The following is a 115343-nucleotide window of genomic DNA, read 5'->3' on the forward strand; positions in this document are numbered from 1 at the left end:
GAACGTCTTTTCCACGTTTTTTGGCTTCTGTAATGACTCCGGCAGCCATGATATCATCACTGGCAAAAATTCCGTCAACTGCAGGCTGTTCATCGAATAGTTTTGAAATGATGTTCTGGTAGTCTTCATGAAATGACACTTCATATGTAATAGGCTGTCTTCCATGTTCACGCATCACATCTTCATATGCTTTTCTCCTGAGATTTGCAGGCGCTACAGAAGGGGTTTAATTGTCCCAGCCATCCCATATATCTTAATGAATGAGCCAATCAAGGCGAAGGGCTGGCTATTTGTGCCTGTGTACTGTGGAAATGCGGTTTGGACAGAAATTGTGCTGCCTGAGGTTAATAGTTCCGTTGAGCAAATAAAGCGGGAATTCGAATCAGAGCGCCCTTCCTATTGGAAAGGCGCCTGCCGCTTTATTATTAAATGTTTTCATCAGTGAGTTTTTATAACATCATTTATTAATTGATCAGTTGTTACTATTGTGGCAAATTCATCATGCAATGTAGCTAGAGATATATTATGAATAGTCGCCGCATCATAATATGTACCATTTTGGTCTCTCATTCCGAAGGCTGCTGTTGCGTCTGAAATCAGGTATGTATCAAACCCCAAATTACCACTCATTCTTGTGGTTGTTGATACACAGTGAGGCGTGGTTAAACCAGTTATTACCACAGTTGTTATTTCATTTAATTTTAAGTATTCTTCTAAATTCGTACCAATAAAGCTGCTATTTACTTTCTTGGTTATAATGACTTCTTCATCCATAGGCTTAACTATTTCCTTTATAACAAACCCTTCATTCTCTGGATGGAATAAAGAATGAGGTTTATCAGAAGTGTGTTGTATGTATATGACTGTCCATCCTTTTTCTCTCCATAATTCCAGCATTTTACTAATGTTTTCTTCCGCCTTTACGTTATTTCGTTCCCCCCATTTTTTATCATCGAAGGCTTTTTGTACATCCACAATGATTAAAGCTTTTTTCTTTTCTTCCACAAGATACCCTCCTACGCAGAATTTCTATTTATTACTACATTTTAAATACAAATTTTACTTTTGTACAATTGTTTAATGATGAATTTCAAATGAGCGCCTTCCTTATTGGAAAATGCGTTCTAAACTGCAACTGTGTCCAAGCCATTAACCGCCAATAATCTATTCTGAGAACCACTGAATCAACAGAGAATAATAAAAAGCACTCTCATAAGGAGTGCTGAAATGAAAGACTATTGATTTAGAAGCCATTTGATACGCTCAGCTGAAATGATGTAGTGCAGTATGATAAGACATAAAAAGATAATGCCAACTGGTTTGAAGTGACTAAAATAAAGCGCTGCAACAGCCATTGCAAAGATCAATAATTCAATAACTAACCTTGTTATCCCGTTTACAGGTATTACAGTTTGTCCACTTCGACTAGGATCATGAGGTACTGCAAATACAGACCAGACAATCATAACTGCAATAGGTAAAACCAAAGTGAAAACATATTTAAAATAACCATCAAAGCTTATCCAAGCAAACACCCCTATGGAGATTAGTGCAGCGATTTCAAGGATGAATCTTAAAAGTAAATTAGCCTGATTCAGTTTTTCCAACTCCTCTATTAAAAACACCCCCATAGGAGATGCTCTTTCTCTCCTTTATTTCAGCGTATAAAAACTTTTCTGTTCTTCCTCTTTAGATTCAATTGTGGTTTTCGGCGAGGTTACCTCCACTTTTGAAGATATGATACCGACTGCTGCAGTTACCAATGCTCCGATTAATAGAACGATGATAAGTATAATGAAATATGACAACTGTTCCCCTCCTATCCAGTTAATTATCCAAATAATCAGGAGGTTGTCTACGATTTGCAGAATTTGTCGAACGAAGTAATGACTATGTTGACCTCGCTTCACGCTGGGAGGCTTTACTCTTTGTATGAATTTAGGTGGTGATGCGGTAATAACCTGCCTTCCAACATCATATCGGGCAGTTAAAAAAAGACATGGATTTTGTTAGAGGAATCTATAGAGATATGTATATCTAGAAGATTTGACAGCATGAAAAATCATACCTGCATCATGTGGAAGGTCATTGTTATTTGAAGTGTTTGGAAAATATCGTTGATAAACGCACAAAAAAAGAACATGTTTTGAAAAGAGAATGATCAAAACATCTTCTTATATGTTGTCATAGCGTAACTTTTTTATCAAAAGTTTGATTACATTTTCGGGGCTTCCAAACCAAATTTTGTCCATTCTTCTTTTGCTGGACCATAAATACCTGGAACAGTTAAACCTGCTTGTCTCATGAGAACAGTCATTTGTCCTCGATGGTGATTTTGATGTTGAATCAAAAACATCAAAAGTGAACCGTTAGGCATTTGTTGTCCAATAAAGTTGATACGTTCTTGAAGTGTATGGTCAGTCCATTGGGTTTTTAATGCCTGTACAAATGCATTACTGGCTTGATGATAGCTGTCAGCTATAAACTGAGCAGAAGTTGGAACAGGATAATCTTCAGCTGGGGCTTGGAACGTTAAGTCTGTGTTTGAGGTAATGATGCGAATGGCAGCAACGGTATGCCAAGCAATACGGCCTAGAGTCCAATTTTGTGAAGTTATTTCTTGTTTAAGTGATTCATCAGTCAGACTATTTAATAGTTTCTGTGTAGCATCTGCTTCGAACTCCCAAGATTTCAAAAAATGCTCTAAGGTTTGAAACACAAAAATCCTCCTTTTCATTCTTTTGTTTTTTCTATATCTATAGGTTAATTATAATGCATCATTTCGTTAAAAAGAACAAAAATTTTACAAGCGTGCTGCCTAGTAAATGAATCACTGAAAACTCCATGCTTACACTAACATGCTGATAAGCTCGTGAATGCATATTATCCATTTAATAATGGAGAGTATAGGATGAGTGAAATAAAAACAGGAACTGATGATAATCATACTGCAATTCTACATATCAGCCAGAATCAAATATCATATGAAAACGATCTATATTCTTATCACTTTACTGAGCAATAAATACCTTCCGTATACTTAGTGATACCTGCATCGTAATCAGGATACTTATATTCAAGACTTTCTGATACAGCTTTTGAATACTTTCTAAATAGTGCATAGCAAGTAAATAAAGACTTCCACATATCTTGATACCCACTCATAGAATAGGTAGACATGAGTTCTTCCCATTCTTTATTTGAAAGGTAACGTTTCATAAACTTATAGTTCTTCCCCATACTAAATGAATACCCTTGCTGGGATGCGATATGCCAAGCCATCATTCTCAATAGATTAGGACGGACGATTTCATTTAAATGATCAATGGCAAAAAGGATTTCATTTCTTGCTAATCCTTTGACTACGTAGGTCGAAACCATCCAAAACTCATTACAGCAATCATCAAATTCCCTTGAAGTCGGTTTTTTCATCCAATATTGGCGGTCATTTGGGGTCACTTCATAGCTGATGAACGTATCCTTATCGAGCAAGACCTTAACCAAACCATCGTTATTAGCAAAATAATCTTCTGCTTCACGAATTGGAATAAGGGTTAGATCTACTTTGTTGCCATCCTCAAAAAGAATAATGTATGAAAACCAATTACCTAATTCGGGAGGGAAAAGCTCCATATCTTCGGGTTTTTGCATCATAATACGCTTCCCAAAGATTTCAAGCCACTGATCATTTTCTTTAAAAGATTCTATATCAGTTACAAAATAAGAAATGTCATAATCTTGGAAGTTGTCGGGGCGAATATGTTTGTTTGTACGTGACCCTTCTAAAGTGACCAATCGGATTCTCTCATCGTTCAAAGCAAAGTCTAAAAACATGTTCATCATTTCCTGTTCACTTCGCATTGCATGTATTCCTCCGTTTCAGACTTTTCTTTATACAGCCTAACATCTAACTCTAAAACCGAATATTGATTTTATTATGAAATAAAGAATTTTCATTATCAATGGTTGTCAGTTCCATCTTCCAATTTTATGTAAGGTGTCATCCATATATTTTTGTGCACGTCATTTACAACCTTATGTATATGACCCACTCACGAAATGATTTAGTCTTCTAAGCTTTAGTTTACATGAAGTTCTCCTATCATATATAATTCGAAATTAAGATGAAAGACATCTTAAAATCAGATATCAGCTATGGAGGATTATATGAATATTCAGTTGTTACAGGTTTTTCTCACTACTGCTCGTGAAGGCAGTATTTCCAAGGCTGCCCAGACTTTAAATTATGCACAATCGAACGTAACGAATAAAATACAACAGCTAGAAAACGATTTACAGACAACATTATTCTATCGCCATAGTCGAGGAATCACACTTACTCCCTCTGGGCAAATTCTTGTTTCTTACTCAGAAAAAATTCTACATACAATTGAAGAAGCTAGAGCAGCCATGGGCGAATCATCTGCGCCTTCTGGACCTTTGCGTATTGGCTCAATGGAAACAACGGCTGCCGTTTGGCTTCCGCAACTCCTTGCACATTATCATAACCTCTATCCAAATGTTGATTTTAACCTGGTAACCGGTCCAACGGAACAGCAAATACAAGCAGTTTTGCATTACGAGTTAGATGGCGCTTTTATTTCCGGGCCTATTAAACACCCTGATTTAGTTCAAGAAAAGATATTGGATGAAGAGCTGGTTCTTGTTACAAGTGCTTCACACCCTGAGATTTCTTCCATTCAGAATGTTCAAACACAAACAATGCTGGTATTGCGTGAAGGGTGTTCTTACAGAGCAAAGCTCAATCATATCCTGCAAGAAGAAGGTTTATTACCCCTAAAATTAATGGAATTTGGCATCCTTGAAGCGATCATTGGCTGTGTGAGCGCCGGCTTGGGTATTTCGCTGCTGCCTCGTTCAATCATTGCTTCGCACGAAAAACAAGGCCGCATCCGCAGCCACACGATCTCTGACAAATATTCCTTAGTATCAACCATGTTTATCAGGCGAAAAGACACTTCCATTACCCCTGCTTTAACTGCTTTTTTAACGAATATGAGAGATCATTTTCAGAAAAACATTGGTTGACAAAAAGAAGGAAAACGATATATTTAAGCGAATACGAGTTTTTGAGGAAAATGAGAAATGACACTTTTTCAAAAGTCATGTCTTAACGGGGGGATTCGGTATGAATGAATTTATGAAGAAGCTTTCCTTAACAAAACCGATTATTCAAGCTCCAATGGCTGGCGGCATTACAAAGCCTCGACTGGCCTCTGCTGTTTCAAATCAAGGGGCTCTTGGTAGTTTAGCATCGGGGTACCTTAAGCCAGAACTGCTAGAACAACAAATAAAAGAAATGTTTGAGCTGACAGACGCTCCTTTTCAAATTAATGTGTTTGTTCCGCTAGGTCTAGAAATGCCGCCAGAAGACCAGGTTAAAAAGTGGAAAGCAAACATACCGTTAGCGAATCAAGCAAATCAATTCACACCTGTGCAAGAAGAGTGGGATGATTTCTATCAAAAAATTGATATGATTTTAAGATACAAGGTAAAGGCTTGCTCATTCACTTTTGATCTGCCGCCGGAAGACGCAGTCAAGGAGCTAAAAACTGCTGGATGCTGTTTAATTGGAACCGCTTCAACAGTGGAAGAAGCATTGTTAATGGAGGAACGGGGAATGGATATCGTCGTCCTTCAAGGAAGCGAAGCCGGTGGACATCGCGGAGCATTTTTACCTTCCAAAGGTGAATCTGCCATAGGTTTAATGGCTCTGATTCCACAAGCAGCAGATGCATTGAGTGTACCTGTCATAGCTGCTGGGGGAATTATAGACCACAGAGGAGTAAAAGCAGCTTTAACCCTTGGAGCCCAAGGCGTTCAAATTGGGTCTGCCTTTTTAATTTGTCACGAGAGCAGCGCACATCCAGTGCATAAACAGAAAATACGAGAGGCAAACGAAGCAGATACAAAGCTTACGAAACTATTTTCAGGTAAAGAGGCCAGAGGAATCGTAAATAAATGGATGGAAGAAAAAGAACATTATGAGACACAAACCCTTCCGTATCCCTATCAAAATACACTAACAAAGGCAATGAGACAGCAGGCTTCACTTCAAAATAACCATGATCAGATGTCTTTATGGGCAGGTCAAGGGATACGATCATTAACTGAGGAAATGTCGGTTAAGCAGCTTTTACATAAGCTTTGCCCAGAGGATATAAAAATATAGGTGCAGCTCATTGTTTGGATAGAGCCAAAAGCAAACTCCGACAGGCAGTTTGCTTTTTTTGTGATTTCGCACCCTGAACCGTAAAATCATCCAGAATCTAGCCCAGAATCCGAAAACTTGACTGGTTGGTGCGATCTTGATGTTTTCGCCACATTTACATCACCAAGTTTTCACTATTGGTCTTCTCTCTCTTCTCAAGAGTTGCTGCCTATTCAAAAAATCGATAGCCCCCATATTTAACTCGAATATTAAAATCAGCCTTTTTCATTTGATTCAAATGATATGAAGTCATATGATAAAAAAAGATTAGATAGAAAGCGTGAAAAGTTATGAAAATAGGTTTCTTTGATTCTGGAATAGGTGGAATGACTGTATTGTATGAGGCCATAAAAGTTCTTCCTTATGAAGATTACATTTTTTATGCGGACACTTTACATGTTCCATACGGTGAAAAATCAAAGATAGAAGTGAAAGAATATATTTTTAATGCAGTTGAATTTCTAGCCAGTCAAAATATCAAAGCTCTTGTTATTGCATGTAATACAGCTACTAGCATAGCTATAGAAGATCTTCGGAGAAACTTCGACTTTCCGATAATCGGAATAGAGCCTGCTGTAAAACCTGCTATAAAAAACTGTGAGGAGGAAAGGAAAAGAGTTCTCGTAGTTGCTACTCATTTGACGCTTAAAGAAGAGAAATTTCATCATCTAGTAAAAGAAGTTGATCACCATGACCTCGTTGATTGCCTAGCTCTTCCAGGGCTGGTTGAATTTGCTGAGAACTTTGATTTTAATGAAGACAAGATCATTAAATATCTAAAGAATGAACTATCTTCTTTTGATTTGAAACAATACGGAACCGTTGTGTTAGGATGCACTCATTTTCCGTTTTTCAAAAATAGTTTTGAAAAACTGTTTGGAAAAAAAGTTGATATTATTTCAGGCAGCGTCGGTACTGCAAAACAGTTGAAGAAAATACTTGCAGAGCGTAACCAGCTTGGTAAAGGATCGGGCTCAATCACCTTTTTCAATTCAGGCCATAAAGTCGATGACCACGAAATCGTATTAAAGTACAAAACATTGTTTGAAATATTAGATGAAAATCAAAGGAGTCATGTTGGACATTGAATGTAAGGGCTCCTGGTTAGTAAACAATGCAAATTATGGGTTTTCAGTAAATGTACAAAATGATAGAGGCAGTCTTCTGAGGGGAAATATGAACTAAGAAGTGGGCTTCAAAAGCCCACTTCATTACCCTTTTATGTTTATATTTTTCCCTCTCTTATCTCTCCCCCTTTTTTATATTGAATTTCTTTTAAGCACAAGCATATTAGAAATTTATAGTTAAATGTACACTTCATAGGGCATTATTTGAGATTACGAATCAACCGTTTGCCAGATCTATAAAGTCATAATGTGTAAATTCTGTGTCTATTTGCATGTTCATTATGGAATTTTTTTCATAATGTTTTATAATACTAGATGATAGCGTTTTCTAATTATAATAATAGGGGGAGACAATGATGATGAAAAAAGGACTGCTTGCGGGTGTGCTTACGGCAACCGTGCTTTTTGGCACATGTGCAGTAGATGTGCCAGGTATTATTAGCCCAAAAACCGCAGAAGCTGCATCACAGCTAACTGATGGAATCGGCGGGAGGGCTTACTTGAACAGCACCGGTGCCATTCTTGTTACGAAAATCCAGCTTCCTAGCTCCGTTCAAGTTTCAAATGGGACAGCCTACATCTACTCTGGCTTTAGCGGAGGCACAGAATCCGATATCGGGCTTCAGTACAGTGAAAAATATAATGTATGGAAACCATATATGAAAGTTGGTTCAAAAGGACAGGATCAGGTTCAGTACCTCGAAGGTGGAAGCCAATTCACGAATACGAAAGGTTTCCGTCCAGGCAGCACCGTACAACTTACCATCTACAAAAATCTTAACGGCAATACCCGCGCTACCTACTGGGGCACGAACAATGCGGGATACAACGGCCGTCTCATTTCAGAAATCAGCAAAACAAATGTCGGCTCCATCTCTAAATGGAAAGCACTCGCTACAGTTGCAACAACAGGGTCACGCCAATCTATCAAATCAAATTTTTCAACATCTTTTACAAACATCACCATCGACAACAAAGCAATAACACCTGTGATTGATACTCAAGATTTCGCTAAAGTAACAGTCTCAGGCAACAGTGTCAGTTTGTCCGTTGTGAAAAATTAAAACATGTTGAGCAACCAGTGCGGCAATGGGCTTTAAAGGGGCTTTAAAAGGCCCCTTTTTCATTTCAATTTAACAGTTAGCTTTGGTAAGCAGCCCGCCCGGTAGCCAAGACAGCTAACTGTTTGAACAGCAAAACTGCTTCAACGTATTAAGATCGAAGGCGGTTCTTTTTAAAAAGAATCACTTGTCTGTGTTCACCTTCTTTTCAGCTACATACTACGTGATAAGCGCGGAAAAAATTAAGGTTCCCCTTTACATTCTCTTCATTTGTTTTTTACATTTGTCTACTATGCATACCGCTCTCTTAAGGGATAAAAGTCATTGGACGGGCATCTCTTCTAATCAATCTTCTTTTGCTTTAATTCTCCTCTGATTTCCGTAGTATTAGTAAGCACAGAGGCTTTTAGTTCCCGATTACAGGAACATTTTGAGGAATAATTATTTTGCCCTTCAAATCTGAAAGGTATATAATAAATATACTTGTATGACAATTGAAAGGAATGATTTTTATTAAATTCAATCCTGTTTCCAATAAAAAATTATACATACAAATTTATAATCAGATCCTTTCGGAAATTCAGTTAGGTTCTTTTAAAGTAGGTGATAAACTGCCTTCAGAAAGGGAATTATGTGAGCAGTTTGGTGTCAGCCGCGCGCCGGTTAGGCAGGCTTTGAGTGCCTTGGAAATGAATGGGGTCATTTATTCGCGCCAGGGAGAAGGCGTGTTTGTTAAAAATACTACAATAACCAATGGGATTTCTGCTTCCATGGAGTCAGCATCTCCGGAAGATATTGTGGAGGCAAGAATGCACATTGAGCCTTTAATTATAAAATTTGCGGCTTTGAGAGCGACTGACGATGATATTCAGGAGCTTAGGAAGACAATAAAAAAAATGGAAGAAGAAACGATGTCTGGTGTGTACGTTCCTGAAACTGACGAACAATTGCATATGGGGATTGCGAAAGCATCACATAATGATTTATTTATTACCTTCATGTCCGCTATCACGAATGCTATGAAGCAGCAGGAAATGTGGCGGTTTATCCGTGACCGAACCGTTACTCGTTCAGAATACCGCGAAGTGAATTTTCAGGAACATAAACTGATTATTAAAGCAATTGAAGACCGTAACGAAAAAGAAGCTGTTGAGCGAATGACTGCCCACATGCAGAACTTATATGAACGATATTGGAAAAGCTAAACTCTGTTAGAACAAGTCCTTTATTAAAAAAATCTGGCGTATAGTGGCTACAATATGACCTCCATTTCTATACGCCTTTACCTACCTATTCTCCTTTTTGGTCTTCTGGTCCTAAACATCTTTGACAAATACCATATAAGACTTTAACACCTTCAGAACTATAAACTGTATCGATCACTTTTTCACACACCTGGCATACAATCGTATCTTGTTGCACTTTTGATTTCTGTACCATGGTTTTATTGCCTCCAATCATTTTTATTTCACAAATGCCCTCATCAAATCAAGGGCTTGATGGCCGCTTCCCCACAACGTCTGTGACCACAGCCCGAAATGACAGTATTCATTCCTGGATCATCCTTTCGCTGATTAACCCTAAATTTTATGGACACTTTGCAAGATTTTGAGTTTTCTATATTCAAAAAATGACTGTCGTTATGAACATCACCCATTGGCTCTTAATCACAAACCTTTTTCAACTAGACTTTTCAATGCTGGATTTATATGTGTCATTTTTTACTTTAAGCGCTTTTCCAGACTGTTTCACCAGAAATACAAGAATTAGAGAAGCTAGGATCATGCTCAAGCCTAAGAAAATCATACTTATATTAAAAGAACCTGTCATATCCTTAATATAACCGACAATGTATGGACCGAAAAATCCGCCAAGATTTCCGATACTGTTGATTAATGCTATCGCACCACCCGCTGCAGCTCCTGTTAAGAAAGAAGGCGGAATTGCCCAAAAAGGAGAATAGGCACCAAAAGCGCCGCATAACGCAATTGTTAAAAATACAAATGCTAATATAACACTTGAATTTGCTACATAGCTGCTAATGACCATTGCAACAGCACTGACAGTTAAACAAGCAGCTACGTGCCAGAGTCTTTCGTTTTTCTTGTCAGAATGATTTCCAACGAAAATCATAACCACCATAGCGCAGAAATACATAACGCCTAACAGCCAGCCCATCCCCTGTGTGCTTAGGGAAATCGTTTCAGATAATCCTTGTGAGATCGTCGGCAAGAACATATTAATGCCGTAATATCCAATCATCCAGCAAAAATAGCCGATCGATAGAATTAACACATCCCGATCTTTTAAGGCTTGAGCAAATGTATAGTGCTTTACCTGTTCTTTTTCCACCCTTTCTTTTGTTGTTACGTTAATAAGCCACCGCTTTTCATCTTTATTCAGCCATTTCACATCTTCGATTTTGTCATCTAGGTAAAAAATTGCAATTACACCAAGTATAAGTGCAGGAATCGCTTCTAAAATAAATAGCCACTGCCATCCAGATATATCAAGCCATTCAATTCCTAAGAGAAATGTAGAAAGCGGAGAACCCAATGCATTCGCCCCGGGGATGGCCAGCATAAATCCAGCAATTGCTTTAGCATGGTGTTTCGTTTGATAAAATCCACTCAAATAAAAGACCATACATGGATAAAAACTAGCTTCCGCAGCACCTAATAAAAACCGCGCAGTATAAAACTGCCATGGTTCTTGTACAAAAGCCATTAATATCGCGATGATGGCCCACGTGATCATAATCCGGCTGATCCATTTTCTCGCCCCGATTTTTGTCATGATAGCACTACCCGGAACTTCTAAAATGAAATAACCAAGAAAGAAGATCCCTGCTCCCAGTCCAAATACAGCATTTGAAAACCCTAGATCCTCATTCATCTGGAGAGCTGCAAAACCGATATTAACTCGGTCTAAAATCGCGATAATAAAACATAAGAATAAAAATGGAATTAACCGGATTGTTACTTTACGAGTGGTTGAACGCTCTAATGCTAATTGATCCAAAAAGACTCCCCCTTAACCCTAGTTTTGTCCTTCTAGGTGCTCCCTGTCCTAAGATAAAAGAATCACATTTTCTTCAAAAACAAAAGTTCTCCTCTCTTTGTTAAACGCTTACATTTTTCTCTTGTTTTGTTTCGTCTTTGATAGAAGAGGGTCAGGCATGTTTAACATACCTGCTCTGCATAGATCCACTAGTCCATGTGTGAACCGCCATTAATATCAATTTCTTCCCCTGTGATGTAGGCTGCTTCCTTAGTAGCCAAAAACGTAATTGCGGCAGCAATTTCTTCTGTTTCACCCGGGCGACCCATGGGGATATTATCAATGACTTTTTTCGCATCTTCTTCAGAAAGTGATTTCCAAATGTCGGTATTGATAAGGCCAGGCGCTACGCAATTCACAGTTATACCGTCCTTCCCTACTTCACGGGCAAGGTTTTTAGAAAAGCCTAATACGGCTGCTTTGGAAGCGGAGTAATGGGCACCGCCAAAAACGCCGCCGCCCCTTTTTGCAGATACAGAAGAAAGGTTGATAATACGGCCATATTGCTGCTTTTTCATTGTTTCTAAAACGGCTTGTGTGCACAAGAACAGCCCAAACATATTGACGTTGAATACTCTTGTCATATCTTCCAATGTCATATCCTGTACCGTTACTTTTTGAGAAATTCCTGCGTTATTCACTAAAATATCAATGCGCCCGAACTCTTCAAGTGTTTTGGCTATCATATGGTCAACTGATTCTTTATTCGTTACATTAACTTCTACACCAACCGCCCTCCCTCCGCTTTCTGTGATAGCTTCTACTGTTTTTAGAATACCTGTCTGATTCATATCTGCTACTACAATTGAAGCTCCCTGTTTGGCAAGAGTTAATGCAATGGTTCTGCCGATTCCTTTTTCAGACCCACTTCCTGTCACGATAGCTACCTGATCATTTAATGTAAACATGGCGTTCTCCCACTTTCATATTTTATCTTCTAAGCATATCCTTAGCCGTTTTTATAATATTTTCAATGGTAATGCCGTTGATTTCCAGCAGCTTCTCATAAGGAGCTGATTCTCCAAACCGGTCCTGCACTCCGATTCGTTTGACTCGGCCCCTCCCTTCTTCCGCTGCTACTTCACATATAGCACTTCCCAGCCCATTCAGGATGTTGTGATCCTCTACAGTCACGATATTGCCGATATCCAGACACTCTACCACGGCTTCTCTATCCAAAGGCTTGATTGTATGCATGTCTAAAAGTGTTGCATAAATCCCTTGCTCTTCTAGCTGTTTGACCGCTTCTAAGGCAAGGTATACTGTATCGCCATTCGCAATGATTGCGATATCTTTTCCGTGCTTTAATCGTTTGGCTTTTCCAATGATAAATTCTTCATTTTCGTCGTAAATAACCGGCACTGCGTCTCGAGTAAAACGCAGATACATTGGGCCGTACGTATTCGCTGCCCGCCTGATCAGTTTTCTAGTTGAGTGGTAGTCAGCACCCATGATCACAGTCATATTTGGGAATGATCTTAAGACGCCCATATCCTCAATCGCCTGGTGGCTCCCGCCATCGTTTCCCGGCGTTAGTCCGCCGTGTGAGCAGGCGATTTTCACATTCAAATTTGGATAGCAAACTTCTTGGCGAATTTGTTCCGCCATGCGCAGCGAACCGAAGACGGCATAAGTGCTTACAAATGGGATTTTACCTGTTGTCGCCAAACCTGCTGCCAGGCCGGCGCCGTTCTGTTCCGCAATCCCGACGTTCACATGCTGATGGGGGAGCTGTTTTATGAATTCTCCTGTTTTGCATGACTTGCCGATATCGATATCGATTACGTAAATATTTTTATTTTCTTTTCCCAATTGAACGATTTCATCACCGAAAGCTTCCCGCGTCGCTTTTTTCGTGATTAATGCTTTTTCGGTTTGGCTCATGATCTTAAACCTCCTGCCAGTTCCTCTAATGCTTGTTCGTATTCTTTCTCCTTTGGCGCTACTCCGTGCCATGAGCAGATATTTTCCATGTAAGACACGCCTTTGCCTTTAATCGTGTCTGCTACAATGCATTTCGGCTTTCCATTTTTCGTTTTTGTTACGATGTCTAATGTCTCTACAATCTCTTCCATCGAGTGTCCATCAATTCGCTTTGTTTCAAAACCAAATACTTCGAACTTTTTCTCGATGTCTTGAAGTGGCATTACTTCATCACAGAATCCATCAATTTGCAGACGGTTATTGTCGACAAAAACAATTAAGTTATCAAGGCTATATTTCACTGCTGTTTGAACCGCTTCCCAAATTTGTCCTTCTTGGCATTCTCCGTCACCAACCATAGCGAACACCCGGTAATCTTTGTCGTCCCGTTTTCCTGCAAGCGCCATACCGACACCGCAGGAAAGCCCTTGGCCTAGTGAGCCAGTTGAAATATCGATCCCTGGACATTTCTTCATATCAGGATGCCCTTGAAAAGGCGAGCCGTACTGCCTTAATTTGTATACGCTTTCATAAGGGACAAAGCCTCGCAGCGCTAAAGCAGCGTATTGAATAGGCGCCACATGGCCTTTCGATAAGACAAAACGGTCCCGGTCTTCCCACTTGGGATTTTTGGGATCTATTTTCATTTCTTTAAAATAAAGGGCTGTGATGATATCAGCAGCAGATAATGAACCTCCTGGATGCCCGGACTGCGCTTCGTAAATCATTGTTACCGCTGTTTTCCTAAGCTCAATGGCTTTCTCTTGGAGTTCCGCAATACTTATTTCTTTCACTCCGATCACCTCAGTCATTATTAAGATAGAAACACGAATACTCAGTTACTTGTTCACTTGTATTACAAGTAACTTATGAGAACACTATACAATTCCTGAAAGCGTTTGTCTACCGTTTTTTGAAAATTTAAAATTAAATGGATTAAAGCTCAAATACTTAACATCTAGCTTGGTTCCATTTCAGATTGTCATAAGTACACTACGCCAATGTCAACTGGTTATTACCCTTAAGATCTTTTTTGAGCAAATCCACTCAATTATTAGAAAGGACGACACCTTCATATCAAAATAAGCTAGATCAATGTACTAAATCGGAAAAAATGAGATGTTACATGTGAAGGGAGTAAAAGTATGAAGAGGCTTGGAATGTCTATAACCAGGCCTCTTTTTTCTTTGTATCTTGGGCTGGGTAACGGCGCTGCTTCTGCTAACCTCTTACCGCGAAAGATTAATCAGTCTCATAAACGCTTCCAGCACATTAAATATGATACAAACACACCAATCCAACAATTTCTATTTCTCTATTTAGCTTTTTTATGTGTAAGGAATAGACTCGGAATGAAGATGGTGGCAAGGATAACTGCAGAAACTAAGAATCCGGCATGGTAACCTTTTAAGTCATTCGCAATCGTTGGTTGTAATCCTTGCATGACAGTTGCGACCACAGTGGCGATAACAGCCGTACCAAAGCTCGAACCAAGATTTTCAATAATATGAATACCGACACCTGCTTCTGGAAGCTGTTTGCTGCCAAGCCCTGTATAAGCATCACTCGTCAATGGAAGCATAATTCCTCCAAAACTGGTCCCACGGATGAATAATATGATGGAAATCCAAATCATACTCGTTTTATCGGTGATAAAGATAAGTGGAATAGACCCGATAAGCGAAAGAACAAGACTGGCCATAACGACGTATTTCGCACCGATCCGATCAATCATTTTTCCAATCATTGGCCGAGTAACAAGCATCCCGACTCCTTGGGGGATTAATGCTAGCGCAGCTTCGATTGCCGTGAAATGACGGAAGTTTTGAAAGAACAATGGAAGTATTAACATGGGTCCCATGACGGCAATATTCGCTAATAATAACCCGACGCTGGATGCTAAGAAGTTTTTGTGTGCAAACAAATTTATGGGGAGTACGGTTTGATTTTTTCTGATTCGGTTATATACGATGTAAATTACAGCTAGAGCGAGGCCGATGCCCGTCCATAGGATTGTTTCGCTATTGTTAAATGATACATGGTCCGCTGCTTTCGTAATTCCGTATATCATTGCTGCACTCATTAAGGATAAATTGATAATTCCAAAAATATCAAGTTTGCTATTTTTGTTGAATGGCTCAAAGTCTGGAAGAGTTTTCATCATCAGTGGTGCAGCAATCAAAACGATGAACACGTTGATGAAGAAAATCCAATGCCATGATGTAGCTTGGACGATGAAGCCCCCGATTACAGGTCCTAAGATTGGGCCCAAAATCATTGGTGTGCTGACAATAGCCATCACTTTACCTATATGTTCTCGGCCTGCTGTTTTAACCAATAGCGTTGACATAAGCGGGGTAATAATTCCAGCGCTAAACCCTTGAAGTAAACGGAATAAGATAAAGCTAGAAATATTCCAACTAACACCAGCGAAAACAGAAGTTACACCAAAGGCGATGACTGCACCGATTAAGATTTTCTTTCCGTTAAATTTGTTCATAAGCCAGCCGGATACAGGAACTGCAATAGCAAGGGCTAAAACATAACCTGTAATGGACCATTGAATGGTATCCAACGTCGCGCTGAAATCTTTATTTAATTTGTCAATGGCGATGTTTACCATAGTTGAATCAAGCATTGGAGCAATTGCTCCAAGTGCAATTGCCCAGGCAGCCGAGAGAATTTCTTTCGATAAGCCTGATTTCTTTATTTGATCTTTTGACATATTATTCTCCTCTCAGAAACCATTTTGTTTCCTTGTCAACAAAATTAAGAATAAAAAAAGACAGCCCATTCACAATAGAGTTGGGCTGACTTTGGTTTCTTTATTCTATTTATCCGATTTAATTAACAGCTATTCCCTGTTTCTTTATTTCAGTATCCAAATGCCTGCTGTACTTTTCCACGAAGCTAAGCATACTGTCAAATTGTTCTTCGGTAACTTGTTCAAAAACGACTTTGTCCCGTTCTCGAAACTCTTTATGGAGTTCCTCATGGATGTTATAAATTACTTTGCCTTGCGCAGTAAGCCTAAAATAAATTTCTTTTTTATTATCCGGCTTCTGGTAGCTTTCAATAAGGTCTTTTTTTATCAGTTTCTTAGTTAATTTACTTATGGCACCTCTCGTCATATAAAGGGACTCCGCAAGTTTTCTCACATTGCTATCAGCATTTTTCCCAATGGATTCAATACAATGTACTTCAGAAGGCTTGTACCCCTTCAAACTGTCTTCCATCTTAGACTTATTAAGCAACACCATCTTGTTAAATAAGTCTCTGAAATTCAATATGAGCTGTTCTTCTTTGTTCATGGCCTGCCCTCCCACCAGTTGGTGCACTAGCCATATTATATTCATTTTTTGTTTCTATTTCAACAAAATGAGAAAATGATAACTAGTAACATCAGGGCAGTCCCTTGACTTTTAATTGGATGCTGTCGGGCTTATAGACCACCTTAATTTAGAACTCACCGTCGGCGGAGAGAAGAAATGCAAAAAACTAAAGAGGACAAAAAGCTGCTGGCGAAGGGTCAGCAGCTAATACAGGGGCGTATAAACATTTCATTCCATACTTTATGATAAAAGAGCACCATACTTCATAGAATAATCATCATTTAATGAGCCATCATCTCATGGGCAATATCGTGCCCATCCATTTTTGACGGGTAGTAGGTAGGCCAGTTTTTGACTTCATCAAGTAAAGCTTCACGATCATCACCCCAATAGAGATGGTAATGACTAGCTTTAGTCGGATAAATACTATGATCGCTAAACTGGATATACTGAGGAAGCCCTTCCGCTTTTTTAGCTAGTTTGAATATGTACCTTACCCCCCTATTGCCCGCATCATATGTTAGAATTTCGTACCCGTCATACGTATACTTACCAGAATATTCTTTTCCATTTTTAAAGAAGGTTACAGTTTCTTTGTGGATTACAATACGGTCAACATCTGTTTGATAACCTTTTTTATAATACTCTTTATAATCTTTAGCTGTCTTGTCGCCTTCGTGTTCTGATTTATATGAAAACACTTCGTCAAGAGTACCATCTTGCAGGTATGGATATACAGATTGCCAATCTCCTTCCCAATCAGAAAGTGGGCGATCCTTTACTTGGCTGTTTTTAAAATAGCCTTCATACATTTTTTCTGTTTCTTTATCATGCGCATGACTATGATCGTGAGAATGTTCATGTGTGTGACTTTCAGATGTGTGCTCTTGCGCTTTGGAAGAGTTTTCTTCAGCTGCTGAGGATGATGTTGTTTGATTAGACTCACCTTTAGATGAATCGGAAGTCTGACATCCTGCCAATACGAGTAATGAACCTATAGCTAATATACCTAACCTCTTTGCAAATAAAATCTTCATTCCAACACTCCTTTTTATTAAATCGAAAACGTTACGATTTATATTATACATCTATCTCTTGCCTACATCAACGGGAACTTCATCTACCTATTTCAGAATCGTATCTGGCAGCGGATGGCCATTTAAATTAGAAAACTGACTTTGTTCATCAGTTATTCCTTTACAATACGAAAGTCTACGATATTTCCATATCGATCCGCTTCAATATGACAGCATCCCTCAAGCAGCTGTTTTCATTTTCCCCTTCCGCGTTGTACCCTTGATTTTGCTCCCGAGTAAGAAATGCCGAGCTTTTCACTCAGCTCTTTTTGTGATAACCCCTGATATTCAGTTAACTCGAGCGCCTCTCGATACTTTTCAGGCAACCGTTTGATGGTCGATCGAATACACACAGTATCTTTAACGGACCTGGAGGAGAAACACCTGAAGCATACGCCTGGTGATACATTCATTACTTGATACTGACATTTTTCTAAAATATTTATGCTGAACGATCATATATAGGAAAGACAAGAGCTTGTTTGTCTCTTGTCTTTTTCACATCATGGGGAGAATGCAGCGGCAAGAAACGATGCCGCTTTATTCAATGCTTATTTGATTACGAAATGACCGTATTCCTTTGAATGAACCTGAATTGGTCCGTTTAGATTGTAGTTGTTCTCCTTGGCGATAGAGCGGAGCACGTCCACACGGGCAACCGACTCTCTCCACTCGTCACGGGTGTCATGATTTGCCGGATTCATCAGATCGTCATAGCGTACGTCCAAGAATTTATTTAACCACTTCTTCTCGTCTATTCCGTCTTTTGGTGACCCGCCCGCTTTTTTGTTCGTACGTTTAATCAAGGCATAAAAGGAGTCAGGATCATCACCATCGCCATGCTGAATAACCGTATCGTACATTACAGCTCTTGCCAATGCTGTTTTTAGTCCGGCATTATCCGATCGTTTCATGGCAGGCTGATAATACAAACGGTCATTTACTTTGTCTTGGGCAGCGCGAAATTCCTTATCATTTGCAAGCGACTTCCAGGCAGAAGCGAAGCCCTTAAGATTGCTTATGTCATCGCTTTCTTCCTTGGCCAGACGGCGCAATTCAGGCAGGTACTTTTTCAGTTTGTTATTCGGAACTGCCTTTGTGTATTCTTCCACCACTTCCAATGCATCCCCTGTAGCCGTTGTAAAACCTGCCCGTCCGCATGTATAGCCTCGCCCGTCACCCAATGGCTCGACATATCCATATTGGATCTCCGTCGTGCCGTTTTCGAAGATACTTGTCAGCTGTTCCGCCCGGCGCTTTTGATCTTTATTCAGTCCCGCCGCAAAAACCGTTTCGCTCATCATCAGGGTAAAAAACATGGTGAAAACAAGTAATGAGATTGCTGCCTTTTTCCAGAAGCCCGCTTTTTTCTTCAAACTGATATTCATTTCATTGCCTCCTTCTAAATATTGTAAATCCAGACTTAGTATACATGAAGAGGCTGTCCTATTGTTGAAAATACATTGTTTTGTCAATATTTTGAATCCAAAGTAATATAACTTGAATGTTACTCTTTTCAAGATGCCATAAAGCTTTACTCTAATTTATAATGGAAATGATCATCGAAAATAGGTAAGGAGGTGATGTAAATGGCAAGCAAGATGAGAATGCCAGATTCCGCAACGTCCCATGCAAAGCCTATTATTGGGAAGGCGATACTTTGCATGGGGTAGACTTTCTAAAAGATCGCCCAAGTAAGCTTTTCTGATATAGTGGCTTTGCACCTTATTTAACATAAAAAATAAGGAGCTGGCAGAAATGGCATATGTAAAAGCAACCGCTATTTTACCTGAAAAGCTGATATCGGAAATTCAAAAGTATGTTCAAGGAGAAACAATATATATCCCTAAACCTGAAACCTCTCATCAAAAATGGGGCGCGTGTTCAGGAACAAGAAAGCTGATCGATGACAGAAACGCTTCTATTAAAAAAGCATTTAAAAACGGCAAAACCATTCATCAATTATCTGAGGAATATCACCTCTCTGATGAAACAATAAAAAAAATTGTCTACTCTAAATAAACCAAACGGAAGCACTGATGAAATATAATCAGTGCTTTTTATATGGCGAGTTTGTTTCTTAGTTATTTCCTGCATATGATTCCATTGGCTCATTGTGTAAAGTTAAGGGAGATGAGAAGAAAGGAAGGTTTTACAAATGACGATATACAATGGAACGTTGCAAGTACCCGGCGCCAACATCCACTATCAGGCGCGGGGCACAGGTCCAATCATTCTTTTGGTCCACGGCGGAGGCGGTGATGCCGACAAGTTCCATCATGTTGCCAATCATCTGGCTAACTGGTACACGGTTGTTACTTACGATCGCCGCGGCCATTCCCGCAGCAATCTCGCCCATCAGGTTGAGAATTACCGTGTGGAAACACACAGCGACGATGCTCACCGTCTTCTAGCTAAAATCACCAATAAGCCGGCCTATGTATTTGGAAGCAGCTCCGGTGCTGTTATAGGGCTTGATCTGTGCATACGCCACCCTGAACAAGTACGTGTCATGATCTCACACGAACCAATCCTATTGCAGCTTCTGCATGGAAATGAGCTGAAACAAGCCGAGCAATTCATGGAGGATCTTAAGAAAAATCATCGAGGTGAAGTCACGAAGTTAATAGCAAGATTAGAGATTGACGAACAATCAAAGAATGTCCTGACAAAACGGCTCCTCGGCAATTCAACGTATTTCACTGATTATGAAATTCAAGGAATTCTCAACTATACATTAGATATCGAAGCATTAAAAACTGTGTTTACATCTGCATCGGTGAAGATAATCCCAGCTGGCGGAAGTGCTTCACGGGAGCTTTTTCCTTATCGCTGCGCGAACGCCCTAGCAGAACACTTGGAAACAGAATTGGTTGAATTCCCCGGAAATCATACGGGGTACACCATGCATCATAAAGAATTTTCTGAGAGGTTACACGACATGTTAGAAAAAAATAAACATACGGGTTAAGGATAGATTAAAATTTTCATAAAAGGACCAAGAGAACTTTTCAATAACGAGAACGGCAATGTGAGATGTTCCCTATCTTAATTTCGTATTTTAGAGCATTAGATACAACCCTAAAGCGGCTGGTTATATTGTCCTCACCAACAACCAGTGTCTAACATCATGAAGCTACTTTGAAAATCACCACAAATGCAGGAATAGAAGACGCAAGCATAGCAAAAACCATACCAACTATTGTGATTGGTATGGTTTCTCTCTGATAGACCCTTAAGAGGGAGATCCGTATATCGCTAGTTGCATTTGTAACCGACTGGGCCATCTGAGCCTGTGTACACATACGTGTCAGACACATATCCAATATTTACGATCCCCCGGGAATCTTTCCATTGGATTTGGTCCCAAATATTACTCGTTCCATACTTCCCAGTCACTGTTGTTCCATAAGCATAACAATAATAAGGAACACGGGAGCCGCTCGGAATGGAAAGCATAATAGGATAATTTGTACCTGGACCGCTGCGCATATTTACAGGCGCACCGCTGCTTGTTGAGACAGTAAAGTACTGAACGGCAAGCGCTTGACTGGAAAAAATGAATAATGATGCAATCATAACGGTTAACATACTGAGCATTTTCAGTTTAGTCAATGTCATCCCTCTTTCTTCAATTTCTTCATTTTGAGAATCGATAGAACAATGCTACCAGCTGCATTTAGGAACAACCGGACCGTCTGAGCCTGTATACATATAAGTATCAGAGACAAAACCAGGAACGATCTCGCCGCTTGCAAGCGTCCGCTCTGTGTAATTCCAAATATTACTCGTCCCATACTTTCCAGTTACAGTTGTACCGGTTTTGTAGCAATAGATCGGGATGCGGGTTCCGCTCGGAATGGTCGTTACAATTCCCCAACTTGTACCTGGGCCGCTGCGCATATTTACAGGCGCACCACTGCTTGTTGAAACCGTATAATACTGAGCCGCAAGTGCATGACTAGAAAAAACGAACAATGATGCGATCATTACCATTAGCATACCTAGTCTCTTTAGCTTATTCATCTTATACCCTCCCCTTATTGATGCCGTACGTTTAATTTACTTCAATCCAGTTAAGGATCTACTTTTAGAACACAGGCCCCCTCCCCTCCCATATATGTATCAATGTACCATAAACTAGATCTTTCAAAAGTGGAATTATTCCTATGTTTTCGACAATTAAAGATACAAAATAAATGGCAGTCAGGCTTGATATTAAGGACTTGGATCATGCGATTCATTTCCACCAATTAACTCTATCCGTGTACTGCTGCCTTGTATCCGCGCTTCTCCTGGATTCGTGGATACTTCTCCTATTTCATCTAATAAAAACGAACACCAAACAAACCAGCGTAAATGCTGTAAGTTCAGTGTTCAAAGGGTGTGATGGCTCTGCTTTCTTTTCTAGAACGTATATAAAAAGGATAAGGTACGTTATCAAAGGCTGATTCTATCATTTTGCAAGTCGAAAAATCATAGCATTTTATATATTTCAATCAGGTTATGATCTGGATCTCTGAAGTGAGCGACTCGGGCACTCCATTCCTTGCGATCATGAGGTTTATTCACACATTTCGCTCCTTTTTTGTGTAAATCGTCATACGTTTTATCAACATCTTCTACCTGAAACTGAAGCAAAAATTTTGATTGAGCATCTCCTTCTAAAGATTGTTTTTCCTCTCCAACGATTTCAGCCATCGTTTCTCGGGATAATAGCTCTATTTTCGTTTCTCCATTATCAAAGAGTGCATATTCCATTTCATTCTCTAACCAACTTATCGGAAGTCCTAATGTATCTTTATAAAACTCGACGCTTTTCTTAAAATCGTTCACCAAAAGTCTAATTTGCAGCAGCTTCATATTGTGTGCCTCCTATAAAAAATACTTTTTACTGGTCATACATTTTAATGATACAAAAAGAAACCTGACAGCATGATGTCAAGTTTCCATAAAAAACTTCACTCGTCTTTTAGGTTCAAAATATACTTACCATTTAAGGTGCAGTTTATTATATGTCATGAGAAATTACGCTAACGAGCAAAAACAGCGCTTCTACATCAACAAAAAATGATACCAAATGTTCTTTCTGTATGCTTCAACTTCATTTCGGGAAATGTAACGTTGATAAAAGGAGGTTGCATCAATATGGATCAGCAAACATTAGCAGCTCACGAGGCTGTAGATCTACATGAAATCGTGAACTTTAAAACACTTTGTATAGCGAAATCAAAGTTAATGCAAGGACTTGTGTTTGACCAAGAACTGAAGGACTTGATGCAAAAAGATGTACAGCAATCCATTCAAGACCTTACTGAATTACAAGCGGTTTATGAGCGTGCCTCATTTCAGGCCCCTGTCCCTCAAAGCCGCCCAACGCCAATCATCAATTGAAAGGAAGGTAGGCCTCTTTGAATAATGATCATTTAGATCCTATTAATTCGCTAAATGTGCCTGAACTTGCAGACACTACATTCGCGATGGATTTTCTCATACGAGTTAAGGAAGGCGTACGGAATACTGCTGTAGCTTTGACAGAAACCGCGTCACCAGATGTAAGAGCCCTGTTGCGGAAACAGCTGATGCAAGGAATTGCGATGCACCAAGAGATTACAGAACTGATGATCAGCAAAAAATGGTTCTATCCATATGAGCTGAGCGAACAGTATAAGCTGGATCAGCTCTCTGCAAAAAACACGATCATGGTCGGCAATATGAACCTCTTTCCTGATGAAACAAATCGAAAAGGGATGTTTGACCGGACACCTGATGAACACTAATACTGGAGGTTTGACAGCATGAAGGCAGTAACGTATCAAGGCATCAAGAATGTTGTGGTCAAAGATGTCCCCGATCCAAAGATTGAAAAATCCGATGACATGATTATAAAGGTCACCAGTACAGCCATTTGCGGATCAGATTTACATTTAATCCATGGATTCATTCCTAATCTGCAAGAAGACTATGTCATCGGCCATGAACCGATGGGAATCGTTGAAGAAGTTGGGCCAGGGGTTACAAAGGTCAAAAAAGGTGACCGCGTCATTATCCCTTTTACAATCGCCTGCGGGGAATGTTTTTTTTGTAAAAACCAGCTAGAAAGCCAATGTGATGAGTCTAATGAAAATGGGGAAATGGGTGCTTATTTCGGATATTCAGGGCAAACTGGCGGTTATCCGGGCGGCCAAGCCGAATATTTAAGAGTGCCCTTTGCGAATTTTACCCATTTTAAAATTCCTGAATCTTGTGAGGAGCCTGATGAGAAATTAAGCGTGATAGCCGATGCCATGACCACTGGCTTTTGGAGTGTTGACAATGCCGGCGTGAAAGAAGGCGATACAGTTATCGTTCTCGGCTGCGGACCAGTCGGCCTGTTTGCTCAAAAGTTTTGTTGGCTAAAAGGCGCTAAACGCGTCATAGCAGTTGACTATGTAAACTATCGCTTACAGCATGCGAAACGTACAAACAAAGTAGAAATCGTTAATTTTGAAGACCATGAGAATACAGGGAATTATTTAAAGGAAATTACGAAAGGCGGGGCGGATGTAGTCATTGACGCTGTTGGGATGGATGGGAAAATGAGCGATCTCGAGTTCCTAGCCAGCGGATTAAAGCTTCATGGCGGAACGATGAGTGCATTGGTCATTGCTTCTCAAGCTGTTCGCAAAGGAGGAACCATCCAAATTACAGGTGTGTACGGGGGCAGATATAACGGTTTTCCGTTAGGAGATATCATGCAGCGAAACATCAATATACGCTCTGGACAGGCTCCTGTAATCCACTATATGCCGTACATGTTTGAACTCGTATCAACGGGCAAAATTGATCCGGGAGATGTTGTCAGCCATGTTCTGCCGCTTAGTGAAGCCAAGCATGGCTATGACATTTTTGATGCAAAAATGGATGATTGTATAAAAGTTGTGTTAAAGCCTTAAAAAACGGAGGTGACAGAAATGGAATACGCCTTACATGAACTGCTTGAGGTCCAGGAAATGACTGCTTTCAAGACCCTCTGTTTGACGAAATCTAAAACAATGAAAGCATTGGTATCTGATCCGAAGCTTAAAGAAATCATGCAGCAAGACGTTGACATCACAACCCGACAGCTGCAGGAATTTGCCTCTATTTTATCTAATGCAAAGCAAGTTGAGGAGATGAGTGAAAAATGAATCCTATCATTGAATATCTAACAGGCATGAACGTTCTGACAGACCAAATCATTGCTATGGACTTATTAATTTCAGCAAAAAACGGAGTCAGAAATTATGCGATGGCAGCCACTGAAGCCGGAACGCCTGAAGTAAAAGAGGTCCTTATCCGCCATTTGGAAGAAGCACTCGATATGCATGAACAACTCTCAAGCTATATGATGGAAAAAGGCTGGTACCATCCTTGGAATACTGACGAACAAGTCAAGCTACATTTGAAAAATATTGATACAGCGATTCAATTGCCAACCCTTTAACATACAATGACTGATTTGCTGAGGAACAGTATTGATAGACCAAAACTGCTCCTCAGCTTCTGTTGTTCAAGTCGCTATGAACAGTGTTTTTCATCTTTCGGGCCTCATGAGTGTAAACAGATTAACGTTGATACGGATTTTCTAAGATGATTTGGAAGCATGTAACCGCGAATCATTATTTTGTTGAAATAACGAGAAGGCACAGATTGTTCAGGTCTGTGCCTTCTTAAAAATTAAGACTTCTTGTTTACATTCTGAAAGACAGCAGTCGCGTCCCACACATTCAAACCAAATTGGCCTTCTGAAAATGTGGAATCATTGGTATCAATCACAAGACGATCATCTAAATAAATTGTAAAACGATTACCGTTGGCCTCTGTTTTTAGATGATACTTTTTATTAACATCTATCGGCGTTTTGTATTCAGCAATGACAGAAGCAACACCGTTCTCAAATTTAAAGAATTTCACCAGGTCATGTTTCGCATCCACGTTGGCAAGATAACCGTTTTTGGCATCTTTGTCAGAGCGAAACATGAGTGCTCCCGCCCCTCTTCCGTTTCCATCCTTTATGGTGATATCAGATTCATAAGTGAAGTCTGACCCGGATGCTGAAGACAAGATAAAGGAATCGCCATCCGACCGCCCTTGTTTTCCCTCAATTGTGTCGGCCCACGTGCCATTTACCGTTGTCCAGCCGGTTACATTGGACATAAAAGGTGACGTGCCCCATACCTTTTTTAAAGGGTGAATCCTTAAAGATTTTATCTTTACATCTCCATTTGCAGCATATAATTCAAGCCCTTTGCTTGATCGATCTGGGAGAATGACATCTGTTATGACCTGCTGTCCGTCATTCCCAAATACTTCAACCGAGGAGCGGTCAACAAAAATGCGCATCTTAACCTTTCCATTTACCGGCTTCAGCGGTGCTGTTTCTTTTCCGGTGTCAAAGGCCGGATTAAAGGTGACGTTGCCCGACTTGCTCCGGTCAACGAACAGTTTGCCGTTCCTTCGGTCATAGCCGACTTTCGTAAATTGCTTTTCTCCTGTTCGGACCTTAAAACCAAATTCAACAGCTGAACCAGGGCTTACTTTAAATTCTGCATTTATTTCATAGGCATCTCCAGATAGCCCCGATAACACATTATGACTTGCAGGCGATATGGTCAGATTCTTCCACTTCTTAGAGGTCCCGCGAATGGCTTCCAGCTCTTTTACTGGTGTTTGGATTACTCTAACCCCTTCAGTAAGCGCTTTCAATTTTAACTCTCTTGGAATAGACGTTGCACTTCTCCATGGAGATGTCGGAACATCATTCGCATATTGCCAATTGCTCATCCAACCTAACCAAAGCCTCCGGCCGTCTCTGGATGGAATATCGGACCAGGATACAGCTGCGTAAAAGTCTCTGCCGTAATCCGTCCAAAGAACTTTGTCTGATGGGTTTTCATTTTTAAAATGAGTCCCATCAAAGTCCCCTACGAAATATTGCATGCCTGATCCTCCCGAAACCGCTCCGTTTCCGACACTGACTTGCAAGACCCATTTTTTTTGATTCGGTTTGCCATCTACCGGTAACTCAAATAAATCCGGACATTCCCATACTCCCCCGTGGCTTCCTTGTCCCTGTCCAAATTCACTTGCATACGCCCACTGCTTCAGATTTTTTGATGTATACATGAGAATTCGGTCACCAGCTGCCAGTACCATCACCCACTTTTTCTCTTTCTCATACCAAAAGACTTTTGGATCGCGAAAATCTTTTTTACCCGGGTTTGGAATGGCAGGGTTGCCTGCGTATTTCGTCCATGTTCTGCCTTTGTCATTGCTATAGGCAATACTTTGCACTTGATGGCCTTCCCGATCCTGTGTATAAATGGCCACAAGCGGCTTCTCTTTGCCTGTTTGAAAACCGCTTGTGTTATTTTTATCGACAACTGCGCTTCCAGAAAAGATCGTGCCTTTTTCATCCGGATACAGCGCAACAGGAAGGTGCTCCCATGTAACCAAATCTTTGCTGACGGCATGCCCCCAATGCATGGGCCCCCACTGAAGGCCGTAAGGATGGTATTGATAGAACAAGTGATATTCCCCCGCATAATATACCATTCCGTTTGGGTCATTCATCCAGTTTGCTTCCGGTGTGAAGTGATATTGAGGACGGTATTCCTCATCATAGTAGCTTGAATCGGCTGCATCCGCCGAAAATGCCATAGTCAACAGCAGGGTGAACATGATCATGACTTGAATAAGTCTCTTTTTCATTTGTTCCTTCGCTCCTCTCTTCATGTTTAAACACTTTCAAGAGAGACTGCTGCGCAAGCTGGTCCGTTTCTGGAAATTCTCTTCTGTTTCGCTGTTATCCGAATCATTTATATCTTAAAAGACTGCTGCAGTTTCTCTCTTCTTCCTTCACACAGCTTATGCTAAGAATCCAGCCCAATACCCGAGAATCCCGATGATAAAGATGCCGCAAATAATGAGAAGAGGGTTCACTCCTTTGCGCAGCATCCAAGCCACCAATAACGTTAATCCGAGCGGCAGCGCACCCGGCATAATGCTGTCTAACACATTTTGTACCGTTTGAACATCTACTTTGCCGCTTTCATCCTTAATCCTGGATACAACGATTGGAATGTTGATGGTGGTCCATTTGGACACGAGGGCCCCCATAACAAATAACCCGAGAATCGAAGCACCCTCTGTAAGCTTTTGAATGCGATTCCCCGCTAAATCCTGAAGAATCTCCATTCCTTTCACATAGCCATACTTTAATCCGTAATATTTTGTGCTTAATCTTATGGCATTCAGCAAGAAAAAGAATAGCAAAGGGCCGGCAATGTTTCCTCCTAAAGCAAGAGAGGCTCCTAAGGCAGCTAAGACCGGGCGAATCGTTCCCCAGAAAATGGGGTCGCCTACGCCCGCTATTGGTCCCATCAAACCGATTTTCATTCCGCTTATCGCTTTTCCATCAATTCCTTTATTGTTCGCCATTTCTTCTTCCATGGCTGCCGTCACGCCAAATATAGGCGCTGTCAGCCACGGATGTGTATTAAACCATTCCAAATGGCGCTGCAAGGCTTCGTTTCTTTTCGCTCCGGGAGCGTACAATTTTTTGATCGCCGGTATCATGACGTAACAATATCCCATTGCCTGCACACGTTCGAAGTTAAAGGAACCGAGCAAAAAATTTGAACGAATAAACATGCTGAAAATTTCTTTTTTCGTTAATCGTTTTTCTTTCTCCATTTTTTTCTTCCCCCCTCATCGTTTAGGCATCAAGATCATCATCGTCATCATAAACAGCAACACTGCCACTGTCTGATGCGGCCGCGACTGCTCCGTGAGCGCTTTGTTTTTGCATCATCTGCTGGTATAAAAGCGCCAGACAAAGACCAAGGGCTCCGAATCCCACTAAGTTAAAATCGGTAAACGCCGCTAATAAGAAACCGATATAGAAAAATGGCTTTAAATAAGGAATATTCATCATATTGATCACCATGGCATACCCGACAACCACAATAATGCCTCCGCCTATTTGCAGTCCTTTTGTAATGACATCAGGAATATTTCCAAGGAACGCCTGAACAGCGCTGACACTAATTAAAGCAACAATCAGTGTAGGAATCATGACGCGCAAAGCTTGAAACACCATCGCGGTAATATGCATAATTTCAATTCCTTTTATATTTCCTTCTTTTGCATATTTGTCAGCGCGGTGAATGAAAAAGACAGTGATCGTCCGAACAAAAATCGTCAGCGCCTGACCCGCAGCTGCCAAAGCAACAGCGACAGCAATCCCTTCGCCAATTCCCTGATCAGCTGTAATAACTAAAATGGTTGAGATGACAGAGGCGATCGCCGTATCAGGCGCCATGGCAAGCCCGACGTTCATCCAGCCGAGCGCCATCAGCTCCAGTGTGCCTCCAAGAATAATTCCCGTTTTTAAGTCCCCCAGCACCAAGCCAACTAGCGTGCAGGCCACAAGCGGCCGGTGTGTCTGCCCTTCATCCAATACACTTGCGATTCCGGTGATTGCTGCAATGACTAACAACAAAATAATTTGTAATGAAGACATATTCTCATCCCCTTGATTATTTTGTTACGTTCCGTAATATCTGTACAAAATCTTCACTGGCATCTGAAGGCAGCTGCCTTAATTCCAGTTTCACGCCCTTGTCACTTAATGTTTCAAATGCCTTTATATCTTGCTCTGTGACACTGACTGATTTTGTGATTTGCCTGCGTTGATTTTCAAAACGCATTCCCCCGACGTTTACGGTTTTGATCGGTACGCCTGCTTCTATGAGGGATACGATATCGGACGGATTTTCAAACAAGAGCATTGCTGTTACTCCTTCATAGCGCGGACTATGAAAGGCTTTTGCCATTTTAGAAACAGAGACGGCACTCGCCTTAACATTTGAAGGCGCAACAGATAGGATCAGCGTTTTTCTCATTTCATCCTGAGCAATATCATCGGAGACAACGATGATTCGGTCGGCCGCATGTACTTTAATCCACCTTGTCAGGATTTGGCCGTGAATAAAGCGGTCATCAATTCTTGTTAACACAATGTTCATCATAGTTCATCCTCTCTTGTATCTTGATTGGCTGTTTTTACTTTTTCTAAATGTTCACTGCACACCTGAAAGCTTTGCTGACTCATCGCTTTTAAGTTGTTCAGCAAAGCTTTGAGAGCCAGATGTTCTCTCAAGCTTAATACCTCCAGCAAAATCGGCAGGTTTACGCCGGCTGCCATATCCATTCTTTGATCCTCAGCAATGATGGAAGCTGCCGCGTTATATGGCGTCCCTCCAAAAATATCGACTAAAAAAAGCACTTCATGTTCTTCCGGAATGTCCTTGAGCGCCTGATGATATTTTTCCTGCAGCGTTTGAATCCCTTCCCCTTTAAAAAACGGCACTGCAATCAGGTTGTTTTCTTCACCGAATATCATCCCTGAAGACTCTTTTAATGCTATGGGAAAATCTCCATGACCACTGATAATAACTGAAATCATATCTATTGCTCCTTTCCTGTTTTGTACACCCATATATAATGCAAGGATCGTGCCAACACATTTGTGTTAAGCGTTTTCATTGATATTTCAGCCAATCGCAGTTTGTTGTTGAAACACTTAAAACGAAAAAAATAAACCTGTATTAAAATGGTGTTTCATTTAATACAGGTTCATATGAAAAAACTGGTTTTAAAACAGATGGCCATGCACTTCTTCAGCAAATATGGCGGCTATAAATAATTTTTCATCATCACTTATGCGAAGTCCGAGCTTTTCTTCATAAGGGGCTAGTGTCCGCTCTGTGACGTTCACCATTTCCTTCAACTGATCATTAATTTCTTCTTCCTCCGAGAAAGCGATCGGATTCTGCTTAATTACCCTTTCAAAGGCGAAAGCTGTATGCATAATGACTTTGATCAAAACGGCATTATTGAAAATGACACCCAGCTCATCTTGAACGGTTTGCAGCCACTCTACTAACATTTCGGTTACATGATGGGGATTTAAGAAGACAAGATACTTTTTCAAGCTATCCTCGCAAAGCTCCCTGACAATAATATTTGCTTCATTTAATCCATTGCTCAAGGGAATGCTTCCTTTCGTAATCGCCTGTTGAATCAGCTTCTCTCCCTCCCCTTCAATTAACACTTCTAAGGATACATGCGGAGCATTCATTTTAGGGTCTTTCGTTCCAACTGTGGCAAGGATTTCATACTCTTTTTCGATTTCTTTTATGCTGTTGGCCAGTTTAATCGATGATACGGTCAATATGTGAATCGGAGTATCAGAGGCCTTGTTTACGATCGTGGTTAAAATGTCTTCCAGCTTTTTGGCCGTTCCGCTGCCTGTCGTGCAGATGGATACCAAAGCCTTCTTTTTGCCGGCTGCCGCTGGCTGGCGCTCCCATAACTCGATAAAATCCTTCGTAACCGATTGATAGATCGCATGCAAATTCAAATTCAAATAGTTGACCTTTCTGACAGCATCCAGCACCATTGAGGTCGTAACATTGCTGATCGTTTTGATGGCAATGCCAGTCTTTTCCTCCAGCCTGCTTTCCAGCATCGCAAGCGAGCCCATATCTACCAGCATTAATACACCTTCGCCTTCATCAACCTGTTTCATTTTTTCTGCTACGCATTCAAGAATGTCCGAAGGTGAAACAGAAAGCGGCATATCGACTGCTGCAATTGGCGTGCTCCCTAATAGTTCTGTCGCAACTTCAACCATTGAACTCGCCGTGCTGTTTCCATGAGCAGCAACGATAATACCGACTCTTTTGTTCTCTTTTAACGATTTGATCGAATGAATTAACATCGTTAAGTAGATGACTTCTATTTCAGGAATAGCCACTTTAAAATATTCCTGCATTTTATCTTTAAAAATCATCGCCACCCGATATTCTTTCACGTGCGTATCACGAATTTCATCCGTCTCCTGTGTATTTAAAACATCAATTTGCTTTCCGCGCTTTAAAAATGCGTCAATATGCATACTCAAAAAATAAATAAATTTACGGTCAAATGTGCAATCCAGTTCATGTTCAGCTATTTCTTTTAACTGTTTTGTCATTTGAATCACGTCATCTTCAACGAATGTCAGCAGGCTGTCCTTTTGAAAGGCTTGATGATGAAAAAAACTTCTGACATGCAAATGGACATCAGTCAAGATGTATTGGTTAATATCCTTTTTGGATAAACCTTCTTTCATAAGCGTTTTTACTTTTTCCTCGATCAAATGATATAAGTTAAAGGAGAGGTCTTCGTCAATTTTTGTTGTTTCATCTTCTACAATCGGAGAGATAATCGTTGTAATATTGACGTATTCGGAAATGGCTTTGCTTCTTTGCATGTTTTTGCTGCTGGACATCCATTCTTGCTTGATTTCATCAGGCAGATCCCGAACCGTCAGTTCAATAACCTCATTTCTGTCAAGGTTATGCAAAAAACCGTGTGCGCAAACTAACTGGACATTTGATTTCAGCTGTCCGACATTCCCAAATTTCGCGGAATGAATAAGCGCATTATAGACATCGATGTGCACACTGAGATTCTTCTTAATCCGCTCTGCTTCTTTCCCTAATAAAAACGTTGTCAGCTCCACTCTTTCTTTAAGCGATCGCTCTTCAAGCGAAGGAATATGAATGGTCATTGGGATTCTTCGCAAAAATGTTTTCAATAGGGCAGAACTCGGATTTTCTGTAGTCGCACAAATAAACAATACGTTCGATGTTCGTTTATGTTCAGATTCTCCAAGCCTGTTATAAGAACCGCTGTCAATAAAATAAAACAGCATCTCCTGTCCCTCAGGAGGGAGACGGTGGATTTCATCCATAAACAGAATGCCCCCATTGGCCTGTTCGACTAAACCTGCCTTATCCTCGGCGGCACCTGTAAATGAACCTTTTTTGTGTCCGAATAATTGAGAAAGCAATAATTGAGGGTTGTTGTAGTAATCTGCACAGTTAAATGTAATAAATGGTGCGCCGGCCTTCAAAATGTCAGAGTATATGGCAAACTGGTAAATTCGGTTCGCAAAAAGGGATTTACCGGAACCAGTCGGCCCTAGGAGGAGCATATGCAGACCGTTAGGCGGATAAAAGACAGCTGCTTTTGCCTGGGAGATCGCTTTTTTCAAACTCCCTTTTGCCCCAATCATAAGCTCTAGAGGATTCGTGGAAATGTGTTGATGATTCTGTTTTAAATCCCCAGAAAACACCTTAAGGTCTTTCACTTCCATCATCCCTGTATCCCATTTCTCGCTGAATACCTTTTCTGCTATCTCGACTGGGATGTAGCGCACAGGAAACGTTTTAATTTTGATGACCTTTTTGGTCCGGACAAGATTGTTCAGCTCAAAGCTGACATTGGACCGCTCCATTTTCAACTGCTCAGCAATTTCCTTTGCTGAATTCCCTTGTATTTTTAAAAGATGATCTAAGGTTGAATCATGAAAATTATGCATGAGCTGATGGTATATTTTATCTATTCTTTTCACATCTATCATCCTTTGTCCTTATTAGATAAGCCTTTAACAAGAATATTCCGAATTTTATTGTCCGCCTTGAGATGATCTGCTTCGTTCAAAAAGGTCTCTATAGCAGATTGACAAAGCTGATTTTTATGCGTATATGTTTACATTTTGAACCATTTGAATCTCATCTTAGTATGATAGATTCGCAGTTCTTGAGGGCAAGTCCCCTTCAAAAGTAATAATCAGTAAACAGTTTATCATTCTTGAGGAATGTAATGATGTCAAAATCATCAATGACAAAAAATGAACCTTATAGCTCAGGACAAATTTCCTAAATACCCCCGGGAGATTTATTCACAATTAAAAAGGGCGGTCACTCTATGTGTTCGCCACAGTAGCACGATATGCAAAAATTCTTCATTTTTACAATACATCTGGAAAGTTAATGATTCGGTAAACTTATCAGCAATGATGATGTCTTACAGCCATTCACCTAGGATAGAAAAATCTCCGATATCCCCTGCAGGCCACCATTATAGCGGGCATACAATGGTTCAAATCGATGCCTATTAAAAAATAGCCTATCAGATCGTCCAAATGACGGTCCTGTTTATTCTGTTATTCAATAGAACTGCAAGTTTTATTCATAAACTCAAAATAGTTTTAAAATTTAAAAATAAAAGCATCTCCTCTTTTAAATGTTATAATATCCGTTAAAACTTTACTCATCTTTTTATTATTGGAGGAAAATAAAATTGATAGGCAATTCTAGCAAAGACAATTTTGGCCAGCAACAGAAATTGTCTAGAGGCCTTAAAAACAGGCATATACAATTAATGGCGATTGGAGGTGCAATCGGTACAGGTTTATTTTTAGGATCAGGTAAATCCATCCACTTTGCAGGGCCATCCATTTTATTTGCTTACTTGATCACCGGCGTATTTTGCTTTTTCATTATGCGTTCGCTCGGAGAACTGCTCTTATCAAATGCGGGATACCACTCTTTTGTGGATTTTGTAAGGGACTATTTAGGAAACATGGCAGCATTTATTACTGGGTGGACCTACTGGTTCTGCTGGATTTCCCTCGCGATGGCTGATTTAACGGCGGTCGGCATTTATACGCAATATTGGCTGCCCGATGTGCCTCAATGGCTGCCCGGCCTTCTTGCGCTTATTATCCTGCTGATCATGAATCTTGCCACCGTTAAACTTTTCGGAGAATTAGAATTTTGGTTTGCATTGATCAAAGTCATTGCCATACTGGCCCTGATCGTAACTGGCATTTTCCTGATTGTGAAAGGTTTTTCCGCAGCTTCCGGCCCTGCCAGCCTTACCAACCTTTGGAGCCATGGCGGCATGTTCCCAAATGGATGGCATGGGTTTATCCTATCGTTCCAAATGGTCGTCTTCGCTTTCGTGGGTATTGAACTTGTTGGACTGACAGCTGGTGAAACAGAAAATCCCCAAAAAGTGATCCCTAAAGCCATCAATCAAATCCCTGTCCGGATTTTACTTTTTTATGTAGGCGCACTTTTCGTGATTATGTGTATCTATCCTTGGAATGTGTTGAATCCAAACGAAAGCCCATTTGTTCAGGTCTTCTCTGCTGTGGGCATCGTTGTGGCCGCCAGTTTGATCAATTTTGTTGTATTAACATCAGCCGCATCAGCTGCCAATAGCGCTTTATTCAGCACAAGCCGAATGGTCTATTCACTTGCAAAGGATCATCACGCACCTGAACTATTAAAGAAATTGACTTCTTCTAACGTTCCAAGCAATGCGCTGTTCTTTTCAACCATCGCCATTCTGATTGGCGTTAGTCTGAATTATTTAATGCCTGAGCAAGTCTTTACACTGATTACAAGTGTTTCTACAATATGCTTCATTTTTATTTGGGGCATCACGGTGATCTGCCATTTGAAATATCGAAAAACAAGACAGCATGAAGCGAAAGCAAACAAATTTAAAATGCCTTTTTATCCATTATCCAACTATTTAACACTTGCATTTCTTGCATTCATTCTTGTCATATTGGCACTGGCGAATGATACACGTGTTGCTTTGTTTGTCACCCCGGTCTGGTTTGTTTTATTGATTATTTTGTATAAGGTGCAGACCCGCAGAGGACATCAGATGAAATAAAAAAAAGACAAGGGATACTCACTCCCTTGTCTTTTTTATGAGGCCAAACACTAAGTTTTAAATTTCATTCACTTCATTTAAGTGTTAACTCAAACCAGTTTTGATGCCGAAACCTACTAATATCATTCCGGTTATTTTTTGAAACACTTTCTGGAACCTCGAGTTTTTCATCCATTTTTTCGCGTAATCAATAATATAAACAAGAAACAGAAACCACAACACCGCTAATAAGGTTAGGATTGAAGCTAAAATGATGAGCTGCTGGTTGATATTTCCGTTTAAATTGATAAATTGGGGCATGATTGTAACATACACCAAAACAGTTTTAGGATTAAGAATGTTACTGAGTGATCCCTGCATAAAGGAAGTTTTATAATAACGTTTCGGAGAACTTGCCATATTTTTTGTTTGGGACTGCATGTCATCTAACGAAAACATACTTTTTGCAAAAAAACTTTTTACGCCTAAATAAATTAAGTACGCCGCTCCCAAATATTTGATCGTTGTGAAAAGAATCACTGACTTTGCAATCACCACCGATAATCCTAAAATGGCAATCACCGTCCAAAAGGATAGTCCAGTTGCCAATCCGAGAATGTTATAACGTCCGGCTTTCGGGCCATATCGAAGCGTATTTTTCATCACAAGCATCGTATCTGCACCCGGCATGATAACCATCATGGCAGCGATCGGTATGTATGCGAGTAAGCTGTGCATTGTTCTCTCCCCCTTTAAAAATCCCCTCAATCATATAGTGACTACAAAAGTAACTACTTATAAAAATTGTATCAATGCGTTTGGAATAAATCAATATGGTTTGTTAAAATAGCGATTACAAAGGCAGTGATTGCTTTTTATATTGGAGGATATATGAAGGAAAATATGTTAGACATTTTGAAAAACCTCAATTTTACAGAATATGAGTCGAAAGCTTATTTGGCGTTATTGCAAGAATCACCTTTAACAGGCTACGCCGTTGCAAAAAAATCCGGAGTGCCCCGTTCTAAAATTTATGAAGTCCTGGAAAGCCTTGTGATCAGAGGAGATGTTTTTGTCAGTCATGGAAATACGCCTCAGTATGTTCCTGTCCCCGCGAAAGAACTGATTAAAAACCGCCGGCTCAAAGCGGAAGAACATTTTGATCAGGCTGAAAAATATTTTGAAAAGTTCGAGCAGACCGCAAATGACCGGGAAAACATCTGGAATATCACCGGCCGCAGTGAAATTCTTGAAAAAGTGAAGGCCTGTATCTTATCCGCCAAAAAAAGAATCCTCTTAGAAATATGGAAAGAGGATTTTGAAGAAATAGAATCAGAGCTCAAACAGGCGGCAGATCAAGGCGTTATTGTCACCATTATTGCTTACGGAGACATCGTATCTGATTTTGCCAATGTGTACCTGCATGATATGAGCAGTGAAATTACAGAAGAGTATGACGGACGGTGGCTTGTCTATAGCGGAGATGATTCAGAAGTAGTTGCGGGCATTGTCTCACTTGGCAACGACAGCCGCGCCGCATGGACGATGCATGTGGGTTTAGTCATGCCTATTACTGAAGTGATCATTCATGATCTGTACCTTATGGAAATTCTGAAAAAGCATAGAGAGCTTTTAGAAGAAAGCTTTGGGAAAAACCTCATTCAATTGCGCCGTAAATTTTCTATCCACTCAGATTTCAAAAAACATTACTTGGAATAGCGTTTGGCATCGTTTACCCCAAAAACAAGGCTTGTACGAAATAAGCCTTGTTTTTTTATGCATAAAAACTTCCCCATGCTGATTTACTTCTTTAAAAAAATGTGATTCTGCGCAAACTATTTTTCAGCCTGCCGCGTCTATCCTAGGTAACAGCCTACGATATACGTATATTCAAAAAGGAGCCCTTTATTGCAATGAAGAAAAAACAAACAACAAAAGCGTTGCTTGTCGCATGCATAACTGATCATAAGCAAGATTTCTACAGGTTGGCTTTCAGTTATGTGAAAAATCAAGATGACGCATTAGATATTGTTCAGGAATCGATAAAAAAAGCGCTGAGCTCAGTTGAAACGGTCAGAAACCCCGAGACGATAAAAAGCTGGTTTTATAAAATTTTGGTGCGGACAGCTATTGATTTTTTGCGCAAACAAAAAAAGATAAGAGTGATGGACGACGAAACGATAGAATTTTTAAGCAAGGGAAAAGAAGACCATTACAAGGATACTGATCTCCATGAAGCGCTTGACGAATTGCCTTACCGCTATAAAACCATTATTATTTTACGTTTTTTTGAAGACCTCAAATTAGAAGAAATTGCGGAAATTACAGGAGAAAACACGAATACCGTCAAAACGCGCCTATACAGAGCATTGAAGCTGATGCGCATTCATTTGACGAAGGAGGATCTTTCTTAATGGATAAGAGATTACAGCAATTAAAAGAAGAATATAAAAATGTTCCGATTCCTAAAGAATTGGATGTCATTGTTGAAAAAGCCCTTCAGCAAGAACCAAAAAAGAAAAGAATCGTCATGTGGCCGACATCAGCAGCAATCGCTGCAGCTATTTTATTCACTGCGCTTGTGAATATCAACCCTGACGCCGCTCACGCTATGTCTAAGATCCCTGTCATCGGCAAAATCGTCAAAGCGATCACCTTTATTGAAATCAAAGAGGAAAAAGACCAATCAAGCATTGATGTCAAAACACCTGCTTTGTCCGGACTTTCTAATAAAGAGCTTGAAAACAGCATTAACGAGAAATACTTGAAAGAAAGCCAGCAGCTGTATAAAGAGTTTATACAATCCACATCCAAAAACAAAAAAGGGCATCTCAGCATCTACAGTGATTACGAGACGGTCACAGACACGCCAGATTTGCTCTCAATCCGGCGCAATATTGAAACAACACAAGCATCTTCCTACACACAAAGCCGTTATATTACGATTGACAAAAAGAATGATATTTTACTTACATTAAAAAGCTTATTCAAAGATGAGCGCTATATCAAAGTCATCAGTCAAAACATCAAAGAGCAAATGAAACAGCAAATGAAGGAAGATCCTAATAAAATATATTGGCTCACTGATGAAGATGCTGAACCGTTCAAAACGATTCTTCCTGATCAAACGTTTTACATTACTGAAGACCATAAACTTATGATCTCATTTGACGAATATGAAGTTGCCCCCGGCTATATGGGCGTTACCGAGTTTAAAATTCCAACCAGCGTCATTTCAAACTTGCTCGTGGGAGAACGTTATATTCGATAAAATAAAAAAACATCCATTTTAGATTATGGATGTTTTCTCTCTTTTCTATTTGAGGTCGTAACCTCGCTATCAAAAACAAACGAGAATATTTGCATACTATTGGAGGAATACCTATGTATCACAAGACACAGCATCATCGATACATCCCTGGACTTGATGGCCTTCGGGCTTTTGCCGTCCTGTCCGTTATCGCTTATCACCTAAATTTCAATTGGGCTAACGGAGGCTTTATCGGAGTTGATATCTTTTTTGTTTTATCCGGATATTTGATTACCTCCATTCTATTGCCGGCATATGGAAATGATATCAATCTTGATTTTCGGGACTTTTGGGTGCGCCGCATTCGGCGGCTTCTGCCAGCGGCTTACCTTATGATCTTTTCCACTGTTGTTTGGGTCGTATTGTTTGACCGGGAACTATTGCACACTGTACGCGGGGATGCGATCTCTTCTCTCTTTTATATGAGCAATTGGTGGTTTATTTTTCACAAGCTATCATATTTTGATAGTTTCGGTTCCCCATCACCTCTAAAAAACCTTTGGTCGCTGGCGATTGAAGAACAATTTTATATCATATGGCCAATGTTTTTCGTTTTTGGAATGTACATATTGAAAAGCCGTGCCAGATTGGCTGCGGTAATATCGTTGCTTGCGCTTTGTTCAGCCATGATGATGAGCATACTGTATGAACCTGGCGGAGATCCGAGCCGCGTCTACTATGGCACAGACACTCGTTCGTTTGACCTTCTCATCGGATGCGCCTTGGCTTTGGTATGGCCGATGAAAAGGCTGTCTTCCAACAGGCTGCCAAGCAAACTGAAGCACACTTTGCACGCGACTGAATTTTCGGCATTTTGTATTTTAGTGTTATGTGTCTATTTCACAGATGAATACGAACCTTTTCTTTACAGAGGCGGAATGCTATTCATTAGCATCACTGCCGCAATCCTTATCGCATGTGTTTGCCATCCGAGCAGCTTTTTAGGCAAGCTCCTTTCATGGAGGCCGCTTCGGTGGCTTGGAACAAGGTCTTACGGTATTTATCTTTGGCACTACCCTGTTATTGTGTTGAGCACACCAGTTCAAGAAATCGGAAACCCTGTGTTTTGGCATATCGTGCTGAAGATTATTGTGACATGTATACTTGCCGAGCTTTCCTATCATTTTATTGAGAAGCCGATACGGACACAGGGATTTAGAACATTTTTCAGCGGTATTTTGATACATAGAATCAAGGAATGGAAAACGACATCTGTTATTAGCAAAATGTCAATTGGTTTCGTCATTTTCACTATACTTATTTTTGCAGGAGGGCTGTCTGGATTGGCCGGAGAGCAAAAGCACCCTACTAAATGGACCTATAGCTCACAAGAAACAAATGCTGACATCAGCCAAGCTTCTGGGGATAAAAAGGATGCTGCAGCAGATAAAAAACACAATCCTGAACAAAAAACACCAGGCTCCAAGCAAGGACAAAAGGAAAATAAAAATAATGGGCAAGAGACTCATAAAAAGAAAGACACGCAATCTCAACAGTCGAAAGAACCCGCAGACACTGCGAAAGAAGTGTTAGCTATAGGCGATTCCGTCATGCTTGATATTTCTTCACACCTGCATCAGTCACTTTCAAATGTAACGATTGATGGAAAGGTGGGAAGACAAATGTCTCAAGCTTTGGAACTCGCAAAGGAATACAAGTCTTTTAATCAGCCCAACAAGGCTGTCATCATTGAGCTTGGAACCAATGGCTACTTTACAAACAGCCAAATCGAACAACTGCTTCAATCTTTCTCAAAAGCCCATATCTATCTCGTCAATACACGGGTTCCCCGCCAATGGGAAAGCAAGGTTAATGAATCTTTACAGCACCAGGCAAGCGCACATCAAAATGTTACGTTAGTTGACTGGCATACAGAAGCCCTTCAGCATCCGGAATATTTTACCCCTGATGGTGTTCACTTGGTTCCTAAAGGGGCAAAAGCTTTGACTGCTCTTATTGTTCAGGCGATGAAATCGTAAAAAAGAGATCCTATACGGATCACTTTTTTACTTTAGTTTCTGATCGTTGATTATGTCTTCTTTCAGCAAGGCAGCCCTTATGTTTACATGCCGTTTACGTAAGGGTAAGCCAAAATTGAATGGAGGGATGATAATGAAAGGAAATGAAGAACATGATATCCAAAAAGAGCTGAAACGATATGAGCTTTTTTTCAAAAAACGATATAAGATTCTTTATACAGTAAACGATTTTATCATCGGTGCTTTGTTTCTCGTTGGAAGCTTTTTCTTTTTCTATGACCAGTTAAAGTCTGCAGGGATATGGCTGTTTGCGGTCGGAAGCTTGCTGCTGTTAATCAGGCCGACCATTCGGCTGATTCATGACTTTCATTACCGTAAACATGTAGAACGGCAATTCAAGCATCAATCTTCAACAGATGACTGATCTTAAGGAATAAGAAAGAACAAAATGCCAAAAGCCTGAGTCGAAAATCAAAAACAAGACTTTTAGACTATTTATTTTTAAAAATAAGGTAAAAAGAACTAAACTTTTGTCTCTATATGACGATATGAATAATAAGGCCGGCGCGATACTCCCTATAACATCCTTTTCAGTAGATTTCATTATCGTGCCGGTTTTCTCACATGCAAAGCAATCCCGCCAATCAGATTGGCGGGATTTTATTTTTTATTAATTTCCTGTCCAAACGTCTTTTACATAACGTTTTTGGTCTTGCAGCTTTTGCAGCCAATCGGCGGATTCTTCCTGACTTGCCCCTTTTTCAGTTTCATATGCCCATCGCAAAGTTTTCTCTACGTCAGGAGCCATTTGCGATCCATCACCGCATACGTAAATATGGGCTCCTTTTTCAATGAGTGTCATCAATTTCTGTGAATCTTGCTTGAGCAAGTGCTGGACATATCCTTTTGATTCGTTTTCGACGCGTGAGTAGCATCGGCGGATTGTGACCAAACCTTCCTGTTCCGCTTGATCCAGCTCTTCTCTGTAAAGATCGTCATGATCCGGGCGCCGGCAGCCGAAGTATAAAAGTGCTTCACCAAGCGTGCTTCCTTCCTTATTCAAAACAGATCTTGCCTGAATAAAGCCCCTGAATGGCGCAATTCCTGTACCCGGACCAACCATAATCATAGGCGTGTCAGGGTCATCCGGCATCTGGAATCCGGACTGCGGCGTACGAATGAAGCAGGCTGCTGCATCACCTGTATTCAATTCTGCTAAATAAGTAGAGGCGACACCCCGGTATTCACCTCGGCCGCTCCAGGCTGAGGCTTTCACAACTCCTACCGTCATGCTCACGATATTTGCATGGGCTTTCGGTGAACTTGAAATGGAATAGTATCTCGGTTTTAGTGATGGCAAAAGTGCTAAAAACCGTTCAAACGGCATTTCGCAGGCAGGATAATCTTCTAAAAGATCAAGCATGGTAAGACGTTTTGCAAGCACCTGCTCTTTGTAAGTGCCATCATCTGAAACGAGCTGTTCCAGCTCTTTTTGATGCGGCGGGCAGACTGTATAAGAAGCCAGCTCGCGAAGCTGAAGCCTTGAAGCCGGTTCCTGCAGCTCTACATAGGACGACAGTAAATCCGCTACTTTAATCGGCCGGTCCATCGGCAGGTGAGCCATATGAGCGCTTCCGCTTATTTGTATTACATGATTGGACTGCAAACCGAATCGGCTGAGAACCCGCTGAACAAGCTCCCTGCTGTTCTTCGGCAGGATTCCGATATGATCGCCTTCTTTATATGTTTTACCCTCCGGAATTTCCAATTCAATATGGCGGGTCGAACGCGTACTGTCAGCTGACTGGAGCTCTCGATTCTCTAATACAATCCCTTCAAACGCGCCATATGCTTTGGCAACCGGCGTTTCCGTCGCTTCACTGAGAAAAGTAATCGACAATGAAGGCCTGTCTTCTTTCTGGGCGATTTCGTTAATATCAAATGCGTCCAGCGTTTCCTTCCAGAAGCGGTTTTCCCAAGACTCGCGATGGCTTTCAAAATCATCGGCCGCATCACCTTCCCCAATCGCTGTTAAACGCGTTGCCCCCTTTGCTTTCATCATGTCATCAATCAGGCGGGGAATCCGCTGATACGTGCTGGCCCAGCTCCGGTTTCCGCAGCCGAAAACCGCATAGGAAACGCCTTTCAATCGGCCTTCCTCAAGCTCTTTCAGCCACTCTACAAAGCCGGCGGCATTATCAGGCGGCGCCCCATTATAAGAAGCCGTAACAATGACGACTGCCCCTTCTTCAGGAAGCTTGCCGATGTAATCATCAAGCGGAGCCGTTTCAGCTGTAAAGCCCATCTGGCGGCCTTGAGCGGCCAGTTCACCGGCTATTCCCTCAGCTGTCCCAAGGTTTGAACCGTAAAGAACGAGTAAAGGTGTGCCGTGTTTAGGTTGGGCTTCTTTTGGCTTTGTTTCTGTTTTGATGTCTGCCTGTTCTCTTCGCTGTACATTGATTGCCGCTGTTTTCCGCGGTTTCACAGTAATTTTAAAATCATCCGGCTTGATTGTTAATGCTTCTTTGATTTTTAGTTCATAGCCATTATGATTTATCAAATCAAAATGCTTTAATACAAGACCAAGAACCATTGTCGCTTCTTGAAGAGCAAACTGCATGCCGATACAAGCGCGCTGGCCGTTTCCAAACGGCTTATACGCATGATGAGGGATACTTGAAGGATCTTCAAACCGTTCCGGACGGAAATCTTCCGCATCCGCTCCCCAAGCGTTTTGGTCCCGGTGCAGCTTCGGAATTAAAATGGTGACAGGCTGCCCTTTGCTGATCGGATATTCCCCGCCTAGAACAGTGTCCTCCTTCGCATATAGAGAAAAAGCCGGAGCTGTTGGATACAGTCTCAGGGTTTCGTTTAACACCATCCGAATGTATTTGAGCTGCTGGATTTGTTTATATTCAGGCGTGTCATCCGTTAGCACGCGATCCGCTTCCTCTTGAGCTTTTTTCAGTTTTTCCGGATGTGTAAGCAGACAATAAATCGCAAAGGAAAGCAACCCGCTTGTTGTCTCATGTCCAGCAATTAAAAATGTAATGATTTGATACCTTATGTTTTCGTCATCCAGCGTTTCACCCGTTACTGGATCTTTGGCATAAAGCATGAGAGACAAGAGATCCTTAATGTTTTCATCCGGATTCGCCTTTCGCTCCGCTATCATTCTATCGACAAGGGAGTTCATGACTTCTATATCTTTTTGGAACTGCAGTTTCGTTTTCACCATCATTTTATCTTGCAGGCCCAGTCTTTTTGATTGATTCATCGCCTCTTTTAAGGCACGGAGCATGCTGGTGATAAACGGATGCTGCGAATCACGGTAAAAGCTGTTGAACCGATAGTTAAACCCGCATAACCCAATCGTATCAAGCGTCAGACGCGTCATATCGTCCGCTACGTCAATTTCTTCATTGGGGTTAAGGCGGCTCCATTTTTGTATAAGCTGGGTTGCGATATCCAGCATCATAGAATGATAGCCTTTCATCGCTTTTTGGCTAAAACTCGGCAGCAAAATGCGGTGGGCTTTTTGCCAGTTCGGTTCGTGCGTCCAGCTTGTAAATAAGCCATCTCCGCCGAACTCGCGCACCTTTAGCAAACCTTTGCCAAGGTTCTTGTCAAAGCGGCTTTCATCACACACTTCAGTCACAAGATTGTGGCCTGAGACAAAAACACTGGATACTCCCGGAAAATCAAAACGGAAAATCGGCCCCAATTCATCAGCTAACCGCCATAAAGATTGAGAAAGCTGTTCTTTTTCCAGATGCGGAAGATTTTTTAAAGGTCCGTATGTTTTGGGCTGAGGTATTGCGCTTGCCTGTTTCATTGACATCTCCCTTTCCTATTTTTGTGATGATTGAAGCTTAATGGCATCCCAGCAGCACTGTTCCAATTCAGTAATTAAACCAGTGTCCATCTCTATATCACCTGTTTGGACGAGCTGATATAACTTGAGAAACGCCCCTAATACAATCGCAATTAACACATTAGAGGGCAGGCTGCGAATCACGCCTTCCGCTTTTCCCTTATTAAAATAGTCATCAAGCATTTGAGTCAGATTTTCTATCATTTTTTTGCTTGTATGATTTAAGTAATGAGCGTCTTTTTTGGTTTCAAGAAAAAAAAGCGCATAGTCGCTCTCTTTCGTAAACTGAACGAGACAGCTAAATACGTGATGGAAGCCTTCTCTGACAGGCAGTTCCGAAATGTCTCGCTTCAGCTTTTCTGTAAATCGCTGAATGCTTTCTTGAAACAGTACGTTGACGAGTGTTTCTTTGCTGTCAAAATAGCGATAGATCGTCCCTGTCCCCACATGAGCACGTTCAGCTATCATAGGAATAGTGGTAGCGTCAAAACCCCTTTCTGTAAAAAGCGAGACCGACGCTTTCATAATCATGTCGTATTTACTGCTGGATGCGGATAACATGTAATGCAACCTCCGATTCGTTTGCGGAATGAATATTCATTCCTTTTATTCATAAATAATATCTGCCCTATCTGATATCACCTCTTTGTTCTTTCTTCTGTTATAAGTTTATATGAAAAAAACTTTTTTTAATATAAAGTATATGCAAAAAATAAAAAATTAAGAAAATATACCCAATCCCTAATGTAAGGACCTTGGATATATTTCCCGAGAAATTTTTTATTTAACAGCCACAATACATAGACAGGAATCACGCCTGATGACAGAAAGTTCCCTGAAATGCTGGTCTTTCAACAGTTGAATATACGTTTTTTCTTTTTCACCGGTATTTGCATCAATATTGATGTAACACCGGCCGTCAATTTGAAGCACCCTGTAAATTTCTCTTAATGCAAGCCTAATATCGGTGCAGCTCTGAACCGTATGTAAAGAAAACACTTTATTAAAGATACGGTCATCAAAGGGAAGGTTCTCTGGAAAGCCATGAAAAACCTCCCCTTTCCCCATGTTTTTTCGATTCGCACGGGATATCTGCCTTACCTTTCGCTTTGAAGGATCAATGCTTTTTAAGCTCCCCTTGTCTAGTTTCTTGGCTATGCTTTTAAAAACAGTGCCATTTCCGATTCCAATTTCTAAAATTCTGTCATTTCCTTGTATATCTATAGAGTCAATCATCATATGCTCAATGGTTTTAATTTGCTTATATTTCCGAGAAAATAATTTCCAAAGATTCGATCGTTTATAGAGTCTATTTTCTAGCATTTTAAACACCTGCTTTTGGTTTCCTATGTTTATTTATTATATTCGAAAAATAAACATCATCTTCTTTTCTAAAAGGGAAGGAAGGTACCAACTAGACGGCAATGTGTCTAAAAACGTTTCGATAGAACTAAACTTTTTCATTTTTCCCGCAAAAAAAGCAGAAAACAAAATGTTTTCTGCCCTCTTTCTAATGCCAATGATAAGGGAATACATACAGCCTTTGCTGCTGCATTGCCATCAGCCTCTGCTGTCGGAACGGATTTCCATAGCCATGTTTGAAGGAATGCGGCATGGACGCATAACCATGGCCAATCGACGGCAGCCTTTTTTGATCATCGTTCATGATGCCATCACCTGCCTCACAATAACGTTGATTTACTATATGCAGGTGCGCATTTTCTTGACAGCTGTTTCGCTAAACTTGGTCCTTCTCCATTGTATAATGCATCAATAATTCCATTCTAAGCATATGCCATTCCCCCTTCAGTTTTTTTATTGCTTTTAGCGCCAGTTTGTTAAATAAAGATGCTTTAACTGAGACTCCTTCATTTCATCATAAATCTGCTCAATCTGCTGTTCTCGTTCGAATTCTTCCAGGCTCTTAAACCGTTTTTTTATCGTTAACGTTAAAAAGAATAGGTTAATCGTCATATGCTCACCCCCTTTCAAAGTCCGCACCAAGCGAAATAGCCCGCAGCATCAATCCTTCTGCCGCGGGCAAATAAAAACCGCAGACAAAAGAAGACACCAATGCCTCTACTGCCTGCGGGGAGTTGCGTATGTCCGACTATTCCGAATTTAATGCGTGCGATAAGCATCGGTTAAGGAAGGACACGAACTCTTCCACAGGCTGAATAAACCATGAACTTTTCCTTGTGTATCACGTACAGGTTGACGTCGTTGTCTCATTGTCATTTTGGTTCAGCCTCCTTTGCTCTTTTTTCTTACTTTGTAAGTATATCCACCAAATTCCATTTTGTAAACATCTTTTTCTAAAAATGGACTGAAATTGTGCAAATCATCGAATGGTTTTGCCCGTTGCTCATGATACCTGCTTCATTTCTTTTCTGGAGCGGTCTTCCTTATGATATGCAATAAAATAAATGAGTCCGACAAATACAGCTCCGCCGATGACATTGCCGATAAAAGCAGGAATGATGTTTCCGATAAACTGCCCCCACGTGAACGAGCCTGCAAAAATGGCAGCAGGGATCACAAACATGTTGGCGACAACGTGCTGAAATCCGATAGCCACAAAAGCCATAATTGGGAACCAGATGCCAAGGATTTTACCTGCTGCGTCTTGGGCGCCGAAAGAAAGCCACACTGCAAGACATACAAGCCAGTTACAGCCGATGCCGGAAACGAGAACCTTTCCAAAGCTCATATCGAGTTTTCCTTGGGCAACGGCAACCGTTTTTTCTAAATAAGGACCTGTTTCAGTCAATCCAACCAAATGCCCGAAAAAGTACGCAACAAACAATGCGCCGATTAAGTTCATAACTGTGACGATTCCCCAGTTAATCGCCAACTCTTTTACTGATATTTTTCTCGAAAATAACGCCATCGCAACTGACATCATATTTCCTGTGATCAGTTCAGCGCCAGCGAGAACGACAAGGATCAGACCGACTGGAAATACTGCTGCACCGATCAAACTGGACAGGCTCCCCCATTCTTTCGGAAGATCACCGATCACCCTGATATCAAGCAAATACCCAAGTGCGATAAATGCACCGCCTAAAAACCCCAGCACAAGCAGTGACGGCAGCGGGAGCTTTATTTTTTTCATCCCTGCTTCTATTGCTGCTTCCGCTATTTCATCCGGTTTTCGAAAAGCCATAATAAAACGCCTCCATACTTCTTCTTTTCTAACAGTTATGCAAGAAAGGCAATAAAAAAGGCAGCACTCAAATAACCTGTGTCAAACCAGGCGTTTGAATGCTGCCTAACTTGTATGCATACCCATACAACAATATCAAGCAGTATGTAAGATATTGAAAGAGAATATATACAGTTCGTGCATACATTCCATTGCTTTAGCCTTCTATAACTGTAGCAACATCATATCAAATGTGACAAATTTGTGTCAATGGCAAATATGCTAGCTTTGCACAGCTTCTTTTTGATCATCTATTTTTCGGTCAAAAACAAATACAGATACAGCGATGTTTTCCTCAATTTTAATATCAGAAAACAAATGGACTAGCTTAGCTCCCATAAGTTCCTCCATCCCTTCTGGCGTTTGTTTGGAATAAAGGTCTTGAATCAGGCTTGTCCGAGCCGCATGCACCATCTCTCTTCCTTCAGGCGTACGGGCGATAAACTGCTCGCTTGCACTCAGATTTCCGTATAGCGTTGAAACTGCCATGTTTTCTACAAATACAGTATGAATTCGCTCAGGCCCTTTTCCGAACAATTCTTTGCGAAGCTTTCGAATGATATCATTGAATTCGTGAATTTTTTTAGACATGCTGATTACCCCTTCCGATATTGCCTTATAAAGGCTTTTCCCGGTTCCCCTTAGGACATTTCACTTGGTTAAAATTTTCCTGCCATATTGTATTATAATAAATATCACTTTATAATAAAAGCAGTGTTGATGGATTTGTAATAGGATCTTGTTATGAGTCTATCGTTTTATAAAAATCAAGGATTGGTCTGTTAGTAAGACTTGCTAGTGAACTATTCCGCCATGTGTGTTTACACCTTCTTAGAATTAAGGACAGGTGTATCTATACATGGCTTTTTTTGACTTCGTGAAAGAAAGATGGAGGGGAATATGAATATGATGGACGGTAAGTCGATCAGTATCCGTGTAGACGGAACAGAAATTCAAGCACGAGCAGGGGCCACAATTTTAGATATTTTAAATGAAAACGGAATTGAATACCCGCAGATTTGCCACGTACCTGAGGTTGATCCGATTCAAACTTGTGATACTTGCATTGTAGAAGCAAATGGCAAGCTGGTTCGTTCATGCGCGACGGTCGCAGAAAACGGAATGTCAATTGATCTTTCGGGAAATCGAGTGAAAGAAGCGCAAACCGAGGCGATGGACCGCCTTCTTGAAAACCATTTGCTGTATTGTACGGTTTGCGATAACAACAATGGGAACTGTACGCTGCACAATACAGCGGAAATGATGGGGATTGAGCATCAAAAATACCCATATACGCCAAAAGAAGATCCTTCTTGCGCGGTTGATATGTCTCATCCTTTTTACCGCTATGATCCAAACCAATGTATTGCCTGCGGCCAGTGTGTTGAAGTCTGTCAAAACCTTCAGGTAAATGAAACACTCTCAATCGATTGGGAACGCGAACGCCCTCGCGTTATTTGGGATGAGGGCGTTCCGATCAATGAATCTTCTTGTGTCAGCTGCGGTCAGTGTGTCACAGTATGTCCATGTAATGCACTGATGGAAAAATCAATGCTCGGGCAGGCTGGCTTTATGACAGGCATTAAAGAGGATGTCATGGAACCGATGATTGACCTCGTAAAAAATGTTGAGCCGGGGTATGGCAGCATTTTTGCCATTTCTGAAGTTGAAGCGGCAATGCGAGAAACGAGAACGAAAAAAACAAAAACTGTATGTACGTTCTGCGGTGTCGGATGTTCTTTTGAAGTATGGACAAAAAGCCGGGATATTCTAAAGATCCAGCCTGTTTCTGATGCTCCGGTTAACGCGATTTCCACATGTGTCAAAGGGAAATTCGGCTGGGATTTCGTCAATTCTGAAGAGCGGATCACAAAGCCTTTAATCCGTAAAAACGGAGCTTTTGTGGAATCTTCTTGGGAAGAGGCCCTCGATCTTGTCGCAAGCAGACTAGGATCAATTAAAGAGCAGTACGGTAAAGGCTCTGTCGGGTTTATCTCTTCATCTAAAATTACGAATGAAGAAAACTACGTCATTCAAAAGCTAGCGCGTCAGGTATTTGAAACAAACAACGTCGATAACTGTTCACGCTACTGTCAGTCTCCTGCCACAGACGGATTGTTCCGCACTGTCGGTATGGGCGGTGACGCCGGCACGATTAAAGATATCGCCAAAGCCGGTCTCGTCATCATCGTCGGCGCCAATCCGGCGGAAGGACATCCAGTGCTCGCAACACGCGTCAAACGGGCACACAAGCTCCACGGTCAAAAACTGATTGTTGCCGACCTGCGTAAAAATGAGATGGCTGAGCGATCTGATCTGTTCATCAGCCCTAAACAAGGCACAGACCAAGTTTGGCTGATGGCTGTTACGAAATATATGATCGACCAAGGCTGGCACGATCAGGCGTTTATTGATGAGAACGTCAATTACTTTGAAGATTATAAAGAAACCCTTAAAACGTATACGCTTGATTATGCAGAACGCATCACAGGCCTTTCAAAAGAAAACATCATTCAAATCGCTGAAATGATCCGTGATGCTGACGGCACTTGTGTCCTTTGGGGAATGGGTGTCACACAAAATACAGGCGGTTCTGATACATCAGCAGCCATATCAAACCTGCTTCTCGCTACGGGCAACTATCGCCGTCCGGGTGCAGGCGCTTATCCTCTGCGCGGACACAATAACGTGCAAGGCGCTTGTGATATGGGAACATTGCCTGGCTGGCTGCCGGGATATCAGCATATTACAGATGACAAAGCCCGCGCTAAATTTGAAGAGGCATATGGTGTTGAGATTGATGGAAAGCCTGGTTTAGATAATATTCAAATGCTTCATGCCATTGAAGAAGGCAAAATGAAGGCCATGTATCTTGTCGGTGAGGATATGGCATTGGTCGATTCAAACGCGAACCATGTGCATGATATTTTATCTAGCCTTGATTTCTTCGTGGTACAGGACATCTTCCTGTCAAGAACAGCTCAATATGCGGATGTCGTCTTGCCGGCCACTCCTTCACTTGAAAAAGACGGAACATTCACCAACACAGAACGCCGTGTACAGCGATTGTATCAGGCGCTTCCGACGCTTGGTGACGCAAAGCCGGACTGGTGGATTATTCAAGAGGTGGCAAACCGTTTAGGAGCGAATTGGAATTACAGCCATCCAAGTGACATTTTCTCTGAAATGGCAAGCCTTTCTCCTCTGTTTGCCAAAGCAAGCTATGAGGTGCTAGAAGGCTGGAACAGCTTCCTATGGGGCAGCTTCACAGGTGAAAGCACACCGCTTCTGTATGAAGACGGATTTAATTTCCCTGACAAAAAAGCCCGCTTTGCCCTTTCTGATTGGACTGAGCCAGCGGCATTTCCGGAGGAATATGATCTTCATATCAATAACGGACGGATGCTGGAGCATTTCCACGAAGGAAACATGACAAATAAATCGAAAGGCATCCAAGCTAAAGTGCCGAATGTATTCGTTGAAATCTCACCTGAGCTTGCACAAGAGCGAGGTGTTTGTGACGGTTCGCTTGTACGCCTCGTTTCTCCGTTCGGAGCAGTCAAATTGAACGCGCTGATCACAGATCGGGTACGGAAAAATGAACTCTATCTGCCAATGAACTCGACAGACAAGGAGTCAGCGATTAACTTCTTGACGGGACCTGCAGCTGATAAACGGACGAACACGCCTGCTTATAAACAGACAAAGGTCCGCATGGAAGTGCTTGGCGGCTGTGAAACAGCGCCGCTTCCAAAAACAAATCCGCGCAACAAAAAACGGCACCCGCAAAACGGAGTCGAAGCAGAAAGAAAATGGAACCGCCCGGGCTATGTCCATCTGACTGACTGATTAACCGATAGGAGGAAAACGAATGGCCACTCCCATTACGACGATCAAAAAAGAAACAAAAACAGCCGAGCAAATGAAGCTTGAAAAAATAGAAGAACTGAAAGAACTGCTGGCGAAAAACGAGGACGCCGTCTCTAAAACGATGACGATAATGAATGAACTCAATGATCTTGGAATTTTTGACGCGGCAACAAGCATGCTGAGAGCGAAGGAAGACATTGCCAAGATTGCGCTTGGCCAGGTTTCCCGTGAGCCTGTCACCAACCTCATCAACACGATGATGGCCGCCGGAGGCGCATTGACAAAAGCCGATCCTGAGTTTACAGCAAAGCTTTTAGAAAGCGTAATGGCTGGGACTGAACAGGCACAAAGCTTTTTAAAAGAAGACAAGAAAGTCGGGGTTCTCGACCTGTTAAAAGCAATGAACGACCCTGACATCAACAGAGCCGTCGGCTTCGGCCTTCAGTTTTTAAAAGGCATGGGAAAAGAACTTCGAGAAAAATAACAGAAAAACAGCCATCGCGCGATGATGGCTGTTTTTTATTCGTCGGCTTCTTCCAAACGCTTCTTGTAAATAAGTGAACGGTCAGCGCAAAAGAAGGCACCGGCTAAAAATACGCAATCCGCTAAAAACATAGTCGATTTCTGGCCTAATGTTAAGCCTTGATCAGGGAGAACTGCGCCTATATATAAAAAAGTGCTGACTGCAAGCAATGTAAAAGCAAAATGCTTGTAGTCTTCTTTTAAAGATTTCATTCTATTTTTATTCAAAAGAATCACCTGCCAGATTCATAGTATACGACTATTATAATATAATCCGTCGACTTACAGAGAAAGTAATTCTATCCATTTGTTATATATTTTCAAGCGCTTGGCCGATATCTTCCAGCAAATCTTCCGCATCTTCAATTCCCACAGAAATTCTGATCAACCCGTCCGTAATGCCGAGCTCAAGCCGGCGTTCTCTCGGAATAGAGGCATGTGTCATTCTAGCCGGAACAGAAATTAAGCTTTCAACCGCCCCCAAGCTTTCAGCAATGGTAAACAGTTTCAGATTTCCTAAAAACGCATCTACCCGTTCTTCACTGCCGATATCAAAGGAGATCATGCCGCCGAAGCCAGATCCTTGCGTTTTTGCAAGCTCATGTCCGGGATGATTTGAAGAACCGGGATAATATAACGTTTGGACAGCAGGGTGATTCTCAAGAAAGCTTGCGATTTTCCGCGCATTTTGATCGATCGCTTCCATTCTGAGTCCCAACGTTTTGATTCCTCTCATCAAAAGCCAGGAATCTTGAGGGCCGAGCACACCGCCTGTGGAGTTTTGCACAAAATGCAGCTCTTCTCCAAGCTCTTTCGAGGCTGTTACAACTAAACCTCCGACGACATCACTGTGTCCGCCAAGATATTTTGTCGCACTATGAAGCACGATATCAGCGCCTAAAGTAAGCGGCTGCTGAAAATAAGGCGTGTTAAAGGTATTGTCTACGATAAGCAGAACTCCTGATTTTTTTGCGATATCCGCCATGAGCGTCAAGTCGGTGATTTTGAGCAACGGGTTTGTCGGTGTCTCAATATAAATGGCTCTTGTGTTAGGACGAATTGCTTTTTCAACTTCTTCTCTGCTGCTCGTATCGACAAATGTTGATTCAATGCCAAGACGGTTAAGCACCTTTGTCATCACGCGGTATGTTCCGCCGTACACATCATCAGTCAACACGACATGATCTCCGCTGTTAAACAGCATCATAACTGCTGTAATGGCAGCCATTCCTGAGCTGAACGCATAACCTGCTTCCCCGTCTTCCAGTTCTGTCACAAGTGATTCGAGAGCGGTTCGAGTCGGATTGGCCGTTCTTGAATACTCGTAGCCTGTATGCTGCCCTGCTTTCGGCTGCTTGTACGTGCTTACTTGATAAATGGGCACGGAAACTGCGCCTGTTTTCTCATCACCTGTGATTCCGCCATGTATCATCATTGTTTTTTTCTTCATATCAGATGCCTCCTTCGTATATTTGTTTGCTGATATATCGATCGCTGCTGTCAGGAAATACAGTAACAATGTTAGTTCCCGCGGATGCTTTTTTCGCTTCCTCCAATGCTGCATAAAGCGCTGCACCTGAAGAGCTTCCGATCAGCAGGCCTTCTTTTTCTGCCCCTTCTTTCACAAGTCTAAACGCATTCTCATCTGTTACGGTGTAGATCTCGTCAAAGTGATTCTTATTCATATAATCGGGAATGAACTCCATGCCGATGCCCTCAGTTTTATGAGCATGAGGCTCTCCTCCGTTTAAAATCGAACCCTCCGGTTCAACAATCACCGTTTTGACTGCTGGATTTTTTTCTTTCAAGTAGGAAGCTGTTCCTGCAAACGTGCCCCCTGATCCTGCCCCGGCGACAAACGTATGAATATTCCCGTCAAGCGCTTCCCATATTTCAGGTCCAAGCGTCTTATAGTAAGTCGATGGATTTACTCGGTTTTTAAATTGCAAAACACAATAAGAATTTTCAATCTCAGTCTCCAGCTGCATGGCTTTTTGAATGGCTCCCTGCATTCCGTCCTCACGCGGTGTATGAATGATTGATGCTCCAAGCGCCTGCATAATTTGCTGTTTCTCTGTGCTGAAATGTTCCGGAACACAGAAAATCGCTTTGAGCCCATATTTTCTGGCACTTAGCGCAAGGCCGATCCCTGTATTGCCTGCCGTCGCTTCTATAATCACTCCGCCGGGCTTCACCTTGCCTGAATCGAGCGCGTCACGAATCAGCATATCTCCCAGTCTGTCTTTGATGCTTCCGCCGGGATTCATCATTTCAAGCTTGGCATACACCGCGACTCCTTCTGGAACATCAAAGTTCTTTAAGCGGAGAAGCGGTGTATTCCCAATCAGCTCGGTAATGTCCGTAATCACTGTCATGTATGTCCTCCTCCTTATTAGAGGTTGTTTTTAGAAAAACGGAGGAGAACATGCCTCCGTTTTAATGAATTCGTTTGATCACCTTTAACACAAGCTCTGTTGAATTGACAGCCGCCTGCTCTAAAAATTGGTCAAATGAAACATGTGATTCTTTTCCTGCGATATCTGATAACGCTCTGATGACGACAAACGGCGTTTTAAATTGATGGCACACCTGAGCCACTGCCGCAGCCTCCATTTCAACCGCGTATAGATCAGAAAATCTCGCACGCACCTCTTCAACCCGCTTCGGATCGTTCATAAAAGAATCGCCTGTTGCAATCGTTCCTTTTGCAACCTGAATGCCGTCAAGTTCGGAAACCGCTTCTTCCGTGATGCTGATCAGCTTTTCATCCGCCGGATAAGCAGCCGGAAGACCTGGCACTTGCCCGTATTCATAGTCAAAAGCCGTTACGTCTACATCATGGTGGCGAACGTCAGTGGAAATGACGACATCTCCTACATTCAATGTATGATGAAATCCGCCCGCTGAGCCTGTGTTAATCACATAATCAGGCTTGTAACGGTCAAGCAAAAGCGTCGTGCTGATAGCAGCATTCACTTTTCCAATTCCTGATTTTAGAAGAATCACTTCAGTTCCTTCATATTCGCCAGTTGTAAATTCACAGTGTGCGATTGTTTCTGTTTTTGCATTTTCAAGTTTGTTTCTTAGGATGGTAACTTCCTCTTCCATTGCTCCGATGACTGCTAGTTTCATCTATTCACATTCCCTTCATTTTACCGTTTGATCGCCTCCATTATCCACACGAAGTCGTTTTGCTGAGTGAATTGGACTGCAAAACTTTCAGCTGTAAACATCTCTTTCAACGCATCCAATGTAGGATAATGTTCTGTCTCTAAATCATTTGCAAGCTGATAGAAGCCTTGAGAACGGGCTTTATCGATAGCCTGTTGATACGCTTGCGCATCTTCAAAGACGGTATCGGCAAACACTATTTTATCATGCAAATGAAGGTATTTGCCATATTGCTTTATGGCGGCCCGCTTTTCTTCGTCGGTTAAATGATGAAAAGCGTATGAACTGACAATGGTATCAGCCTGAAATGGCGGCTTAGGGAATGTCAAGAAGTCTCCGTCTAAGATTTCCGTTCTGCCTGAAAGCTTGTCAGAAGCCAGTTTACGCATTGCTGGAGAAGGTTCGATTCCAAATACAGTTTTGCCCGCATCAAGCAGCTTTGCTGTTAAATTCCCGGTCCCCGGGCCAAATTCTAACACGTGCATTCCAGATTTGCTGACGATGGCATCAAGGATATGATCGTAGCCTCTGAACGCTTCTTTATACTGAATATCAAAGCCTTGTACTGTTTGATCATAAGTTGCTGCCCAATCTTCAAAGAGAGGGATAAATTCACGTCCCATATTTGTCACACTCCATATTTAATAATTCCTATAAGTATACTATGAATTAACGATGGAACAGTTCCTATCATACCACATCTTATGAAAAGCAGGTACTAAAACACTTTGTGTATTTTATGCCATCTCATATTGCGCAAAGACTGCAAAAAAGCTTATACTTCATATGACTTGTGAAAGCTGGAGGGTCAAGACATGAATTTTCAATTAGATCTGATTAAAGACAAAGTGGAATTTTTTGAAGCGGCTTCATTGCAGGAGCTTGAAAAGAAAATCAATACACAAATTGAAAACAATAAAGCCATCATGCTCCGGGTGAAATCTGTTTCACACCAAACTGCTGTGGCAGAAGGAAAAATATTGTATAGCGCGGTGGTTCATTTCGCAGCAGAAGCCTAAAACAAAAGCAGCCGGTTGTAACCCGGCTGCTTTTGTTTATTTTAGCTTTTCTACTTTTGTCGGCTTCCAGCCTTTTTTATCAACCCATGTAATCGTGACTTGATATTTATTCCCAGTCGCCTTGTCTAAAATCTTGCCTTTGGCATCCTGAGGGCTGCCGTTATTTCCAAGCCAGAGCACCGTCATGTTATCTGTTGAGACACCTGTTGCATATGAAATGGCTTTTAGCATCTCAGCCCAGTCTTGTGAGCTTGAATCATAAGTAGCGGCATGCTCGCCTGTCTGCTCAGTTCCGACTGCTTTCCAGTCAGAATTTTCATACGTTTTTTCCACATCGCTTGATGAGCCGCCTTCTGTAACTTTTGCATCTTTAAGCCCGTCACCTGCTGAATCTGAGTCAGAGTCATCTTTTTTAGAAGAAGAATCATCTTTTTTTGAATCTGAATCAGAATCTGAAGACTTCTCAGAATCCTTTTCGCTGTCAGAAGTATCTTTCTTGCTGTCTTTTATATCCTCATCCGATTTCTTTTCCGTCTTTCCTGAAGCCGGAGATTCTTGTTTTTGTGTCGTTTCAGAATCCTTGCTGACATCTTTGCTAGAAGGACTGTTAATGAAGAGATTCGCTGCTACTACGACAATTAGTATGGATACGATTGCGATTAAAATGTTAAGCACTAAATTGGCTTTTCTGCGCTTATCACGGTTTTCATAACGAGATTGATTATTGCTCAATAATTCTGCACTCCTTTATCCCTCTTGGCTCAGCATATATTTTAACATGTGCTGAGAAGTTGTTCTATTTCTGATTGATTTCAATTTCGTGTACTTTTTTAACAATATCATAAAACACTGAATTTGTCAGAGCCTTATCTCCCGGTGTATCCATGTGTAAAACAACAAGAGCGTATTTCGGCTTATCCGCGGGAAAGTATCCGGCAAACCATTTTTCATAAAGCGTTTCTTTCTCTTTTGAAAGCTTGCCTGTCTGGGCTGTGCCCGACTTCCCTGCTACAGTATACGGAAGATCTTGAAACCTTCTGCCCGTTCCGGAAGGAGATTCTACCACCCGCCGCAGCATTTTTTGAAGCTGCTGTGACGTATATTTGTCTATCGTTTCTCCTTTAAGCTTCTGATCTTTAAACGTAACGAGCGTTGTGCCATTCTTATACTCAATTTGTTCGGCAATTTTCACCTGTCGTTTTTCTCCGCCGCGGGCGATTGTCGCCATCATATTGGCTACCTCGAGCGGCGTTACCTTTACATTTTTCTGCCCAATCGCTGTTTGCGCAATGGCTTTTTTGACTGATTTGTCTTTTTCATCCCCCCATATCACGCCGCTTTTTTCGTTATACAGCTGACGGAAATCGGTTTCGTGGTACAGCTTTCCCTCCCAGCCTGCCCGATCAGTGAGAGCCAGCTTCTCAGACATATCTTCAATAACCGAGCTGTCTTTTTTCATTAATTGTTCTGCAAGACTCGTAAATGTGTAATTGCAGCTTTGGGCAAAACTTTCATCAAAAGACAAGGTTCCTTTGTCGTCCCCCGGTTCCCCGTACAGGTTTAAATTGCAATTAAAGGTTTGGCTCGGCTTCACCGTATTATTTTCGATTGCTGCCGCTGCAATAACTGTTTTAAAAACTGATCCGGGATAGATTGGCGTCAGCATATAATTTTGAAGTGTGTTTTGCCGGGACACATCCGCATTAGGTTTGCTTACAATACCCAAAACGCTGCTATTTTCGATGTCCAGCAGCACAGCTCCTCCTTTTTTCAGCCCCTGTTCATCCAATACCTCCTCCATCGCTTTTTGAATGCTTTGATCGATCGTTGTTTTGACCTGGAGTGGATAAAATGTATTGGCTTCAGCTGTATATTTGACGTCCATGCCAAACAAAGGGTTTCCCTTTCCGTCCACATGATATAAAAGCTTTGTGTCTTGTTCCGGAAGCAAAAATTCATCAAATGTCCGTTCTAAACCGGTTGTTCCGATTTCTGTCGTAATCGGAAGGTTCTCCTTGTCAGGATATTTCTTTCGGAGCAGTGCCGGATCTTGATTCGTGCTCCCTATCGTATGTGAAGCAAGGCTTGGCTTGTCTTCATTCTCCATATATACGCCGTAAATGCCGGGATATTTCAAAGAATTGATTTTTGTGATAGATTGTTTTGAAAGTGTTTTGATTTTCTTTAGCTGCAAAATGACCGGTTTTTTTGCCTTACCTAGTGTCTGGCGCAAATCGTCTTCAGACATGCCGAGGATGTCCGCAACTTTTTTGATCGGCCAATCCTGTGTCAGCAGAAAAGGGAACAAAACAACCGCAGGCTCGCTTTGGCCTGTCAGCGCCCGCCCGTTCCGATCTAAAAAAGAGCCTCTTCCATCTGAAATAAGCACTTCCTCCGTCCGCTGTTTCACACTTTCTTGAATCAAATTGATTTTCTTTTTAGAAAATGATTCTGTGAAGAACAGCTGGATTTCTGCAAGCCTCAGCAGAAGCAGAAAAAATACAATCAAAAAAGCGATGACTGCCAGCTTCATTCGTTTCGATATCATCATAAAAAAACACCTCACCCACATTGTGGACGAGGTGTTTCGCTGCTAAACAGATATTATGAAATTTTCACAATTTTCACGAGCATTTCTCCGCCCGGTGTTTGAACTGTGACTTCTTCATCTACTTTTTTGCCCAAAAGGCTTTTTGCGATCGGTGAATCGTTTGAGATTTTCCCTTCAAACGGATCAGCTTCGGCGCTTCCGACGATCGTATATGATTCTTCATCACCGTCAGGCAGTTCGACGAAAGTGACGGTTTTACCCAAGCCGACTACGTTAGAGCCGCCGTCATCTTCAATGATTTTCGCATTGCGAATCATATTTTCAAGAGTCGTCACGCGGCCCTCTACAAATGCCTGCTCTTCTTTCGCTGAATCGTATTCAGAGTTCTCGGAAAGGTCTCCGAAGCTTCTCGCAATTTTGATGCGCTCTACTACTTCTTTTCGTTTAACCGTTTTCAAATATTCTAATTCTTGTTCAAGTTTCTGTTTTCCTTCTGCAGTCATAGGAAAAACTTTCTCTTGTGCCATGTCCCTTCACTCCTTCTGGTTGTCCCTCAACATCTTCGATTATGTATGAGAGCATAAACTAAAAAATACAAGAATGAGAACACAGGGCAGTCCTCGTTCTTCTCTCCCATATAGGTACTGTTTATCTTAAACTGAATCTTGTCGTTCTGCAAATATTTCGCGTTTATAAACAGGGAAAGAAGGGAATTCGCACATTCCCTTCCTGCCTATACATAATATGGTCAGAGTTATTTATGTCTATGCTATGGTATTACAAAATCGCGTTTTGTTCAAGAATGGTTTGAATTTTTGTGACCATCAGATCAATTGCGACGTGATTCTGTCCGCCTTCCGGGATAATAATATCAGCGTATCGTTTTGTCGGCTCGACGAATTGATTATGCATCGGACGGACCACTGACACATATTGTTCAATGACAGAATCAATAGAGCGTCCGCGCTCATTAATATCTCTCATAATCCGTCTGATGATACGCAAGTCAGCGTCCGTATCAACGTAAAGCTTGATATCCATCAGATCACGAAGCCTTTTGTCTTCAAGAACAAGAATGCCTTCAAGGATAATGACATCCTTTGGCTCTACGTGAACCGTTTCTTCTGAACGGGTGTGCAGCTTATAATCATAGATCGGCTTTTCAATCGGGCGATAATTCAATAGATCTTGAATATGCTCGATTAAATAGTCATTATCAAACGCAAGCGGATGATCATAGTTTGTGTTCAGCCTTTCTTCAAACGGAAGATGGCTTTGGTCTTTATAATAAAGGTCCTGCTGGATCATTAAAATCGAGTGTCCTTTAAATTGTTCATAAATGGACCGTGTGACACTCGTTTTTCCTGAACCGGAACCTCCTGCGATTCCAATGACTACTGGATTCTTACCCATGGGCTGTTACTTCCCCTTTCTCATCATGTTGCTCGGATAAATCTTTTTGTCTAGTTTGAATTTGACAATTTGCAGGGGATGGCGGGCAGCATCTAGCTCATTTCCGTCTTCGTCCCAAATGGTTTCAATCGTATGTGTAAAGTTTTCGATTTCCGGACCGAAAAATTCCACTTCGTCGCCTTTTTTGAAGAAATTGCGCTGCTGAAGCGTGACCATTTGTGTGTCTTCATCATAATTCAGCACTAAGCCGACAAAATCATATGTCGTTTTTTTGGCGTGCTCGCCGAACATTTGCTCTTCATAGCCTGGCGTTCCTTCAAAGAAAGCTGTCGCAGTGTCCCGGTTGGCGCACTTATCAAGTTCTTCAAGCCATTCTTTTTGAATCACAAAGTTCTCTGGATCAGCGCAATAAGCATCAATTACTTTACGGTATACGCTGACAACAGTTGCTACATAGTGAATAGATTTCATGCGGCCTTCAATCTTTAAGCTGTCTATTCCCATTTCAATCATTTTCGGAATGGATTCAATCAGTTTCAAATCTTTCGGGCTCATCGCAAATGGTGCATCTTCTTCACCATACAAAGCAACGGCGTTGGCACCGTCTGTTTGGTAGAGATCATAATCCCAGCGGCATGACTGGCAGCAGCCTCCGCGGTTGGAATCCCGCGCTGTCATGTGATTGCTCAGCACGCAGCGGCCGGAATATGCAATACACATTGCGCCGTGAATGAAGGATTCGATTTCGATATCTACCTTTTCTTTCATTTCTCTGATTTCAAGAGCGCTTGTTTCACGTGCCAGCACGACGCGATCAAGACCTTCTTCCTTCCAGAACTGGACAGCCTTCCAGTTTGAAAGAGACTGCTGTGTGCTCAAGTGAACCTCAACATTCGGCGCCACTCTGCGGCATGTTTCGATAATAAGCGGATCCGCCACAATGATGCCGGCAACGTTGGCGTCTCCAAGCGCTTTTAGATAGTCTTCAAGCCCGTCCATGTTTTCATTATGAGCGAAAATATTCGTTGTTACATAGATCTTCGCGCCATATTTCTTTGCGAATTCAACGCCTTCTGCGATTTCTTCGATCGTAAAGTTATCGGCATTCGAGCGCAGCCCGTATTCCTGTCCTCCGATAAAGACCGCGTCCGCTCCGTAATGAACAGCGATTTTCAGCTTTTCAAGATTACCCGCAGGTGCGAGAAGCTCCGGCTTTTTCGTAATCACACGCTTACCATTGACGATTGTGGATATTTTATCATTTACGGCAGTCATAGCTTAACCTCCTTTTGATTAATAAACCGTTTCCTTGAAGAAGAATCCGGTATCGATTTTTCTGTTCACTGGCTGGATGCTTTCAATGCGTTCAATCCAGTCTTCTTTTTTCGCTTCGTATTCGTCACGGTCTTCCACGCACAAATCAATTGCTTCTCTGTACATTTTGGTGACTTCTATTAAGTATTCAGGCGTTTTCAGGACACCGTCAATTTTGAAGGAATCAATTCCGGCATCTATCAATTCCTCGAGCTCATCAATGATGCACACATCGTTCGGGCTCATAATATGAGTGCCGTTTTCATCTTCGAAAATCGGATATTTATTATCACGTTCTTTATCGTGCAAAAACATGCCAGATTCTTTTTTCTTTCTTTCAATGTCCATGACTTTTCCTTGATATTCAAAATAGTTTCCAATCAAAGAACGCTTCGATTGGAACATGCACGTCATTCCATGCACCTGGATTTCAATTTCGACTTCAGCATTTTCTTTCATTTCGACAATGCTATCCATGTTTAATTCTCTGGCAAGCACAGAACGCGCCGCGCCCTTGCGTCCCCAGTAGTTGCATGTATAGTAGTTGGTGCCTGTTGTTTCTGTACTCCAATGAAGCTTCAGATCAGGCGCAGATTCACGGGCAGCCATCAGCACGGCAGGATCGCCGAATACCGCTGCATCGACACCGGCTTCCGCTAAGAAAGCCAGATATTCGCCAAGCTCACCCACTTTATCGTTATGGAAAATTGCATTTACAGCAACGTATACTTTTGCCCCTTCTTTGTGGGCAATTTCTACGGCTTTCGTTACATCTTCACGAGAAAACTCTCCGGCCAATCTCAAGCCGTATCTCTGTTCCCCAACTAAAAACGCAGTTGCTCCCGCCTGTATGAGCGGCAAAATGTCAGCCGTACTTGTCGGCGTCACTAAGAGCTCTGGTTTTTTCATGACGTTCACCTCTTCTTTTTACTAATCGCAAGTCCGTCCCCGACAGGAATAATCGCAGTTTGGTAATCCGGATGATTCATCAGCCAATGATTATATTCATCAATTTTTGTTATAAGCCTGCGCCTTCTCTTCGGTTCTATTTTGCTGTAATCCTCTGCCACCAGACCTTTAAACAGCACGTTGTCCGTTAAAATCACCCCGTCCGGTGAAAGCATCGGTTCATATAAATGAAAAAAGTTTTGATACTGACCTTTTGCAGCGTCAATAAAAATGACATCGTAAGGCGCAGTTACATGAACGGCGTCAGCTAATTCAAGCGCATCTCCGTAAAAAACATGAATCCGGTCATCAAGCTGAAATTCCTTGATATTGTTTACCGCTTCTTCGTGCCGTTTCTCATTGCGTTCAATTGTATATATTTCAGCAGACGGCAGCTCCAGCGCCATTCGAATGGCAGAATAACCAATGGCCGTTCCGATTTCTAGTATTTTTTTCGGCTGTTTCAGAGACAAAATTTGAAGCAGCACCTCCATGCCCGCTTTTTCCATGATCGGGACATGATGTTCTTCTGCATATGCTTCAAGCTTCTTCACGTTATCCGGCCGAGGCTTTAATAATGCTTCTATATAGTCATTTATTTGTTCATACCGGTCAGTCACTACAAACAGCCTCCCGTTCTAAAAAGGAGTGCCCCAGTCTTATGCACAGGACACTCTCTGAATACATCATGATACATCGGTAAACAACCCGATATATTTTATCATAAAACCTTGCGGAAAGCGAACAAAAGGAGAGCTTTTTGCTCTCCTTTTATTTCTCATTTTTTGAGGAAATGTATTTTTCTTTTGCTTTATTATGCTCTTTTAGCGTTTTTGTAAATACGACCTCACCATTTGATTTGGCCAAGAAGTACAGATAGTCCGTTTTATCCGGATGCAGCGCCGCTTCCCATGACGACATGCCGGCATTGGCGATCGGTCCTGGCGTCAGTCCTGTGTTTTTATACGTATTGTATGGTGAATCGATTTCCAGATCCTTATAAAGAACCCGATCTTTATGCTTGCCTGCCGCGTACAGGACGGTCGGATCTGTTTGGAGCGGCATTTTCTTTTTCAGGCGGTTATAAAAGACGCTCGCAATTTTATGGCGGTCGGCTTTTTCTGTCGCTTCTTCTTCAATTAAAGAAGCCATCGTCAGCAGCTTATGCACAGAAAGTTTGTTTTTCTTCATTTCTGATTTATATGTTTCCACATAAGAATTTGTCTGCTTGATCATTGCCTTGATAATGTCTTCAAGTGATGTGTCCGGATCGTTAAAAGGGTATGTAGCCGGGAATAGGTACCCTTCAAGCGGGTGCTTAATGTTTTGATTGAAAACATCGTTTGTCACAGTGTCCGGGAATTCTTTCTTCAGCTGATTGATAAATGTTTCATCGTCCAGCTTCGCTATGACTTGTTTTTTCGAGTATTTCGTTTCATCAGCAATAGCAGCTGCGATTTGGGTCAGCTGTGCTCCCTCAGTCACTGTGATTTGAAAAGCGTAGCCTGTAGCCCCGCTTGTCAGCTTCTGAATAATGGCATCTAAATCCATTCCTTTATTCAGATGGTAGAATCCGGCCTGAAACCCGGAAGCACCTTTATATTTCACATAGTACTGAAATGCCTTCTCGCTTTTTATGACATCATTTTTCTTTAATATCGATGCGATGGCTGAAACAGACGAACCGCTCGGAATGTTAATATTCACTGCCGTTTTACTGTCATTTTCAACAGGTTCAAGCAATGATTTCCCATATAAAAATGCCCCGCCAATGATGAGAAACAGCACAACAATGGAAGACAGTATGATTCTTTTTTTATTAAAAAACGATTTTTTTTGCTGATTGATATACATTAGGTCTCCTCCCATCAGCTCTTATACTACATGATTCATTGTATTTCGGCAATTTATTACAAAAAGAGGCCTGCATCAAGCACAAAAAAGCCGGAGCAGTATAGCTCCGGCTTTGATTTGGCACGATGTTTTACTCTTCGTCTTCGTCCGCTAGGAATGTGTTTAGTGTTTCTTCGATCATATCCCATTCTTCGTCAGTTTCAATCGGGAATAGCTCACCGTTTTCACCGTCTTCGTTTGGCGTGAAGCTGGAAGCAAGAATTTCTACTTCTTCGTCATCTTTTGATTCGATTGGGTAGTACAATACATAAGACTTGCCAAACTCTTCGTTTTCAAATGTAAACAGCACTTCACAAAGCTGTTCATTTCCTTGCTCGTCAACAATTGTAATATTTTTTTCGCCGTGTTCCATTTTTTTCACCTCTGGCTTTAATTTAAGCTGTCGAGATATCCTTGTAAAATCATGACAGCCGCCATCTTATCAATGACTTTTTTTCGTTTTTGCCTGCTTACGTCAGCTGCAATCAGCATTTTTTCAGCCGCCATTGTGGTAAGACGCTCGTCCCACAGCACAACAGGAACATTGTACGTTGTTTCAAGCACTTTAGCAAATGTTTGGCTGGCTTCGCCTCTCGGGCCGACTGTTCCGTTCATGTTCTTAGGAAAGCCGAGCACGATTTTATCTATAGTATAGTCCTTTATCAGTTCAGATAAACGAGATAAACCATAATCGCCTTCCGCTTCATTTATCTTTATGGTCTCAATGCCTTGAGCAGTCCAGCCCATTTCATCGCTCAGAGCTACACCGAGTGTTTTGGTTCCTAAATCGAGTCCTAATATTCTCATTCTTTATTTACGCCTCTTTATGCTGTTCTAAATAAGACTTCACCAATTCCTCGATTAATTCGTCTCTTTCAAGTTTGCGAATTAAATTGCGAGCGTCACGATGCCTAGGAATATAAGCGGGATCACCTGACAGCAAGTATCCGACAATCTGGTTGATTGGATTGTAGCCCTTTTCCTGAAGCGCGTCATACACAGTAATCAGCACCTCATTTACGTTAGTCTCAGCAGAATCATCGGAGAAATTAAATTTCATCGTTTTATCAAACGAGCTCACCGTTTTGCACCTCTTTCCCAAATTCGCAGGCAAAGTTCAGCCTGGGGTCCTAATCTTACCATCATTCTACACTACATGGGCGAATTATAAAACGGATTTCACCCAATCTTCTACAGAAGCCAAAGCTTCTTCTAGTTTTTCCGGCTGTTTGCCGCCTGCCTGCGCCATGTCCGGACGGCCTCCGCCGCCTCCGCCGCAAACTTCCGCAGCTTGTTTAACCAGCTTGCCGGCATGAAGGCCTTTCTCAATAAGGTCCTTTGTGACTCCGGCAGAAATATTTACTTTATCGTTTTGTACCGCACCAAGCACAATCACCGCAGAGCCAATCTTTGCTTTGAGTTCATCAACCATTGTGCGGAGATGGTTCATGTCTTTTGCATTAACTTTTTCCGCAAGCACGTTTACGCCGCCAACTTCTTTTACTTTCGACAGGATCGCTCCTGCTTCCACGTTGCCTAGTTTCGCAAGAAGAGATTCATTTTCTCTTTGTGCTTCCTTCAGCTCAGCCTGCAGAGCCGCGACCCGTTTCGGCACCTCTTTGATATTTGTTTTCAGCTCGTCAGCAGTCTGCTTCAATACAGAAATCTGGCTGTTCATTTCGACGTAAGCGCCTTGCCCCGTTACAGCTTCAATCCGTCTTGTGCCTGCCCCGATTCCAGATTCAGAAACGATTTTAAACAAGCCGATTTCTGCTGTATTTCTGACATGGCAGCCGCCGCACAGCTCTAAACTGTAATCCCCAACTTGAACGACACGGACAATATCGCCATATTTTTCGCCGAACAGAGCCATCGCACCCATTTCTTTTGCCTCAGCGATCGGTTTCAAATCAATATTGACCGGGATGCTCGCCCAAATTTTTTCGTTTACGATTCTTTCAATTTGGTCAAGCTCTTCTTTTGTCACTTGGCCAAAGTGTGAGAAGTCAAAACGAAGACGGTTTTCAGTTACAAGAGAGCCCGCCTGATTGACATGAGTTCCAAGAACATCTTTTAGAGCCTGATGCAATAAATGCGTTGCCGTGTGGTTTTTAATGACGCCGCTTCTCATATGGTCTTCAACTTCAGCAGTAACATGCAAGCCTTTTTGAACAGTACCGCTCTCCACAACACCTTCATGCACATGCTGGCCGTTCGGCGCTTTTTGGACATCTTTAATTCTCACAACTGCCTGCTCGCTGCGGAGATAGCCCTTGTCGCCGATTTGACCTCCGCTTTCTGCATAGAACGGTGTTTCATCAAGAATGAATTGAATGCTTTCGCCTTCATGAGCCTCTTCGATTAATTGGCCGTCCTGAAGAAGCACAATGACATTGGCATCAGCTTTGGTTTGAGAATAGCCGACAAATGTGCTTTCGTCGGTCACGTCGCGCAATGCGCCGCCCTGCACCTGCATGCTGCCGACATCCTGGCGGGCGTTTCTTGCCCGTTCACGCTGCTGGTTCATTTCTTCCTCAAAGCCTTCATGGTCAACCGTCATGTTCTCGTCTTCTGCGTATTCTTCAGTCAGTTCAACCGGGAATCCATACGTATCATACAGTTTAAACACATCAGCACCTGAGATGACGCTGCTGCCCTTGTCTTTTTCTTTTTTGATCATTTCTGACAGGATCGCAAGCCCTTCATTAAGGGTCTCATGGAATCGTTCTTCCTCGGTTTTAATGACTTTTGCGATGAAATCCGCTTTTTCTTTTACTTCAGGATAGAAATCAGCCATGATTTCTGCGACAACCGGCACTAAATCAAACATGAACGGACGGTGGATGTTGATCGTTTTGGCATAACGGACGGCACGGCGCAATAAGCGTCTTAATACATAGCCGCGGCCTTCATTTGACGGCAGCGCCCCGTCACTGACAGCAAAGGCAACTGTTCTGATATGGTCGGCAATCACTTTAAACGCAGTGTCCTTCACATTGTCTTTGCCGTATGTTTCACCAGAAATCGATTCTGTTGCTTTTATGATCGGAACAAACAAATCGGTATCAAAGTTTGTCGGAACATTCTGGATGACAGATACCATTCTTTCAAGTCCCATGCCTGTATCAATGTTCTTCTTCGGAAGCGGTGTGTACGTGCCGTCAGGGTTATGGTTGAACTCTGAGAACACAAGGTTCCATACTTCTAAGTAACGGTCGTTTTCTCCGCCTGGGTAAAGCTCCGGATCTTCTGGATCATTACCATATGCTTCACCGCGGTCGTAGAAAATCTCCGTGTTCGGTCCGCTCGGCCCTTCACCGATATCCCAGAAGTTCCCTTCCAGACGGATGATTCTTTCTTCAGGAATACCGATTTTTTTCGCCCAAAACTCATACGCTTCTTCATCCTCAGGATGAACCGTAACAGAAAGAAGCTCTTTGTCGAAGCCGATCCACTTATCGCTCGTTAAAAACTCCCAAGCCCATGTAATGGCTTCTTCTTTGAAATAATCGCCGATGGAAAAGTTTCCGAGCATTTCAAAGAAAGTATGATGGCGCGCAGTTTTACCTACGTTTTCTATATCGTTTGTTCTGATCGCTTTTTGAGCGTTTACGATTCTTGGATTTTCCGGCACGACACGGCCGTCAAAATATTTTTTCAGCGTCGCAACACCGCTGTTGATCCAGAGCAGTGAAGGATCCTCATGAGGCACTAATGACGCGCTTGGCTCTACCGCATGCCCTTTTTCTTTAAAGAAATCCAAAAACATTTGACGCACTTCCGCAGAAGTTAAGTGTTTCATTGTATTTCCTCCTCTATAAAAATCGAAATTCTCTTCAGTGACAGCAAAAAAGCCCTCCCCCTATGCAAACCAACGTTTACACAGGGACGAGAGCTGTCTCGCGGTACCACCCTGATTACGGGCTTCATTCGCCCGTCACCTTAAACCCTGTAACGCAGGATGTGCGGCAGTGATTAACTGCACTCAGGATTAGCTTCCTCCGATCTTCTGCTAAAGCTCCTTTCAGCTTATGGAGCTTCTCTCTTTAACAGGGCTTCGGCGTACTCAGATCCGTCACTCGAGATTCGTATGTATTCTACGAGAAATTATAGACAAGCGGCACGCCAATGTCAATGCTCTGTCCTCATCCGCAAAAAATGGATCATCATCACTTTTAAAACAGCCGTCGCAGGAACAGCCAGAATCATCCCGACGATTCCCGCAAGCTCCCCTCCGGCGAGGAGCGCAAGCATGATTACGACCGGATGCATTTTAAGGCTTCTGCCGACAATGAACGGACTAAGGATATTGCCTTCCATAAACTGCAGAATAAACACCGTAATCACCACAACAAGAACCGCCTTCACTGAGATCGTCATCGCAATTAACAATGCAGGAACAGCTCCAATGAAAGGGCCAAAATACGGAATGACATTCGTGATCCCAGAGATAAGGCCGAGTATCAGCGGATACGGAAGCCCAAATACCCAGAACGTAAAGCCGGCAATCACGCCGAGAATCAAGCAGACCAAAAGCTGCCCGCGGATGTAATCTCCAAGAGAGTCATCCACATCGCGCAAAAAGGCGCTGCCTCGCTTTCTCCACGACTTCGGAGTCAGGTACCATACCGTCTTTTTCATTAACTCAATGTCCTTTACCATATAAAACACAAGAAAAGGGATCGTTGCCGCAATTAAGAAATAATCAAGCACGTTTCGGATTCCGCTGATCGCACCCTCGATCGTTCCAGCAAAAAACGCCTCCGTCTGGCTGATCATTTTATCTATACGGTGATGCATACCATCAGGCCAATCATCTGTATGATTATGCACATGAAGAAGGAGCCCGTTATACGTTTCGGCAAACATCGGTATATTTTCTGACAACTCCGTCAGCTGCACGATGAGAACAGGCACCCCCTTATACAGCGCCCAGCCAATCCCGCCAAAAAAAAGAACATAAATAACCAAGATGCTCAAAGTCCTAGGCAATCCTTTGCCATGCAGCCATTCCGTGACCGGAAGCAATAAATAAGATATAAAAATGGAAATAATCAAGGGAATAAAGATCGTTTTTATGACGTACCAAAAGGGTGTCCATAACATATCAAGCATAAAAAAGACGTAGACTGTTAACAGAACCAGCAAACAAATGGCCACCCATAACAAAAGCTGCACCGGTTTTTGAAGCATCTGCTTTCACCTCACCTATATCTTTTGAGGTTTACACAGAATTATTCTTTTATGTTTTCAGCCAGTCCTAAGTCGTGGACATTTTTTCAGATCGTTTAGTGTGTTTTTAAATCCGCTATGCTATTTGAAATTACCCGAAGTGGCTGATAGAAGCGTCGTGCTCCACCGGGCTGAGCTACACTGACTTTGTTCTTTTCATGCCGCAAGCGCTTCGCTGCATGGTTCCGCCCATTAGATACATCGCTTGCTGTTGTGATTGTTGCCCGAACTGATCAGACGGCGATTATTTTTTTCGATCTTTTTACTTACGGCACCTTATGTATGTGGCAGTCAATTACTTCCTTTCAATCGCAGCAAGGCGCCTTGAGGCACGGCAAATATAGAAAAGGATACTCTTTAGAGAGTATCCTTTTTGCATTAAAACATTTTCATCATTCTTCTTCTCATCCGCTTCATGCTTCGATTATTCAGCATGTCAGATTGAGTCGCCATTCGGTACACGAGAGCTCCGGCTCCCATTGCCAAAAGAGAAGTCATCGTCCGATTCATCCTGCGCATCTCCTTTCATGATTAAAAATTGATGCTGCGTTCATCCTCAGAAAACAAATCATCCAAGCTGCTTAACGTTCCGTCTTCTTCCACCTGATGAGTTGCAATCTTCCCTTTCGCCACAGTCAGCTCAATAAAACAGCCCCAGCAATAATATTGGTTCACGCCGATTTTCCCGATATCCTTACTTTTGCAATTCGGGCATATAAGCATATCTCACACCTCTATCCGTTCAGAACGATCTCGTCTTTCCGCACCTCGACAAGCGAATCCGCTCTTTGGATCTGGCGCTTGCTTCCCGCCAGGTCAGAAAAGAAACCGTCCGAGAGTTCATATGCTACGATTATGCCCCTGTCCAAACAAAAGTATACATCTTCCAGCATCCCCAATATATCCCCCTCTTGCGATTTCACAAGCTTCATTTTCATCTGCTCGTATGTGAAGCATGATTTCGGAAGAGGCAGAAGCTGCTCTGAACTGACCGAAGCCAATATGCGGTCATCAAGAACGGAAGAGATATCACACGCCCGTAATAGCGCATGATGATGATGCAAAAACCGTTTTTGTGCAAGAATAAACCCGAGACAATCTCCCTGCAGAGAAAAACAAATATCAGAAATTGCCCCGAGATAACAAGAAGTTCGTTCTGAGTATACTGGGAATCCTTCTACTTCATGGCATGTTCTCAAAGTGTGATCAACCACCTTTTGTTGAACAGGCTTAGGTTTTGCTTTGCGCCTTAGACTCATACGATGAAATCAATTCCACTGCAAATGAAAAAACTCCCGCTTACACGGGAGCATGTTTACAGCTGTTCTTCTTTCATAAAATCAAATGGTGTAATGCCTTCCATGCCAATGTTGGCGTCGTGTACGCTGAATGGGAGCTCTTTTTGGAGAGCCTCAAGCTCGGCATCCATTTCCTCAACCTGTACGGACAGCCTGTTTTTTAAGGAGGTCTGTCTGACAGTTGCATCATTATTTTTCACGCCCCACTCCAGCGCCTCCTCTTCCCCACATAAAATGAGAAATTTCTTCGCTCTTGTAATCGCGGTATAAAGAAGGTTTCTTCTGAGCATTCTATAGTAGCCTTTCACAACAGGCAAAACCACAATCGGAAATTCACTTCCCTGCGATTTATGAATAGAACAGCAATACGCATGGGTAAATTGATTAAAATCTTTTTTCGTAAACGTCATTTCATTGCCATCAAAAGAAACGACGGCCATGTCTTCTTTTTCTGTATTTTCCTTTGCATAAAATATCGACGTAATTTCGCCAATATCTCCGTTGAATACATTGTTTTCCGGCTGATTGACAAGCTGCAAAATTTTATCTCCGGTTCTGTAGACAACATCCCCGAACTTCAATTCTCTCCGTTTTTCTTTCGGAGGATTTAAAATATCCTGCAGCATCACATTCAACTCATTGATGCCGGCTTTTCCTCTGTACATCGGAGCGAGGACCTGAATGTCCTTTGCCGTATAGCCTTTTTTCAATGCATTGGCGACAACCTTTTCAACAACTTCTTTAATTTGCGAGCCTCCGCAGCGAATAAAGGATCGGTCCTTTGTGGGGGCAGTCAAATTGTTCGGCAGCAATCCATTTTTCATCTGGTGGGCAAGCTCGACGATTGATGACCCCTCAGCCTGGCGGTAGATGTCTGTCAGTCTCACCGTGGGAATCACCTGGGATGCCAGTAGGTCTCTCAGCACTTGGCCCGGACCTACAGAAGGCAACTGGTCTTCGTCTCCGACAATGATGATTTGGATATGATCAGGGATCGCCTTGAATAGATGGTTCGCCAGCCATATATCAAGCATGCTGGCTTCATCGATTATTAACAGCTTCCCTTCAATCGGCTCATCCTCTGTATGGGAAAAGCCTTCAGCGCCGTTCCAGCCAAGCAGCCTGTGTATCGTGACTGCAGGAAGTCCCGTTGATTCACTCATTCGTTTTGCTGCTCTCCCTGTCGGAGCGGCCAAAACAATCGGAAAAGCTTCATCCTTTTTATAAGCTGACGGGTCTAGTGACACACCGTGAAGCTCTCCGTAGAGCTCGACAATCCCTCTGATAACCGTCGTTTTCCCTGTTCCTGGGCCGCCTGTTAAAAGAAGCATCGGCGAGGAAAGAGCTTTTTGAATCGCTTCTTTCTGGCTGGGGGCATACTGAACGTTCATCCGTTCTTCCAATTCCCCCAAAGCGAGCAAAAACTCTGATTCGGGAAACTGGTCATCATATTCAGTTTGGCTTGCGATATGTTTCACTCGCTTAGCAACATTTTGTTCAGCGTAAAACAGCGATGGGAAATAACAGCGTCCATCTTCTATGACAATGTCTTTATTTTCTCCAAGAGCAATAATCGCGTTAGCGGCATCCATTTCTGTGATGCGCTGATCTTCCTTTGCTGACTGGTTTAACAGTGATTGGGTGTCGATGATCAGCTGCTCCGTTTCTATGTACGTGTGCCCCTCTGACAGACAAGTCGTTTCAAGCGTGTACAGAATCGCAGCTTTTACCCGCTCAGGATGGTTACCCGAAAGACCCATTCTGCCGCCCAGCTCATCCGCTTTCCCAAACCCGATGCCTTCTACGTCCTTCACAAGCTGATAAGGATTTTCTTGAATTTTTTCAAGCGTCTCGGATTCATAGGCTTGATAGATTTTCATGGACAGCTGCGGGCCAAAGCCAAACTGGTTCAGGGAAATCATGATTTGCTCCAGCCCCTGATGCCGCTGCAAGGCACCGGCCAGCGTGTCTGCTTTCTTTTTTGAGAGCCTCGGAACATCATAAAGCACTGAAGCGTCAGCCAATATTTTGTTAATGGCGCTGTCGCCCAGCTTTTTCACAATTTCTTCAGCTGTTTTTTTGCCGATTCCCTCGAATAAATCACTCGATAAATATTGTATAATGCCTTCCTTAGTCGTCGGTATCTCTTTTTTGAAATGCTCCGCTTGAAATTGGAGCCCGAATTTCGGGTGTGTTACGATCTTTCCGTAAAACGTGTAGGTCTCTTCTTCTTGAAGCGCAGGGAAGTAGCCCGTCACGGATACGGCTTTATCTTCTATGGCTTCGGAGGTCTCTGTGACTTTCACTTTCAGAACCGTATATAAATTGGTGTCATTATGATAGATGACTGTGTTAACTGTCCCTTTTAAATAGGGCTCTTCCTCCAGTTTAAGCTGATCCGGATGCTGCTGCACGAGCTGTCCCTCCTCCTGTGCCTGTTATGATGGGTCGATCAGTTTTTTAGCATGAAGCGCAAGCATATGATCTGGCTGGATATCGATCGCCTTGTCCAGCATTTCCAGCGCTTTTTCTCGGTTTTCTTTATAAGCATAAGCGACACCGGCATTATAAAATGCATCTGCATGCCCGGGATCTTGCTCTGTTACAGCTGAGAACTGGCTGAGCGCTTCGTCCAGCATGCCCTCATTGGCTAAGCACATCCCGAATTGAAAGCGTGCTTCCGTATCGTTTTCATTCAGCTCAACCGCTCTTTGTAAATATGGCAGTGCAAGCTTAGGCTGTTCGAGCTTGACAAGAACCGTTCCGAGCATGTAAAACAGGTCGCCGTTTTCCATCCCCGCACGAAGCGCTTTTTCAAACATGTCTTTCGCTTCTTTGTACATTTCTTTTACAACATAGACATTTCCTGCTCCATAATAAGCAGTGGCTGCGCTATTGTCTAATTCAAGCGCTTTATCATAAAACGCAAGCGCACGTTCCAGCTCGTTTACGGATGAAAGCAGGTTGGCAAAATTGATATACGGAATCGCGTCTTCTTTATTTTCTTCAATCGCTTTTGTAAATGCCTCTGCCGCTTTCTCGTAATCGCCTTCCTGCATCGCCTCTATACCGAGTTGATTATAATCCACCGATCATCTTCCTTTCACTAAAAAACCCCAACTCAGTGTTGAGGTTTTTCATCTTTTATACGTACCACAATTTTGTTCCGTCTTTGTACACATCATCAATTGTCCCGCCGCCAAGGCATTCTTCACCGTCATAGAAGACAACGGCTTGTCCCGGCGTTACAGCTCTGACTTGTTCATCAAAGATGACTTCCGCTTCACCTTCGCCAGTCATGCGCACCGTCACTTTATGATCTTCTTGACGGTAACGGAATTTAGCCGTGCAGGAAATTTCTTCGCCCTTCATGATATCCGAACGTACCCAGCTGATATTTGTTGCTGTGATTTTGTCGGAATATAAAAGCGGGTTATGGAACCCTTGATCTACGTAGAGGATGTTCTTTTCAAGATCTTTCCCTACCGCAAACCACGGCTCGCCGCTTCCGCCGATGCCAAGGCCGTGACGCTGTCCGATCGTGTAGTACATCAACCCGTCGTGGCGGCCTTTAACTTCGCCGTCCATCGTCATCATATCGCCCGGCTGTGCAGGGAGATATTGGCTGAGAAACGTTTTAAAGTTACGTTCGCCGATAAAGCAGATGCCTGTACTGTCTTTTTTCGTCGCCGTTGCAAGTTCTGCTTCTTTGGCGATTTCACGCACACGGCTTTTTTGAAGTTCGCCGATCGGGAACATGACTTTGCTCAGCGTATCTTCTGTCAGCTGATTCAAAAAGTACGTTTGATCCTTGTTTTCATCAATGCCGCGCAGCATTCTGACTTTTCCACCGCTTCTGTCTACTCTTGCATAGTGGCCAGTCGCTAAATAGTCAGCGCCAAGTGACAATGCATGCTCCAAAAAGGCCTTGAATTTAATTTCTTTGTTGCACAGTACATCCGGGTTTGGTGTTCTGCCTGCTTTATATTCATCAAGGAAGTATTGGAATACCTTCTCATAATATTGCTTTTCAAAGTTTACGGCATAATACGGGATTCCGATTTGGTTGCAGACGCGGATCACATCTTCATAATCCTCTGTCGCCGTGCAAAAACCGTTTTCGTCCGTGTCATCCCAGTTTTTCATAAAGATTCCGATTACATCATAGCCCTGTTCTTTTAACAGCAGGGCCGCCACAGATGAGTCTACTCCGCCGGACATGCCGACGACGACTCTTGTATCCTCCGGCCGTTTTTCCATTTCATTCACTCCAATAACTAAGCCACCTTATTGTGTCAGTCGTTTGACAACGTCGGCCACATGTTTGGCAGCAGTTTTCACTTGCTCAGCCGTATTGCCGAGACCGAAGCTGATTCGAATAGAGGACGTCAGCCTGTCACTCTCTTCCCCGAACATAGCAGTCAGAACATGTGACGGCAGGACTGAACCGGCCGTGCACGCTGAACCGCTTGAGACAGCGACACCCGCCATATCAAGATTGACCAGCAGCGCTTCCACTGACACACCGGGGAAATAAAGATTCAAAACATGCGGCAGACTATGCTCTTTGTCCCCGTTGATCTCGAATGCCACACCTGCATCTTTAAGCGTGTCGGCAAAGATTGCTTTAAACGATTGATACTTCTCGTTTTTTTCGTCCCGTTCTTCACTTGACAGCTTAATCGCTTCTTTCAGCCCGACAATGCCCGGAACATTTTCTGTTCCGGCACGGCGTTTTCTTTCTTGCTCTCCTCCGAATAATAGCGGTGAAAGCTTCACATCTTTACTCGCATATAAAAAGCCTGTCCCTTTTGGCCCGTTGAGCTTGTGCCCGGAAACAGACAGAAGGTCAATATGGCTGTTTTTCACGTCAATTGGCAGCAACCCGAATGCCTGAACAGCATCGGTATGAAAATACGCTTTGTGTTCCTTCAGCAGCTCACCGATTTCATCGATCGGCTGCACTGTTCCGACTTCATTATTTCCATACATCACTGTCACAAGGATTGTATCATCACGCAGTGCTTCTTTCACCTGTTTTGCACTGACTCTTCCATTTTGGTCAACGTCCAGACACGTTATGTCAAATCCGTCTTTCTCAAGTTTTTCACATGTGTGAAGCACAGCATGATGTTCAATTTTTGTCGTGATGATATGTCTGCCCAGATCTTTACGTGCAAGCGCGGTTCCCATAATCGCCAAGTTATCAGCTTCCGTGCCCCCGCTTGTAAAAATGATCTCCTGCTCTGCCGCTCCGATTTCTGCTGCGATCTGCGCTCTTGCTTCATCCACCCATTTTCGAGATTCTCTGCCAAATGAGTGAATACTGGATGGATTACCGAAACTGCCTGAGAAATGCGGTATCATTTTTTCCAGCACGCGTTCATCCATCGGAGATGTTGCGGCATGATCTAAATAAATCCGTTCCATAATGTTTACACCTCTGATCTAAATATAGAACATATAAGCTTCTTGCTCTCCGTCTGTATAGCTGGCAAGATCCTCTAATGTTGTACTGTCTAAAACCTCTTTTACAGCGTCTCGGATGCGAATCCAAAGTTCACGCTTGGCAGGCTCCTCATCTTCCAGCACTTCAACAGGGCTGATCGGCCCCTCTAGCACACGGATAATATCTCCCGCCGTAATGGCATCCGGTTCACTGCCTAATACATATCCGCCATATGCGCCTCTGATGCTTTTCACTAAACCGGCATTACGGAGCGGCGATACCAGCTGCTCCAAATAATGCTCGGACAAATTATTCGTCTGTGCGATGCTTTTCAATGAAGTCGGGCCTTCACCATGCTTTTTTGCAAGCTCGATCATAATGGTGAGCCCGTATCTTCCCTTAGTTGATATTTTCAACATGAACACCTCTGTTATTTCATGATTTTCCACATTTATAATGGTAATTTCTATATGTTTCGTCCGTTTATTATCTAATAGACCAACTGTTATTATAACATACCTTCAGCGAATTTTCATTGAGGCAAAAGGAAACGGGCCTTTCCCCTTTTCTAATGTACGGTTTTCCGTTACCCTGTAATTAAGTAAGGAGAGATGATAAATGAAGCCATTGGCATATCGGATGCGTCCGACAAAAATAGAGGATATTATCGGCCAGCAGCATCTGGTGGCCGAAGATAAAATTATCGGCAGAATGGTCCAGGCAAAACATTTGTCATCCATGATTTTGTACGGGCCGCCCGGAATTGGAAAAACATCAATCGCCACAGCAATCGCCGGTTCAACAAGTATTGCTTTTCGAAAGCTGAATGCTGTCATTAACAATAAAAAAGATATGGAAATCGTCGCCCAAGAAGCCAAAATGTCCGGCCAAGTGATTTTGATTCTGGATGAAGTCCACAGGCTGGATAAAGGAAAACAAGATTTTCTATTGCCCTATTTAGAAAATGGGATGATCATTTTGATCGGAGCAACTACGGCTAACCCGTATCATGCCATTAATCCGGCGATCAGAAGCCGGACCCAGATTTTTGAGCTTGAGCCGTTAACACCTGAACTGATCAAACAAGCGCTGGAAAGGGCCCTTCATGATGAACATCGAGGCCTTGGCACATATTCTGTATCCATTGATGATCAGGCGATGGAGCATTTTGCTCACGGATGCGGAGGAGATGTCCGCTCCGCTTTAAATGCACTTGAGCTGGCCGTGTTGTCAACGAAGGAGTCAGCAGACGGTGTGATTCATATTACATTAGACACTGCGGAAGAATGTCTGCAGAAAAAGAGCTTTTCTCACGATAAAGATGGTGACGCGCATTATGATGTGCTGTCCGCTTTTCAAAAATCGATCCGCGGCTCTGATGCCAACGCTGCTCTTCACTATTTGGCAAGATTAATTGAAGCCGGTGATCTGGAGAGCATCGCAAGACGCCTGCTCGTCATCGCCTATGAAGATATCGGCTTAGCAAGCCCGCAAGCCGGTCCGAGAGTGCTGCACGCTATTCAGACCGCTGAGCGAGTCGGTTTTCCCGAAGCGCGAATCCCGCTGGCCAACGCAGTCATTGAGCTTTGCCTCTCACCGAAATCAAACTCAGCCATTCTGGCAATTGATGAGGCTCTGGCTGATATCAGAGCCGGAAAAATCGGTGATGTACCGAAGCATTTAAAGGACGCGCATTATAAAGGAGCTCAGGAATTAGGAAGAGGAATCGACTATAAATACCCGCACAATTACGACAATGGATGGGTCGAACAGCAATATCTCCCTGATCCTTTAAAGAATAAGCAATACTACAAGCCGAAACAGACAGGAAAGTTCGAATCCGCCTTAAAGCAGGTGTACGACAAATTAATGAAAAGAAAATAAAACAAAAACAGCCTTGCTCTTCAAGGCTGTTTTTATGCGTTATTTATCCTTTACGCGTTTGATTTCAATGTCTTTCAAAAGATCCATGACAACATGTCCACCCATAATCAAGCCTGCGACTGACGGCACAAACGCATTAGAGGATGGCGGCATTTTCGCTTTACGGATTTTCGCTTCGTCATTTCCCACTTCTTTTCTGACATCTTCCCGAATGACAATCGGGCTTTCATCAGAAAAAATCACTTGAACGCCTTTTTTGATGCCCTCTTTGCGTAATCTCGTACGGACGACCTTCGCAATTGGATCAGTGTGCGTTTTTGAAATATCTGCGATTTGGAAGCGTGTCGGGTCCGTTTTGTTCGCGGCACCCATGCTGGAAATGAGCGGAATATCCCGTTTCAGACATTCTTTCATTAAATGGATTTTATAATGAATCGTGTCTGACGCGTCAATGACATAGTCGAGATTATAGTCAAAAAATTGCTCGTACGTTTCTTCCGTATAGAACATTTTTAACGCGATCACTTCGCACTCCGGATTAATGTCAGCGATCCGCTCCTTCATTAAATCAACTTTCGGCTGTCCGACAGTTGAAAGCAGCGCGTGAAGCTGACGGTTTACATTTGTAATGTCCACATCATCTTTGTCAACAAGCAGAATGCGGCCGACGCCTGACCGCGCGAGAGCTTCCGCCGCGAACGATCCGACTCCGCCAACCCCAAGTACAGCAACCGTGCTGTTTTTCAGCGTTTCAAGGCCTTCTTTTCCGATAGCTAATTCATTGCGTGAAAACTGGTGTAACAAGAACCTCACTCCACATTCGTATTCTGGTTTCATCTATAAAATGGCTGATCCATGGGCAGCCGTTTTTCTGCGCACAAAAAATAAAGTCCCAATAGTGCCGTTGCAGCTTTCCTTTGTTTTGAACCCGCTCTCAGCAGGTGGGTGCCCTCTTTTAAATCTTGTAAGTCCTCTTTACCGAATGAAAAGAGGCATGTACGCCATTTAAAAATGCGGGCTCCCAAATCAAAAAAATGTTCGGTCAAAACTAGGTGTACAACTAACACATCAGGACTTTATTTAACTTGTCAAAATCATATCACAGACGATTTTGATTTTCAAGAATCGAACTGCACATTCAGTTCTTAACTTTTTTCTTGATAGAAAGATGAAGCTCATCAAGCTGAGCATCGCTTACTTCGCCTGGCGCTTCTGTCATCAAGCAGCTTGCGCTTGCCGTTTTCGGAAATGCAATCGTATCTCTCAGGTTCGTACGTCCAGCTAGAAGCATAACGAGACGGTCTAAGCCGAGTGCGATTCCGCCGTGCGGAGGAGCGCCGTATTCAAATGCTTCCAGCAGGAATCCGAACTGTTCAGCCGCTTCTTCTGGTGAGAAGCCGAGAAGCGCAAACATTTTTTCCTGAATATCCTTTTCGAAAATACGGATTGAACCGCCGCCAAGCTCATAGCCGTTTAAAACGAGGTCATAGGCTTGTGCTTTCATGTCTTCAGGCGCTGTTTCAATCAGCTCAAGGTCTTCGCGGACAGGCATTGTGAACGGATGGTGCGCTGCGTAAAAACGGCCTTCTTCCGGATCATGCTCTAATAGCGGCCAGTCGATGACCCATAAGAAATTGAACAATTTTTCATCAATCAGTCCGCGTTCTTTCCCAAGCTTTAAGCGCAGGGCGCCGAGTGATGCGGCTACAACTTCGAATTGATCCGCTCCGAACAGCAGCAAATCACCTTCAGCAGCATCAAGTGCTTCAATCAGCTTAGACTGCTTTTCTTCATCAAAGAATTTAGCGATCGGGCCTTTCACTCCGTCTGCCTCAACTTTCACCCAGGCAAGCCCTTTTGCCCCGTAGTTTGCAGCAAAAGCGCCAAGAGCGTCGATGTCTTTTCGTGAGTAGTCGCCGGCACCGTCTTTTACGTTGATGGCTTTGACCACGCCGCCGTTTGCTACAGCTGATGAGAACACTTTAAATTCCGTATCCTTTACAATGTCAGACACATCCGTCAATAGCATGTTAAAACGCGTATCCGGTTTATCAGAACCGTACTTGTTCATTGCTTCGTCATACGTCATTCGAGGGAGAGGAAGCTTAAGTTCCACACCTTTTGTTTCACGCATAACCTTTGCCATCATCTCCTCAGCCAATGACATAATGTCTTCCTGGCTCATAAAGGACATTTCAATATCAATTTGCGTAAACTCAGGCTGGCGGTCCGCACGCAAGTCTTCATCGCGGAAACAGCGGGCAATTTGATAATATCGTTCAATGCCTGATACCATCAGAAGCTGTTTAAATAGCTGCGGAGACTGCGGAAGCGCGTAGAACTCACCTTCGTGCACACGGCTTGGCACCAAGTAGTCACGTGCGCCTTCAGGCGTGCTTCCTGTTAAAATCGGCGTTTCAATATCAAGAAACCCGTTTTCATCTAAAAAGCTGCGAACAGCTTTCGTCACGTTATGGCGCAGCTGCATCGTCTGGAACATAGCCGGTCTGCGTAAATCTAAGTAACGGTGTTTTAAACGAACGTCCTCTGATACCTCTTCTGCTTGATCAGAAATCGCAAATGGAGGTGTCTTTGCAGCATTTAATACGTTCACTCCATCAGCATGAATTTCGATCGCGCCTGTTTTCAAATTCGGATTAACTGTTCCCTCTTCACGCGCCACCACTTTTCCTTGAATATCAAGCACGTATTCATTTCTGATACCTTCCGCAATAGCAAGCGCTTCTTTTGACACATCAGGGTTAAAAACGACTTGAACAATTCCCGTACGGTCACGCAAGTCAATAAAAATCAATCCGCCGAGGTCCCGTCTTTTTTGGACCCAGCCTTTCAGCGTTACAGATTCACCGATTGCTTGTTCAGTTATTTCACCGCAATAATATGTTCTACCAAACAATGTGTTCCACTCCTTATCCCTTTTGGTTTGCCTTCATTACATGTATAAATTCATCAAGTGCCACTTCAATCTGTTCGCCCGTCTGTGCATCCTTTACATTGATTTTGTTTTGGGCCAGCTCATCTTCACCCAAAATCGCAATAAATCTCGCATTCAAGCGGTCAGCTGTTTTAAACTGGCCTTTCATTTTCTTATTTTCATAATCGATTTCACTGGAAATGCCTGCTTCTCTCAGTTTGTACACCAATGAAACAGAATAATCCTTTGCTTTTTCGCCGAGTGTGACGATATAACAGTCGATTCCCTTATCAACAGGCAGCTCTCTTTTTTCAGCATCAATTGCGGCAAGCAGGCGTTCGATGCTCATCGCAAATCCGATGCCCGGTGCTTCAGGCCCTCCGATCTGTTCGACAAGTCCGTCGTAGCGTCCGCCGCCGGCAAGTGTCGTAATCGCGCCGAAGCCCTCCGCATTGCTCATAATTTCAAATGCGGTGTGGTTGTAATAATCCAGCCCCCTCACAAGGTTCGGATCAATTTCATACAAAATGCCAAGATCGTTTAAGTATTGTTTCACTTTCTCAAAATAAGCGGCTGATTCTTCATTTAAATATGTCAAAATCGAAGGTGCCGATTTCATCAGCTCATGATCACGGTCTTTTTTGCAGTCCAAAATTCTAAGCGGATTTGTGTGCAGCCGTGACTGGCAGTCTGAACAAAATTCTTCGATGCGAGGCTCGAAGTGTTTCACGAGCGCTTCTCTGTAGCTTTTGCGGCTAGCTTGATCGCCGAGGCTGTTTATGACAAGCTTAACGTTTTCTAAACCTGCTTTTTCATAAATACTCATCGCAAGCGCCATCACTTCAGCGTCTATTGCTGGGTCTTTCGAGCCAATCGCTTCAATTCCAAACTGATAAAACTGGCGGTAACGGCCCGTCTGAGGACGTTCATAACGGAACATCGGCCCTACATAATAAAGCTTTGTCGGCTGTACAGGATTTGCGAACAGCTTGTTTTCGTTAAAAGCGCGAACCGCAGCAGCTGTTCCCTCCGGACGAAGCGTCAGGCTTCTGCCTTTGCGGTCCTCGAAGGTATACATTTCTTTTTGTACGATATCTGTTGATTCTCCGACGCCTCTGGCAAACAGTTCTGTATGCTCAAAAATCGGTGTGCGAATTTCTTTATATTGATAAGTGCGGCAAGTGTCTCTCATAATTTGTTCAACAAACTGCCAGCGATCTGATTCTCCAGGCAGAATATCCTGTGTTCCTCTTGGAATGTTATATCCCATAAGTAGACCTCCTTATGTATTCCTTTTAAAATATACAATTGTCGTTCATGATGAAAATGAAAAAAACTCCCGCCCCTACTATACATGATAGTAGGGACGAGAGTTATACCCGTGGTGCCACCCTAGTTGGAATATGTTCATATTCCCGCTCGATCCTTTAACGCAGGTTCACGTTCGCTGCCTAATGGCGTTATTCACGCGTTCAGCAGGAAACCTCCGGAGTGTTGTTTCGAGAAAGACGCAATGGGATCCGCTTTCAGCCTGGGGCGGGTTCCTCTCTAGCCATGCAATCTGACCTACTCTTCTCCATTATTGGTTCAAATCTTTCATCATTTGCTATGTACTCAATTTCTATTATAATAATGGGATTGGGGTTCTCTGTCAAGCTTTATTCCGGTTGTTTTTCCTCAGCGCTGCTTCTTTGGACATAAGACCAAATTCAGATGCTGTTTCCGTTAGATAACCAGTCGTATCGGGATCTGCGTGATCGCTGTAATGCAGATTTGCTTCACCGTCTTGAAATGCCCGTCCCATTTTTGGATGATATTTCATGATTTGCACACCTTTTTGATTGTATTTACGCTTAGTATAAACAAATCATTTTATTTTTATTTAAAAATCAGAAAGGACTTTACGATATTAAACAAGAATGCTTTTTTAATGATCATCTGAAAGGAGGACACAATGAGCAAGAAATACTTTGTCCTTATTGTATGTATTATTTTCACTGGAGCGCTTTTCCCGACTTTTTCATCCGTTACAGCCGCTCAAGGAGAAGCAGTCATCGCAACAGATGAAATGAATGTCAGAAGCGGCCCGGGGCTTAGCTACGGCATTACAGCGGAAGTAAAAAAGGGAGAACGCTATCCCATTTTAAAGGAAGATGGAGACTGGGTGCAGATCCAGCTTGGTTCCGGAGAAAAAGGCTGGGTAGTCTCCTGGCTTATTACAAAGGAAGATCAGGCCAGCACAAGCTCCTCAGGAAGCAGTGACACTGTGACATCAACAGACCCCGATCTGCGGATGAGAACCGGCCCGGGTACTTCATACGAAGTTATCGGCAAATTCCCGCAAGGCAGCCAAGCATCTGTCATTGATAAAGATTCGGGCTGGATCAAGATTTCCTATCAAAATGCCACCGGATGGGTATCATCTGAATATGTCACGTCAGGAGGCAGCAGTTCAGCATCGAATGAGAGTGACCAAACCGAGGATTCCGGTGCGTCAACGACGGGCACAGTCGGTGTTTCTTCACTAAATGTAAGAGCCTCCGCCTCACATGACGCGGCAATTATAACAAAACTTGATCGCGGAACGAAACTGACGGTTCTCAACGAGAAAAATGGCTGGGCTCACATTGAGGTGAATGGGCTGAAAGGCTGGGTTGCAAGCCATTACCTTTTGACTAATTCTGATCCAGCTGAGAATTCGGCAAATGCAGGCAGTTCGTCCCCCGCTAAAAAAGCCTATATTATGTACGGAGGAACGAATCTAAGAAGCGATGCGTCAACATCAGCTTCGATCGTTGAGCGTGCTGCCAAAGGAGATTCATACACCATTACCGGTTCAAAGGGAAACTGGTATGAAATCAAGCTTGATAACGGGCAGACTGCTTATGTAGCCAATTGGGTAGTCCAAACATCTAAAAGCGCAGAAGAAGCAGGTGAACCGCCAGTCTCTGATTCCCCGTCTGGAAACGGCTCTCTCAACAATAAAACGATTATTGTTGACCCGGGACACGGAGGAAAAGACAGCGGAACAATCGGGTATTCGGGGAAATTCGAGAAAAACCTGACGATCAAAACGGCAAAACTGCTCGCCAGCAAACTTAGATCGGCTGGGGCAGATGTGTATGTGACACGTCAGGATGATACCTTTGTCAGCCTGCAGTCACGGGTCTCCACGTCTCACTATCGCAACGCTGACGCCTTTATCAGCATTCACTATGACAGCTATGCGGATACCTCCACAAGAGGCAGTACTGCTTACTACTACAGCCCTGCCAAAGATCAGGAACTCGCATCAGATGTACACTCTGAAGTGGTAAAGCGGTCTTCCATTCCAGACCGCGGCGTATTATTCGGGGATTATTATGTGCTCCGGGAAAACAGACAGCCCGCTATGCTGTATGAGCTGGGATATGTAAGCCATCCGCAGGAAGAAGCCATTGTACATAGCAATTCATACCAAGAAAAAGTAACAGATGGGATCGAAAGCGGATTAGAGAAATACTTCCAATAAAAAAAGCTGCCTCTTGGCAGCTTTTTTTATTTTGAATCCATTATAAGCGTGACCGGTCCGGAATTTGTAAGCTGAACATCCATCATTGCTCCAAACGTTCCGGTCTCTACTTTGATTCCTTTTTCACGAAGCAGGTCATTCCATTTTTCATAAAGGCCTAAAGCTTTATCAGGTTTGGCCGCATTCATGTAGTTCGGCCGGCGCCCTTTTTTCGTATCTCCATAAAGCGTAAATTGTGAGACAGATAAAATTTCTCCTCCTATATCTAAAAGAGACAGATTCATTTTTCCTTCACTGTCATCGAAAATACGGAGATTGACAACTTTATCGGCTAAATAAGCTGCATCCTCTTCTGTGTCATCGTGAGTGATGCCGACCAGCACCATGAGGCCTTGTCCAATTTGGCCGACGACCTCTTCGTCCACTGTAACGCTTGCTTCTGTTACTCGCTGAACAACTAATCTCATTTTCTAACCCCTTTAGTTCATGACGCGGCGCACAGAGTAGATATCTCTAATCTGTTTAATACGCTCGACGACTTTGTGCAAGTGATTGATGTTCTGAATAAAAATCGCCATATGAATGGTTGCCACTTTATTGCGATCCGATTTGCCAGAGACAGATGAAATATTTGTTTTTGTTTCGTTCACTGCCTGAAGCACCTCGTTCAGCAATCCGCGACGGTCGTACCCAAGAATCTCTATCTCAACATTGTATTCCTTGCGCTTTTGAACCTGTGACTCATGTTCCCACTCTACCGGGATCAGCCGCTCTTGGGCTTCATTCGTTTTGACATTCGGACAGTCTTCGCGATGGACCGAAACCCCTCTGCCTTTTGTGATAAAGCCGACAATATCATCACCCGGCACAGGATTGCAGCATTTTGATAAACGGACAAGGAGGTTGTCGATGCCCTTGACGCGAACACCAGCTTCCCGTTTTCTTCCTTGAGGGTATGGCTTAGGTTCCCCAGTGACTTCCTGAACGATCTTTTCCTGTTCTTCCTGATCGCGCTGTTTTCTCTCTTTTTCTGTTAGGCGGTTTGCCACCTGGAGAGCTGTAATGCCGTTGTAGCCGACCGCTGCGTACATATCTTCTTCATTTGAGAAATTAAATTTGTCAGCAACCTTTTGAATATTCTCCGGTGTTAAGACATCCTTCAATTCAAAATCCAGGTTTTTTATTTCTTTTTCGACCAGTTCACGGCCTTTTTCGACATTTTCTTCACGTCGCTGTTTCTTAAAGAATTGACGGATCTTATGCTTCGCTTGGGATGTTTGGGCAAGCTTCACCCAATCCTGGCTCGGACCATAGGAATGCTTAGAAGTGAGAATTTCAACGATATCACCTGTCCGAAGCTTATGGTCAAGCGTAACCATTTTTCCGTTCACTTTGGCACCGATTGTTTTATTGCCGATTTCAGAGTGAATCCGGTAAGAAAAATCAATCGGAACAGAACCGGACGGAAGCTCGATTACATCTCCTTTTGGCGTAAAGACATACACCATGTCAGAAAACAAATCAATTTTGAGCGATTCCATAAATTCTTCTGCATCTGTCGATTCATTTTGAAATTCTAAAATTTCACGGAACCAAGAAAGCTTTTTCTCAAAGGTTGCGCCTTCATTGGCTGCTTTCCCTTCTTTATAAGCCCAGTGAGCCGCAACCCCGTATTCAGCGATTTCATGCATTTCGAAGGTGCGGATCTGCACTTCCAGCGGATCGCCTTTAGGCCCGATAACCGTTGTATGAAGCGATTGATACATATTCGGCTTCGGCATTGCGATATAATCTTTGAATCTGCCGGGCATCGGTTTCCAGCATGTGTGAATGATGCCGAGCACCGCGTAGCAGTCCTTTATGCTATTCACAAGAATACGGACAGCCAGCAAATCGTAAATTTCATTAAATTGCTTATTTTGCAGCACCATTTTTCGATAAATGCTGTAAATATGTTTCGGACGTCCCGAGAAGTCAGCCTTGATATTCACTTCTTCGACACGTTTCTTCACTTCATTGACAACCTCATCGACATAAAGCTCACGTTCTGCGCGTTTCTTCTTCATGAGGTTGACAATTCTGTAATATTGCTGAGGATTCAAATAACGGAGCGCCGTATCTTCCAATTCCCATTTAATTTTTGAAATCCCGAGACGATGCGCCAAAGGAGCAAAAATTTCCAGTGTTTCATTGGAGATTCTTCGCTGTTTTTCTTGAGGCAGATGTTTCAATGTCCGCATATTGTGAAGACGATCCGCCAGCTTGATCAATATGACCCTGATATCTTGAGCCATAGCGACAAACATTTTGCGATGATTTTCCGCCTGCTGTTCCTCTTGAGATTTATATTTAATTTTGCCGAGTTTTGTTACGCCGTCTACAAGCATTGCCACTTCTTCGGAAAATGCTTCTTTCAGGTCATCGAGCGTCACATCTGTATCTTCCACGACATCATGCAAAAATCCGCCCGCAATTGTGGAAGGGTCCATTTCAAGATCGACGAGAATCCCCGCAACCTGAATCGGATGAATAATATATGGCTCGCCCGATTTGCGGTATTGCTCGCGGTGAGCATCTTCAGCGTACAGATATGCTTTTTCGACAAATGCGATATGCTCATCAGATAGATAGCTGCGCGCTTTATCAATAACTTGCTCGGCAGTCAATACTTGTTCGTTCGCCATGGAATCACCTTTTTTAAAATGTAAACTGTATTGTAGTTTATTATCAAGAAAAAAACGAAAGATGTAAAGAGCAGAAGTTCAAATAGCCAAATATTATATAAAATAAATGCAAAACAATAGGAAAAAAGCACCCTGACATGGAGTGCTTTTTTCGTTATGCGATTATCCTTAGTATTTCATTAATGTTAAGATGTCATAATCTTCCAGCTTATCTCTGCCGTCAAGATAAGAAAGCTCGATTAAGAAAGCGATACCAGCAACAACGCCGCCAAGTTCTTCAACAAGTTTGATTGTCGCTTCAATTGTGCCGCCTGTCGCAAGCAGGTCATCTGTAATAAGCACACGCTGACCAGGCTTAATCGCATCTTTGTGGATCGTTAATACGTCTTTTCCGTATTCCAAACCATAATCCACTTTGATTACTTCACGAGGCAATTTGCCTTCTTTGCGGACCGGCGCAAAACCTACGCCAAGCGCGTAAGCAACGGGACAGCCGATAATAAAGCCGCGCGCTTCAGGGCCAACGACCAAATCGATTTGCTTTTCTTTCGCATATTCAACAATTTGATCTGTGGCATAGCGGTATACATCGCCTTTATCCATCAGTGTTGTAATATCTTTAAATTGCACGCCCTCTTTCGGGTAATCCGGTACAATTGTTACGTATTGTTTTAAATCCATCTGTTTTATGTCCTCCTCGTACTTTCATAAGCCTCTGAATCTTGTTTCATCAGCTTATTCAGCCATTCCTTCAGCTCTTCAGCAGAAGAATAATTCAGCTTTTGATCCAGTTCCATCAGCTGCTGTTTCGCCTGATATGTTTGTGAGTCTGTTAAGTCACGTTTCTTTGCTCCGCTCACAACAGACAGCACACCATTCTCTATTTTAACAAAACCGAGATCAAAAAACACCTTTGTCATGAAATTGATTGTTTCAACGGACCAGCCTTTATGTTTTGCAAGCTCTGAACCGTGTTTTTTCACATCAAAAGCGCCTCTTTTCAGCAAGAACGCATAATACCATTTAAAGTGGTCTCTTGCGGGAAAAGTCGATAAAAAGTGGTCCTCATGATTGAGAAAAATAAAATATATCCGCTCAGGCGCCTTTCCTTCCAGCAAACGTGCGAGCATGTCCAACGAAGGCGGCGGATCCAGCAATACAATATATGCACCATCGAGGTCAAACGCCTTTGCTTGATCTTCTGAGCTGATGACCTGCACTTCTTGACGAAGGCCTTCAGTTTGAAGAAGTGTTGTTGAGTCTTCTTTGAAAGAGACAATGGCCCGTTTAGCAGATGGAAGGGCGGAAACTGTATCTTCCCACGTCCGTTTTCCCCTTAAATCAAACAGCTGCCATTCAGAAACAGCGGCATCCTTTATCATAAGCTGCGGTTTTTTCCGATTGTTCCATTCGTTGATTGACATCTCACCGACAATGGAAATTCTTGATCCCGGTACGATGCCTTCTTCGAGCTCACCTTTATTAAAACCGACGCAATCAAGCTGAGACGACTCATTTTTGATCGTCATTTTGACATGAGTTTTATTTGCCCCTATCTTGCGGACATCTTCCAGTACTGCGTTTTCTACGAGAACGTGCGGTTTCGGGTTCAGCATGCCAAAAGGAGAAAGCATGTTCATTTCTGTGATGCTTTCAACTGTAATGTCCTCGACGCTGCAGACAAGGTCGACTTCCTGTACAGGAACAAAATCCTCTTCCGTAAGCGTATTGTCCGCTATTTCATTCAGCCTGCTTCGCAAATTCGGCACATCCTCGGCTTTGAGCGTCATCCCCGCAGCCATTGGATGGCCGCCGAAATGAGGAAGAATATCTCTGCATTCAGAAAGGCTCTCAAATAAATTAAATCCCCTGATGCTTCGGGCCGAACCTTTAGCGATCCCCTTTTCTTCATCAATGCCAAGCACAATAGCAGGGCGATAGAAACGGTCCACAAGCTTTGAGGCCACAATCCCGACGACTCCCGGGTTCCATCCGGCTTTTGCCACGACAATTGCAGTTTGATCGAGCCCTTGCCGTTCAACCATTTCAATCGCTTCATCCGTCATTTTACTGACCATTTTTTGGCGCTCTTTGTTCAGCTGGTCAATTTCTGCGGCAAGCTCTTCCGCTTCAAACGAATCCTCTGACATGAGCAAATGAACAGCTGGGTCCGCCTGTTCGATTCTTCCGACGGCATTCAGCCTTGGAGCGAGCTGAAATCCAACAGTTTCTTCGTTCGCTTCTCCGATGTCTCCGCCTGACAGCTTAATCAGTTCTTTTAAGCCGAGCCGGTTTGTCCGCCGAAGCCTTTCAAGTCCTAGTGTTGCAATTAATCTGTTTTCGTCATGCAGCGGGACAAGGTCAGCAATGGTGCCGATTGCCGCCAGGTCAAGCAGTTCATCCGGAAGTTCACCCAATAAAGCATGGGCCAGCTTAAACGCGACTCCGACCCCTGCAAGCTCTTTAAACGGGTAAGAGCAGCCCGGCTGCTTCGGGTGGACGATCGCATGGACATCCGGAAGCTCCGGTCCCGGTTCGTGATGATCTGTAATGATGACATCCAGTCCGAGTTCTTTTGCCACCTTCGCTTCATGCACAGCGGCAATTCCTGTATCAACCGTAATGATCAAGGAAAAGCCCCGTTCTTTAATCGAACGAAACGCCTGTTCATTAGGTCCATATCCTTCTTTAAAACGGTCAGGTATATAAAAATCAACTTGAGCCGATAGTTTTTGCAGCGTGTGAAGCATCACTGACGTACTGGTAACCCCATCGGCGTCATAATCGCCATATATCATAATCTGTTCTTGTTGTGAAATCGCCTGTTTTATTCGATCTGCCGCTTCTTTCATGCCTTTCATTTCAAAAGGATCATAAAAATCGGCATCCTTTGTATGTAAAAACAGCCTAGCGCTTTCTGCCGTATCAAAGCCTCTTTTTACAAGCAGGGACGCAACAAGAGGTGTTATATGCAATTGTTCTGTGAGTGATTTGACCTTATCCTGATCTGGTCGCTGGATTTCCCATCGCATTTTTGACGCTAACATAAATTCACCCCTCAACCACCCTATTATACTAGAGCAGGCTGAAGGGTTTCAAATAATATTCGAAAACTAGTCTTTTTTCTCAATCATGGCTGAAGCATCCTGTGTGTCGGTCTGATCAGCAAGCTGGGTATCCTCTTGTTTATGGATTGCAGTTCTATTTTCTTTCCGCAGCGTTTTGATTTCCCGCTTTAATTTCATCACCTGAAAAATGCCGACAGAAAATACAATGAGCGCTCCCATTAAAACCGAGCCTAAAATAACAAGAATAAGCGGCCATTCTGACCTGCCAAACAGGTAATCAACTTCTACGGATCGAACATTAATGACTGCAAAAATAGCGACAATTAAGGTAAAAATAAGTGCGAAAATAATGGTCCATTGTTTATTCATTCTCTTTCCCCCAAACTTTTTATTGAGGTAACTTTCCCTATCAAGACTGGTTTTAAACATGGCTTAACACTAGGTTAAGCCATGTTTGCGGTCAATTTTTCCCGGATCAGCCTCTTCAGTCCGCTTCCCTCACCGGACATGACAAGTGTATCGCCTTCATCAATGATTGTTTCAGAGCTCGGATTTAGTTGTTTATCCTGATTCTTCTTAATCATTGCAATGACCGTCACATGATATTCCTGCCCCACATCCAAATCACCAATCGTCTGATGAATGGCAGGCGCTCCCGCTTCTGCTTTACACCACTCTATCATGAAATCATCAAGGGCTGACTCAACCTGTTCTATTGCTTTCGGTTTATATGCCATTCCGCCAAGAATTGCAGAAATCTGCCTTGCTTCAGCGTCATCAAGCTGCATGGAGGCAACACATTCTTCATGGTCGTTTTCGTCAAAATAGTAAAGCTCTCTCCGTCCGTCATGATGAATGATAATTGAAATTTTATCACGGTTTCTAGTAACCATTTCAACTTTTTGTCCTATGCCCGGCAGCTCTGATTCGCGAACCCTCATATATAAACCCTCCTACATATCTGAAGACCAGTCACAAATCCGTTTAACACCATATATATGTTTAAATGTAAGCGTATGTCATTATAGCAAATGCCTGTTTTAAGTTCAATGAAACTTCAAAAAACAGGCTGTCCCGCAGAGGACAGCCTGTTTTTTTATTGTGCCGGATCTTTTTTCAATTCTTTTCCTTTCCATACAAGCCAAATCTGTGCGGCAATGTAGAGAGAGGAATAAACGCCTGTTAACAGCCCGATCAATAAAGCAATTGAGAAGTTAGAAATAGAAGATGCTCCAAAGATCAGCAATGCCACAACAACAATCAAAACAGTTAATACCGTGTTGATTGAACGTGTAAAGGTTTGCTGCAGGCTTAGGTTTACAATATGGTTCAGGTCGGCAAATGTTTTCGGCTTGCGCTTTTTCATATGCTCGCGAATCCTGTCAAATGTAACAATTGTATCGTTAATCGAATACCCGATAATCGTCAAGACGGCCGCAATGAACGTAACATCTACCTCCAGCCTTGTAATACTGAAGAACGTGACGATAAAGAATGCGTCATATAGCAGTGAAGCGATTGCGGCAATCGCCATTTTGTATTCGAATCGGATTGAAACGTAAATGATGATGCCAATAGAAGCTATAGCAACTGCGTACAGCGCATTTCTTGCCAGCTCTTTGCCGACTGTCGGTGAAACTGTGCTGACATTCGGCTCTGTCCCGTATTTGTCTTTAAAGTACGTTTTTACTTTGGCAATCGTTTCTTTATCAGGCACTCCAACAAAACGGGCAACACCGACATTGCTCTTTTCGCCTGACAGAACAACTGTATCAGGGTCCATACCCAGAGATTCAAAATCCTTCTCAACTTGCTCTGTCGTCAGCTTATGGTCACTTTGCACTTCAATCCGTGCACCGCTTGCGAAGTCAATGCCAAGATTCAGCTTGAACACAAGCAGGATAATAATCCCGGCAATCGTGACCGCACTGGAGAAAATAAAGAAATATTTGCGTTTGCTCGTGAAATCCCATTTTTGGAACGGCGTATGCGGCTCTGTATTTTCGTCCGTATCCTGAATATCCATAATATGCTTCTTATTAACGCCAAACCAGCCTTTTTTCCGATCAAGCCATCTGCTTTCCACAAGGAGAGCGAGAAGAAATCTTGATAAGAAAACGGCAGTGATAAAGCTTGTCAAAATCGATAGGATCAGCATTGTCGCAAACCCTTTAACAGAGCTTGTCCCAAAGATAAAGAGCACAACCGCGGCAATAATCGTTGTAATATTCGCGTCAAAAATTGTCGCAAATGACCGTCTGTTTCCTGAACGGAAGGCAGAGCGAACTGACTTGCCTAGCTTAAGCTCTTCTTTAATCCGCTCATAGGTAATGATGTTGGCGTCAACCGCCATCCCTACCCCTAAAATGAGCGCGGCAATCCCCGGAAGCGTAAGTACAGCATTCATCCAGTCAAAGACCTGGAGTGTAATGTAGATATAAACGGATAGCGTAATCACCGCGATAAATCCCGGCAGACGGTAATAGAAAAGCATAAATAAGAAAATAATTGCGATACCGACAATACCGGCAAACACCGTATCATGGAGAGCCTGCTGTCCAAATTGTGCGCCTACTGATGTCGAATACTTTTCAGTCAGTTTCACAGGAAGTGCACCAGCGTTTAAAATGCTGGCTAAATCTTTCGCTTCTTGAACCGTAAATTTCCCTTCTATTGTAACGTCTGTTGTGTTTAATTCTTGACTTACATTTGGAGCTGATACGTATTTAGGGTGCTCTTTTTGAACCTCTTTTTTAAAGGAATCCCCTTTTTCATAATCCATCCAAATGACAAGCTGGTTGTTTGGCGCCATTTTCATGACCTTTTTGGTCACTTCGCCGAATTTATCAGCATCTTTCAGTTTAATGCTGACAATCGGTTCATTTGTTTTGGCGTCATATGTTTGTTTAGCTCCGTTTTCGACGAGGTCGGAGCCATTCAGCAATTCTTTGTCATTCGTATCTCTGAAAGAAAGCTGCGCTTCAGTTGCCAGAATTTCACGCGCCCTGTTTTGGTTTGTCACCCCAGCGAGCTGAACGCGAATCCGGTTATTCCCTTCAATTTGGATGTTCGGTTCGCTGACACCGAGAACATTGGCCCGGCGGTTCAACGCCTCTACTGTGCTGACCAGAACGTCTTTTGTGATTTTGTCACCTTTTTTTACAGGCTGTACATCATACAGCACCTCAAATCCGCCTTGCAAATCCAATCCTAACGTAATATTGTTCGCGGCAGGCTTCGTAAAGTAGCCCAAGCCCGTGCCGATCAATAGAACGAAAAGGAAAAACGCAATCAAGCGTCCTTTTTTCATTATGTATATCCTCCCTTAAACCTGTGCGAATCAATCTGCTATCTCAGCAGTTCTTCCAATGCTTCCTGTCCTTCTTCACTGCCCAGCCAATTAGACGTTTTGAATGACTCAACGGTTGCATAATTCATAAATTCGCCAATTTTCACTGATAAAATATCACTCGCCAGTTCATAAATGCTCAGTTCCGTTTTCTTTTTCCACTTCTTATTTGTTAAGTATGACCACAAACTTTCAAGTTCAACATCATCATACCCGAGAATCTTAAACTCTTCCAGTTTGCTGTAAAGAAACGGCCTGACGTGGTCTTTATATAGATCGGCGGGATGCTTCTCCATGAATTCCACGCTCCTTTTTTATTGTTTTTCATGAAGACTTGTCATGCTTGGACGATATATACGCATATCTTTATTGTATATGATTCCAGGTAGTTTGAGAAGGCAGGGGGTAAAAATGGCGAAACAGACGTTTTTAAAGGGCACTCTTATTCTTATCGCAGCAGGAATGGTTACAAGAATGCTCGGGTTTGTCAACCGGGTGGTAATCGCCCGTTTTATCGGTGAAGAAGGGGTCGGGCTTTACATGATGGCGGCGCCTACCTTTTTCTTGGCCACTACATTAACTCAATTCGGTCTGCCGGTCGCGATCAGCAAGCTTGTCGCTGAAGCCAGTGCGCGCGGAGATCACCAAAAAACGAAAAACATTTTAGTCATGTCTCTGACCATCACGGGAGTGCTCAGCCTCATCTTTACACCGCTGTTTCTATTTTTCGCCCCGGTTATGGCTGAAACGATGCTGACAGATAAGCGAACACTGTACCCGCTTCTGGCCATTACGCCGGTTGTGCCGATTATTGCTATATCGAGTGTGCTGAGGGGGTACTTTCAAGGAAAACAGAATATGAATCCGCTCGCTATGTCACAAGTCCTTGAACAGGTCGTCCGTATTTCACTCGTGGCTGTCTGCACAACGATTTTTCTCCCTTACGGAATTGAATATGCTGCAGCGGGGGCCATGCTTTCCTCAGTAGCAGGTGAGCTAGCATCCCTTCTTTATTTATTTGTTTGCTTTAAGTATAAAAAAACAATTAAAATCAGAAAGCATTTTTTCCAGTCAATTAAAAATGGAAAACAAACCTTTACCCAATTAATGAGCGTATCCCTTCCAACTACCGGGAGCCGCTTTATCGGAAACCTTTCTTGGTTTTTCGAGCCGATTGTCGTCGCTCAAAGCCTTGCCATTGCAGGTGTGGCGACAATTTCCGCAACAAAGCAATACGGTGAACTGACCGGCTTTGCCATGACTCTGCTGACTCTGCCCAGCTTTATTACATATTCTTTGTCGACCGCGCTTGTTCCTGCGATCAGTGAAGGAATGGAGCAGAAAAAATTGCAGGTGGTGGAATACCGCTTGGAACAGGCGATGCGTCTCTGTCTGCTCAGCGGAGGCATTTCAGTTGTTATTTTATTTGTATTTGCGGATGAGCTGATGAGAGTGATGTACGGTTCCTCAAGCGCAGCTGTATTTATAAAAGTGATGGCCCCGTTTTTTCTGCTTTATTATTTCCAAGGCCCACTTCAAGCTGTGCTGCAGGCGCTTAATTTGGCAGGAGCTGCGATGATGAACAGCTTAATCGGAGCGCTTGTCAAAACAGGTCTTATTTTTGTCCTAGCCACAAGGCCGTCTCTTGGCATTATGGGGGCGGCATTGGCCATTGTTACAGGCATGGTGCTCGTCACGCTATTGCATGCAGCAACCGTAAGCAAAGTGCTGCCGATCAGCATTAAAATTAAGGAATACGCACTCAGCTTCGCTGTTATTGTGATTAGCGGATTCATCAGCTCCGCCATCAAACAATATATTCGTTTTGGAGCATCTGAGGCTGTGAATCTCGCTGGATGGATTGCGGTGAGCGCCGCTATTTACATTGCCCTCCTGCTCGTTTTCCGTTTAATTAAAAAAGATGAGCTTCGCCGCATTCCCATTATCGGACGTTTGATCATCCGATAATGGTCACGTACGGTGCCCATCTTTTTCATCAATAAATAATTCTCCATCTGTAAACGAGCAAAATGAAATATCTAAAGGGTCTGTGTACCCGTGTTTTTGCAAATTTCCAAGCAGCCATTGTTTATCTTTACCGATTCTGGACAGGTTTTCGGTTTGAATGGAGCCATCAAGGATGAGCGGCAAATCGAGCTGCTGATGCTCTCCGCTATTTTCTTTCTTTACAACAGTCAGTTTGCCTGACGGCTCTAAAATGGCAAATGATACATCAGCTACTCTGTCGATACTATTTTCTCTGAGCTGAACCATTAAATCATCAAAATTATACCGCTGTGATCTCATGGCGTCTTCGTCAATTTTCCCATATTTAATAATTATGGTCGGCTTACCGTCAAGAAGCTGGCGGACTTTTCGGCTTTTTAAAGATAGGTATGCGAATGTCACTTGAATAACCATTAATACAAGCATTGGCAAAATGGTGTGAAACAAATGATCTTCTACGTTTTCTATGGCCAAAACGGCAATTTCAGCCATCATGATAAAGACAACGAGGTCTAAAATGCTAAGCTCCCCGATCTCCCGTTTGCCCATGAAACGAAAAATGATCAGTATCACAAAATACAATACGATTGTGCGAAACGCAATAGTGAGAAGCTCTTCCATCATGCACCTCCGACTCGTCATAGGATGCAACAAAACGAACAATTTATGTAAGAAAAACCGATTGTATTTCATAAAGCTTTTACGTCTAATTCAAGGGTTAAGGGAATACATTTTTACAAAGACGAGCCATCAGCATGTCTGACGGTTTTGTACAAAAAAAGAATAGAAGCCTTTTAATACAGGCAGAGAGGAGACAATCATGGAGGAAACGAAACAAGTTGGAAAAGGCATTCTTTACGGCTTAATCGCCATATTTTCAGCCATGCTCCTAACAAGTTTAGCGGTTTCACTTTTATTGACCGCAACCTCGCTGGAAGAGTCATCATTTAACTGGCTGATCACCGCTATCTCATTTCTCTCTTTATTTATCGGCGGATTCATTTCAGGCGGGAAAGGCAAGGAAAGAGGCTGGATGATTGGCGCATTGACCGCCTTAAGTTTTTCTCTGATTATCTTATTGTTTCAGTATTTAGGATTTGGAAAGACATTTACGGCAGAACAGCTGCTCTTCCATCTGGGGTTTTTAGGGGTGTGCATGCTGGGCGGGATTTTCGGCGTAAACATAAGGGGAAACAGGTCTTCCACATAAAAAAGAGCGGGCTCACCCGCTCTTTTTTTGTTTGCTATGTATAGCTCCTGCTGTTATTCAGCAGCAGAAACTTCTCTGATCGCGCGGCGGTCGAACGTAAGACGTGTGTTTTCACCAGTCTTAATTACGACTTTGCTCTCATCGATAGAGTCAACAGTACCGTGCAATCCCCCGATTGTCACTACTGAATCGCCTTTTTTCAGTTCCTCCTGCATTTGGCGTACAGCCTTTTGCTGCTTTTGCTGAGGACGAATCAGCAAGAAGTAAAGGACCGCAAACATTAAAATAATAGGAACCAATGTGCCTAAAGTGCCAGTCATCATTTTCACCCCTTTCTGTAAGCCTGTTATTGTTTATTTAGAAGCTTTTCGCATTTGGCTTGTTATAGCCGTAACGCTCAAAGAACTCTTCTCTGAAATCACCCAGACGATCCTCGCGAATGGCCTGTCTTACCTGCTCCATTAAGTGTAACAGAAAATGAAGGTTATGGTAAGTTGTTAATCGAAGGCCAAATGTTTCATTGCAGCGAATCAAGTGCCTAATATACGCGCGAGTGTAGTTTTTACATGTATAGCAATCACACTCTTCATCAATCGGACGGAAATCTCTTTCGAATTTCGCATTTTTCATATTGAGTCGTCCTTCAGCTGTAAACACTGTGCCATTTCTTGCAATCCGAGTAGGCAGCACACAGTCAAACATATCGACCCCGCGGATTGCTCCGTCGATCAGCGCGTCCGGAGAACCGACTCCCATCAAATATCTCGGTTTATCCTTCGGCAAGAGCGGTGTTGTAAACTCGAGTACACGGTTCATCACATCCTTCGGTTCACCGACAGACAATCCGCCTATAGCATATCCCGGAAAATCAAGGGAAATCAAGTCCTTCGCACTTTGTGTGCGCAGATCTTCATATTCTCCGCCTTGGACAATACCAAACAGCCCTTGTTCATCCTGACGGTTGTGAGCATTCAGACAGCGTTCCGCCCAGCGGCTTGTCCGCTCAACTGACCGTTTCATGTAATCGTACTCTGCCGGGTATGGCGGGCATTCGTCAAACGCCATCATAATATCGGAGCCGAGTGCGTTTTGGATCTCCATCGCTTTTTCCGGAGATAAAAACAGCTTGTCCCCATTTAGGTGGTTGCGAAAATGGACGCCCTCTTCCTCTATATTACGAAACTTGCTTAAAGAAAAGACCTGAAAACCGCCTGAATCTGTTAAAATGGCGCGGTCCCAGTTCATAAACTTATGAAGCCCGCCCGCTTCTTTGACAATATCGTGACCCGGACGCAGCCATAGATGATAGGTATTGCTTAAAATGATGCCCGCATCCATTGCTTTCAGCTCTTCAGGCGCCATTGTTTTGACTGTCGCCAGTGTACCGACCGGCATAAAAACCGGCGTTTCAAAGGAGCCGTGAGGCGTATACACTTTGCCCAGCCGCGCTCCTGTTTGTTTGCATTCTTTTATAAATTCATAGCGTATTGGTTGTTCAGCCACTTTTAATGAGGCCTCCTGTTCTCAAATTAGATAATCAGCATCGCGTCTCCGAAGCTGAAGAAACGGTATTCCTCTTCCACCGCATGGTTATAGGCACGCAGAATGTTTTCTCTTCCAGCAAGCGCGCTTACCAGCATAATCAATGACGATTTCGGCAAATGGAAGTTTGTAATCATTCCGTCAATGGCTTTAAATTCATAGCCTGGATAAATAAAAATAGATGTCCAGCCGCTCGATGCTTTAAATTGCCCGTCATGTTCCCCGGCAATCGTTTCAAGCGTGCGTGTCGAGGTCGTGCCGACAGAAATGATCCTGCCGCCATTTTCTCTTACTTTGTTTAAAGCCGCAGCCGTTTCTTCCGACATTTGATAAAACTCTGCATGCATATTATGCTCTTCCACTTCATCGGCACTCACAGGGCGAAATGTTCCAAGGCCAACGTGGAGTGTGATGAACTCAATTTGCACGCCTTTATCTTTCAGCTGCTGTAAAATTTCTTCCGTGAAGTGAAGGCCTGCTGTAGGCGCAGCGGCAGAGCCGATTTCTTTTGAATACACGGTCTGGTAGCGCTCTTTGTCATCAAGCTGTTCTTTGATATATGGCGGAAGCGGCATCTCTCCAAGGGATTCCAGCACCTCGTAGAAAATACCGTCATATTGAAATTCCATTTTTCTGCCGCCGTGCTCCAGCTCTTCCGTGCAAACTGCCTTCAATCTTCCGTCTCCAAATGTGACAACGGTTCCTTTTTTCACCCGTTTCGCCGGTTTGACAAGTGTTTCCCATTTATCGCCGGTTTCTTGTTTCAGCAAAAGAAGCTCCACTTTCGCACCGGTATCCTCTTTTGTGCCGAATAACCGCGCAGGCAGCACACGGGTATTGTTCAGCACAAGACAATCTCCTTCGTTAAAAAAGCTGATAATGTGTTTAAACGAGCTGTCAGTCAGCTCTCCTGTATGTTTATCAAGCACCATCAGCCTTGAAGCATCGCGTTCCTCCAACGGTACTTGTGCAATTAAACGTTCCGGTAGTTCAAAATCAAATAAATCGACTTTCATGATAACTTCACCTTTATTCTAGTCTTTTGTTATTTCATTCTGCCGAAAAGATTAAGCAAAATTGATAATACCACACTTATGATAATACAAGTGACAACCGGGAAGAAAAACGTGACATTTCCTTTTTTTACAAAAATATCTCCCGGCAGCTTGCCGACAAAATGTAAAACTGCTCCGATAATAAGCAAAACAGCTCCAAGAATCATCATGATCTTAGGAAACTCAGTCATATCGGGGAGCCTCCATTTGGAAATGTTGATAAACGGCCGGTGTCACGATCCTTCCACGCGGCGTTCTTTGGATAAATCCAATTTGCAGCAGATATGGTTCATATACGTCTTCAATCGTATGCGATTCCTCGCCGATCGTAGCGGAAATCGTATCAAGGCCCACTGGCCCGCCGTTAAATTTTTCGATCATGCCCATCAACAGCTTATGATCAATATGATCTAAACCGAGACGGTCAACCTGAAGCCGCTCCAGCGCATCCTGAGAAATGTCTTCCGTAATCCGGCTGTCACCTAGGACTTGGGCGAAATCGCGCACCCTTCTCAGCAGGCGGTTCGCCACGCGCGGCGTACCTCTAGATCTCCTTGCAATTTCAAGAGCAGACGGTTTATCAATCTCAACCTCAAATACATCCGCAGTTCTCGTAACAATATCGGCCAGTTCTTCTTGTGTATAGTACTCAAGGCGTGACATGACGCCGAATCTGTCTCTTAAAGGAGCCGTCAATAGCCCTACCCTCGTCGTAGCTCCCACCAGCGTAAACGGCGGCAGGTCAAGCCGCACTGAGCGGGCAGAAGGGCCTTTGCCGATCACAATATCCAGGCAAAAGTCTTCCATTGCAGGATAAAGCACCTCTTCAATCGATCTGTGCAGCCTATGTATTTCATCAATAAATAATACATCTCCCGGTTCAAGCGCCGTTAATATAGCAGCCAAATCACCAGGCCTTTCAATCGCAGGCCCTGATGTCGTCCGCAATTCCACTCCCATTTCATTTGCAACAATGGAAGCCAGCGTTGTTTTTCCAAGTCCGGGCGGTCCGTACAGAAGAACATGATCCAGCGTCTCCTGTCTCATTTTCGCCGCATCTATAAACACGCGTAAATTTTCTTTCACCTTATGCTGTCCGATATACTGTGCCAGATTTTGCGGCCTCAGGCTTTGCTCTATCACTGATTCATGGTTGTCTGCTTCACTTGAGACGAGCCGTTCATCCATGAACATCACCTTACTTTAATAGTTTTTGTAATGCTTTTTTCACATATTGGTCTGTTGTCAGCCCAATTTCTTCTTTAAGGTGAGGAAGCACCTTTTTGATTTCTTTTTCAGCATATCCGAGAACCCTGAGGGCTTCAAGTGCTTCTTCGAGAGCCGTTTCCGCTGTTTGCTTTTCAAGCCTTTCTTCATGATTAAACAGATTTTCAATCATTTCAGGCACAACATCTGCCAGCTTTCCTTTTAAATCTAGAATAATCTGGCGTGCGGTTTTCTTTCCTACTCCAGGAAACTTGACTAAAAAAGCTTCATCCTCATTTTCAATTGCTTGGATGACCGCTCCCGGATCACCCGAGCCCAAGATGGCAAGTGCTCCTTTCGGCCCAATTCCGGTCACGTTTAACAGCTTTGTAAAGAGCGCCTTCTCCTCTCTCGTTGAAAAACCGTAAAGCGAAAAGGCATCCTCTCTGATATGATGATATGTAAAAATCGTTTCTTGGTTTCTCTCCTTATATATAAACGGATTCGGCGTAAAAATCTGATAGCCGATGCCTCCGTTCTCTATGACGATATATTGGGGAGATACATAATCAATCGTCCCTTTAACAAATTCAATCACGCACATTCACCTCTTTGACTGTTCTTCATTGTACCATAAAAACAGCCAAAGTCTTATAGAAAAGTTAACATACGTTCGCTTCTCTCTCATTCTTTCACGAAAAAAAAGACATGAATACATGTCTTCAATCAGATGACGTTACCCGCTGTATGTCTTAATATGTTCGATGACATCCTCAAACTCCGCTTTTGTCCGAAATGGAATGCCTTTCAACAGATTTTTTTGCATGTGGCTTTCCAGCCTTTCTAAATCAATTTGAAAAAAAGACTGAATGGGTTCGGAAGCTGGCTCAGGCCGCCCATGAAAAGTGGAAATCACTCCATTATCCGATACACCGATATACCCGTTCACTTTGCTGAGCGGAGAAATATCGTCCATTTGCTTCCGGAAGAGCACATATCCCTTTTTTTGTTCCACAAGCGTCCATCCGGCATAAGCCGCCCAAAAATCATCCATGGAAAGCACTTTTTCACGCTTATGCTCAATGCTGACATCGCCGTCCAAATACACCTTTTCAAGCTGCACATGTACTTGCAGCGGTTCATAATGCTCCACTTCCGCGCCAAGCGCGCGGGAAGGAGCGCCTATTTGAAATACTGCGGCTGAGCAAAGAATGCCCAGTAAAAGATACGCCGTGCTGAATCGTTTCACCCTCTACACCTCTTTGCACACGTTTATGATTAGTTTGACCAAAGAGGCTACTGCTTAACCGTTTTATCAAAATTTGTCTGCACATTTTCCCTGATAAACCGTTCCTCCGTATACACCTCTGTTCCTTGCTCAGGAATTGTCAAGAATTGCGTCAGAAAAGCACTGAAAAAATACAATGCCGCAAAGATCCAAATTACGCCGCCTGCACCGAGCGGTCCAATGAAAAGGCTCACGATACCCGGCGCGATAAACGCACACAAACCAGATCCCAAATTCAACACTGACATGGCAGCGCCTTTATTATCAGGCGCAAGCGTTGGCAAAAGAGCGCTTAATGGAACGTAGCCGGCTAATGCCGCGCCGTAGCAGCAGGCGATCATCATCATCACCCAATACTGATGCCCGATCAGCTGAGGCGTGTAATAAAGCGCCAGCGTAAAAATGCCGCATCCGACACCGCCAAACCACATGACTGTATTGCGCCAGCCAAGTTTATCTCCAACTGCGCCAAAAATAAGATTAAACACAATATTCACAAAAAACAGCGTCCCCCAAATTTGCAGCCATTCCGAAACCGAATACCCGTAATGTGCTAAATAAGTCGGAAGAAAGATGGCAAACCCAAATTGTCCTATTGCATTAATCGTTTTGACCACTCCGCCGATGCCGACCTTAGGGTTTTCAAACATAATTGTAAATGCCTTCGACAGTTCTTTCCATTTCGGCTGATCTTGTTTTTTTGCTGGGGTAAATTTATCTTTGTTAAAAAATAAGGCCAGAAATCCGCCTGCCGCCACAAACAGCAATGCACTCCAAAGCGTATTGATTTCTCCAAAGGCAGGAACCGCATAGCTGGAATAGAACGGGCCGAGTACGTTAAGGCCGCACGTAAACATAAACCAAAACCAGCCGACAGCTTTTCCGAGAATTTTTTGAGAGGTGCTGTATGATACCCACACGAGAAAAGAGTATGCAAACAGCGGATATCCCAAGCCTCTAAGGGCATAGCTGCCTAAGAGAGCCGGATAATACATATGAGGAATCGCCCAGCCGATAAAAGCGGCCGAACCGAGGATAAACGCAAGCAATCCGATCGTCATCGTTTTTCTCGGCCCCCACGTTTGCACAAACGTTCCTGAAAGCCAAGCCGAGATGGTGACAGCAATGCCGTACATGGTAAATAACGATGCGGATTGCTGCATACTGAGACCATGATCCACGAGAAAAGGAGACAGCCAGCCTTGTTCGAGGCCGTCTCCAACCATAAAGATGACAACGCCAATATAACCCCAAACCATGTGAGAAGGAATTCCGATTTTGTTCAAAACATTTCCTTTAGCATGTACTGTATTCATTTTCTCCACCGCCTACTTAAAGTATCAATGGAGTATATACCCAAGCTTGCGGAATTGTAATCCTTTTTGATTAAAAAGCGATTTTTTCAGTGTGCTCAATACTGACAGGCATGCCAAAAGCAAGCGATTGCTGTGCTGCTCTGGCAATTCGTTCGGCCTGTAAACCGTCATTGCCGGTGCAGGCAGTCTCCTGATTTGTGCCGATCGCTTCTGCAAAACGGAGAATCTCCTCCTCATACGCATCCTTATAGCGTTCAAGGAAAAAGAAATGCGGTTTATCCTTCATCACAAAATCAGCGGTTGACACTTCAACCGTCGTCGGCCTGCTATTGTCCGCCGCTGCAGAGCCTTTCGTCCCGAAAACTTCTACCCGCTGGTCATATCCGTACACTGCTTGGCGGCTGTTATCAATCACGGCCATGGCACCGTTTTCAAAAGTCAGCGTAATAACAGCTGTATCAATATCCCCAAGCTCCGCAAAAGAAGGATTCACCAGAGCCGCCCCTTTTGCATACACTTCTGTCACTTCGCTTCCCATAATATATCTGGCCATATCAAAATCATGGATTGACATATCCATAAACAAGCCGCCTGACATACGGACATAATCTATATTCGGGGGTTCTGGGTCCCGAGACGTGATTTTTAATAAGTGAGGTGTACCGATTTCACCATTTTCAACAACTGTTTTGATTTTCTTAAAATGAGGATCAAAGCGGCGGTTAAAACCGACTTGAAGTGTTACTCCATGTTTCCGGACGGCCGCAAGCGCTTCTCTTGTTTCATCTAGAGAGAAACTAACTGGCTTCTCACAAAAAATATGCTTTTTCGCTTCGGCTGCTTCTCTGATCATCTGAGCATGTACGGCTGTAGGTGAGCAAATAAAAACAGCATCAATTTCAGGATCATGTAATAAATCACGATAATCAGAAGTTATGTATTCAATCTGATGACTGTCGGCCCAGCTTTTTATACGGCTCGCCTGAATATCAGAGATTGCTTTTAATTTCATGTGAGGAATCCGGCTTATATTTTGAACATGAAGTTTGCCGATGCGGCCTGCACCGATAATCCCTGTCACAATCTGTTTTGTCATCGCATGTTCCCCCTTGAATATTCACGAAAGCGCTTTATTTAAAATTAATACTATCCCATTTGTAAGCGCTTTTCAAGAATGGAAATAAACGCTCTATGTCTCTTTTATCACAATTTATGCTTATAAGTAGCCTTCTTCTCCAAGACCAGATACACTAGAATTAGGCTCTTTTTCCTGAACAGTTTATGATTTTCCTATAAACGACTGCATAAAATAGAGCAAAGAAGGTGAATGAAATGCTGACAAAAGCAGAGGAACTGGCCCATTCAGTCATATACCGCAAAAACAGCAGATTTGATAAAGTCAAAGAGAAATCCGAGGAATTAACACTAATCGGCAAGGGTAGAAGCGCCTATGTGTTTGCCTTAACAGAAGGCGGCCGGAAAATGGCGCTGAAAGTATTTTTTCCGGAGTATCAAGCGACAGCAGTCAAAGAAGCCGCGATCTATGAAAAATTAGCCGGGTCCGCATTCTATCCTGACATTTACGAAACTGGCGATTCATTTATTCTTATGGAATATATTAAAGGTGAAACCTTTTATAACTGTCTGAAGAAAGGCATTGCAATCAGTGATAACATGATTCAGCAGGTTGAAGAAGCGCTTTCTGACGCCCGGGCAGCCGGACTGAACCCGTCAGACATTCATTTGCGGAATCTGATATTGACAGAAACCGGAGCGGTGCGGGTGATTGATGTTGCGAGATTTGAGCAGACAAAAACATGCACGCAGTGGGACGACTTAAAATCAGCATATCATTCACTCTACAAAAAACCGATATTCCCCAAAAAGATTCCGGGTTTTTGGCTGGAGATCATCGCATTTTTATATAAGAAAGATTGGTTTCAAAGGCATTTCGCACAGCGGAAAAGAAAGTATTCTTAAATCAAAAAGGCAGCCGCTTGTGTGGCTGCCTTTGTTCTGTATGTTTACTATCTTACGGTAGAAATCAGTTTCATTTGTTCAGGCGACAACTTAATTCGATAGCCTCTCACAGTTAAGTAGACCGCTTCTGAGTCCTTCTCTCCGGAATGACAATACGTTTTCTTCATTTTCTGTCTCCCCTCACCCTTATTGGTTTTATTTCATCATATCATTGCTTTATTGAGTTAATTTTAAAGAAATGTAAAGATCATATGAATCCGATATATGGTAAAATGAGAGAAAAAAAGGGAGAGAGTCACATCAAGACACGCAGTAAAGTCCCGTTGATGTTTATGCTGCTGGTATTCTTTAGCGGCGCCGTTTATTGGATGTTATTTTCACTAAAAAACGTTCCGAAAGGAAACCTCGTCCAATCGGTTGAATCGCCTGACGGCAGCTATACGTTAAACACTTACGTATCCGAAAACACCTTAAGCTTAGATGCGGCCAGAGGTGAACTTGTAAATGAAAAAACACTTGTTAAGAGAACAATCTATTGGAATTATCCGGACAGCCGTCCAGCAGTGACATGGATCAATCACAACACAGTGAAAATCGGCAATCAGACATTACACCTCGATACTGATGAAACGTATGATTGGCGAAAAGATGATCATTGGATCCGTGAAGAACCGCCTCAGGCACAAGTGAGGTGACGATACATGAATAAGATAAACAAGCAATTGTGATCGCTTGTTCTTTTATATACGGATTGACTGAACTAGGCTAATTGTTGCAAGAATTTTATAACAAATGCCCTAAGTCGGCCTCTGCAGAAAAACGCAGCGTAATCGATACGCCGCGTTTTTTCTTTTTTCCTTCCTCTTCTTATTGATAATTATCAGTCATATAATGTGACAAATCGATTGTAGAAATAGTTCGATTAGCCCAAAATCCTTTTTATACATGTATTCGAATGGAAGTGAGGAGGAAGCTTGATGGCAGATATTGTTGCTAGTTTAAACGCGATCTTATGGAGTACCCCCGTCATTTATATTTTATTGGGAATTGGATTGATCTTTTCAATTATGACCCGTTTTTTACAAGTCAGACATTTGAAAGAAATGATTGTTCAGATGTTTAAAGGAAAGAGCTCTGAAGCTGGCGTTTCTTCTTTTCAAGCATTATCAATTGCGCTGTCCGGCCGAGTGGGTACAGGAAACATCGCAGGAGTGGCGACAGCAATTGCATTTGGCGGACCCGGCGCTGTGTTCTGGATGTGGGCGATTGCCTTTATCGGGGCGGCGAGTGCCTTTGTTGAATCAACGCTTGCCCAAATTTATAAAGTGAAACAAGACGGTCAATATCGGGGCGGCCCTGCTTATTATATAGAAAAAGGCTTAGGCATTAAGTGGTTTGCCGTCTTATTTGCCGCTGCTGCCCTGATTGCAATGGCCCTTCTGATGCCGGGCGTACAGTCCAACTCCATTGCGGCCGGGGTCAAAAATGCATTCGGCATCTCTCCTTTCATTACAGGGTGTGCTCTCGTTTTATTATTAGGGTTTATTATTTTTGGCGGCGTCAAACGAATTGCTAATGCGGCGCAAATGATTGTTCCTTTTATGGCCCTTGGATATATCCTGCTGTCTTTGATTATTATTGTCATGAACGTGTCTGAATTGCCTGCTGTGATCTCGCTGATATTCAAAAGCGCTTTTGCATTGGATTCCGCTTTTGGCGGCTTAATTGGCATGGCGATATCCTGGGGTGTTAAACGTGGCATTTACTCAAACGAAGCCGGCCAGGGAACAGGGCCGCATCCCGCAGCCGCTGCAGAAGTTTCTCATCCGGTCAAGCAGGGGCTGGTTCAGGCATTTTCTGTTTATATCGACACCTTGTTTGTATGTTCCGCTACAGCTTTCATGATCTTGTTTACCGGAATGTACAATACCCAGGCTGCAGATGGTTCCTTTATCGTCCATCACCTTAAAGGCGTAGAAGCAGGACCTGGTTTCACACAAGCGGCAATTGACAGTGTTCTCCCCGGATTTGGTGCAGGCTTTGTTGCCATCGCTTTATTCTTCTTCGCATTTACAACAATTATGGCGTATTACTACATCGCAGAAACAAATATTGCTTATTTAGCACGGGGCAGAGAAAGCAAATGGGCAATGCTCGGCTTAAAACTGATTATTTTAGCCGCCACGTTCTATGGGACTGTGAAAACAGCTTCACTTGCTTGGGCATTGGGCGATGCAGGGCTTGGCATTATGGTATGGCTGAATGTCATTGCCATTGTGCTGCTTGCCAAACCGGCGCTTCTCGCTTTAAAGGATTATGAACGCCAAAAGAAGCAGGGCTTAGACCCGGTCTTTGATCCGAAAGCGCTGGGTATCAAAAACGCTGATTTCTGGGAGAAAGAATACACTAATGAAAATGAACGTGTCTCTTAAACAAACTAAAAACCGGCCCGATATGACATCGTGCCGGTTTTTTATGAGCGATAATTGGTATACACTTCTTGAACATCATCATCATCTTCAAGGATGTCTATTAATGTTTCCAGTTTCTCAACAGCCTGGTCATCGGCATCTGCATAGGTTTTGGGGAGCATGGTCACCTCCGCTGAAGAAATTGGATATTTCGATTCGAGCGCTGTTTTTACCTCTTCAAAAGACTCAGGCTCTGTTAAAACCTCATATAGGTCTTCTTCAGCCCGCAGCTCTTCTCCCCCTGCTTCCAGCACATCAAGCATGAGTTCATCTTCTTCTATTTGCTGTTTAGTCCGGTCTATCGTAATGAATCCCTTCCGTTCAAATAAAAAGGCTACACATCCGCTCTCTCCCAGGCTTCCGCCATTTTTATTAAAGGCAGTTCGCACATTTGACGCCGTTCGGTTTTTATTATCTGTTACGCATTCAACCATGACGGCAATCCCTGAAGGACCGTAGCCTTCGTAGGTGATTTCTTCATAGCTGCTTCCATCTTGGCCTCCCGCAGCTTTTTTAATGGCCCGGTCTATATTTTCATTTGGCATATTGGCGCCCTTTGCTTTTTCGATAACAAGACGCAATGCTGAATTTGCTTCCGGATCCGCTCCGCCTTCTTTCGCTGCCACGTAGATTTCTTTCGCAAGCTTCATAAATATTTTCCCGCGCTTTGCATCCTGTGCATTTTTTCTCTTTTGTATGTTTTTCCACTTAGAATGGCCTGCCATGTTTTCACCTGCTTTTCCTTTTTCTATGTACACTTTAATGGGTATTATTCGCTGATGCAAAGAAAAAGGCTGCCGAATATCACTATCTTCCGGCAGCCTTTCATCTTTAGCGGGTGTTCATTTTATGAAGTCTTCTGAACAGCCCTTTATCTGTCGATACTTGGACGTCACGGCCATTCGCATAGTTGCGAGCAGCTTTTGCGACATTATCTCTGTCAGACTTTGTGAAATCCCTGTGGCTTCTGACTGCGACAACTACTCGGTCATCCGATACCATCACTTGTGTGTCATTGACATTTTTCACTTGTTTCACACGGTTGGCAATTTTGGCCGCCAGTCTTCTGTTTTCTTGGTTGTCATACCCGTTGTACGCCACATTCCGATTCATGTTTCGGTTATTCGTGTTGTTATATGTTCCGTCAGTAGCCAGAGGAACGCGATCGTCGGCAGTAACACGGTCACGGTTATTTACATTCGTGGTGTTTCGGTTACCGTCGTTCTGATCCTCCATTAATTCAGAAACAGGACCATCGTGGTCGATTCCGTCTCCCTGTCTGTCAGCATCGTTTTCATTTGTATAATATCCGATTGGACGGGTATTGCCGTTATTGCGCGTATCATTCATCGCATTATTATCGTTTGCTCCGCATGCTGTTAAGCCGGCTGTCATAAGAATCAAGCTAGCGATCGTCATTTTTTTACCCAATGGAAAAACCCCCCGTGGACGAATTGAGCATGTTTGCTCGTTTTTATCATGTGCGTCCGAGGGGCATGTTAAGCGTGTCAGTTCTGTCCATTTGGCAGTGATCTGCTTGAAAACAAAAAAAGGAACGATTTACATCGTTCCGAACGATCACTCATTTTCTTCTTCCGGCCGGCCAAACATTTGGTTTACAGAAGGCTGATTCGTCATTGGCATAGAAACTCCTGCCGAATATGGGTTTGGATTTGGGTTAGCTGTGCCATATGGCATATTAGGACTTCCATAAGATCCCAGTCCCGAGTGGCCAGGCGCAGAGAAATATGGCTGATGATCACCGTCACAGCCGCAGTCGTCATGATCTTTGTACGGCATGTAACCAGGAGCCGCAGCAGGCTGGTACGCTCCCATTACTTGGGGAGTGCCATAATAAGGGCCATATGGCATATGTCCATACGGAGATCCATAAGCCGGAGATGCGTAATGCGGATCACCGTATGAACCGTAATGTCCGTGGTGGCTGTTTTCATGATGCTGGTTTTCAAAACCCGGATCATACTGAGGCGACATAAAGCCTGGCTGGTATCCATGCATCGGATACATTGGATAAGCTTGTGCAGGATAGTACGGATAGCATAATCCGGATCCTGGAAGAATTGGCGAAATAGGCACCGGACATGGTACAAAATGAGCCGGATAATGAAAATAAGGCTGAACAGCCGGCATATTCGGAACTGTGTGATGAACGTTTTCTTCTTCTACACCGCCTACTTCTGGCGCCTTTGGCATATTAGGCATATTCGGATAATTTGCATTTTCCATATTACTCATAGCCTCCTGTTGTGGAAATTGATCTTGCATATGATACATATGATCTATATTTCCGTCATGATGTTTTTTCGGCTCCTCCGGTTTAGGAGGCGACCAAGGCTGGAAAAGCTGTTTCATATCATAATACTCGTTCACATCAGCTTCAGGATACACATTTTCCTGCAAATTAGGCATCGGCGGGACATACGGCACAGACTTCTTTTCTTTCGGCTTTGTGTCTTCTACGTCGACAACGGATTTAGGCTTCTCTTTCGCATATGGATGTTCTTGCTTCACATTCCCGGCCGCAGGACTTTTGCCCGCTTTTGGCTCTTTTCTGACCGGGACGCCTTCTGACGGCACTTTTATTTTCATTCCAGGCATGATTAAGTCTGGATTACTAAGCTGTGTATTGAGTTTTTTCACTTCCTCAACATCGACTCCGTACTTTTCAGCTATTTTCCAGAGCGAATCGCCTTTTTGAACGATATGGATTTTCAACGTTTTCCCCTCCTATGCAAAACGTGAACAGTTCAGCTGTGCTTACAATATGTTTCTTCACAACATATGCCTGAACAAAAGAAGTTATGAGTACAGGAAGGGAAATATTTCTGATCTACGTGATCGAAAGCATTCGATTCAGGGCAAGGAGTGCATCCTCCTGAATGGCTTTTGGCACCTTAATGACGCCTGAAGGCTCTCCTTTTTCAATTTGTTCCAACGACCACAACAAATGCGGCAAATCGATTCGGTTCATTGTCAGGCAAGGGCACATGTCAGGGTTGAGTGATTCGATTTGTTTATCAGGGTGCTCATGAATGATCCGCTGGACAAGATTCATTTCTGTCCCGATTGCCCACTTGCTTCCCGCCGGAGCCTGGTTGATTGTGTCGATAATATATTTAGTTGATCCGCTATCATCGCTTAGTGTCACGACTTCGTGGGAGCATTCCGGGTGCACAATGATCTGAATGTCGGGGTCACGCTCTCTCATATCATGGATATTTTTAGTGGTGAATTTCTCGTGAACAGAACAATGCCCTTTCCACAAAATCACTTTCACATTCGTATGCTCGGATTCAGTCACTAATTCATCTGTCATCGGGTCCCACACCGCCATATCTTCAAGCGCAATGCCCAGATCATAAGCCGTATTTCTCCCTAAATGCTGATCAGGCAAAAATAAAATTCTTTTTTTCTGTGTAAACGCCCATTCAAGCACTTTTTTCGCATTCGAAGAAGTCACAGTTGCTCCGCCATGCTTTCCGACGAATGCCTTGATCTCCGCAGTGGAGTTCACATAAGTTAAAGGTATGATCGTATCTCCAAATATATGCTGAAGCTTCTCCCATGCCCTATTGGTTTGCTGCATGTCAGCCATGTCAGCCATAGAACATCCAGCTCTCATATCTGGCAGGACAACCGTTTGCTGCTCGCCTGTCAGCATATCAGCGGTCTCTGCCATAAAGTGAACGCCGCAAAATACAATGTAATCCGCTTCTTTGTTTTTTTCCGCTACTTGGGCCAATTGCAGGGAGTCGCCTGTTTGGTCAGCAAATTGTATCACTTCATCCTTTTGATAATGATGGCCTGGTATAAAGAGCCTGCTGCCGAACTTTTCCTTAATGGCGGCAACACGCATTTCCATATCTTTTCTTGACAGTCCTTTGTAACTTTCCGGCATCATATCATTCGATTGTTTGATCACATCAAGAATTGACATAACGGCATTCCTCCACAGATTCATTTGATAACGTAACATCCATGCTGATATCTAAACTTTTGACGGAATGAGTCAGAAATCCTAAGGAAATATAATTCACACCCGTCCCTTTAAAAGCAGGCAAAGATTCTAACGTAATCCCGCCAGAGGCTTCAGTTTTTATATGATCCGGTGTGAGCTTTGAAAAATGACGGACCGTATCTGGCGGACAGTTGTCAAACATAATAACATCTGCCCCTGCTTCAATTGCTTCCCGCAGCTGGTCCTCCGTTTCAATTTCCACTTCGATATTTACCATATGCCCCACGGCCTGACGAGCTTTCTGGCATGCCTCTAAAATAGAGCCGCATGCAGCAATATGATTGTCTTTAATCATGACACCGTCATACAAGCCGAATCGATGATTATACCCGCCACCCGCTCTGACAGCGTATTTTTCCAGCATTCTCAGCCCCGGTGTTGTTTTTCTCGTGTCACAAATTTTAATCTGTTCATCATCCAGCCTGCGGACAGCCTCTCTTGTCATCGTCGCAATTCCTGACAGCCTCTGAATAAGATTTAATACGACCCGCTCTCCTGAAAGAAGCGCTGCGGCCGGACCTCGTAACACTGCAATAACTTCACCTTTTCGCAAAATGTCCCCATCTCTTTTGTGTAAAATGATTTGAACATTTTTATCTAATAAAGCAAAGCCTTCTTTTATCACCGCAGCCCCTGCAAAGATCCCCTCTGACTTTGCAACAATCTCCGCTTCACAGCTCTGCTCTCCAAAAATAGACTGCGATGTAAGATCCCCTGACCCAATATCCTCAAGAAAAAAGTGATTCAGTAATTTTTTCAGCTGTAAATGATTCATTGTTCCAAATCCCTTCGTTTATTCTGATCTTGGTTCCTTTTTTTGTATGGACAATTTGTCTTCCCTGCCAGCTCACCTCAGCATGAGGAAAATCGGTGCGGAAGTGTGCCCCCCTGCTTTCCTCCCGTAAAAGCGCAGAAAACGTCATCAGCTTTGCAGTTTGCCATAAATGAGAAAGCTCCAGCTGCCGAATTGTGATATCCTTCACATTCATTTTTTGAAATGGAAGTGTATGAAGCCAGATGCTAAGCTCAATCAAACTGCTTTGTTCCCGCAGAATAGACATGTGGCTTGTCATTTTGCTTTGCAGTTCATGCACCTCTATATCTGGCACCTCGTAGAATACGTTTTTGGGAGTCGCTTGATATTGCCTGTTATAAACCGGTTTTTGCATAATATGCTCTGCTGCTCTTTTACCAAACACCAGCGCCTCCAATAAGGAATTGCTCGCAAGCCGGTTTGCTCCATGTAAACCAGAGCATGCAGTCTCGCCAATCGCATAAAGCCCCGGTACTGTCGTTTCTCCCCAGCGATTAACTGAAACACCCCCCATTAAGAAGTGCATTCCCGGCGCAACAGGGATTTTTCCACTATGGATATCAACCCCTGCTTTTTCACAAATGGCGGTGATGGTAGGGAAACGCGCTTCAAAATCAGAAATCGCACTGAAGTCAATATAAACGTGATTTCCTTTTGCCATTTCCTCATGAATAACCCGTGAGACAACATCCCTTGGAGCCAGGTCACCTAAAGGATGCCGTTCAGCCATAACCCGGCGGCCGTTTTCGTCTACTAAACATCCGCCTTCCCCTCTGACAGCTTCTGAAACAAGCCCATAGGAAACACCATTTTTCACAAGCAGTGTCGGGTGAAACTGTGTAAACTCTAAATCCGTTACTTCCGCTCCGGCCCTGTAAGCAAGAGAAAGACCGTCACCTGTGACAGAGGGATCATTCGTATGATGAAGAAACAGGTTTCCGCAGCCGCCCGCAGCCAGCACAACTTCGTCTGCATGCCTTACCTTGAGCCGCCCCTTGCAGTCTTTTGTCATAACGCCGATACAGCGGCCATCCTCTATAAGCAACTCTGCTGCCGTTTCATGCTCGATTAACTTAATTTTGCTGTCGATCCGTTTGAGCAAATAATCGACAAGCAACCTGCCTGTTGCGTCTCCGCCCGCATGAAATATACGGTTGTATGAGTGGGCTCCTTCTCTTCCGAGACAAACATCGCCTCGTTCATTGCGGTCAAATGGAAATTCACGCTCCAATAGGCTTTGAATCATCATTTTTCCATCATGTAACACATCTGCTGCAATAGCTGGATTATTATGGCCGCACCCTGCGTATAACGTATCCTCCAAATGGGCTTCAATCGAGTCATCTTTTGTATAGGCCGCAGCAATCCCGCCTTGTGCATAGACAGAATTGCTGTTTTTGGCGCTTTTTTTTGTGATAACAGTCACTTCGTATGACGGCGGGAAAGCTGCCGCTAAAGAAAGTGCCGCCGCCCCTGAACCGATGACTGTAATCGTCTTTTTAGACATATGTCATCCTCCTGTTGTTTACACCTGTCTTGACACCTATATTTACACAAGGATAAAATAAACTCAAGAGTTTTTTATGGAGAACGGATGGAGGAAGACCGGATGATTTATTTAGATTATGCAGCGACAACGCCGATTTGTGAGGAGGCTCTTAACGTATATCAGAAGCTCAGCATGGATATGTACGGAAATGCAAGCAGCCTGCACGATGCAGGAGGAAAAGCAAATCACATACTGGAGTACTGCCGTGAAAAAATCGCCAACATCATTGGCGGTGAAGCAAGCGGCATCTATTTTACAAGCGGCGGCACTGAATCTAATTTTCTGGCCATTCAATCATTGCTAAACGGCCTGCCAAAAACGAAAAGACATTTTATTACGACCGCCATGGAGCATCAGTCTATTCAAAACTGTGCTGCATATCTGGAACAGCATGGATTTGATGTCACCATCATTCAACCGAATGAATACGGGCTTATTACCGAGGAAATATTAGCAGCTCATATCCGTCCGGAGACAGGCTTGATATCGATTCAGCATGCCAATTCTGAAACCGGGATCATTCAGCCCATTCAACGTCTGTCTTCATACCTGCATAACAGGGGTATTCTTCTTCATTGCGACGCTGTTCAAACGTTTGGGAAAATTCCTATCAATACAGAAGATTTGGGAGTAGATGCACTCTCAATATCGAGCCATAAAATCCATGGACCTAAAGGAGTGGGTGCGGTCTATATCCGGCCGGATGTCCCTTGGAAACCCGTTTATCCTCTCACTACTCACGAACGAGGATTCAGGGCCGGCACTGTAAATGTTCCCGGGATCGGAGCCTTCACTGCTGCGGCGGAATGGATCGTAAGCGAAATGGAAACACAGATACCCCGCAATGAGGCATTAAGAACATACTTTCTAGACCAAATCCGTATGCGGTCTCTCCCTGTAACCCTTGCGGCAGATACTTCACAAACAGAATGTCTTCCGCATATTGTAGGGTGTTTTTTTCACTCATTTGAAGGACAATATGTTATGTTA

116 protein-coding genes, 1 other RNA gene, 4 pseudogenes and 1 other annotated feature (2 of these 122 only partly in view) are annotated in these 115343 nt (G+C 43.0%); of the genes and pseudogenes, 31 read left to right on the top strand and 90 right to left on the bottom strand.

All coding sequences use genetic code 11. The features are described 5' to 3' along the window. From CDO84_RS12540 to aadK, 6 genes and pseudogenes are all read right to left on the bottom strand, one after another. Nucleotides 1–211 (bottom strand): annotated as a pseudogene (locus CDO84_RS12540) (substrate-binding domain-containing protein); its annotated part reaches 203 nt to the left of the window's first position; the annotation flags it as partial. A gap of 227 nt (nucleotides 212–438) precedes the next feature. Next, nucleotides 439–1005, bottom strand: a complete 567-nt coding sequence (locus CDO84_RS12550) for a cysteine hydrolase family protein (RefSeq protein ID WP_040082375.1) — start codon at nucleotides 1003–1005, stop codon at nucleotides 439–441. A gap of 230 nt (nucleotides 1006–1235) precedes the next feature. Next, entirely contained in the window at nucleotides 1236–1607 is a 372-nt protein-coding gene (locus CDO84_RS12555) for a YrdB family protein (RefSeq protein WP_082032980.1), read from the bottom strand. 45 nt (nucleotides 1608–1652) lie between these two features. Then, nucleotides 1653–1808, bottom strand: a complete 156-nt coding sequence (locus tag CDO84_RS21590; protein WP_176720971.1) for a hypothetical protein — start codon at nucleotides 1806–1808, stop codon at nucleotides 1653–1655. Nucleotides 1809–2215: 407 nt separating this feature from the next. Further along, nucleotides 2216–2719, bottom strand: a complete 504-nt coding sequence (locus tag CDO84_RS12560; protein ID WP_040082374.1) for a DinB family protein — start codon at nucleotides 2717–2719, stop codon at nucleotides 2216–2218. 287 nt (nucleotides 2720–3006) lie between these two features. Beyond that, nucleotides 3007–3861: an aminoglycoside 6-adenylyltransferase AadK gene (gene aadK, locus CDO84_RS12565; RefSeq protein ID WP_040082373.1), complete on the bottom strand. Its 855-nt coding sequence runs from the start codon at nucleotides 3859–3861 to the stop codon at nucleotides 3007–3009. Nucleotides 3862–4167: 306 nt separating this feature from the next. On the opposite strand from aadK, the gene CDO84_RS12570 reads away from it, so the two are divergent. From CDO84_RS12570 to CDO84_RS12590, 5 genes are all read left to right on the top strand, one after another. Then, nucleotides 4168–5049 (top strand): glutamate biosynthesis transcriptional regulator GltR, encoded by an 882-nt coding sequence (locus tag CDO84_RS12570; protein ID WP_040082371.1) that lies wholly within the window; start codon nucleotides 4168–4170, stop codon nucleotides 5047–5049. Nucleotides 5050–5149: 100 nt separating this feature from the next. Next, entirely contained in the window at nucleotides 5150–6193 is a 1044-nt protein-coding gene (locus CDO84_RS12575) for a nitronate monooxygenase (protein ID WP_040082369.1), read from the top strand. Nucleotides 6194–6522: 329 nt separating this feature from the next. Beyond that, the gene (gene murI, locus CDO84_RS12580; RefSeq protein ID WP_040082367.1) at nucleotides 6523–7320 is read left to right on the top strand and encodes a glutamate racemase; all 798 of its coding nucleotides are present in this window, start codon (nucleotides 6523–6525) and stop codon (nucleotides 7318–7320) included. A 395-nt stretch (nucleotides 7321–7715) separates the two neighbouring features. Then, nucleotides 7716–8423: a YrpD family protein gene (locus CDO84_RS12585; RefSeq protein ID WP_040082365.1), complete on the top strand. Its 708-nt coding sequence runs from the start codon at nucleotides 7716–7718 to the stop codon at nucleotides 8421–8423. Between the two features lie 500 nt (nucleotides 8424–8923). After that, complete coding sequence (locus CDO84_RS12590; protein WP_038829685.1) at nucleotides 8924–9625, top strand: FadR/GntR family transcriptional regulator; 702 nt, start codon at nucleotides 8924–8926, stop codon at nucleotides 9623–9625. An 85-nt stretch (nucleotides 9626–9710) separates the two neighbouring features. Here CDO84_RS12590 and CDO84_RS21425 read toward each other — a convergent pair whose 3' ends face one another. The 10 genes and pseudogenes from CDO84_RS21425 to csn all read right to left on the bottom strand — a co-directional run bounded on the left by CDO84_RS21425 (nucleotide 9711) and on the right by csn (nucleotide 19199). After that, nucleotides 9711–9860 (bottom strand): GapA-binding peptide SR1P, encoded by a 150-nt coding sequence (locus tag CDO84_RS21425; RefSeq protein WP_014664741.1) that lies wholly within the window; start codon nucleotides 9858–9860, stop codon nucleotides 9711–9713. Nucleotides 9861–10100: 240 nt separating this feature from the next. Then, on the bottom strand, nucleotides 10101–11441 hold the full coding sequence (locus tag CDO84_RS12595; RefSeq protein ID WP_040082364.1) for an MFS transporter: 1341 nt from the start codon (nucleotides 11439–11441) through the stop codon (nucleotides 10101–10103). A gap of 188 nt (nucleotides 11442–11629) precedes the next feature. Then, nucleotides 11630–12388 carry an SDR family NAD(P)-dependent oxidoreductase gene (locus tag CDO84_RS12600; RefSeq protein WP_014664743.1) on the bottom strand — a complete coding sequence of 253 codons (759 nt, stop codon included), beginning with the start codon at nucleotides 12386–12388 and terminating at the stop codon, nucleotides 11630–11632. 22 nt (nucleotides 12389–12410) lie between these two features. Then, entirely contained in the window at nucleotides 12411–13364 is a 954-nt protein-coding gene (locus tag CDO84_RS12605) for a transketolase family protein (RefSeq protein WP_014664744.1), read from the bottom strand. Next, entirely contained in the window at nucleotides 13361–14197 is an 837-nt protein-coding gene (locus tag CDO84_RS12610; protein WP_014664745.1) for a transketolase, read from the bottom strand. The genes CDO84_RS12605 and CDO84_RS12610 overlap by 4 nt, the downstream gene beginning before the upstream one ends. A 521-nt stretch (nucleotides 14198–14718) precedes the next feature. Next, nucleotides 14719–16128, bottom strand: coding sequence for an MDR family MFS transporter (locus CDO84_RS12615; RefSeq protein ID WP_040082361.1), 1410 nt, complete (start codon nucleotides 16126–16128; stop codon nucleotides 14719–14721). A 118-nt stretch (nucleotides 16129–16246) separates the two neighbouring features. Next, the gene (locus CDO84_RS12620; RefSeq protein ID WP_038829673.1) at nucleotides 16247–16714 is read right to left on the bottom strand and encodes a MarR family winged helix-turn-helix transcriptional regulator; all 468 of its coding nucleotides are present in this window, start codon (nucleotides 16712–16714) and stop codon (nucleotides 16247–16249) included. A 302-nt stretch (nucleotides 16715–17016) separates the two neighbouring features. Continuing rightward, a complete protein-coding gene (locus tag CDO84_RS12625; protein WP_040082358.1) occupies nucleotides 17017–17772 on the bottom strand; it encodes a metal-binding protein ZinT in 756 nt (251 codons plus the stop codon). 152 nt (nucleotides 17773–17924) lie between these two features. Further along, nucleotides 17925–18167, bottom strand: a pseudogene (locus CDO84_RS12630) (sigma factor-like helix-turn-helix DNA-binding protein); the annotation flags it as partial. Between the two features lie 195 nt (nucleotides 18168–18362). Beyond that, complete coding sequence (gene csn, locus CDO84_RS12635; RefSeq protein WP_040082357.1) at nucleotides 18363–19199, bottom strand: chitosanase; 837 nt, start codon at nucleotides 19197–19199, stop codon at nucleotides 18363–18365. 361 nt (nucleotides 19200–19560) lie between these two features. On the opposite strand from csn, the gene CDO84_RS12640 reads away from it, so the two are divergent. Both CDO84_RS12640 and CDO84_RS12645 read left to right on the top strand, forming a co-directional pair. Beyond that, nucleotides 19561–19833 carry a CD3324 family protein gene (locus CDO84_RS12640; RefSeq protein WP_255220428.1) on the top strand — a complete coding sequence of 91 codons (273 nt, stop codon included), beginning with the start codon at nucleotides 19561–19563 and terminating at the stop codon, nucleotides 19831–19833. Between the two features lie 136 nt (nucleotides 19834–19969). Further along, a complete protein-coding gene (locus CDO84_RS12645; protein ID WP_040082354.1) occupies nucleotides 19970–20782 on the top strand; it encodes an alpha/beta fold hydrolase in 813 nt (270 codons plus the stop codon). Nucleotides 20783–21069: 287 nt separating this feature from the next. Here CDO84_RS12645 and CDO84_RS12650 read toward each other — a convergent pair whose 3' ends face one another. The 3 genes from CDO84_RS12650 to CDO84_RS12660 all read right to left on the bottom strand — a co-directional run bounded on the left by CDO84_RS12650 (nucleotide 21070) and on the right by CDO84_RS12660 (nucleotide 22674). Continuing rightward, on the bottom strand, nucleotides 21070–21426 hold the full coding sequence (locus CDO84_RS12650; protein ID WP_014664754.1) for an SH3 domain-containing protein: 357 nt from the start codon (nucleotides 21424–21426) through the stop codon (nucleotides 21070–21072). Nucleotides 21427–21477: 51 nt separating this feature from the next. Further along, the gene (locus CDO84_RS12655) at nucleotides 21478–21837 is read right to left on the bottom strand and encodes an SH3 domain-containing protein (RefSeq protein ID WP_040082353.1); all 360 of its coding nucleotides are present in this window, start codon (nucleotides 21835–21837) and stop codon (nucleotides 21478–21480) included. A 450-nt stretch (nucleotides 21838–22287) separates the two neighbouring features. Next, the gene (locus CDO84_RS12660; RefSeq protein ID WP_040082352.1) at nucleotides 22288–22674 is read right to left on the bottom strand and encodes a VOC family protein; all 387 of its coding nucleotides are present in this window, start codon (nucleotides 22672–22674) and stop codon (nucleotides 22288–22290) included. Between the two features lie 285 nt (nucleotides 22675–22959). Here CDO84_RS12660 and CDO84_RS12665 point away from each other — a divergent pair, with 285 nt between their 5' ends. Genes CDO84_RS12665 through CDO84_RS12685 form a run of 5 tightly spaced genes read left to right on the top strand, consistent with a single transcriptional unit; the run spans nucleotide 22960 to nucleotide 25276 of the window. Beyond that, nucleotides 22960–23205 carry a hypothetical protein gene (locus CDO84_RS12665; RefSeq protein ID WP_014664758.1) on the top strand — a complete coding sequence of 82 codons (246 nt, stop codon included), beginning with the start codon at nucleotides 22960–22962 and terminating at the stop codon, nucleotides 23203–23205. Between the two features lie 17 nt (nucleotides 23206–23222). Further along, a complete protein-coding gene (locus CDO84_RS12670; protein ID WP_040082350.1) occupies nucleotides 23223–23591 on the top strand; it encodes a spore coat protein in 369 nt (122 codons plus the stop codon). An 18-nt stretch (nucleotides 23592–23609) separates the two neighbouring features. Next, the gene (locus tag CDO84_RS12675) at nucleotides 23610–24746 is read left to right on the top strand and encodes a zinc-dependent alcohol dehydrogenase (protein ID WP_040082348.1); all 1137 of its coding nucleotides are present in this window, start codon (nucleotides 23610–23612) and stop codon (nucleotides 24744–24746) included. Between the two features lie 18 nt (nucleotides 24747–24764). Next, complete coding sequence (locus CDO84_RS12680; RefSeq protein ID WP_014664760.1) at nucleotides 24765–24980, top strand: hypothetical protein; 216 nt, start codon at nucleotides 24765–24767, stop codon at nucleotides 24978–24980. After that, nucleotides 24977–25276, top strand: coding sequence for a spore coat protein (locus CDO84_RS12685; RefSeq protein ID WP_040082347.1), 300 nt, complete (start codon nucleotides 24977–24979; stop codon nucleotides 25274–25276). The genes CDO84_RS12680 and CDO84_RS12685 overlap by 4 nt, the downstream gene beginning before the upstream one ends. 233 nt (nucleotides 25277–25509) lie before the next feature. On the opposite strand, the gene sacC is transcribed toward CDO84_RS12685, so the two are convergent. The 7 genes from sacC to levR form a co-directional block, all read right to left on the bottom strand. Continuing rightward, nucleotides 25510–27513: a levanase SacC gene (gene sacC, locus CDO84_RS12690; RefSeq protein WP_231560774.1), complete on the bottom strand. Its 2004-nt coding sequence runs from the start codon at nucleotides 27511–27513 to the stop codon at nucleotides 25510–25512. Then, nucleotides 27452–27583 (bottom strand): hypothetical protein, encoded by a 132-nt coding sequence (locus CDO84_RS21735; RefSeq protein WP_231560761.1) that lies wholly within the window; start codon nucleotides 27581–27583, stop codon nucleotides 27452–27454. The genes sacC and CDO84_RS21735 overlap by 62 nt, the downstream gene beginning before the upstream one ends. A 116-nt stretch (nucleotides 27584–27699) precedes the next feature. Continuing rightward, complete coding sequence (gene levG, locus CDO84_RS12695; protein ID WP_040082343.1) at nucleotides 27700–28527, bottom strand: PTS fructose transporter subunit IID; 828 nt, start codon at nucleotides 28525–28527, stop codon at nucleotides 27700–27702. A 22-nt stretch (nucleotides 28528–28549) separates the two neighbouring features. Further along, a complete protein-coding gene (levF, locus tag CDO84_RS12700; protein ID WP_040082342.1) occupies nucleotides 28550–29356 on the bottom strand; it encodes a PTS fructose transporter subunit IIC in 807 nt (268 codons plus the stop codon). A gap of 16 nt (nucleotides 29357–29372) precedes the next feature. Further along, the gene (gene levE, locus CDO84_RS12705) at nucleotides 29373–29861 is read right to left on the bottom strand and encodes a PTS fructose transporter subunit IIB (RefSeq protein WP_040082340.1); all 489 of its coding nucleotides are present in this window, start codon (nucleotides 29859–29861) and stop codon (nucleotides 29373–29375) included. Continuing rightward, nucleotides 29861–30301 (bottom strand): PTS fructose transporter subunit IIA, encoded by a 441-nt coding sequence (gene levD, locus CDO84_RS12710; protein WP_014664766.1) that lies wholly within the window; start codon nucleotides 30299–30301, stop codon nucleotides 29861–29863. The genes levE and levD overlap by 1 nt, the downstream gene beginning before the upstream one ends. A 189-nt stretch (nucleotides 30302–30490) precedes the next feature. After that, nucleotides 30491–33298, bottom strand: coding sequence for a transcriptional regulator LevR (gene levR, locus CDO84_RS12715; RefSeq protein ID WP_040082338.1), 2808 nt, complete (start codon nucleotides 33296–33298; stop codon nucleotides 30491–30493). Nucleotides 33299–33922: 624 nt separating this feature from the next. Here levR and CDO84_RS21740 point away from each other — a divergent pair. Both CDO84_RS21740 and CDO84_RS12720 read left to right on the top strand, forming a co-directional pair. Continuing rightward, nucleotides 33923–33991 (top strand): annotated as a pseudogene (locus CDO84_RS21740) (hypothetical protein); the annotation flags it as partial. A 38-nt stretch (nucleotides 33992–34029) separates the two neighbouring features. Further along, nucleotides 34030–35418, top strand: coding sequence for an amino acid permease (locus tag CDO84_RS12720; RefSeq protein ID WP_040082337.1), 1389 nt, complete (start codon nucleotides 34030–34032; stop codon nucleotides 35416–35418). A gap of 84 nt (nucleotides 35419–35502) precedes the next feature. On the opposite strand, the gene CDO84_RS12725 is transcribed toward CDO84_RS12720, so the two are convergent. Next, the gene (locus CDO84_RS12725) at nucleotides 35503–36135 is read right to left on the bottom strand and encodes a LysE family transporter (protein WP_040082335.1); all 633 of its coding nucleotides are present in this window, start codon (nucleotides 36133–36135) and stop codon (nucleotides 35503–35505) included. A 153-nt stretch (nucleotides 36136–36288) separates the two neighbouring features. Between CDO84_RS12725 and CDO84_RS12730 the strand changes: the two genes are divergently transcribed. The 5 genes from CDO84_RS12730 (at nucleotide 36289) to CDO84_RS12750 (ending at nucleotide 41110) form a co-directional block, all read left to right on the top strand. Continuing rightward, nucleotides 36289–37116 carry a TrmB family transcriptional regulator gene (locus CDO84_RS12730; protein WP_040082334.1) on the top strand — a complete coding sequence of 276 codons (828 nt, stop codon included), beginning with the start codon at nucleotides 36289–36291 and terminating at the stop codon, nucleotides 37114–37116. Between the two features lie 194 nt (nucleotides 37117–37310). Then, entirely contained in the window at nucleotides 37311–37811 is a 501-nt protein-coding gene (sigV, locus tag CDO84_RS12735) for an RNA polymerase sigma factor SigV (RefSeq protein ID WP_040082333.1), read from the top strand. Further along, nucleotides 37811–38668: an anti-sigma-V factor RsiV gene (rsiV, locus tag CDO84_RS12740; protein WP_014664772.1), complete on the top strand. Its 858-nt coding sequence runs from the start codon at nucleotides 37811–37813 to the stop codon at nucleotides 38666–38668. Before sigV ends, rsiV begins: the two co-directional genes overlap by 1 nt. A 113-nt stretch (nucleotides 38669–38781) precedes the next feature. Then, complete coding sequence (oatA, locus tag CDO84_RS12745; protein WP_040082331.1) at nucleotides 38782–40686, top strand: peptidoglycan O-acetyltransferase OatA; 1905 nt, start codon at nucleotides 38782–38784, stop codon at nucleotides 40684–40686. A 133-nt stretch (nucleotides 40687–40819) separates the two neighbouring features. Further along, on the top strand, nucleotides 40820–41110 hold the full coding sequence (locus tag CDO84_RS12750; RefSeq protein WP_040082329.1) for a YrhK family protein: 291 nt from the start codon (nucleotides 40820–40822) through the stop codon (nucleotides 41108–41110). Nucleotides 41111–41356: 246 nt separating this feature from the next. On the opposite strand, the gene cypB is transcribed toward CDO84_RS12750, so the two are convergent. From cypB to CDO84_RS12780, 7 genes are all read right to left on the bottom strand, one after another. Further along, the gene (gene cypB / locus CDO84_RS12755; RefSeq protein WP_040082327.1) at nucleotides 41357–44521 is read right to left on the bottom strand and encodes a bifunctional cytochrome P450/NADPH--P450 reductase CypB; all 3165 of its coding nucleotides are present in this window, start codon (nucleotides 44519–44521) and stop codon (nucleotides 41357–41359) included. A 15-nt stretch (nucleotides 44522–44536) separates the two neighbouring features. Beyond that, nucleotides 44537–45121 (bottom strand): transcriptional regulator FatR, encoded by a 585-nt coding sequence (gene fatR / locus CDO84_RS12760; protein ID WP_040082326.1) that lies wholly within the window; start codon nucleotides 45119–45121, stop codon nucleotides 44537–44539. A gap of 219 nt (nucleotides 45122–45340) precedes the next feature. Beyond that, nucleotides 45341–45883 (bottom strand): class I SAM-dependent methyltransferase, encoded by a 543-nt coding sequence (locus CDO84_RS12765; RefSeq protein ID WP_040082325.1) that lies wholly within the window; start codon nucleotides 45881–45883, stop codon nucleotides 45341–45343. Nucleotides 45884–46070: 187 nt separating this feature from the next. Then, complete coding sequence (locus CDO84_RS21430) at nucleotides 46071–46229, bottom strand: hypothetical protein (RefSeq protein WP_134975278.1); 159 nt, start codon at nucleotides 46227–46229, stop codon at nucleotides 46071–46073. 155 nt (nucleotides 46230–46384) lie between these two features. Continuing rightward, nucleotides 46385–46534, bottom strand: coding sequence for a YrzI family small protein (locus CDO84_RS12770; protein ID WP_004399102.1), 150 nt, complete (start codon nucleotides 46532–46534; stop codon nucleotides 46385–46387). A 391-nt stretch (nucleotides 46535–46925) separates the two neighbouring features. Beyond that, nucleotides 46926–47726, bottom strand: a complete 801-nt coding sequence (locus CDO84_RS12775) for a formate/nitrite transporter family protein (RefSeq protein ID WP_040082323.1) — start codon at nucleotides 47724–47726, stop codon at nucleotides 46926–46928. A gap of 261 nt (nucleotides 47727–47987) precedes the next feature. Beyond that, nucleotides 47988–48356 (bottom strand): Na-translocating system protein MpsC family protein, encoded by a 369-nt coding sequence (locus CDO84_RS12780; RefSeq protein ID WP_014664781.1) that lies wholly within the window; start codon nucleotides 48354–48356, stop codon nucleotides 47988–47990. A 315-nt stretch (nucleotides 48357–48671) separates the two neighbouring features. Here CDO84_RS12780 and fdhF point away from each other — a divergent pair, with 315 nt between their 5' ends. Together fdhF and CDO84_RS12790 are read left to right on the top strand one after the other, a co-directional pair. Then, nucleotides 48672–51614, top strand: a complete 2943-nt coding sequence (gene fdhF, locus CDO84_RS12785; protein ID WP_082032979.1) for a formate dehydrogenase subunit alpha — start codon at nucleotides 48672–48674, stop codon at nucleotides 51612–51614. Between the two features lie 22 nt (nucleotides 51615–51636). Then, entirely contained in the window at nucleotides 51637–52119 is a 483-nt protein-coding gene (locus CDO84_RS12790) for a helical membrane plugin domain-containing protein (protein WP_040082320.1), read from the top strand. Between the two features lie 35 nt (nucleotides 52120–52154). Here CDO84_RS12790 and CDO84_RS12795 read toward each other — a convergent pair whose 3' ends face one another. The 5 genes from CDO84_RS12795 to CDO84_RS12815 all read right to left on the bottom strand — a co-directional run bounded on the left by CDO84_RS12795 (nucleotide 52155) and on the right by CDO84_RS12815 (nucleotide 55951). Continuing rightward, nucleotides 52155–52385, bottom strand: a complete 231-nt coding sequence (locus tag CDO84_RS12795; RefSeq protein ID WP_003237358.1) for a YrhC family protein — start codon at nucleotides 52383–52385, stop codon at nucleotides 52155–52157. An 82-nt stretch (nucleotides 52386–52467) separates the two neighbouring features. Next, nucleotides 52468–53607 carry a bifunctional cystathionine gamma-lyase/homocysteine desulfhydrase gene (locus tag CDO84_RS12800; protein ID WP_040082318.1) on the bottom strand — a complete coding sequence of 380 codons (1140 nt, stop codon included), beginning with the start codon at nucleotides 53605–53607 and terminating at the stop codon, nucleotides 52468–52470. Between the two features lies 1 nt (nucleotide 53608). Beyond that, entirely contained in the window at nucleotides 53609–54532 is a 924-nt protein-coding gene (locus CDO84_RS12805) for an O-acetylserine dependent cystathionine beta-synthase (RefSeq protein WP_040082316.1), read from the bottom strand. 61 nt (nucleotides 54533–54593) lie between these two features. Further along, complete coding sequence (gene mtnN, locus CDO84_RS12810; protein WP_014664785.1) at nucleotides 54594–55289, bottom strand: 5'-methylthioadenosine/S-adenosylhomocysteine nucleosidase; 696 nt, start codon at nucleotides 55287–55289, stop codon at nucleotides 54594–54596. 20 nt (nucleotides 55290–55309) lie between these two features. After that, complete coding sequence (locus CDO84_RS12815; RefSeq protein ID WP_040082314.1) at nucleotides 55310–55951, bottom strand: class I SAM-dependent DNA methyltransferase; 642 nt, start codon at nucleotides 55949–55951, stop codon at nucleotides 55310–55312. Between the two features lie 192 nt (nucleotides 55952–56143). Between CDO84_RS12815 and CDO84_RS12820 the strand changes: the two genes are divergently transcribed. Beyond that, nucleotides 56144–56347: a YrzA family protein gene (locus tag CDO84_RS12820; protein ID WP_040082313.1), complete on the top strand. Its 204-nt coding sequence runs from the start codon at nucleotides 56144–56146 to the stop codon at nucleotides 56345–56347. A gap of 36 nt (nucleotides 56348–56383) precedes the next feature. On the opposite strand, the gene CDO84_RS12825 is transcribed toward CDO84_RS12820, so the two are convergent. From CDO84_RS12825 to CDO84_RS12885, 13 genes are all read right to left on the bottom strand, one after another. Further along, nucleotides 56384–57079 (bottom strand): YrrS family protein, encoded by a 696-nt coding sequence (locus CDO84_RS12825; RefSeq protein WP_040082312.1) that lies wholly within the window; start codon nucleotides 57077–57079, stop codon nucleotides 56384–56386. A gap of 64 nt (nucleotides 57080–57143) precedes the next feature. Then, nucleotides 57144–58898, bottom strand: a complete 1755-nt coding sequence (locus CDO84_RS12830; protein ID WP_040082311.1) for a peptidoglycan D,D-transpeptidase FtsI family protein — start codon at nucleotides 58896–58898, stop codon at nucleotides 57144–57146. Nucleotides 58899–58951: 53 nt separating this feature from the next. Next, complete coding sequence (gene greA, locus CDO84_RS12835) at nucleotides 58952–59425, bottom strand: transcription elongation factor GreA (protein ID WP_004399078.1); 474 nt, start codon at nucleotides 59423–59425, stop codon at nucleotides 58952–58954. Between the two features lie 250 nt (nucleotides 59426–59675). Next, nucleotides 59676–60311 carry a uridine kinase gene (udk, locus tag CDO84_RS12840; RefSeq protein WP_003225916.1) on the bottom strand — a complete coding sequence of 212 codons (636 nt, stop codon included), beginning with the start codon at nucleotides 60309–60311 and terminating at the stop codon, nucleotides 59676–59678. 6 nt (nucleotides 60312–60317) lie between these two features. Continuing rightward, nucleotides 60318–61586, bottom strand: a complete 1269-nt coding sequence (locus CDO84_RS12845; RefSeq protein ID WP_003229802.1) for a peptidase U32 family protein — start codon at nucleotides 61584–61586, stop codon at nucleotides 60318–60320. Between the two features lie 18 nt (nucleotides 61587–61604). Next, a complete protein-coding gene (locus CDO84_RS12850) occupies nucleotides 61605–62534 on the bottom strand; it encodes a peptidase U32 family protein (RefSeq protein ID WP_040082309.1) in 930 nt (309 codons plus the stop codon). Between the two features lie 5 nt (nucleotides 62535–62539). Then, complete coding sequence (locus CDO84_RS12855; protein WP_040082308.1) at nucleotides 62540–63193, bottom strand: O-methyltransferase; 654 nt, start codon at nucleotides 63191–63193, stop codon at nucleotides 62540–62542. Nucleotides 63194–63344: 151 nt separating this feature from the next. Further along, nucleotides 63345–64427 carry an endolytic transglycosylase MltG gene (gene mltG / locus CDO84_RS12860; RefSeq protein WP_040082307.1) on the bottom strand — a complete coding sequence of 361 codons (1083 nt, stop codon included), beginning with the start codon at nucleotides 64425–64427 and terminating at the stop codon, nucleotides 63345–63347. Nucleotides 64428–64557: 130 nt separating this feature from the next. Further along, complete coding sequence (locus CDO84_RS12865; RefSeq protein WP_014664792.1) at nucleotides 64558–64839, bottom strand: DUF1292 domain-containing protein; 282 nt, start codon at nucleotides 64837–64839, stop codon at nucleotides 64558–64560. Nucleotides 64840–64856: 17 nt separating this feature from the next. Next, on the bottom strand, nucleotides 64857–65273 hold the full coding sequence (ruvX, locus tag CDO84_RS12870) for a Holliday junction resolvase RuvX (RefSeq protein ID WP_003229795.1): 417 nt from the start codon (nucleotides 65271–65273) through the stop codon (nucleotides 64857–64859). 7 nt (nucleotides 65274–65280) lie between these two features. Continuing rightward, a complete protein-coding gene (locus CDO84_RS12875; protein ID WP_003225903.1) occupies nucleotides 65281–65547 on the bottom strand; it encodes an IreB family regulatory phosphoprotein in 267 nt (88 codons plus the stop codon). An 84-nt stretch (nucleotides 65548–65631) separates the two neighbouring features. Further along, complete coding sequence (gene alaS / locus CDO84_RS12880) at nucleotides 65632–68268, bottom strand: alanine--tRNA ligase (RefSeq protein ID WP_040082306.1); 2637 nt, start codon at nucleotides 68266–68268, stop codon at nucleotides 65632–65634. A 329-nt stretch (nucleotides 68269–68597) separates the two neighbouring features. Then, complete coding sequence (locus tag CDO84_RS12885; RefSeq protein ID WP_040082305.1) at nucleotides 68598–69659, bottom strand: AI-2E family transporter; 1062 nt, start codon at nucleotides 69657–69659, stop codon at nucleotides 68598–68600. Between the two features lie 102 nt (nucleotides 69660–69761). Here CDO84_RS12885 and CDO84_RS21935 point away from each other — a divergent pair. Continuing rightward, a pseudogene (locus CDO84_RS21935) lies at nucleotides 69762–70042 on the top strand (amino acid ABC transporter permease); the annotation flags it as partial. 34 nt (nucleotides 70043–70076) lie between these two features. On the opposite strand, the gene CDO84_RS12890 reads toward CDO84_RS21935, so the two are convergent. The 8 genes from CDO84_RS12890 to cymR all read right to left on the bottom strand — a co-directional run bounded on the left by CDO84_RS12890 (nucleotide 70077) and on the right by cymR (nucleotide 76861). Further along, the gene (locus tag CDO84_RS12890) at nucleotides 70077–70208 is read right to left on the bottom strand and encodes a DUF3918 family protein (RefSeq protein ID WP_014664797.1); all 132 of its coding nucleotides are present in this window, start codon (nucleotides 70206–70208) and stop codon (nucleotides 70077–70079) included. A 21-nt stretch (nucleotides 70209–70229) separates the two neighbouring features. Next, nucleotides 70230–70421: a hypothetical protein gene (locus CDO84_RS12895; RefSeq protein ID WP_003225893.1), complete on the bottom strand. Its 192-nt coding sequence runs from the start codon at nucleotides 70419–70421 to the stop codon at nucleotides 70230–70232. 11 nt (nucleotides 70422–70432) lie between these two features. After that, nucleotides 70433–70957 carry a PRC-barrel domain-containing protein gene (locus tag CDO84_RS12900; protein WP_082032957.1) on the bottom strand — a complete coding sequence of 175 codons (525 nt, stop codon included), beginning with the start codon at nucleotides 70955–70957 and terminating at the stop codon, nucleotides 70433–70435. A 56-nt stretch (nucleotides 70958–71013) separates the two neighbouring features. Further along, entirely contained in the window at nucleotides 71014–73410 is a 2397-nt protein-coding gene (recD2, locus tag CDO84_RS12905) for an SF1B family DNA helicase RecD2 (RefSeq protein ID WP_040082303.1), read from the bottom strand. 24 nt (nucleotides 73411–73434) lie between these two features. Continuing rightward, nucleotides 73435–74055 carry a tetratricopeptide repeat protein gene (locus tag CDO84_RS12910; RefSeq protein ID WP_206696623.1) on the bottom strand — a complete coding sequence of 207 codons (621 nt, stop codon included), beginning with the start codon at nucleotides 74053–74055 and terminating at the stop codon, nucleotides 73435–73437. A gap of 85 nt (nucleotides 74056–74140) precedes the next feature. Then, nucleotides 74141–75256: a tRNA 2-thiouridine(34) synthase MnmA gene (gene mnmA / locus CDO84_RS12915; protein WP_004398509.1), complete on the bottom strand. Its 1116-nt coding sequence runs from the start codon at nucleotides 75254–75256 to the stop codon at nucleotides 74141–74143. Nucleotides 75257–75283: 27 nt separating this feature from the next. Then, nucleotides 75284–76426, bottom strand: a complete 1143-nt coding sequence (locus CDO84_RS12920) for a cysteine desulfurase family protein (RefSeq protein ID WP_040082302.1) — start codon at nucleotides 76424–76426, stop codon at nucleotides 75284–75286. Nucleotides 76427–76444: 18 nt separating this feature from the next. Next, nucleotides 76445–76861, bottom strand: coding sequence for a cysteine metabolism transcriptional regulator CymR (gene cymR, locus CDO84_RS12925; protein ID WP_003225879.1), 417 nt, complete (start codon nucleotides 76859–76861; stop codon nucleotides 76445–76447). A gap of 202 nt (nucleotides 76862–77063) precedes the next feature. On the opposite strand from cymR, the gene CDO84_RS12930 reads away from it, so the two are divergent. Next, nucleotides 77064–78329 carry a replication-associated recombination protein A gene (locus tag CDO84_RS12930; RefSeq protein WP_014664802.1) on the top strand — a complete coding sequence of 422 codons (1266 nt, stop codon included), beginning with the start codon at nucleotides 77064–77066 and terminating at the stop codon, nucleotides 78327–78329. 39 nt (nucleotides 78330–78368) lie between these two features. Here the strand turns inward: CDO84_RS12930 and CDO84_RS12935 are convergent, their stop codons facing one another. From CDO84_RS12935 to CDO84_RS12955, 5 genes are all read right to left on the bottom strand, one after another. Then, entirely contained in the window at nucleotides 78369–79133 is a 765-nt protein-coding gene (locus CDO84_RS12935; protein WP_014664803.1) for a tRNA threonylcarbamoyladenosine dehydratase, read from the bottom strand. An 81-nt stretch (nucleotides 79134–79214) separates the two neighbouring features. Beyond that, a non-coding RNA gene (gene ssrS, locus CDO84_RS12940) (6S RNA) lies at nucleotides 79215–79407 on the bottom strand. Between the two features lie 60 nt (nucleotides 79408–79467). Next, a complete protein-coding gene (gene aspS, locus CDO84_RS12945; protein ID WP_014664805.1) occupies nucleotides 79468–81246 on the bottom strand; it encodes an aspartate--tRNA ligase in 1779 nt (592 codons plus the stop codon). Nucleotides 81247–81259: 13 nt separating this feature from the next. After that, the gene (gene hisS / locus CDO84_RS12950) at nucleotides 81260–82534 is read right to left on the bottom strand and encodes a histidine--tRNA ligase (RefSeq protein WP_040082301.1); all 1275 of its coding nucleotides are present in this window, start codon (nucleotides 82532–82534) and stop codon (nucleotides 81260–81262) included. 89 nt (nucleotides 82535–82623) lie between these two features. Next, nucleotides 82624–82856 (bottom strand) — a binding site (T-box leader). 59 nt (nucleotides 82857–82915) lie between these two features. Continuing rightward, entirely contained in the window at nucleotides 82916–83086 is a 171-nt protein-coding gene (locus tag CDO84_RS12955; RefSeq protein WP_014664807.1) for a YrzK family protein, read from the bottom strand. 132 nt (nucleotides 83087–83218) lie between these two features. Here CDO84_RS12955 and CDO84_RS12960 point away from each other — a divergent pair, with 132 nt between their 5' ends. After that, the gene (locus CDO84_RS12960; protein WP_040082300.1) at nucleotides 83219–84775 is read left to right on the top strand and encodes an N-acetylmuramoyl-L-alanine amidase family protein; all 1557 of its coding nucleotides are present in this window, start codon (nucleotides 83219–83221) and stop codon (nucleotides 84773–84775) included. 26 nt (nucleotides 84776–84801) lie between these two features. Here CDO84_RS12960 and dtd read toward each other — a convergent pair whose 3' ends face one another. The 8 genes from dtd to comN all read right to left on the bottom strand — a co-directional run bounded on the left by dtd (nucleotide 84802) and on the right by comN (nucleotide 94172). Next, a complete protein-coding gene (gene dtd / locus CDO84_RS12965; RefSeq protein WP_040082299.1) occupies nucleotides 84802–85242 on the bottom strand; it encodes a D-aminoacyl-tRNA deacylase in 441 nt (146 codons plus the stop codon). Nucleotides 85243–85254: 12 nt separating this feature from the next. Continuing rightward, entirely contained in the window at nucleotides 85255–87459 is a 2205-nt protein-coding gene (relA, locus tag CDO84_RS12970; protein WP_003229747.1) for a GTP diphosphokinase, read from the bottom strand. Nucleotides 87460–87627: 168 nt separating this feature from the next. Then, nucleotides 87628–88140, bottom strand: coding sequence for an adenine phosphoribosyltransferase (locus CDO84_RS12975; protein ID WP_014477521.1), 513 nt, complete (start codon nucleotides 88138–88140; stop codon nucleotides 87628–87630). A gap of 5 nt (nucleotides 88141–88145) precedes the next feature. After that, complete coding sequence (recJ, locus tag CDO84_RS12980; RefSeq protein ID WP_040082298.1) at nucleotides 88146–90506, bottom strand: single-stranded-DNA-specific exonuclease RecJ; 2361 nt, start codon at nucleotides 90504–90506, stop codon at nucleotides 88146–88148. 66 nt (nucleotides 90507–90572) lie between these two features. After that, entirely contained in the window at nucleotides 90573–90896 is a 324-nt protein-coding gene (locus tag CDO84_RS12985; protein WP_040082297.1) for a LapA family protein, read from the bottom strand. Nucleotides 90897–90970: 74 nt separating this feature from the next. Further along, nucleotides 90971–91468, bottom strand: a complete 498-nt coding sequence (locus CDO84_RS12990) for a cation:proton antiporter regulatory subunit (protein WP_040082295.1) — start codon at nucleotides 91466–91468, stop codon at nucleotides 90971–90973. A 155-nt stretch (nucleotides 91469–91623) separates the two neighbouring features. Then, a complete protein-coding gene (gene secDF, locus CDO84_RS12995; protein WP_040082294.1) occupies nucleotides 91624–93837 on the bottom strand; it encodes a protein translocase subunit SecDF in 2214 nt (737 codons plus the stop codon). Nucleotides 93838–93875: 38 nt separating this feature from the next. Beyond that, nucleotides 93876–94172, bottom strand: coding sequence for a post-transcriptional regulator ComN (comN, locus tag CDO84_RS13000; protein WP_040082293.1), 297 nt, complete (start codon nucleotides 94170–94172; stop codon nucleotides 93876–93878). Nucleotides 94173–94287: 115 nt separating this feature from the next. Between comN and spoVB the strand changes: the two genes are divergently transcribed. Next, nucleotides 94288–95844: a stage V sporulation protein B gene (gene spoVB, locus CDO84_RS13005; RefSeq protein WP_040082292.1), complete on the top strand. Its 1557-nt coding sequence runs from the start codon at nucleotides 94288–94290 to the stop codon at nucleotides 95842–95844. Nucleotides 95845–95847: 3 nt separating this feature from the next. On the opposite strand, the gene CDO84_RS13010 is transcribed toward spoVB, so the two are convergent. Beyond that, nucleotides 95848–96504 carry a DUF421 domain-containing protein gene (locus CDO84_RS13010; protein WP_040082291.1) on the bottom strand — a complete coding sequence of 219 codons (657 nt, stop codon included), beginning with the start codon at nucleotides 96502–96504 and terminating at the stop codon, nucleotides 95848–95850. A gap of 199 nt (nucleotides 96505–96703) precedes the next feature. On the opposite strand from CDO84_RS13010, the gene CDO84_RS13015 reads away from it, so the two are divergent. Beyond that, complete coding sequence (locus CDO84_RS13015; protein WP_032728255.1) at nucleotides 96704–97093, top strand: TIGR04086 family membrane protein; 390 nt, start codon at nucleotides 96704–96706, stop codon at nucleotides 97091–97093. A 53-nt stretch (nucleotides 97094–97146) separates the two neighbouring features. On the opposite strand, the gene yajC is transcribed toward CDO84_RS13015, so the two are convergent. From yajC to iolG, 9 genes are all read right to left on the bottom strand, one after another. Beyond that, nucleotides 97147–97413, bottom strand: coding sequence for a preprotein translocase subunit YajC (gene yajC, locus CDO84_RS13020; protein WP_003237527.1), 267 nt, complete (start codon nucleotides 97411–97413; stop codon nucleotides 97147–97149). Between the two features lie 37 nt (nucleotides 97414–97450). Beyond that, entirely contained in the window at nucleotides 97451–98596 is a 1146-nt protein-coding gene (tgt, locus tag CDO84_RS13025) for a tRNA guanosine(34) transglycosylase Tgt (protein WP_040082289.1), read from the bottom strand. A 26-nt stretch (nucleotides 98597–98622) separates the two neighbouring features. Beyond that, a complete protein-coding gene (gene queA / locus CDO84_RS13030) occupies nucleotides 98623–99651 on the bottom strand; it encodes a tRNA preQ1(34) S-adenosylmethionine ribosyltransferase-isomerase QueA (protein WP_040082288.1) in 1029 nt (342 codons plus the stop codon). Between the two features lie 29 nt (nucleotides 99652–99680). Then, complete coding sequence (locus tag CDO84_RS13035; protein ID WP_014664822.1) at nucleotides 99681–99881, bottom strand: DUF2905 domain-containing protein; 201 nt, start codon at nucleotides 99879–99881, stop codon at nucleotides 99681–99683. After that, nucleotides 99874–100878, bottom strand: coding sequence for a Holliday junction branch migration DNA helicase RuvB (ruvB, locus tag CDO84_RS13040; protein WP_040082286.1), 1005 nt, complete (start codon nucleotides 100876–100878; stop codon nucleotides 99874–99876). Before ruvB ends, CDO84_RS13035 begins: the two co-directional genes overlap by 8 nt. Before the next feature lie 10 nt (nucleotides 100879–100888). After that, nucleotides 100889–101494 (bottom strand): Holliday junction branch migration protein RuvA, encoded by a 606-nt coding sequence (gene ruvA / locus CDO84_RS13045; protein WP_014664824.1) that lies wholly within the window; start codon nucleotides 101492–101494, stop codon nucleotides 100889–100891. Between the two features lie 138 nt (nucleotides 101495–101632). Then, nucleotides 101633–102145, bottom strand: coding sequence for a sporulation cell-cell signaling protein BofC (gene bofC, locus CDO84_RS13050; RefSeq protein ID WP_040082284.1), 513 nt, complete (start codon nucleotides 102143–102145; stop codon nucleotides 101633–101635). Between the two features lie 47 nt (nucleotides 102146–102192). After that, the gene (locus CDO84_RS13055) at nucleotides 102193–103500 is read right to left on the bottom strand and encodes an MFS transporter (RefSeq protein WP_040082283.1); all 1308 of its coding nucleotides are present in this window, start codon (nucleotides 103498–103500) and stop codon (nucleotides 102193–102195) included. 70 nt (nucleotides 103501–103570) lie between these two features. Then, the gene (gene iolG, locus CDO84_RS13060) at nucleotides 103571–104596 is read right to left on the bottom strand and encodes an inositol 2-dehydrogenase (RefSeq protein ID WP_014664827.1); all 1026 of its coding nucleotides are present in this window, start codon (nucleotides 104594–104596) and stop codon (nucleotides 103571–103573) included. 236 nt (nucleotides 104597–104832) lie between these two features. Here iolG and CDO84_RS13065 point away from each other — a divergent pair, with 236 nt between their 5' ends. After that, nucleotides 104833–105480 (top strand): phosphotransferase, encoded by a 648-nt coding sequence (locus tag CDO84_RS13065; protein ID WP_014664828.1) that lies wholly within the window; start codon nucleotides 104833–104835, stop codon nucleotides 105478–105480. Between the two features lie 47 nt (nucleotides 105481–105527). Here the strand turns inward: CDO84_RS13065 and CDO84_RS21435 are convergent, their stop codons facing one another. Continuing rightward, entirely contained in the window at nucleotides 105528–105647 is a 120-nt protein-coding gene (locus CDO84_RS21435) for a hypothetical protein (protein WP_014664829.1), read from the bottom strand. 201 nt (nucleotides 105648–105848) lie between these two features. On the opposite strand from CDO84_RS21435, the gene CDO84_RS21440 reads away from it, so the two are divergent. After that, complete coding sequence (locus tag CDO84_RS21440) at nucleotides 105849–106175, top strand: DUF5412 family protein (protein ID WP_231560773.1); 327 nt, start codon at nucleotides 105849–105851, stop codon at nucleotides 106173–106175. Between the two features lie 282 nt (nucleotides 106176–106457). Next, nucleotides 106458–107912, top strand: a complete 1455-nt coding sequence (locus CDO84_RS13075; protein ID WP_040082282.1) for an alanine/glycine:cation symporter family protein — start codon at nucleotides 106458–106460, stop codon at nucleotides 107910–107912. Nucleotides 107913–107953: 41 nt separating this feature from the next. On the opposite strand, the gene CDO84_RS13080 is transcribed toward CDO84_RS13075, so the two are convergent. From CDO84_RS13080 to nadB, 6 genes are all read right to left on the bottom strand, one after another. Then, nucleotides 107954–108676, bottom strand: a complete 723-nt coding sequence (locus CDO84_RS13080; RefSeq protein ID WP_040082280.1) for a YebC/PmpR family DNA-binding transcriptional regulator — start codon at nucleotides 108674–108676, stop codon at nucleotides 107954–107956. A gap of 106 nt (nucleotides 108677–108782) precedes the next feature. Beyond that, on the bottom strand, nucleotides 108783–109382 hold the full coding sequence (gene sgpA / locus CDO84_RS13085; protein WP_040082279.1) for a spore germination protein SgpA: 600 nt from the start codon (nucleotides 109380–109382) through the stop codon (nucleotides 108783–108785). A 147-nt stretch (nucleotides 109383–109529) separates the two neighbouring features. Beyond that, complete coding sequence (safA, locus tag CDO84_RS13090; protein WP_040082278.1) at nucleotides 109530–110687, bottom strand: spore coat assembly protein SafA; 1158 nt, start codon at nucleotides 110685–110687, stop codon at nucleotides 109530–109532. 115 nt (nucleotides 110688–110802) lie between these two features. Further along, nucleotides 110803–111909, bottom strand: a complete 1107-nt coding sequence (gene nadA / locus CDO84_RS13095) for a quinolinate synthase NadA (protein WP_040082277.1) — start codon at nucleotides 111907–111909, stop codon at nucleotides 110803–110805. Then, nucleotides 111896–112765 carry a carboxylating nicotinate-nucleotide diphosphorylase gene (gene nadC, locus CDO84_RS13100; RefSeq protein ID WP_040082276.1) on the bottom strand — a complete coding sequence of 290 codons (870 nt, stop codon included), beginning with the start codon at nucleotides 112763–112765 and terminating at the stop codon, nucleotides 111896–111898. The genes nadA and nadC overlap by 14 nt, the downstream gene beginning before the upstream one ends. Then, nucleotides 112719–114311, bottom strand: coding sequence for an L-aspartate oxidase (nadB, locus tag CDO84_RS13105; RefSeq protein ID WP_040082275.1), 1593 nt, complete (start codon nucleotides 114309–114311; stop codon nucleotides 112719–112721). Before nadB ends, nadC begins: the two co-directional genes overlap by 47 nt. Nucleotides 114312–114413: 102 nt before the next feature. On the opposite strand from nadB, the gene CDO84_RS13110 reads away from it, so the two are divergent. Then, nucleotides 114414–115343: the 5' portion of an IscS subfamily cysteine desulfurase gene (locus tag CDO84_RS13110; protein ID WP_040082273.1), read on the top strand. It continues 258 nt past the right edge of the window; only the first 930 of its 1188 coding nucleotides appear in the window; its start codon is at nucleotides 114414–114416; the stop codon falls past the right edge of the window.

The sequence above is a fragment of the Bacillus sp. MD-5 genome, from assembly GCF_002201875.1.
In the GTDB taxonomy this organism is placed as follows: Bacteria; Bacillota; Bacilli; order Bacillales; family Bacillaceae; genus Bacillus; species Bacillus stercoris.

Coding starts and splice junctions, on each gene's coding strand:
- CDO84_RS12975 (WP_014477521.1), bottom strand. CDS start 88,140: ATGGATTTAAAACAATACGTAACAATTGTACCGGATTACCCGAAAGAG.
- CDO84_RS12730 (WP_040082334.1), top strand. CDS start 36,289: ATGAAGGAAAATATGTTAGACATTTTGAAAAACCTCAATTTTACAGAA.
- CDO84_RS12930 (WP_014664802.1), top strand. CDS start 77,064: ATGAAGCCATTGGCATATCGGATGCGTCCGACAAAAATAGAGGATATT.
- recJ (WP_040082298.1), bottom strand. CDS start 90,506: ATGTTAGCGTCAAAAATGCGATGGGAAATCCAGCGACCAGATCAGGAT.
- CDO84_RS12675 (WP_040082348.1), top strand. CDS start 23,610: ATGAAGGCAGTAACGTATCAAGGCATCAAGAATGTTGTGGTCAAAGAT.
- CDO84_RS12770 (WP_004399102.1), bottom strand. CDS start 46,534: ATGACGATTAACCTATTCTTTTTAACGTTAACGATAAAAAAACGGTTT.
- ruvX (WP_003229795.1), bottom strand. CDS start 65,273: ATGAGAATATTAGGACTCGATTTAGGAACCAAAACACTCGGTGTAGCT.
- CDO84_RS12590 (WP_038829685.1), top strand. CDS start 8,924: ATGATTTTTATTAAATTCAATCCTGTTTCCAATAAAAAATTATACATA.
- mtnN (WP_014664785.1), bottom strand. CDS start 55,289: ATGAAACTAGCAGTCATCGGAGCAATGGAAGAGGAAGTTACCATCCTA.
- udk (WP_003225916.1), bottom strand. CDS start 60,311: ATGGGTAAGAATCCAGTAGTCATTGGAATCGCAGGAGGTTCCGGTTCA.
- CDO84_RS12665 (WP_014664758.1), top strand. CDS start 22,960: ATGGATCAGCAAACATTAGCAGCTCACGAGGCTGTAGATCTACATGAA.
- aadK (WP_040082373.1), bottom strand. CDS start 3,861: ATGCGAAGTGAACAGGAAATGATGAACATGTTTTTAGACTTTGCTTTG.
- CDO84_RS13075 (WP_040082282.1), top strand. CDS start 106,458: ATGGCAGATATTGTTGCTAGTTTAAACGCGATCTTATGGAGTACCCCC.
- CDO84_RS13080 (WP_040082280.1), bottom strand. CDS start 108,676: ATGGCAGGCCATTCTAAGTGGAAAAACATACAAAAGAGAAAAAATGCA.
- CDO84_RS12615 (WP_040082361.1), bottom strand. CDS start 16,128: ATGTCAAAAGATCAAATAAAGAAATCAGGCTTATCGAAAGAAATTCTC.
- CDO84_RS12830 (WP_040082311.1), bottom strand. CDS start 58,898: ATGATGATATCGAAACGAATGAAGCTGGCAGTCATCGCTTTTTTGATT.
- yajC (WP_003237527.1), bottom strand. CDS start 97,413: ATGACTGGCACTTTAGGCACATTGGTTCCTATTATTTTAATGTTTGCG.
- CDO84_RS12775 (WP_040082323.1), bottom strand. CDS start 47,726: ATGGCTTTTCGAAAACCGGATGAAATAGCGGAAGCAGCAATAGAAGCA.
- CDO84_RS13035 (WP_014664822.1), bottom strand. CDS start 99,881: ATGACTGAGTTTCCTAAGATCATGATGATTCTTGGAGCTGTTTTGCTT.
- CDO84_RS12960 (WP_040082300.1), top strand. CDS start 83,219: ATGAGCAAGAAATACTTTGTCCTTATTGTATGTATTATTTTCACTGGA.
- sigV (WP_040082333.1), top strand. CDS start 37,311: ATGAAGAAAAAACAAACAACAAAAGCGTTGCTTGTCGCATGCATAACT.
- CDO84_RS12680 (WP_014664760.1), top strand. CDS start 24,765: ATGGAATACGCCTTACATGAACTGCTTGAGGTCCAGGAAATGACTGCT.
- fdhF (WP_082032979.1), top strand. CDS start 48,672: ATGATGGACGGTAAGTCGATCAGTATCCGTGTAGACGGAACAGAAATT.
- levF (WP_040082342.1), bottom strand. CDS start 29,356: ATGTCTTCATTACAAATTATTTTGTTGTTAGTCATTGCAGCAATCACC.
- CDO84_RS12815 (WP_040082314.1), bottom strand. CDS start 55,951: ATGGGACGTGAATTTATCCCTCTCTTTGAAGATTGGGCAGCAACTTAT.
- CDO84_RS12660 (WP_040082352.1), bottom strand. CDS start 22,674: ATGAAGCTGCTGCAAATTAGACTTTTGGTGAACGATTTTAAGAAAAGC.
- sacC (WP_231560774.1), bottom strand. CDS start 27,513: ATGTTCACCCTGCTGTTGACTATGGCATTTTCGGCGGATGCAGCCGAT.
- secDF (WP_040082294.1), bottom strand. CDS start 93,837: ATGAAAAAAGGACGCTTGATTGCGTTTTTCCTTTTCGTTCTATTGATC.
- CDO84_RS13065 (WP_014664828.1), top strand. CDS start 104,833: ATGCTGACAAAAGCAGAGGAACTGGCCCATTCAGTCATATACCGCAAA.
- CDO84_RS12725 (WP_040082335.1), bottom strand. CDS start 36,135: ATGCACAGCTTACTCGCATACATACCGATCGCTGCCATGATGGTTATC.
- CDO84_RS12900 (WP_082032957.1), bottom strand. CDS start 70,957: ATGAGTCTAAGGCGCAAAGCAAAACCTAAGCCTGTTCAACAAAAGGTG.
- CDO84_RS12765 (WP_040082325.1), bottom strand. CDS start 45,883: ATGCTAGAAAATAGACTCTATAAACGATCGAATCTTTGGAAATTATTT.
- nadB (WP_040082275.1), bottom strand. CDS start 114,311: ATGTCTAAAAAGACGATTACAGTCATCGGTTCAGGGGCGGCGGCACTT.
- CDO84_RS12750 (WP_040082329.1), top strand. CDS start 40,820: ATGAAAGGAAATGAAGAACATGATATCCAAAAAGAGCTGAAACGATAT.
- relA (WP_003229747.1), bottom strand. CDS start 87,459: ATGGCGAACGAACAAGTATTGACTGCCGAGCAAGTTATTGATAAAGCG.
- CDO84_RS13015 (WP_032728255.1), top strand. CDS start 96,704: ATGGAGGAAACGAAACAAGTTGGAAAAGGCATTCTTTACGGCTTAATC.
- CDO84_RS21435 (WP_014664829.1), bottom strand. CDS start 105,647: ATGAAGAAAACGTATTGTCATTCCGGAGAGAAGGACTCAGAAGCGGTC.
- csn (WP_040082357.1), bottom strand. CDS start 19,199: ATGAATATCAGTTTGAAGAAAAAAGCGGGCTTCTGGAAAAAGGCAGCA.
- oatA (WP_040082331.1), top strand. CDS start 38,782: ATGTATCACAAGACACAGCATCATCGATACATCCCTGGACTTGATGGC.
- CDO84_RS12990 (WP_040082295.1), bottom strand. CDS start 91,468: ATGAGGGTTCGCGAATCAGAGCTGCCGGGCATAGGACAAAAAGTTGAA.
- CDO84_RS12600 (WP_014664743.1), bottom strand. CDS start 12,388: ATGTTTACATTAAATGATCAGGTAGCTATCGTGACAGGAAGTGGGTCT.
- dtd (WP_040082299.1), bottom strand. CDS start 85,242: ATGAGATTAGTTGTTCAGCGAGTAACAGAAGCAAGCGTTACAGTGGAC.
- CDO84_RS12805 (WP_040082316.1), bottom strand. CDS start 54,532: ATGACAGTGATTACGGACATTACCGAGCTGATTGGGAATACACCGCTT.
- CDO84_RS12645 (WP_040082354.1), top strand. CDS start 19,970: ATGACGATATACAATGGAACGTTGCAAGTACCCGGCGCCAACATCCAC.
- CDO84_RS12575 (WP_040082369.1), top strand. CDS start 5,150: ATGAATGAATTTATGAAGAAGCTTTCCTTAACAAAACCGATTATTCAA.
- mnmA (WP_004398509.1), bottom strand. CDS start 75,256: ATGGAAAAACGGCCGGAGGATACAAGAGTCGTCGTCGGCATGTCCGGC.
- queA (WP_040082288.1), bottom strand. CDS start 99,651: ATGAAAGTCGATTTATTTGATTTTGAACTACCGGAACGTTTAATTGCA.
- CDO84_RS12850 (WP_040082309.1), bottom strand. CDS start 62,534: ATGAAAAAACCAGAGCTCTTAGTGACGCCGACAAGTACGGCTGACATT.
- alaS (WP_040082306.1), bottom strand. CDS start 68,268: ATGAAACACTTAACTTCTGCGGAAGTGCGTCAAATGTTTTTGGATTTC.
- CDO84_RS12625 (WP_040082358.1), bottom strand. CDS start 17,772: ATGAAGATTTTATTTGCAAAGAGGTTAGGTATATTAGCTATAGGTTCA.
- CDO84_RS12920 (WP_040082302.1), bottom strand. CDS start 76,426: ATGGAACGGATTTATTTAGATCATGCCGCAACATCTCCGATGGATGAA.
- CDO84_RS12585 (WP_040082365.1), top strand. CDS start 7,716: ATGATGAAAAAAGGACTGCTTGCGGGTGTGCTTACGGCAACCGTGCTT.
- CDO84_RS12910 (WP_206696623.1), bottom strand. CDS start 74,055: ATGCAGGAAGGCGATTACGAGAAAGCGGCAGAGGCATTTACAAAAGCG.
- CDO84_RS12620 (WP_038829673.1), bottom strand. CDS start 16,714: ATGAACAAAGAAGAACAGCTCATATTGAATTTCAGAGACTTATTTAAC.
- levG (WP_040082343.1), bottom strand. CDS start 28,527: ATGGAGAAAGAAAAACGATTAACGAAAAAAGAAATTTTCAGCATGTTT.
- CDO84_RS13010 (WP_040082291.1), bottom strand. CDS start 96,504: ATGGAAGAGCTTCTCACTATTGCGTTTCGCACAATCGTATTGTATTTT.
- fatR (WP_040082326.1), bottom strand. CDS start 45,121: ATGTTATCCGCATCCAGCAGTAAATACGACATGATTATGAAAGCGTCG.
- CDO84_RS12885 (WP_040082305.1), bottom strand. CDS start 69,659: ATGCTTCAAAAACCGGTGCAGCTTTTGTTATGGGTGGCCATTTGTTTG.
- CDO84_RS13055 (WP_040082283.1), bottom strand. CDS start 103,500: ATGAATACAGTACATGCTAAAGGAAATGTTTTGAACAAAATCGGAATT.
- levE (WP_040082340.1), bottom strand. CDS start 29,861: ATGAACATTGTGTTAACAAGAATTGATGACCGCTTTATTCACGGCCAA.
- CDO84_RS21425 (WP_014664741.1), bottom strand. CDS start 9,860: ATGGTACAGAAATCAAAAGTGCAACAAGATACGATTGTATGCCAGGTG.
- CDO84_RS12655 (WP_040082353.1), bottom strand. CDS start 21,837: ATGAATAAGCTAAAGAGACTAGGTATGCTAATGGTAATGATCGCATCA.
- CDO84_RS12790 (WP_040082320.1), top strand. CDS start 51,637: ATGGCCACTCCCATTACGACGATCAAAAAAGAAACAAAAACAGCCGAG.
- nadC (WP_040082276.1), bottom strand. CDS start 112,765: ATGAATCATTTACAGCTGAAAAAATTACTGAATCACTTTTTTCTTGAG.
- CDO84_RS12685 (WP_040082347.1), top strand. CDS start 24,977: ATGAATCCTATCATTGAATATCTAACAGGCATGAACGTTCTGACAGAC.
- CDO84_RS12800 (WP_040082318.1), bottom strand. CDS start 53,607: ATGAAGAAAAAAACAATGATGATACATGGCGGAATCACAGGTGATGAG.
- iolG (WP_014664827.1), bottom strand. CDS start 104,596: ATGACAAAACAGATTGTGACAGGGATTATCGGTGCAGGCCGCATCGGC.
- hisS (WP_040082301.1), bottom strand. CDS start 82,534: ATGGGATATAACATTCCAAGAGGAACACAGGATATTCTGCCTGGAGAA.
- nadA (WP_040082277.1), bottom strand. CDS start 111,909: ATGTCAATTCTTGATGTGATCAAACAATCGAATGATATGATGCCGGAA.
- rsiV (WP_014664772.1), top strand. CDS start 37,811: ATGGATAAGAGATTACAGCAATTAAAAGAAGAATATAAAAATGTTCCG.
- murI (WP_040082367.1), top strand. CDS start 6,523: ATGAAAATAGGTTTCTTTGATTCTGGAATAGGTGGAATGACTGTATTG.
- CDO84_RS12845 (WP_003229802.1), bottom strand. CDS start 61,586: ATGACTGCCGTAAATGATAAAATATCCACAATCGTCAATGGTAAGCGT.
- CDO84_RS12570 (WP_040082371.1), top strand. CDS start 4,168: ATGAATATTCAGTTGTTACAGGTTTTTCTCACTACTGCTCGTGAAGGC.
- CDO84_RS12985 (WP_040082297.1), bottom strand. CDS start 90,896: ATGAATAAACAATGGACCATTATTTTCGCACTTATTTTTACCTTAATT.
- CDO84_RS12780 (WP_014664781.1), bottom strand. CDS start 48,356: ATGTCTAAAAAAATTCACGAATTCAATGATATCATTCGAAAGCTTCGC.
- ruvB (WP_040082286.1), bottom strand. CDS start 100,878: ATGGATGAACGGCTCGTCTCAAGTGAAGCAGACAACCATGAATCAGTG.
- cypB (WP_040082327.1), bottom strand. CDS start 44,521: ATGAAACAGGCAAGCGCAATACCTCAGCCCAAAACATACGGACCTTTA.
- CDO84_RS12605 (WP_014664744.1), bottom strand. CDS start 13,364: ATGAGCCAAACCGAAAAAGCATTAATCACGAAAAAAGCGACGCGGGAA.
- CDO84_RS21440 (WP_231560773.1), top strand. CDS start 105,849: ATGTTATTTTCACTAAAAAACGTTCCGAAAGGAAACCTCGTCCAATCG.
- mltG (WP_040082307.1), bottom strand. CDS start 64,427: ATGTATATCAATCAGCAAAAAAAATCGTTTTTTAATAAAAAAAGAATC.
- comN (WP_040082293.1), bottom strand. CDS start 94,172: ATGGAGAAGCATCCCGCCGATCTATATAAAGACCACGTCAGGCCGTTT.
- CDO84_RS12820 (WP_040082313.1), top strand. CDS start 56,144: ATGAATTTTCAATTAGATCTGATTAAAGACAAAGTGGAATTTTTTGAA.
- CDO84_RS12955 (WP_014664807.1), bottom strand. CDS start 83,086: ATGAAATATCATCCAAAAATGGGACGGGCATTTCAAGACGGTGAAGCA.
- greA (WP_004399078.1), bottom strand. CDS start 59,425: ATGGCACAAGAGAAAGTTTTTCCTATGACTGCAGAAGGAAAACAGAAA.
- spoVB (WP_040082292.1), top strand. CDS start 94,288: ATGGCGAAACAGACGTTTTTAAAGGGCACTCTTATTCTTATCGCAGCA.
- CDO84_RS12865 (WP_014664792.1), bottom strand. CDS start 64,839: ATGGAACACGGCGAAAAAAATATTACAATTGTTGACGAGCAAGGAAAT.
- CDO84_RS12895 (WP_003225893.1), bottom strand. CDS start 70,421: ATGCTTATATGCCCGAATTGCAAAAGTAAGGATATCGGGAAAATCGGC.
- CDO84_RS12890 (WP_014664797.1), bottom strand. CDS start 70,208: ATGAATCGGACGATGACTTCTCTTTTGGCAATGGGAGCCGGAGCTCTC.
- levD (WP_014664766.1), bottom strand. CDS start 30,301: ATGATTTCAGTTATTATCAGTGGTCATGGAGATTTTCCCATAGCATTA.